We start from the raw sequence: 115059 nt of genomic DNA on the forward strand, positions 1-115059 counted from the left end.
CTGGATCCGCGGGCGGGCGCCCACGGCCCGCTTGCGAACCTGCCAGCCCATGAGCTGGAAGATCCGCTGCACCGTGTTCTTATTCATGTCGAGCAGCCCGGCCACCGTGCGGTAGCCGAACGACGGCTCGGCCTCGATCAAGGCCTTGATCGGCTCGGCCAGCTTCGGCTGGACCTTCGGCGCTACCTTGGTCGGCTTGTAATAGACCGTTCGCCGCGCCACACCAAACCACCGGCACAGCTTCACCATCGAGACCTCGAAGCCATCGGCCCGCAGTCCCTGCTGGATCGTGACCATCAGGTCTCGTCCTTGCCCAACAGGGACGCCAATTTTTTTCGGGCGCGTAGCTCCAGCATCGCCTCGCCGTAGGCTTCCTGCAGCTCTTTGAGCTGCCGCTCGTACTGCTCCCGGACGTCCTCGGGCTTGGCCCGAAGGGCGTTCTCCATGCCCCGCTTGGCGTCCTCCACCCAGCTTTCGATCTGCGAGGGCGTCAGGTCGAACTGCCGGCTGGCCTGCGCCACCGTCGTCTTGCCCTGGATGATCTCTAGCACCAGCGCCGACTTGCGCCGCGCCGTCCAGCGTTTGATCTCTTCGTCCATTACTTGGCTCATCGTGCTCTCCGTCAAAAGGTAGCACCTGAGCAGGAAATCACTGGGTCATTACAGACCTTTACTAAATGCAGATCATCGCAGGAGTGCCAATGCGATCGCGGCAGGGGTCGAACGACCCGACGCACCGCAGGCCGTAACGCAGCCCCGACACCGCAAACGACAACGGCCGTGTGCATCGCTGCACACGGCCGTCCAATGACACGGTTGGTACGGCGCTTCAGCTCACGCCGCACACCGTTCCACCGTCAACCACACCAGACCCGGGCGTTGCGGAACATGCGCAGCCACGGCGAGTCCTCGCCCCAGTCGGCCGGGTGCCAGCTCAGGTTTGCCGTGCGCGGGGTGCGCTCCGGATGCGGCATCAGGATGGTGGCGCGGCCGTCGCTGCTGGTCAGGCCGGTGATGCCGTCCGGCGAGCCGTTCGGATTGAGCGGGTACTGCGAGGCCACCGCGCCATCGCCATCGATGAAGCGCAGGGCCACGCGGGCAGCCGCCTGATCCACCACGGTGTCGAACTCGGCGCGGCCTTCGCCATGCGCCACCGCCACCGGGATCCGCGAACCGGCCATGCCGCGCAGGAAGATCGACGGCGACTCCACCACTTCCAGCAAGGCGGTGCGCGCTTCGAACTGCTCGCTGCGGTTGCGCAAAAAGCGCGGCCAGTGCTCGGCACCGGGAATGATGTCCTTGAGCTGGCTGAGCATCTGGCAGCCGTTGCATACACCCAGCGCGAAGGTATCACTGCGCGCAAAGAACGCGGCGAACGCGTCGCGCAAGGCCGAGCGTTCCAGGATCGAAGTGGCCCAGCCGCGGCCGGCACCCAGCACGTCGCCGTAGCTGAAGCCGCCACAGGCGGCAAACCCGGAGAACTGCGCCAGATCCACGCGGCCTTCGATCAGGTCGCTCATGTGCACGTCGAACGCACGGAAACCGGCGCGTTCGAAGTTGTAGGCCATCTCGATCTGCCCGTTGACGCCCTGCTCGCGCAGGATCGCCACCTTGGGCCGCGCACCGGTCGCCACGAACGGCGCAGCCACGTCTTCGGACGGGTCGAACACCAGCTTCGGACGCAATCCCGGCGCCTTGAAATCACGCGCCAGCGCGCGCTCCTGGTCGGCGGTTTCCGGGTTGTCGCGCAATTTCTGCATGGCGTGCGTCACCGACCACCAGGCATCGAACAGGGCTTCCCAACGCCACTCGGCCAGCACCCGGCCCTGCCCGCTGACGCGGATGCGTGGTGCGCCGGTGGGGCGTGCGATGCGCTGCGCGCATTCGGTCAGCGCATGCCGCTCGACCAGATCGGCAAACGCGGCGCGATCCTCGCTGGCGATCTGCACCACCGCGCCCAGTTCTTCGTTGAACAGGCTGCGGAATGCATCGTCGCCCCAGGCATCGAGGGTGATGTCCAGGCCCTGCCGCGACGCGAACGCCATCTCGCACAGCGCCGCAAACGCACCGCCATCGCTGCGGTCGTGGTACGCCAGCAACAGGCCGCTCTCGCGCGCCGCGCGGATCAGTTCAAAGAAGCTGCGCAGCCGCTGCGCATCGTCCAGATCCGGCACCTCGCCGCCGAACGCCGGCAACGCGGCAGCGTCGGCATACACCTGCGCCAGCACCGAGCCGCCCAGACGCTGCTTGCCGCCACCGAGCCCGATCAACCACAGCTCGCTCTCTTCGTCGCTGCGCAACAGCGGCGTCAACTGCGTACGCACATCGCCAACCGGCGCGAACGCACTGATGATCAGCGAGACCGGTGAAACGCTCTTGTGCGTTTCACCGGGAATGGGGAATGGGGAATGGGGAATGGTGGAAGCGGAGGGCTGCGGCGTTTCGCCATTCCCGATTCCCGATCCTCCATTCCCGACAACCCACTGCGCCTGCATCGACAGCGAATCCTTGCCAACCGGCACGCTCAGTTCGAGCGCCGGGCACAGCTCCATGCCGATCGCGCGCACCGCGTCGTACAGCAGGGCGTCCTCGCCGGCGTGGCCGGCGGCGGCCATCCAGTTGGCCGACAGCTTGATGCTGTCCAGCGTCTGTACCGGCGCGGCGCACAGGTTGGTGATCGCCTCGCCCACCGCCATGCGCGCGGACGCGGCGGCGTTCAACAACGCCAGCGGGGTGCGCTCGCCGATCGACATCGCCTCGCCGGCGAAGGTGTCGAAGCCGGCCAGGGTGATCGCGCAATCGGCCAGCGGCAGCTGCCACGGCCCGATCATCTGCTCGCGCGCGGTCAGGCCGCCCACGCTGCGGTCGCCGATGGTCACCAGAAAGCTCTTGGACGCCACCGTGGGATGCGCCAGCACGCGCAGGCCGGCCTGCTGCAGGTCCAGCGCGGCGGTCTGCAGCACCGGCCACTGCGGCGCCGGCGGATGCACCGCATCGCGATGCATCTTCGGCGCCTTGCCGAACAGCACGTCCATCGGCAGGTCGATCGGGAGCGGGGAATCGGGAGTGGGGAATGGGGAATGGCGAGAAGCGACATCGGCAGCCGGCAGCGTGCTGTTGCCATTCCCGATTCCCGAATCCCGATTCCCGTCCCCAAACACGCCATAGCCCACCACCAGCCGCTCCTCGGCCGTGGCCACGCCGACGGCGGCAAACGGGCAGCGTTCACGCGCGCAGATGGCGGCGAATTCGTCCAGGCGTGCCTGCGGTACGCCCAGCACGTAGCGCTCCTGCGATTCGTTGCACCACAGTTCCAGCGGCGACAGCGAAGGGTCGTCGGTGAGCACGCGGCCCAGGTCGATGATGCCGCCCACGCCGGAGTCGTGCAGCAACTCGGGGATGGCGTTGGACAGGCCGCCCGCGCCCACGTCGTGGAACCAGCGGATCGGGTTGTCGGTGCCCAGCGCCACGCAGCGGTCGATGACCTCCTGGCAGCGGCGCTCCATCTCCGGGTTTTCGCGCTGTACGCTGGCGAAATCCAGCGCCTCGGCGCTGTCGCCGGCCGCCACCGAGCTGGCCGCACCGCCGCCCAGGCCGATCAGCATCGCCGGGCCGCCCAGCACGATCACCGCATCGCCGGGCTGCAGGCGCAGCTTCTCGACCTGATTGCGGTCGATCGCGCCCAGGCCGCCGGCCAGCATGATCGGCTTGTCGTAGGCGCGGGTCAGGCCCTCACCTTCGGCAAGCTCGAAACTGCGGAAATAGCCGAGCAGGTTCGGCCGGCCGAATTCGTTGTTGAACGCGGCGCCGCCGAGCGGGCCGTCGAGCATGATGTCCAGCGCCGGAGCCATGCGCGGGTTCAGCGCGCGCGGCGCCTCCCACGGCTGCGGCAGGGTCGGGATGCGCAGATGCGACACCGTGAACCCGGTCAGCCCGGCCTTGGGCTTGCCGCCGCGGCCGGTGGCGCCCTCGTCGCGGATCTCGCCGCCGGCGCCCGTGGCGGCGCCGGGGAATGGCGCGATCGCGGTCGGGTGGTTATGCGTTTCCACCTTGATCGCAAACGCCGACGGCAGCACCGCCTCGGCGCGATACTCGCCGCTGGCCGGATCCGGCCGATAGCGCGCGGCCGGCACGCCTTCCACCACCGCCGCGTTGTCGCTATAGGCCGACAAGGTGTGCTGCGGGGTCTGCTGGTGGGTGTGCTTGATCATGCGGAACAGCGAGCGTTCCTGCGGCTTGCCGTCGATGGTCCAGCTGGCATTGAAGATCTTGTGCCGGCAGTGCTCGGAATTGGCCTGGGCGAACATCATCAGCTCGACGTCGGCCGGGTCGCGGCCCAGCTCGGCGAAGCGTTCGCGCAGGTAATCGATCTCGTCCTGCGCCAAGGCCAAGCCAAGGTCGCGGTTGGCCTGTTCCAGCGCCGCCAGCGGCACACGCTGCAACTGTCCGCGATCGGGCACGTTGAACAGCGCCTCGGCGGCCGCGGCCGAGCCGAGCAGCGACTGCGTCATCGGGTCGTGCAGCAGCTTGGCCACGGCGGCCTGCATCGCTTCGTCAGCCGGCCAGCCGGCCAGGTCGATGCGGGTGCCGCGCTCCACGCGCTGGATCGGCTGCCCGGCCCCGCGCACCAGTTCGGTGGCCTTGCTCGACCACGGCGACAAGGTGCCCAGGCGCGGCACCACATAGCGCGAGGAAGCATCCTCGGCCTGCGGCGCGGGGGCGGCTTCGGCCTGCAGGATCCGCTGCAAGGTGGCCTGGTCGGGCGCTTGCCCGGCCTCGGCGCGGATGAAGTACACGTGCCAGGCGCCGGTGATGCGCAGCGCGGGAACGAGGGTTTGCAGGCGGGTTTCGAGCCGAGCGCGGCGGAACGGCGAAAGGGCGGAAGCGCCCTCGAGGACCATCATGTCCGGGGAACCGTGTCAGAAACGGGGCTGCAGATTGTAACGGAGCTGATGCGTCGGCGCCGGACCCGGCGTGGGTGGGCCGCCGATCCATGCGGTGATCATTCGCACAGCCCGGGCCGGATTCGGCGCGTTCCGGCCGATGCGGCAACGGCGAAGGCGGATGGCGATGCCAGCAGGAATTCTCGTGCCCACCTGCGTTTGGGCCGGTGTCCACGCGGTGGCAACCTCGGCAGCGCAGGCCAATGCCGATCCACCGCCGCTCTCATCCCACCAACCATGCAGCCAGCCCGCTCCCGAAACGCAAGAGGCCGGAATGCATGCGCATTCCGGCCTCCTGATCGATCACACCGACCGCCGCCGCGGCCAGCATCCCGGCGCCGCTGCCGGATACCTCAGCGGCTGCCGCCCGCCGTGGTGACGGCGCGCTTTTCCAGCGCCTCACGCAGCTGCGCCGGCGGCAGGTAACCACCGAGCTGGGTGCCGTCCGGCGCAAAGATCGCCGGGGTGCCATTGACGCCCAGACGCTGGCCCAGCGTGTATTCCATCGACACCGGGTTCTTGCAGTCCTTGGCATTGACCGGCTGCCCGGACTTGGCCGCGGTCAGTGCCTGCTTGCGATCGGCGGCGCACCACACCGCGATCATTTCCTTGTGGTCCTGGCTGCCCAGGCCCATGCGCGGGAACGCCAGATATTCCACCGCGATCCCCTGCTTGTTGAGCTCCCCGATCTCGCTGTGCAGCTTGCGGCAGTAGCCGCATTCCACGTCGGTGAACACCGTCACGGTGTACTTGGGGTTTGCCGGCGCGAACACGATGCGGTCGGCCTTGGGCACGGTCTCCAGCTGCTTGCGGCGGTAGGCCAGCAGACCCGGGCTGGCAGCGAACTGCTTGTTCTGGATGTCGAACGGCTGCGCCTGGATCAGGTAGCGGCCGTCGTCGCTGACGTACAGCACCTGCCCGCCGACCACCACTTCGCGGAAGCCGGGAAACGGCGCGGCGCCGATGTAGTCCGGCTTGAAGTCCGGATCCAGCGCCTTGAGCGCGACGCTCACACGCTGGTCGACATTGCCCGCGGCGGCGGGGGCAGCGGCGGCGGCCGGCTTGGCGCCGGCAGTGCTTGCCGAAGGCTGCGAGGATTGCGCGCAGGCGGTAAGGCTGATTGCGCCCAGCAGCGCGGCGATGGCAAGACGATACATTCACGCATCCAGTGGAATGGGGTGCCCGGATTCTCGCACAGCGCAGATGAAGCCAGGCAGCGAGCGGGACGCTTTAGTTTGCCGGCCGAGCCGCTGAATGGGCCGCGGCGGGCCGCCATTGCGCCTGCGACCGCAGTCAGCCGCGCGGATGATGAGCGGCGTGCAGCTTCTGCAGGTGCTGACGTGCCACCAGGGTGTAGATCTGCGTGGTCGACAACGAACTGTGGCCCAGCAGCATCTGCAGCGCGCGCAGGTCCGCACCGTGGTTGAGCAGATGGGTGGCAAAGCTGTGCCGCAGCCCGTGCGGGCTGACCGTGGCGGGGTCGATCCCGGCCACCGCCGCATAGCGCTTGACCAGCGCCCAGAACTGCTGGCGGTTGGGCGGCTGCCGCGCTGCATCGATGAACAACGGCACCTGCCCGTCCACTGCCGCCACCGCCTTGTGGCTGGCCAGCAGCGGGCGCGCCTGGCTCAGATACCGCTCCAGCCAGTGCTGGGATTCCTCGCCCAGCGGCACCAGCCGTTCCTTGCTGCCCTTGCCGGTGACCCGCAGCACGCCCTGGCGCAGATTGACCCCCACCGCCGGCAGGTTGACCAGCTCGCTGACGCGCAGGCCGGCCGCATACATCAGCTCGAGCATTGCGCGATCGCGCAGGCCCAGCGGCGTGTCGATCTCGGGCGCGGCCAACAGCGCCTCGATCTGCGTTTCGGTCAGCGCCTTGGGCAGCGCGCGCGGCAACCGTGGTGGGTCAAGCAATGCGGTGGGGTCGTCGCTGCGCAGGCCATCGCGCAGACACAGGCCATAGAACGCACGCAGGGTCGACAACAGCCGGGCATTGCTGCGCGGCGAATAGCGCGCCTCGGTGCGCCAGCGCAGATAGTCGAACAACGCCGCCCGATCGACACCCAGCAGGCCGCCGCCGGCACCGTCGCGCCAGCGCGCCAGCCCTTCCAGGTCGCGCCGGTAACTGTCCAGGGTCTGCCGTGCCACGCCCTGCTCGGCCCATAACCGATCCAGGAAGCGTTCGATGGCGGCGGCATCGGCCGCCTGCACCGGTGGCAGGTGTTGCGCCAGTTGGCGACGTTCGGCGGGACTGCTGGCTGACATCGCAACAGCATAGAGCGTGACATGCGATTTGCGGCGCGCCGTGTTGGCCAGGCGCGGGATTGGCGGTGCGGCTCACCTCGACGAGCCACCCACCACATCGCTCCTGCCTCGACGCACAGACCCGGCCCGGCGCGGGAGTGCCGCAGCGCGACGTTGCCCGATCGCCTGCGCCGGCTATGCTCGCGGCATGACCTCGCCCTCTTCACCGCGCAGCGCGCGACGGCCCGCCTTGGTAGCCTGGCGCCTGCTGGCCCTGTGCTACGACGCCTGGCCGGTCCTCGCGCTATGGATGCTGATCTCCGCCGCGTTCACGCTGGGCTTTACGCTTGCCGGGCACCCGGCCCGCGAAAACATTGCCCCCTTCAGCGGCTGGCAATGGCTGTTGTGGCTGTGCTGCTGGATCGCCGCCGGGGTGTACGCCACCGTCAGCTGGCGACGGGGTGGCCAGACCCTGGGCATGCGCCCGTGGCGGTTGTCGCTGGTCGGCCCGCAGGCCACCTGGCGCGCACTCTGGATCCGCTATGCCGTCGGCACGCTGTCGCTGACCTTGGCTGGCGCAGGATTCTGGTGGGCCTGGCTGGACCGCGACCGCCTGGCCTGGCACGACCGCGCCAGCGGCACCCGGCTGCAGCGCGCCCCGAAGCGCTGAAACGCTCCGGCCGGCATCCTGCCGATCTCGACGGCAGGCGCCGCTGGCGTGCGACCGTCAGGCGACGCCTTGGCCACCCACCCGCAGGCAGCGGTGACCGCTGCTTGCGGCGGGCAGAACACGGTTCCGAAGACGCTGAACCGATGCATCTGCGTCAGCTACTGCGCCGTCGGAACAACCACGCCGACACGCCCAGCATCACCATCGGCGGCAGCGCGTAGGCGATGCGGTAATCCAGCTTGAGCGCGCCGGCCATGCGGCCGAAGAACAGCTGCAGCAGCCAGAACCCCAGCGCGAACAGGATGCCCAGGAACAACCGCTTGCCCAGGCCGCCGCTACGCAGCGAACCGAACGAGAACGGAATCGCCGCCAGACACAGCGCCAGCACATTGAGCGGATAGAACCAGCGGCTCCAGTACTGGTCTTCGTAGTCGCGCGCGTCCAGGCCGTTGCGGCGACGGTACTCGATGCTCTGCTCCAGGTCGCGCGCGGACAGGTTGCGCGGCTTGGCCAGCCCGGCTGCCAGCGCCGCCGGGCTGAGCTGGGATTGCCACGCCAGCTCGGGGAAGGTTTCGCGCTGCACCGAGCGTTCCTGGAAGGTGTCGCGACGTACCTGCCGCAGCGTCCAGGCCCCATTGCGATTCTCGGCCAGCGCCGCGTAGGTCAGCTGCTGCAGTCGGCCGCTGGCATCGAGGTGGTACAGCCGTACGTCGTGCAGGTCCAGCGCGGTGCCGCCGCCGTCGAGCAGCTTTTCCTCACCGCTGAGCGCATTGAGGAAGGTGTCGCCTTCGCGCGCCCACAGCCCGGAATAACGCGCCATCGCCATGTCGCTGTTGTAGCGGGCGCTGGTCTTGAGGGTATCGGCCTGGTTCTGTGCCCACGGCCCCACGGTCTCGCCGCTGATCACCATGGTGGCGGTCAGCAACGCCATGGCCGCCACCACCGAGGCCGACATGCGCTTGCGCGACACACCGAGCGCGCGCAAGGCGGTGAGCTCGGACGTCGCCGCCAGCTGGCCCAGGCCCATCAAGGCGCCGATCACCGCCGCAGTAGGAAACAAGGTGTAGGCCCGGCGCGGCACCGTGTAAGCCACATAGGCGATTGCATGACCGAAGGTGTAGGTACCCTGGCCAATGCTCTTGGCCTCGCTGGCGAAGGCGTTGACCAGGTCCAGGCCCAGCAACACCGCCCATGTCAGCAGCACCGTGAACAACACCGCACGCCCGACGTACCAGTCATGCACTCGCGGCATCAGCCTCATGCGCGCACCCTCGGCCGACGCACGCGGCCATCGCGCGCATACGCCCAGATCGCCACCGCCAGCAGCGGCAGGGTCAACCACCACAGACCGAGCGCGGCCGGCGTCTTGCCATTGGCGATCCACTGGGTGCCGACGATCATCAGGTTGGTGCCCACCATGTAGGCCAGGAAAGCCAGCATGATCCGGCCATAGCGCTGCTGCCGCGGCGCGCTGCGCGACAGCGGCAGGGTCAGCAGCGCAAAGGCCAGCGCCAGCAGCGGCGGCGCCAGGCGCTCATGCAACTGCGCGCGCGCGGCCGGGCGCTGATCCGACAGCAACTGCGTGGTCCACATCACTTCCGGATCGTTGGCATCGTGCACCTGGGTCCGGTCGGGCAAGGCCACATCGTTGCTGGCGAACTTCATCAGGCGGTAGTCCAGGGTGTTGCCGGCGGCCGGGCCTTCGATGCGGTAACCGTCCTCCAGGCGCAGATATCGGTCGGCCTTGCCCTCGAAGAACATCGCGCCGCGGTCGGCGGTGACCACATCGATGCGGTCGTCCTTCTGGCGCTGCAGGAAGACCTTGCCCAGGCCCTTGCCGTCGGCCGAGATCGTGGTCAGGTAGACCACCCCGCCGCCGGACAGCGGGGTGAACTTGCCCGACTCCAGGCCGGCCATCACGATGCTGCGGTTGGCGTCTTCCAGCATGGTCTCGGCGGTGCGGCTGGCCCAGGGGCCCAGCCACAGCGAGCACAGCCCGATCACCGTCACCACCGGCACCACCAGCATCAGCATCGGCCGCAACAGGCGCCGCGGCCCCACACCGATGGCGGTGATGACGGCCATTTCTGAATCGCGGTACAGCCGCGCCAGCGCCAATAACAGCCCCAGCATCAGCGCCAGCGGCAGGATGATCGGCAGATACGCAACGAATTGCAGGCCCACCTGGGACAGCAGCAAGCGGGCGGGGATGCGGCCATCGGCGATATTGCCGAGGATATCCACCAGCACACCGCCGACGCTGACGACCAGCAGCACGATCAAGGTGGCCAGGAAGCTCTGGGTGAAATCGCTAAGCAGGTATCGATCGAGCTTCGGCATGGGGTGGGCTTGTTTTAAACTCTCGGATTCGTTCGCGGCGGCGCCAGCCTAGTCCGGTTGGCGTAAACAGCCCGCGATTGTACGGATTTGCCTACGGAATCTGATCAATGGCCCTGCAATTCACCCTGAACCAAGACGCGCCGGCAAGCGCTGCCGTCGACTGCATCGTGGTTGGCGTGTTCGCCGACAAGACCCTGTCGCCCGCTGCCCAGGCGCTGGACAGCGCCAGCCAGGGCCGTCTGACTGCTTTGGTGGCGCGCGGCGACGTGGCCGGCAAGACCGGCAGCACCACCCTGCTGCACGACCTGCCCGGCGTGACCGCCCCGCGCGTGCTGGTGGTCGGGCTGGGCGAGGCCGGCAAGTTCGGCGTGGCGCCCTACCTCAAGGCCATCGGCGACGCGACCCGCGCGCTGAAGACCGGCGCGGTCGGTACCGCCCTGCTCACCCTGACCGAATTGCCGGTCAAGGCGCGCGACAGCGCCTGGAACATCCGCCAGGCCGTCATCGTCAGCGACCACGCCGCTTACCGTTACACCGCCACGCTGGGCAAGAAGAAGGTCGACGAGACAGGCCTGACCACGCTGGCGATCGCCGGCGACGACGCCCGCGCACTGGCCGTGGGCGTGGCCACCGCCGAGGGCGTGGAGTTCGCCCGCGAGCTGGGCAACCTGCCGCCGAATTACTGCACCCCGGCCTATCTGGCCGAGACCGCCGCAGCATTTGCGGGCAAGTTCCCCGGCGCCGAAGCCGAGATCCTGGACGAGGCGCAGATGGAAGCGCTGGGCATGGGCTCGCTGCTCTCGGTGGCACGTGGCTCGGCCAACCGCCCGCGGCTGATCGTGCTGAAGTGGAACGGCGGCGGCGACGCGCGCCCGTACGTGCTGGTCGGCAAGGGCATCACCTTCGACACCGGCGGCGTCAACCTCAAGACGCAGGGCGGCATCGAGGAAATGAAGTACGACATGTGCGGCGGCGCCAACGTCATCGGCACCTTCGTGGCCACGGTCAAGGCCGAGCTGCCGATCAACCTGGTGGTGGTGGTGCCGGCGGTGGAGAACGCCATCGACGGCAATGCCTATCGCCCCTCCGACGTGATCACCAGCATGTCCGGCAAGACCATCGAGGTCGGCAACACCGACGCCGAAGGCCGCCTGATCCTGTGCGATGCGCTGACCTACGCCGAGCGCTTCAACCCCGAAGCATTGGTGGACGTGGCCACGCTGACCGGCGCCTGCATGGTGGCACTCGGCCACCAGACCGCCGGCCTGATGAGCAAGCACGACGATCTGGCCAACGAACTGCTGGCCGCCGGCGAGCACGTGTTCGACCGCGCCTGGCGCCTGCCGCTGTGGGATGAGTACCAGGGTCTGCTGGATTCCACCTTCGCCGATGTCTACAACATCGGCGGCCGCTGGGGCGGTGCGATCACCGCCGGCTGCTTCCTGTCGCGCTTCACCGAAAACCAGCGCTGGGCGCATCTGGACATCGCCGGCGTCGCCAGCGACGAAGGCAAGCGCGGCATGGCGACCGGCCGCCCGGTGGGGCTGCTGACCCAGTGGTTGCTGGATCGCGCCGAAGGTGGGAATTGAAAATCGGGAATAGGGAATCGTGAAAGCCCTTTCCTTTCAGGCACCGCCGCGACCATTCCCAATTCTCCTCTCCCGATTCCCTGCCCTGATGCCCCGTGCCGACTTTTACCTGATCGCCAAACCGCGCTTCCTCAACGAACCGCTGCGGCTGGTCTGCGAGCTGGCGCGCAAGGCCAACGACGCCAACCTGTCCACGCTGATCCTGGCGCGCGACGCCGCGCAGGCCGAGGCACTGGACGACCTGCTGTGGGCGTTCGACGACGAGGCCTACATCCCGCACCAGATTGCCGGCACCGACGAGGAAGACGAACTGGCGCCGGTACTGATCGCCTCACCGGAGTTCGATGCCCCCTCGCGCCCGCTGGTGATCAACCTGCGCGACGACCCCTACCTGGGCGCCTGCGACCGCGTGCTGGAAGTCGTCCCCGCCGACCCCGCCGCCCGCGAACCGCTGCGCGAGCGCTGGAAGCAGTACAAGGCCCTGGGCCTGGAACTGACCAAGTACGACATGTGAATCGGGAATGGGGAATGGGGAATCGAAACTTGGCTCCCTCCCATTAGACCGTCACCGACCAGCACTCCCCGCTTTGCCCATTCCCTATTCCCGACTCCCCATTCCCAGCCCTTCTATGACCACCCTCGCCTCCAGCTACGAACCCTCTTCCTTCGAATCGCGCCTGTACGCGCAATGGGAGGCGGCCGGTTATTTCGTGCCGTCCGGCGAGGGTGAGCCATACACCGTGCTGCTGCCGCCACCCAATGTCACCGGCACGCTGCACATGGGCCATGCGTTCCAGCAGACGCTGATGGATGCGTTGGTGCGCTATCACCGCATGCGCGGCTACGACACCTTGTGGCAGGTAGGCACCGACCATGCCGGCATCGCCACCGAGATGGTGGTGTCGCGCAACCTGGCGCTGGAAGGCAACGGTGAAACGCGCGACTCGCTGGGGCGCGAGGGCTTCATCGCCAAGGTGTGGGAATGGAAGGCCGAGTCCGGCGACACCATCGAGCGCCAGATGCGCCGGCTGGGCACCTCCAGCGACTGGTCGCGCAGCACCTTCACCATGGACCCGCAGCCGTCGGCCGCGGTCAACGAAGCGTTCGTGCGCTGGTACGAGCAGGGCCTGATCTATCGCGGCCAGCGCCTGGTCAACTGGGACCCGGTGCTGAAGACCGCGATCTCCGACCTGGAAGTGGAAAACGTCGAAGAAGACGGCTTCCTGTGGTCGATCCGCTACCCGCTGGCCGACGGCGTCACCTATGAGCACGTCGAGCACGATGCCGACGGCAACGAGACGCTGCGCGAAACCCGCGATTACCTGGTGGTGGCCACCACGCGCCCGGAAACCATGCTCGGCGATACCGCCGTAATGGTGCACCCGGAAGACCCGCGCTATACCACGCTGCATAACGCCCGCATCGTGCTGCCACTGACTGGCCGGCAGGTGCCGGTGATCACCGACGATTATGTCGACCGCGCCTTCGGCACCGGCGTGGTCAAGGTCACGCCTGCGCATGATTTCAACGATTACCAGGTGGGAGAGCGACACAATCTTCCGTTAATCAACCTGTTCACAGCAGAGGCGAAAATCATCAATCCGCGGGAGCAGTACCCGGACGATGAATCTCCCTTCGTTGAGCCGGGCATGGATTGGCGCGAACTCAATCAGATCCAACGCAAGCGTGTCGGCCAGCATTTCGCATATTCGATTCCATCGGCCTACGTCGGCCTCGACCGCTACGAAGCACGCAAACTTGTATTGGCCCATTTGGAAGACGAAGGTCGATTGGTCGAAACCAAACCGCACAAGCTGCAGGTGCCGCGCGGCGATCGCACCGGCCAGGTGATCGAGCCCTACCTCACCGACCAGTGGTTCGTGAAAATGGATGCGCTGGCAAAGCGCGGGCTGGAACTGGTCGAAAGCGGCCAGATCAAGCTCGTGCCGCCGAACTGGATCAACACCTATCGCCACTGGATGGAGAACATCCAGGATTGGTGCATCAGCCGTCAGCTTTGGTGGGGGCATCGCATTCCGGCGTGGTTCGACCACACCGGCAAAGCTCACGTCGGCCGGAGCGAAGCGGAAGTACGCGGGAAACTTGAGCACCAGATCAGTGAGCAACAGAAGCTGATCCTCCAGGCGGCGCTCGATCAGCGCGAAGATGTGATCGCATCAACCGAGAAAGCCCGTCTGGAGCAAATACTGGCGAATGGATTCACTCAGGACAGCGACGTCCTAGAGACCTGGTTCTCCTCGCAGCTGTGGCCGTTCTCCACGCTGGGCTGGCCGGACGCGAACGCGATGGCCGAGCGCGGCTTCGAGCGCTACCTGCCGTCGTCGGTGCTGGTCACCGGCTTCGACATCATCTTCTTCTGGGTGGCGCGCATGATCATGGCCACCGACAGCTTCACCGGCCAGGTGCCGTTCCGCGATGTCTACATCACCGGCCTGATCCGCGATGCGCAGGGCCAGAAGATGTCCAAGTCCAAGGGCAACGTGCTCGATCCGCTGGACATCATCGACGGCATCAGCATCGAGGACCTGGTGGCCAAGCGCACCAACGGGCTGATGCAGCCGCGCATGGCCGAAAAGATCGAAAAAGCCACGCGCAAGGAATTCCCGGACGGCATCATCGCCCACGGTGCCGACGCGCTGCGCTTCACCATCGCCGCACTCGCCACGCATGGCCGCGACATCAAGTTCGACCTGGGCCGCGCCGAAGGCTACAAGAACTTCTGCAACAAGCTGTGGAACGCCACGCGCTTCGTGCTGATGAACACCGAAGGCTTCTACCGCCCCCCACAAGCGGGGAACACGCCCTCTCTCCTTCCCCCGCAAGCGGGGAGCACGCATTCTTTCCTTCCCCCGCAAGCGGGGAGCACGCATTCTTTCCTTCCCCCGCAAGCGGGGAGCACGCATTCTTTCCTTCCCCCGCAAGCGGGGGAAGGTGCCCGAAGGGCGGATGGGGGCACCGCTCCACCGCAGCCGCGCACCGAAGCAGAGAAGTGGATCCTGGCACGCCTGGACAAGGTCACCGCAGAAACCCACGCGCACTACGCCAACTACCGCTTCGATCTGCTCGCGCAATCGCTGTACGAATTCGCCTGGAATGCGTTCTGCGACTGGTTCGTCGAACTGGCCAAACCCGCGCTCAACGGCCAGGACAGCGACGCTGCCGCCAGCACGCGGCACACCCTGCTCTACGTGCTGGAAGCGCTGCTGCGCCTGCTGCACCCGCTCACCCCATTCGTCGCCGAAGAACTGTGGCAGCAGGTCGCACCGCGCCTGGGCATCACCGCCGCCACGATCTCGCTGCAGGCATTCCCGCAGGCCGGCGATATCGATACCGCCAGCTACGCCAGCGCAGAGGCCGATGTCGAGTGGCTGAAGTCGATGGTGTCGGCACTGCGTCGTGTGCGCAGCGAGTTGAACGTACCGCCGTCCAAGCAGGTACGCCTGCTGCTGCAGGCCGGCACTGCCGACGATCGCACCCGTATTGGCCGCTTTGCTTCGCAGCTGTCGTTCCTGCTCAAGCTCGAAGCGATCGACTGGCTCGAGGGCGGCCAGGACACCCCGCCGTCGGCCACGGCCATCGTCGGCGAGCTGACCCTGCTGGTGCCGCTGGAAGGCCTGGTCGACATGGATGCCGAGCGCACCCGCCTGGACAAGGAAATCAAGCGCGTGGAAGGCGAGATCGGCAAGTGCAATGGCAAGCTGGGCAACGCCACCTTCGTGCAGAACGCACCGGCGGTGGTGGTCGAACAGGAGCGTGCGCGCCTGAACGACTGGACCACGCAGCTGACCGGCCTGCGCGAGCAACGCGCCAAGCTCTAACGCCGCCAAAACGCACAACGCCCGCAGTGTTGCGGGCGTTGCGGGAAGGGCGGCAACGCTGCACGCATCGCAGCGCTGCCTGTGGCAGACGCCTTACAGCTTGCCTGCGCCGGCCTTGGCCTTGACGTCTGCAGCCACCTTGTCGGCCGACAGCAGGCTGTAGGTGTACGGCGGGGTCCAACCAATGTTGGTATTCCACGAGCAGGTCAGCGCCTTGCCGTTGAGCAGCGAGCCCTGGTCGCGGTAAACGCTGCCGCCGTAATCGGCGGCAATCTTGTCGCAGCTGCTCACCCCGCTGATGTCGAACACATTGCGCTCGGAGAAGATCTTCGACTCCTTGCCCACGCCATGCGCGTGCGAGAACGGATAGACCTTATTGCTGGTGCTGCCGACGTGGTAGTTGTTGTACAGATGCACCTGGCCGAAGCGCACCCGCGGTGCACGTGCGGAAATGTTCTCGAACAAGGTGTTGTGGATGGTCACCTTGAGCTTGCCGCTGTCGGTGCTGGAGGCGCTGTCGCTGGAGCCGATCAGGTCGTTCTTCTCGTGCGACTTGAACGCCGAGTAGGAGATGGTGACGAAGTTGGCGCCCTTCTTGACGTCCATCGCGCCGTCGTGATGCTGCTTCGGGCGGCCGTTGGCGGTACCGTTCTGGTCGTCGGTGCGGCGACCGTCGGTGAAGGTGACATGGTCCACCCACACATTGGTTGCGCCCTCGACCGTGAGGCCGTCGTACTCGGAATTCCAGTTGCCGGCGCTGCCGTCATCCGGGTCCCAGACCGGCTCCGGATCCCACGGGTTTTCGATGGTGAGGTTGCGGATGATGACGTCGTTGGCCTTGACGTAGAAATAGCCTTCGCGAATTTCCGCGTTGCTGGTGATGCCGATCAGCGTGGTCTTGGTCGGTATGTCCAGCCGCGCGCGGCTCTTCATATCCGAGGTCGTGGTGTACGGCTTACCCTCGCTGACATCGATGATGCCGCTGATCTTGATGATGCGCCCGTTGCTGCCCACGCTGGCCTTCAGCGCGCTCTTCAGCTCGGCGGCAGTCTTGACCGTATAGATATTGGCAGCGGCCGCTTTGGAACCTCCCTTGGTGCCCCGTTCTGGGTTGCCCAACCTGTGGTTGCAACTTCCAGTGCAGGATCGGCGCAGGCAACGCCAACGACCAGCAACGACCCGACAAACAGCGACGCGGCGGCCGCCGTTGAAAATTTCGGCTTCATCTTGATGTCTCCCTCGGATGGGTTCGATGCGCCGCGCGGCGGCACACCCCTCGTCTAACAGGCGCGGAACGTACTTTTCATCTATGTAATGTTCAGTTCCGCAGCGCCGATATTAGGAGCATCGCAATGGCCTGTATCTAGCCGATGCATCGATGTGCACGCGCAGTCACGCAAACGGTTGCGGGACACGAAAGAGAAGACAAAACGCTGTAATCAAGACACGTGGAGACAGTCGCGAGGACACTGCAGTGCAGCATGATCTGCAGCGCAGTACAGACGGGCGCGGGTCCAGCACGGTGTGCCACCACGCTCACAGACCTGCACGTTTTTTTTGACGCGCACAGCGGCCGCAATGCGCTCTAGCGCCTTCGAGCGGCATCTCGCGTGCGAGGACGCGACCGGTTACGTCACCAAAAAGAGAAAATGCAAGATGGCGAAAGAATCACCATGATGTGTGCGAGCGCGTCATGCCAGATGGCGGCGCGCGAGCAGCCGGCGCACGCGGTGCGTCAGAAGCGATGTGCGCCTTGCTGCGATCGATTGCAGTGACGCGCAAGGGCGTTGCTCACGGCATCGGCGATTGCCTGTTTACCCGATCGTCTGCTGTAACGACGAAGCCGCAGCTGCCGTGAGACAGCGCAGTACCGGCGCAATCGTCCGCCCGCGACGCAAGCGCCGGGCGGGATGTCTGCGAGTCGTCAGGCCTCTGACCAAGGCAAACGCGCGGCGCCTGTCAGGTGAGTGGCTGACAGTGCCAGCCGGACGTGCGCGAACGCTGCCATCAACAACCGCCGATGGCGCTCAGGAAAACCCCTCGAAGGACAACTCGATCGCCATCACCAACGCGTCCTCGCGACCGGTGTTGGACGGGTAGTAGCGTGGGCGCCGCCCGATTTCATTGAAGCCTTCGGAGTGATACAGCGCAATCGCCGAGGGATTGGACGGGCGCACTTCCAGAAACGCGCGTCGCGCACCGCGATCGCAGGCACCCTTGATCAGCGCGCGCAACAGCACCCGGCCATGCCCCTGGGATTGCGCCTCCGGTGCGATGCAGACATTGAGCACGTGCGCCTCGTCGGCGGCGATGCTGATCACCCCGTAGCCAATGACCTGCCCGCCCTGCTCCATCACCCAGCCCGGATAGCCGGCCTGCAGGCAGTCGCGGAAGATGCTGCGCGTCCACGGGAACGGGTAGGCGCGGTGTTCGATCTCCATCACCACATCCAGATCGCTCTCGCGCATGGCGCGCAGCGAGGTGGGCAGCGGCACGTTCAACGCGCTCATGCCGGATCCCGACGCCGCCGCAGTGCGCGCAGTTGCGGCCACAGCGCGCGCTTGGCCGCCGGATTGCCACGCAACTCGGCCAGCGGCCAGGACGCCATCAAGGCTTGCGTATTCGGATCGCCCGGGTTGCAGCCGGAAGCGCGCAGCAATGCCATCTGCAGGCGATCGGGCATGCCGACCCGGCTGCGCCGCTGCGGCGTTGTCGCAGACGCAGTCGCGACCGCCTGCGGCGGGTCGGCCGGCGCCGCCGGTGCGCTGCGCCGGACCACCGGCGGTGCCGCAGGCGCCGTGATTGGCGACGTGCGCTCCACGCGGGACGGTGCAGCCGCCGCCGGCGCATGCTCGCTCGTCTCGTCAGGTGCCGCCGCGTCCACGGCGTCGCGGTCCAGATACACGGTGTGCCCCAAGACCTGCAGATACGACACCTGCAGATCGGACCACATCGGCTCGCAGGCCAATGGACTCATGGCAGCTCAGGCGTGCGCCGCCAGCGCCGCCACAGCCACATCACCGGGCCGGACAGCGCATACAGCACGCCGATCACCAGCAGCGAACGCGCCAGGTCGATCACCAGCAGCGCGATCACCACCGTGGCGATCGCCAGCGCCAGGAACGGCACACGGTCGGCGCGCGGACCACGCGCGCCGCCCTTGAAACTCCAGAACCGGATCCGGCTGACCATCAGCAAGGCCGCCACCACGGTGACCGCCAGCGCCAGGTAACGCAGCTGCTCGCCATCGAAGCCCAGGCTGTCGTCGGCGAACGCCCAGACGAAGGACATCATCAGGCCGGCGGCCGCCGGGCTGGCCAGGCCGATGAACCAGCGCTTGTCGACCACGCCCACCTGCGTATTGAAACGCGCCAGCCGCAGCGCCGCGCAGGCCGCATACAGAAAGGCGGCCGACCAGCCGACCCGGCCCATCACGTTGCTGTCGTACTTCAACGCCGACAGCGACCAGTGGTACATCACCAGCGCCGGGGCCATGCCGAAGCTGACCAGGTCGGCCAGCGAGTCGTACTGCACGCCGAATTCGCTGCTGGTATTGGTCAGGCGCGCGACCCGGCCGTCCAGCCCGTCCATCACCGCGGCCACGAACACCGCCATGGCGGCCTGGACGAATTGCCCGTTGGCGGCGGCGATGATGGCGTAGAAACCGGAAAACAGCCCGGCGGTGGTGAACAGGTTCGGCAGCAGGTAAATCGTGCGCGAGCGCGGGGGCGGTCTCATCTCATCCATCCGGCAAGTGTAGGGCCTGAGGTCCGTCCGGCGGTAGCGCGCCTGTGCGCCTGCAGCGTCACTTGCCAGCGCGGGCCGCGGATGCTGCAATCGCCGCGGGAATCATCCAGGGGAAGCCACATGCACCTGTCGTCCGGGCTCTGCGCCCTGCTGATGCTGGCCAGCGCCGCCGCCGGCGCGACCGATCTGTATAAATGGAAGGACGCCAAGGGCGTCACCCACTACACCGAAACCCCGCCACCGGCCGGCCAGCGCTACGAAGCGCGCCGGATCGATGCGCGCAGCGGCACCGCCGCCATCGCCGCGCCGGAAGCCGCCACGCCCGAATCGGCCGACTGCCTGACGGCACGCCGCAACCTGGAACTGCTCAGCGGCAAGGGCGAGGTCACCATGGGCGCCGGCGCCGACGGCAAGCCCGGTACCCCGCTGGACCCGGACGCGCGCGCGGCGCAGCGCAATCTCGCCGAGGCCGCCGCCAAGGCCTATTGCAAGCCGGCAGCGAGCGGCAATCCGGCCACCTGAGCCGGCGCACGACCGGCCGCATGCCGGTCCATGCATCCGGCCGATCGGCCGCTGCCCCTGACCGGCAAGGCGCGACACTGGCAAACTATGGGCTTTCCGCCCAAGCGAAGCCCGATGCGTCTTTCCCAGTTCCACCTGCACACCACCAAGGAAACCCCGGCCGACGCCGAGCTGGTCAGCCACCGTCTGATGCTGCGCGCGGGCATGATCCGCAAGCTGGCCTCCGGGCTGTACACCTGGTCGCCACTGGGTCTGCGCGTGCTGCGCAAGGTCGAGGCCATCGTGCGCGAGGAGATGAACCGCGCCGGCGCGGTGGAAGTGCTGTTCCCCACCATCCAGCCGCGCGAGCTGTGGGACGCCACCGGCCGTTGGGAGAAGTTCGGCGGGCAGTTGCTCAAGATCAAGGATCGCAAGGAGCAGGAGTTCTGCTACAGCCCGACCGCCGAAGAGGCCGCGGCCGAATTCGCGCGCCAGGAGATCAACAGCTACAAGCAGCTGCCGCTGAACTTCTACCAGATCCAGACCAAGTTCCGCGATGAGATCCGCCCGCGCTTCGGGGTGATGCGTGCGCGCGAATTCCTGATGAAGGACGCCTATTCCTTCCATCTCACCGATGCCGACATGGCGCGCGAGTACGACAACATGCGCGCGGCCTATACCCGCATCTTCACCCGCCTGGGGCTGGAATTCCGCGCCGTGCAGGCCGACTCCGGCGCCATCGGCGGCGACGCCTCGCAGGAATTCCACGTCATCGCCGCCTCCGGCGAGGACTCGCTGGCGTTCTCCACCGGCTCCGATTACGCCGCCAACGTGGAAACCGCCAGCGCCGCCCTGCCCGCGCCGCGCGCCGCGGCTGGCGAGGCCATGCGCCAGGTCGCAACGCCCACCCAGAAGACCTGCGAAGACGTCGCCCAGTTGCTGGGCATCGCGCTGCAGCGCACGGTCAAGTCGGTGGCGGTGATGACCGAGGCCGGCTTCGTGCTGGTGCTGGTACGCGGCGATCACGCCGTCAACGAGATCAAGCTCGGCAAGGTCGCCGGCCTGGCCGGCTACCGCCTGGCCAACGAAACCGAAATCCGCACCCACCTCGGCTGCGAGCCGGGCTTCCTGGGTCCGGTGAACACGGCCCGCCCGGTGCGCGTGGTGGCCGATCGCGATGTCGCGGCGATGGCCGATTTCGTGGTCGGCGCCAACGTGCCCGGCGCGCACCTGGCGGGCGTCAACTGGGGCCGCGACCTGCCCGAGCCGGAAACCGTTGCCGATGTGCGCAACGTCATCGACGGCGAACGCGCGGCCGATGGCGGCGAACTGCGGCTGGCCCGTGGCATCGAGGTGGGCCATGTATTCCAGCTCGGCAGCCAGTATGCGCAGGCATTGCAGGCCACCGTGATCGACGAGAACGGCAAGCCCGCAGTGATGAAGATGGGCTGCTACGGCATCGGCATTTCGCGCATCGTGGCCGCGGCGATCGAGCAGAACCATGACGATGCCGGCATCGTCTGGCCCGCGCCGATGGCACCGTGGCAGGTGGTGGTCTGCATCATCAACCCCAAGCAGGACGCGCAGGTGGTTGCCGCCGCTCAGGCATTGCTGGACGAATTGCTCGCCGCAGGGATCGAAGCGGCGCTGGACGACCGTGGCCTGCGCCCGGGCGCGATGTTTGCCGATATGGAACTATTGGGTATTCCGCATCGGGTGGTGGTCTCCGAACGCGGATTGGCCGCCGGCACATTTGAATATCGCGCCCGCACTGCGGAGGCAGCGGAAAACCTGGATAAGGCCGGGTTATTCTCCCGGCTGGGTCGTTGATCAAATCACCCGCAACTACTTCAATTGGATGAACACAATGCGCCGAATTATTTCGGCGCATTTGTCACCCGGGTTTTCTGACATTATGATGGCCAGCGCTGCCACGGACCGGCATTCTTTTCTCTCTCATCTTCCGGAGTAGTGATGTCGATCGATCTAAGCGGCCTGTCGGCCAAGCAGTTGGGTGCCCTGATCAAAAATGCGAAAAAGCAGCAAACCGTGGTTGCCAAGCGCGCCCCGATTGCCAAGGTCCGCACGCAGCTGACCCGCGCGGCAAAAGCCCAGGGTTATTCCATCGAAGAATTGTTTGGCGCCAGCGCCGGTGCGGGCCGTTCGGCTGCCGCCGCCAAGCCGGGTCCGCGCGCCGGCCGCAAGCTGGGCAAGGTTCCGCCGAAATATCGCAACCCCGCCAACCCCCAGGAAGCCTGGACCGGCCGCGGCAAGCAGCCGCGCTGGCTGGCCGAACTGACCGCCGCCGGCAAGAAGGTCGAAGACTTTCTGATCAGCAAGGTCAGCGCCAAGAAGACCCCGGCCAAGAAGGCCGGCGCGCGCAAAGCCGCTACCAAGCGCGCGACCAAGAAGCCCAAGGCCGCTTGATTGATACCAATAAAAAACGCCGGCAGTGCCGGCGTTTTTTATTGCGCGTTTTTTGTTGCGGTCATAAATTCTTGCGCGCCGGAATCAATAGATTGCCGAACAGCAATCCGGCCATCAAGGCCATCACGATATTGGTCACCGCCAATAGCGCGGCCTGCCCCACACTGACATCCTGCTGCTGTATCAGGGTCAGAAAACCGCGCAGGCTGACACTGCCCGGAACCAGCATGATGATGCCGGGCAACCGGATCAGTGCACCGGGTTTTTGCACCACCCGCCCGAACAGATTACCGGCGGCGGTCAATGCCATGGCCGATGCAAAGACACCGGCCGGACCACCCCAGACGTGTCCGGCATAACGCGCGATGACATATCCGGACATGGCCGCCGCCATGATCCACACATAATCGCGTCGATTGGCCTTGAACAACACCGCAAATGCATAAGCGGCCACCAGCAGCGAGGCCCATTCCACCCAGCCGGCCTGCGGGCGCAATGCGGCCACCTGCGGGTGCAGGCCGAGCACCTGGGTCAGCGTCACCGCGATCACCGCACCGACGGTGAGTTTGAGCACCGTGGTCACCGCACCGGCCAGCCGCGCCGTGCCCGACACCCAGTGCTGGCTGGCCAGCTCGTTGAAGGCATTGGTCAACGACATGCCGGGCAGCAGCACCACCAGCGAGGCGATGATCACCGTATTGAGGTTCAATGGCCCGACCAGCGAAGCCACCACCGCGGCCACCACCCCGGCCAGCAGGCCGGCCAGCGCCTCGCCGGCTTCCTTGGTCGCCGGCCGCCTGTCGGTGTATTGGGTCAGCAGGCCGATCGACATCCCGATCGCCCCCGCTGTGGCGATATCCAGCCACGGCAGTTTCCACAGCCCTGCCACCCCGGCGGCGGCCAGCCCGAATGCCAGCACCTGCATGGTCCTGCCGCGCCGGTCGACCTCGCGGTCCAGCCGCCGCAGCGCGGTGTGGCCCTGCGCGATGCTCATGCGCCCGTTGGCCACGCCGTCGGCCACGTAATCGGCCACGCTGAGCTTGTAGAGGTCGTTCTCGCCCGGGGCCAACCGGATCACCCGGGTGATGTCGCTGGAGCCGATGGCCTTGGTCGGGTCGCTGAAGCTCAAAATGATCCCGGTGGGATTGGACCAGGGCTCGCAGTCCAGGCTCAGCTTGTGCGACAGCCCGACCACGGCGGCCTCCAGACGCTGCGCCGTGGTGCCGTAGGAATGCAGGCGTCCGGCGATTTCCGAAACAAAGGCGACGCGCTGGGCATAGGTGGCGCTGGCGGACGGTTGGACGACGGTGGCAGCGGACATGCGTGGCGGGTCGGATCGGAGAAACGCCGTCTGGCGAGGCCGCCAGTGTATGCCGCAGCGCACCTGGCCGGCGCGCCGATTGACCGTGCCGGGACCGCAGCTGCGAAGCGTCCCCATCATTCGCTCACGCCGGGCGCGGTATGCTGGCGTCACGGACAGGCCACCCATGATCAAAGCGCAACCTCCACGCATCGAACAAGACTCGCAGGATCACGCACAGGTCCGCCTCGCTGGCAGTTGGGTCCTGGCGACCGCATTGCCCCAGGCCGAGCTGCTGCAGGCCGTGCCCGAAGGGATCCGGCGCATCGACGCGCGTGGCATCGGGCAACTGGACTCGGCCGGCGTGCTGCAGCTGCTGCGCTTCGCCAGCCGCATGGGCCTGAAGGAAGATGCGATCGATTTCCGCGATGAGCACCAGGCGCTGGTGTGCACCATCGAAGAACTCAACGACGAACGCCCCAAGCCCAAACGCGACTACGGCTTCGTCGCCGCGCTGGACCGTCTGGGCCGCACCACCCACGGCGTCGGCCAGGGCATTCTGGAGCTGAACAGCTTTCTGGGCGAAAACCTGGTCAAGATCGCGCGGCTGATCCACGAGCCGCGGCGCTTCCGCCTGACCTCCACCGTGCACCACATGGAGCAGGTCGGCCTGGATGCGGTGCCGCTGGTGGTGCTGCTGTCGTATCTGGTCGGCGCGGTGATCGCGTTCCTGGGCTCGACCATCCTGCGCGACTTCGGCGCGGAGATTTACGTGGTAGAGCTGGTGTCGATCGCCTTCCTGCGCGAGTTCGCAGTGCTGCTGACCGCCATCGTGCTGGCCGGGCGCACCGCCAGCGCGTTTACCGCGCAGATCGGTGCGATGAAATCGCGCGAGGAAGTGGACGCGATCCGCACCCTGGGCCTGGACCCGATCGACCTGCTGGTGATTCCGCGCCTGCTTGCGCTGATCTTCACCCTGCCGCTGCTGACCTTCATCGCGATGATCGCCGGCCTGGCCGGTGGCGTCACCGTGGGCGCATTCGACCTGGATATTCCGCCGCAGATGTACCTGGCGCGCATGCACGACACCATCCAGCTGCGGCATTTCCTGGTCGGGCTATCCAAGGCGCCGCTGTTTGCGCTGGTGATCGGCCTGATCGGTTGCCTGGAAGGCCTGAAGGTCAGCGGCACCGCGCAGTCGGTGGGCGAGCGCACCACCTCCTCGGTGGTGCAGACGATCTCCTTGGTCATCATCCTCGACGCGGTCGCCGCGCTGTGGTTCATGAAGATGGGGTGGTGATGAGGCCGGGATTCGACATTCGGGATTCGCGATTCGTGCAAGGCACAAGCGCAGCTGGCGCCCTGACATTGCGGAGAGCCGTGCTGTGACCAATCCCCAATCCCCAATCCCCGATCCCGGCACCGAGGCCGACGCCGACAACGCGCAGCTGGCGATTTCGGTGCGCGGGCTGACCAATCGCTTCGGCAGCCAGACCGTGCACGAGGAGCTGGATCTGGACGTGCGGCGCGGCGAGATCCTGGGCGTGGTCGGCGGCTCGGGCACCGGCAAGTCGGTGCTGATGCGCAGCATCCTGGGCCTGCGCGAGCCCGATGCCGGCAGCATCCAGGTGCTGGGCGCGGATGCGCGCTCGGGCCGCTTCGCCGACCGCCAGCACATCACCCGCAATACCGGGGTGCTGTTCCAGGACGGTGCGCTGTTCTCGTCGATGACCGTCGGCGAAAATGTGCAGGTGCCGCTGAAGGAACATCACGGCGAGTTTCCCGAGCGCTGGTATTTCGAACTGGCGCTGCTGAAGATCAAACTGGCCGGCCTGCCCGCCGATGCGCTGGACAAGCTGCCCTCGCAATTGTCCGGCGGCATGCGCAAGCGCGCCGGCCTGGCGCGGGCGCTGGCGCTGGACCCGCCGCTGCTGTTCCTAGACGAACCCACCGCCGGGCTGGACCCGATCGGCGCGGCCGCCTTCGACCGGTTGATCCGCACCCTGCAGCAGGCGCTGGGCCTGACCGTGTTCCTGATCACGCATGACCTGGATACGCTGTACGCCATCTGCGACCGCATCGCGGTGCTGGCCGATCGCAAGGTGATCGCCAACGCGCCGCTGGCCGACGTCGAGCAGATCGATCACCCCTGGATCCAGGAATATTTCCACGGTCCGCGCGCCCGCGCCGCGCGCGCGGCCAAGACCGACTCCACCGAGACCGCCTGAGCATGGAAACCAAAGCCAATTACGTCCTGATCGGCGCCTTCACCATCGTGGCGGGCCTGGCCCTGCTGCTGTTCGGGCTATGGGCCGCGAAATACTCCTCCGACCGTACCTGGCAGCAATACCGGGTGGTGTTCCGCGAGGCGGTGACCGGCCTGTCGGTCGGCAGCCCGGTGCAATACAACGGCATCGCGGTGGGCTCGATCACCGAGCTGACGCTGGCGCCGAACGACCCGCGCCAGGTGGTCGCACACGTGCGGGTGAACTCCACCACGCCGATCAAGAGCGATACGCGCGCCAAGCTGGCCATCACCAGCCTGACCGGCCCGTCGATCATCCAGCTCTCCGGTGGCACGCCCGAGGCACCGTCGCTGACCACCATCGACAAGAGCGATGCGCCGATCATCCAGACCACGCCGTCGGCATTGCAGAACATCACCGACACCGCCAACCGCATCGTCGAGCGCATGGACCAGATGCTCTCGGACAAGAACGTGGCCAGCATCACCGCCACGCTGCAGAACCTGGAAAAGATCAGCGGCGGCATCGCCGATCGCGACCAAGGCATGCAGGCGCTGATCGTCAGCGCGCGCGATGCCGCACGCAATCTGGACACCACCCTGACCACCACCAACGGCACCATCAAGCGGCTGGACCAGAACCTGGTGCAGCAGCTGCCGGGCATCCTGGAAAAGCTCGATGCCACCCTGGTCAAGCTGGATTCGGCCGCCGGCAACGCCGACAACATCCTTGGCGAGAATCGCGCGGCCATCAATAGTTTCGCCAACGACGGACTGGGCCAGCTCGGGCCCACGCTGACCGAATTGCGCGGTTTGATCCGCGACCTGCGCCGGGTCAGCGACAAACTGGACAACAACCCTGCGCGCTACCTGCTCGGCCGCGACGCACCCAAGGAGTTCGAACCGAAATGACTGCCATGCGCCCGTTGCGTTCCATGTTGTGCGTCTCGCTGCTGGCGCTGGGCGGCTGCTCGGTGTTGACCGGCGGCGACCAGAAGCCGGCCACCATCTACGCACCCAACGTGCGGATCGCGCCGAACCCGTCCTGGCCGCAGGTAACCTGGCAGCTGTCGGTGTCCAAGCCCAGCGCCGCGCGGGTGATCGACAGCCCGCGCATCAACGTGCGCCCGACCCCGGGCGAGTTGCAGGTCTATCACGGCGCAGGCTGGGCGCAGCCGGCCACCGACATGCTGGAAGACAGCGTGGTCCGCGCGTTCGAGGACTCCGGCAAGATCGCCGCCGTCGCCCGTGTCGGCACCGGCATCCGCTCCGACTACAAGCTGGCGATCGACCTGCGCCGCTTCGAATCCGATTACGCCGGCCAGTCGCTGCCTTCGGCCACCATCGAACTCAATGCCAAACTGCTGCACGCCGCCGATCAGCGCGTGGTGGCCGCGCGCACCTTCCTGGTCGCACGCCCGTCCAGCGGCACCGACACGGCTGCGGTGGCAGCCGCATTCGAACAGGCGCTGATCCAGGTCACCACCGAACTGGTCGGCTGGACCTTGGTCACCGGCCAGCAGGATAGCCAGAGCCTGCCGCGTTCGTTGTAAGCGCAGGCGACAGATCTTAGAGCGGTTAACAAAGCACTTCACGCCGGTCTACCGCGGGGCGGCTGATCTGCGGCCTGGCTGCAGGGCCCTTGCCCGCCCACCATCGCGGGACACGCCGCAAGTACGTCCATGTAGGCTCTTCTGCGGCATCCATGCCGCATAAGGTTTCGCGACGGTGGGCGGGCAAGGACCCGTCGGGATGGTCGGTGTGCATGGCTTTCAACAAAGCAGCCAGCAAACTGTCTGGTGCGGTGTCCTCACCGATTGCGGGACCGTGTGGCGGCATGGATGCCGCCACCGAGCACCCAGGGACGGGTTCACGGCGTGTCCCGCGAGCGGTGAGGGCACCGCGCCCTCGACCCACTCAGCGTTTGACTCGGACTGCTGACTACATCCACCAAGATGTGGACAACAAAACCACTGCACTCACCGCCAGCCAAGCGCTCGCTACGCTTCGTTAGCCGCTCTTATGGCTGGGACACGCGCGGCGCAATCTGGCGAAAGGTGAGATTGATGCGCTCGCCAACGGGCTTTGCGGTACGCGGCAATGCATGCTTGTAGTGCCGCTGGGTATCGCCTGCCATCAGCAGCAGATCGCCGTGCCCCAATTCCAGCGTCTGCTTCACCGCCGCATCGTCGCGATGCTTGAATGCAAAGCGCCGCGTCGCGCCCAGGCTGACCGAGGCGATCAATGGTCGCGCCCCCAACTCCGGCTCGTCGTCGCTATGCCAGCCCATCGCATCGTTGCCGCTGCGGTAACGGTTGGCCAGCACGCTATTGAACGGCGCCCCGGTCTCGGCCTGCAGGCGCGTGCGTAAAGGCTGCAAGACGTCCAGCCACGGCTGCGGCGCGAACTGCGTGCCCGAGTAGCGATAGCTGGCGCCCGCATCGCCCATCCAGCTGCTCAGACGCGGCGAATCCACCGTCCGCCCGAACATGCGGATGCGATGCACCTCCCACAGCAGCTGCGTCAGTAGCGCCTGCAGCAGCGCATCGGCCTGCGCGCGCGGCAACCAGCCGCGACACCAGGCGATCTCCGCTTGCGGCAATGCCACCCGAATCTTCATCCGTCAAACGCTAGCACGCGCCCGCTGAGTGGAGGCTGGGCAGCGTCGATGAATCGATCCGATTTGCCGCCGTCACATCGAATCCCGGAAAATGCGCGGCAGCCATCGAGCCAACGGGAGCGGAGCAATGTCGGAAGCAGGAGTCGGCGCAACTGCGCCAGAGACGGTCGAGCGCGACGTGATGGAGTACGACGTCGTCACCGTCGGCGCCGGTCCGGCTGGGCTGGCCTTTGCGATCCGGCTCAAGCAGCTCGATCCGGGCATCAGCGTCTGCGTGATCGAAAAATCCAGCACCATCGGTGCGCATATCCTGTCCGGCGCGGTGATCGAGCCGGGCCCGCTGGATGCCTTGCTGCCGGGCTGGCGCGACAACCCGCCGCCGATCTGCGTGGCTGCCACCGACGACGAATTCTGGTTTCTCGGCAAGGACAGCGCGCGCAAGTTCCCGCTGGTGCCGCCAGGCATGCGCAACCACGGCAATTTCATCGTCAGCCTGGGCGCAATGTGCGCCTGGCTGGCGCCGCAGGCCGAAGCGCTGGGCGTGGAGATCTACCCCGGCTTCGCCGCCGCCGAAACCCTGCACGACGACAACGACCAGGTCATCGGCGTGCGTATCGGCGACATGGGCGTGGCCAAGGACGGTTCGCACAAGCCCGGTTACACCGCCGGCATCGATATCCGTGCCAAGGTCACCGTGCTGGCCGAAGGCGCGCGCGGGCATCTGACCAAGCGCCTGCTCAAACGCTTCGACCTCACCGCCGATGCCGACCCGCAGGGCTATTCGATCGGCATCAAGGAACTGTGGCAGGTACCGGAAGGGCGCGTCAGCCCCGGCAAGATCGTGCACACATTGGGCTGGCCGGCCGACAACCGCACCTACGGCGGCAGCTTTCTGTATCACCTGGACAACAACCAGATCGCGCTCGGTTATGTGAGCGGGCTGGACTACAGCGACCCGAAATACCAGCCGTGGGAGGCCTTCCAGCAATGGAAGAACCACGCCCTGATCAAGCCATTGCTGGAAGGCGGCAGCATCCTCTCGGCCGGCGCGCGCGCCATCGTCACCGGCGGCTGGCAATCGCTGCCCAAGGTGGAAATGCCCGGTGCCCTGCTGATCGGCGATACCGCCGGCCTGCTCAACGTGCCCAAGATCAAGGGCACCCATCAGGCGATCCGCAGCGGCATGCTGGCCGCCGAACATCTGGTGCAATCGCAGCTGGCGCCGCAAGGCTTCGACGCCAAGTTGCGCGCGTCCGATGCGATGGCCGAGCTGAAGCAGGTGCGCAATATCAAGCCCGGCTTCAAGAAGGGCCTGTGGTTCGGCCTGCTCAACGCCGCCTGGGAAACCGCGCTCAAGGGCGCCTCGCCTTGGACGCTGAAGAACAAACCCGACTGGTCGGCATTGCACAAGCTCGGCGACCACGAGCAACCCACGCGCGACTACGGCACGCGCGAGCTCGCCCCGCGCGACCGCCTGCAGGCGGTCTACTTTGCCGCCACCGAGCACGACGAAGACCAGCCCGTGCATCTGAAGGTGCTCGACACCGACGTCTGCGCCACCCGCTGCGTACAGGAGTACGACAACCCCTGCACCCGCTTCTGCCCGGCCAACGTCTACGAAATGGTCGCAGACACCGGCAGCCCCTCCGGCAAGCGTCTGCAGATCAACGCCGCCAACTGCGTGCACTGCAAGACCTGCGACATCAAGGACCCGTACGAGATCATCACCTGGGTCACCCCGGAGGGTGGTTCGGGCCCGAACTACCAGAATCTGTGATTAATCAGTGGCGTACCGCGTGACCGGCAGTCTTTCCAAACTCATGGCTGCGGCGCGTCGCTCGGTAGAACTCCATGGTGGCGGTTTCTCCGGCGCAACCGCAGTCGCAATACGGGCACTCAAGCTGATACGCGCCTTGGGAATTCGTGGCCTGGTGGGGCGGTTACAGCTAGCCGGGCGCGCGCGCCCGGCGGGTCATCGCCTGCCTGACCAACACCCATTCCTCCCGCCTGCTCCCCTGTCGCAGCTGCAGCTCAAGATTGGCGTGATGCTGCACGTCTTCTATCCCGACCTGATCGACGAATTCGCGCAGTCGCTCCAGCACATGCCGGTGGGTTATGACCTGCTGGTATCGGTGATGGATGACACAGCCGCAACGCTGGCGCGCGAGCGCCTTTCAACGCTGCCGCAGATCGGGAAGCTCGAGATACGCGTCGTGCCCAATCGCGGCCGTGACATCGCACCGCTCTTGGTGACGTTTCGCGAGCAGATCCTGGCATTGGATGTTGTCGGCCATCTGCATACGAAAAAATCGCTGTATACCGGCAGCGAGCAAGGCGAGTGGCGCCGCTACCTGGTGTCATCCCTGATGGGGAGCCCGGAGCGCATCGCCTGGCAGCTGGGGATGTTTCAGGCCGAGCCGCGGCTCGGCATGCTTTATCCCGAAAGTTACGAGCGGGTGCTGCTATGGGCGCATACCTGGCTCAGCAATTTCAGCGTCTGTCGCACACTTGCCCAGCGACTTGGATTCGACATCAGCCCCTCGGAGTACATCGATTTTCCTGCCGGATCGATGTTCTGGGCGAAGGTGGATGCACTGCGGCCGTTGTACGCACTGAATCTGGAACTCAAGGACTTCCCCGAAGAGCACGGGCAGATCGACGGCACCCTGCACCACGCGGTGGAGCGCTTGTTCGTCGCTGTGGTGCGCAATCAGCAGTATCGCATCGGCATCCTGCCGCAGGACGGGACGCTGTCACTCAGCGACGAGGGTGGACGCAACTGGCAGGCGTCGTTCGAGACACCGATTGCCACGCGATTGACACTGTCGTCCCTGCAGGCTCGACTGGTATCGCTGGATATTTTCGATACCTTGGTGGTGAGGCCGTTCCTATTTCCGGCAGGTGCCCGCGCCTTTCTTGCCCACCTGATAGCACGCCAATTCGGGATCGGAAATTTTCTCGAACTACGCGAACTTGCCGAGTCAAAAGCGCGCCATCAACGTGGCGCCGATGTCGATCTATCGAGCATCTACGCCGCACTGGCTGGCCTGCCCGATGCGAAGGGACTTCCGACCAGCGCCCTCCAGGCACTGGAAGTGGCCCTGGAAGCCCGGCTGCTGCGACCACGCCAGGGCGTGATCGCAGCAGCGACGCAACTAAAGCAACGTGGCATCCGCCTGGTTGCGCTTTCGGACATGTATCTGGATAGCGCATTGCTGCAGCAGGTTCTGCCACCAGAAGTCAGCGCACTGCCGGCTGCCTGGTATGTGTCCTGCGAGACGGGCTGGCGCAAGGATGCCGACAATGTCTGGAGGGAGCTGCCGGCCCTCGAGAAAATCGATGCCTCGCAGTGGCTGCATGTCGGCGACAACGAACATGCAGATGTCCAGCGTCCACAGATGCACCAGCTGTTGACACCGGTGCATGTGCTTCGGCCATCCGCACTGCTGGAGGTGATTCCTGCATTGCGCCCGCTTAGACCATCGTCGGGCGCTGCAGCCCGGTGGCAGGATCAGTTGTGGCTTGGCCTGCTGGCCAATCAATTCGCCGACCTTGCCGACCGGCATCCGGAAACGCTGATGCCCTTGCCGGTTCTTTCACCGGCCTGTCTTGGCTACGTGGTGATCGGCCCGCTGATCTTCGATTATCTTGCCTGGCTGATCCGCACGGCGAAGCAATGCAATGTCGAAACGATCCTGTTTCTGAGCCGGGAAGGCCACCTGCTGGAGCAGGGGTTTCAGCTGGTAAGGCAAACGTCTCCTTCATTGCAGCAGCTGCATGGCAAGTACCTGCTGGCGTCGCGACGGGGAACCGGAACACCCTCGCTGCATGCGCCGGATGATCTTGCATTGCTGCTGGACAGTACCTACACCGGGACGCTGGGCGACCTGATACAGGCGCGCCTGGGAGATGCCGCCGCACATATTGTGGAACGTCGCCTGGGCCGCTCGGTGATGCAACGCGATGTCTACCTGCCGGAGATGCATGCCGAGCTGGTGGAACTGATTGCCCCGGCGATCACCGAACTGCTGGCGCTTGCCGAAACAGAACGGACAGCTTACCTGCATTACTGGAGAGCAACCGCAGGTGACGGCGCGGCCATGGTGGCCGACATCGGTTATTCCGGCACCATCCAGGCCAACCTCGCAAGATTGACTGGGCAGCCGCTGGGCGGCGTTTATTTTGCGTTGAACGGGCGCGCCACAAAGATCCCTGTCCACAATTGGGCAGCCGCCCGCTATTTCGATGGCCGTGCCGACAGTGACCCGGAGCAATCGACGATCCTGCGCCACGATCTGCTTCTGGAAACACTTCTCACCGCTCCTTCGCCGCAGTTTTCCTGCTTCACAGCTGCCCCCGACGTCCCGACTGCGGTCTACGCCAATCCGGAACTGTCGGCAGCGCAATGGGCGACGATCGCGCAGGTGCATGAAGGTGCGCTGGCGTTCATTGCAGACGTCTGTCGGGTTGCCCAGGACCAGAGCTACCTGCTGGACTTCGACCGAACCTCGGTCCAGATCCCGCTGCAGTGCATCGGCTCCGGACGCTGGCAGGCGCCGTGGCTGGCGGATCTGCAACTCGACGACCGGTTCACCGGACGCGGACTGGTTCGCGCCGGATGACCTGACGGCCACCCGGCTTCGCCTCACCGTTGAGCCGTCAGGATTGTCACACCGGTCTTCTGACGCAACTCCTCCAGCGCTACTCCGTCGGCCGCTTCCACCAACACCAGCCCGCCATCGGTGACGTCGAATACCGCCAGGTCGGTGATGATGCGGTCGACCACGCCGACGCCGGTCAACGGCAGGTCGCATTCGCGCAGGATCTTGTGGCTGCCGTCCTTGGCGACGTGCTCCATCAGCACCACTACGCGCTTGACGCCGGCCACCAGGTCCATCGCGCCGCCCATGCCCTTGACCATCTTGCCTGGCACCATCCAGTTGGCCAGGTCGCCGCGCTCGGTAACCTGCATCGCACCGAGAATCGCCAGATCGATGTGCCCACCGCGAATCATCGCAAACGAGTCGTGGCTACCGAAATAGCTGGCGCCGGCACGTGCGGTGACTGTCTGCTTGCCGGCATTGATCAGATCCGCATCCACCTCCGCCTCGGTGGGGAACGGGCCGATGCCGAGCAGGCCGTTCTCCGATTGCAGCCATACGTCCACGCCATCGGGAATGTGATTGGCCACCAGCGTCGGCAGGCCGATGCCCAGGTTGACGTAGGCGCCATCGGTCAATTCGCGGGCCGCACGTGCGGCCATCTGGTCCCTGGTCCAGGCCATCAGTGCTGTCCTTCGCGCACGGTGCGCTGTTCGATGCGTTTTTCCGGGGTGGCGTTGAGCACCAACCGGTCGACATAGATGCCGGGCAGATGCACCTGGTCCGGATCGATCGCGCCCGCCTCCACGATCTCCTCGACCTCGGCGACGCAAAGGCGACCGGCCATGGCGCAGGCCGGGTTGAAGTTGCGCGCGGTCTTGCGGAACACCAGATTGCCGGCGGTATCCGCCCGCCAGGCCTTGACCAGGGCGACATCGGCCTGCAGCGCGGTCTCCATCACGTACTGCTTGCCGTCGAATTGCCGGGTTTCCTTGCCCTGGGCGACGATGGTGCCGTAGCCGGTTGCGGTATAGAACGCGGGAATTCCCGCACCGCCCGCGCGCAGGCGCTCGGCCAGCGTGCCCTGCGGGTTGAATTCCAGCTCCAATTCGCCGGCCAGGTACTGCCGCTCGAATTCCTTATTTTCGCCCACGTAGGACGAAATCATCTTGCGGATCTGCCGGGTGGCCAACAATTGGCCCAGCCCGAAGCCATCGACACCGGCATTGTTGGAGATCACGGTCAATCCGCCGACCCCGCTCTCGCGCACCGCCGCGATCAGCGCTTCCGGGATTCCGCACAACCCGAACCCGCCGACTGCCAGGGTCTGGCCATCGGCCAGCACCCCATCCAGCGCCGTCCCGGCGTCGGCGTAGCGTTTGCCGCCTGCCGCACCACGTCCATCATTGCTCATCACCGCCCTCGCCTCGCTGATGTGAAGCGACCATTCTAGCCGCTGACTGTTCCCTGTCCCCGGTCGCAATTCCGCCACACCCAAGACACGGTGCAGCCGCTAAACTCACAATTCCCCCATTCCAGGAATCGCCCATGACGCTACCCGCCTTCAAGGCCTACGACATCCGCGGCCGCGTGCCGGATGAACTCAACGAGGACTTGGCGCGCCGCATCGGCGTGGCATTGGCGGCGCAGCTGGAGCAGGGGCCCGTGGTCTTGGGCCACGACGTGCGCCTGGCCAGTCCCGGGCTGCAGGAAGCGCTCTCGGCCGGCCTGCGCGCCAGCGGCCGCGAAGTGATCGATATCGGCCTGTGCGGCACCGAGGAGGTCTATTTCCAGACCGATCATCTCAAGGCGGCCGGCGGCGTGATGGTCACTGCCAGCCATAACCCGATGGACTACAACGGCATGAAGCTGGTCCGCGAGCAGGCGCGGCCGATCAGCTCCGACACCGGCCTGTTCGCGATCCGCGACACCGTCGCTGCCGATACCGCCGCACCCGGCGAGCCCACCGCAAGCGAGCAGAGCCGCACCGACAAGAGCGCCTACCTGGAGCATCTGCTCAGCTACGTGGACCGCAGCACGCTCAAGCCGCTCAAGCTGGTGGTCAACGCCGGCAACGGCGGGGCCGGCCTGATCGTCGACCTGCTCGCACCGCAGCTGCCGTTCGAGTTCGTCCGCGTCTTCCACGAACCCGATGGCAACTTCCCCAACGGCATTCCCAACCCGCTGCTGCCGGAAAACCGCGACGCCACCGCCAGGGCGGTCAAGGAACACGGCGCCGACTTCGGTATCGCCTGGGATGGCGACTTCGATCGCTGCTTCTTCTTCGACCACACCGGCCGCTTCATCGAAGGCTATTACCTGGTCGGCCTGCTCGCGCAGGCGATCCTGGCCAAGCAGCCCGGTGGCAAGGTCGTGCACGACCCGCGCCTGACCTGGAACACGGTCGAACAGGTCGAAGAGGCCGGCGGCATCCCGGTGCTGTGCAAGAGCGGCCACGCCTTCATCAAGGAAAAGATGCGCAGCGAAAACGCCGTGTATGGCGGCGAAATGAGCGCGCACCACTATTTCCGCGAGTTCGCCTACGCCGACTCCGGCATGATCCCGTGGTTGTTGATCGCCGAACTGGTATCGCAGTCCGGTCGTTCGCTGGCGGATCTGGTCGAGGCGCGCATGCAGAAATTCCCCTGCAGCGGCGAGATCAACTTCAAGGTGGACGATGCCAAGGCAGCGGTTGCCCGCGTGATGGATCACTACGGTGATCAGTCGCCGGAACTGGACTATACCGATGGCATCAGTGCCGACTTCGGCCAATGGCGTTTCAACCTGCGCAGCTCCAACACCGAGCCGCTGCTGCGTCTGAACGTGGAAACGCGCGGCGATGCCGCCCTGCTGGAAACGCGTACGCAGGAAATTTCCAACCTGCTGCGCGGCTGATTTAACATCTCCCCCCACTTTGACGCACTGGAGTTTCCCCCGCTCATGAGCGACGTCCTTCCGATCATCCTGTCCGGTGGTTCCGGCACGCGCCTTTGGCCGTTGTCGCGCGAATCCTATCCCAAGCAGTTCCTGCCGCTGGTCGGGGAGCACAGCATGCTGCAGGCCACCTGGCTGCGGTCGGCCCCGGTGGCGGCGCATGCCCCCATCGTGGTGGCCAACGAAGAACACCGCTTCATGGCCGCCGAGCAGCTGCAGCAGTTGGGCGTCAAGCCGTCGGCCATCCTGCTCGAGCCCAAGGGCCGTAACACCGCCCCGGCGATTGCCGTAGCTGCCCTGGAAGCCACCCGCAATGGCGACGATCCGCTGTTGCTGGTGTTGCCGTCCGATCACGTGATTGGTGACGAGGCCGCCTTCCAGGCTGCCGTGACCGTTGCGGCAGCTGCCGCAGCGCAGGGCAAGCTGGTCACCTTTGGCATCAAGCCAACCGCGCCCGAAACCGGCTACGGCTACATCAAGGCCGGTGCCGGCACTGGCGCCACTGCGGTCGAACGCTTCGTCGAAAAGCCCGACCTGGCTACCGCGCAAGGCTATCTGGCCAGCGGCGAGTACTACTGGAACAGCGGCATGTTCCTGTTCCGTGCCTCGCGCTATCTGGAAGAACTGCGCAAGTTCCAGCCCGCCATCGCCGATGCGTGCCGGAAGGCATGGGAAGGTGGCAAGCGCGACGCCGACTTCACCCGCCTGGACAAGGACGCGTTCGCCTCCAGCCCATCGGATTCGATCGACTATGCGGTGATGGAAAAGACCGCCGATGCAGTGGTGGTGCCGCTGGATGCCGGCTGGAACGATGTCGGGTCGTGGTCGTCGCTGCTGGACGTCTCCGAACAGGACGGCCAGGGTAATGCGCACCACGGCGATGTCATCCAGCTGGACTGCAAGAACACCTATGCGTACGGCTCGCGCCTGATCGCCATGGTCGGCCTGGAAGACGTCGTCGTCGTCGAGACGCCGGACGCCGTGCTGGTCGGTCATCGCGATCGCATCCAGGAGGTCAAGGATGTGGTCGGCCAGATCAAGACGGCTGGCCGTTCAGAGGCCACCTGGCATCGCAAGGTCTATCGCCCGTGGGGCGCCTACGATTCGATCGACATGGGCCAGCGCCACCAGGTCAAGCGCATCACCGTCAAACCCGGTGCGGTGCTGAGCCTGCAGATGCATCACCATCGCGCCGAACACTGGATCGTGGTGAGCGGAACCGCCGAAGTCACCCGTGGCGACGAGGTGCTGCTGCTGACCGAAAACCAGAGTACCTACATCCCACTGGGCGTCACCCACCGCCTGCGCAATCCAGGCAAGTTGCCGCTGGAACTGATCGAAGTACAGTCCGGCAGCTACCTGGGCGAAGACGACATCGTGCGTTTCGAAGATACCTACGGGCGCGCCTGATCGGTCGCTTGCAGGGCTCTGCAACACATACGCAAACAGCCGGGGATTCCCGGCTGTTTGTTTTTGCGGCTTGCACTGGTCGCTGGAACTATCGCTACCGACCAGCCCTGCGGATTTACTGTCTGGCAGCGGCGATTTCGGCAATCACGCGCTGCAGGCCGAGCTGCCAGTCCGGCAACACGGTGTCGAAATCGCGCTGCAGTTTGTCGATCGACAGCCGCGAATACGCCGGCCGCTTTGCGGGCGTCGGGTAGTCGGCGGTGGTGATGGGCACCACGCGCGGCGCGCGCGACAACAGGCCTGCGCTGACCGCTTGCTGGAAGATCGCCTCGGCAAAGCCATGCCAACTGGTCTGCCCTGCCGCCGTGAGGTGCCAGGTACCCGAAGTCTCGGGTGTGCGTTGGCGCAGCAACTGCGCAGTGACATCGGCAATCAGGGCGGCGGGTGTCGGTGTTCCGACCTGATCGGCCACCACCCGCAGCTCATCGCGCTCGGCACCGACACGCAACATGGTGCGCAGGAAATTCGCGCCGTGCGAGGCGTACACCCATGCCGTGCGCAGGATCAGATGCTGCGCGCCGGACGCGCGGATCGCCTCCTCGCCAGCAAGCTTGGTCTCGCCGTAGACGCCCAGCGGCGAGGTTGGCGCGTCTTCCGGATACGGTGCGTTACCCCGACCGTCGAAGACATAGTCGGTCGAGTAGTGCACCAGCGGTACGTTGTTGGATGCACACCATGCGGCGATGACGCCGGGCGAGATGGCATTGGCGCGCATGGCCCTATCTCGCTCCTGTTCGGCGCAATCCACTGCGGTATAGGCGGCGGCATTGACGACGCGGCTCGGGCCGATCCGGTCCAGCAAGGACGTCAGCGTCTGCGGTGCGTCGAAGTCCGCCACCTCGCAGGCACTGCCGTCAGGCAACTGGCCGCTGCGCGTGGTGGCCTGTACTGCACCATCGGCTGCCAGTGCGCGCAGCAGTTCCGTCCCGACCTGCCCACTGGCACCAAACAACACCGTGGTCACGGCATGTACACCGGCAGTCGATCGACTGGCACCTCATCCAGAAACGGCGCTTTGGCATCCTTGGCGGACAACACCGGATCGCTGATCGGCCAATCGATCCCGATCGCCGCATCGTTCCACCGCACGCCGGCATCCGCTTCCTTGACGTAAACGTCGGTGCACAGATAGCTGAACAATGCTTTCTCTGAAAGCACGGCAAACCCATGCGCGAAGCCTTCAGGTATCCAGACCTGACGGCGGTTTTCCGCACTGAGCAAAACGGCAGTCCAACGCCCGAAGTGGGGAGATCCAGCACGGATATCCACCGCGACGTCATACACCTCGCCTTCGAGCACGCTCACCAGCTTGCCCTGTGGCCGGGGCCACTGGTAATGCAGACCACGCAGCACGCCCCTGGCGGACGTGGAGACGTTGCTTTGTACAAAGCTTGTCGGCAGACCGTGCTGCCCGAAGCGCTCTGCATTCCATGTTTCGAAGAAATAACCGCGCGCATCGCCGAAGATCGCAGGCTCGATGACGACGCAGCCGGGCAACGTCGTTTCGATCACTTTCAATGGACAACCCCGCGCTTGGCCAATGCAGTCAGATATTTGCCGTAGTCATTCTTCAACAACGGCGCCGCCAGGCGCTCCAGCTGCTCCGCATCGATCCAGCCCTGACCAAACGCGATTTCTTCCGGGCAGCACACCTGCAGGCCCTGACGCATCTGGATGGTCTCGATGAAATTGGCCGCCTCGTGCAATGACTGATGCGTGCCGGTATCCAGCCATGCATACCCGCGCCCCAGCGGCTCCAGGTGCAGGTCGCCGGCATCGAGATAGCAGCGATTGAGATCGGTGATCTCCAGCTCGCCGCGCGGCGAGGGCTTCAGGGCAGCCGCGTAGTCGCTGGCCTTGCCGTCATAGAAATACAAGCCGGTGACCGCGTAGTTGGAACGGGGCTTTTCCGGCTTTTCGGCAATGTCGATGACCTTGCCTTGCTGATCGAATTCGGCAACGCCGTAGCGCTCCGGGTCGTTGACCCAGTAACCGAAGACGGTGGCACCCTGCTCACGCGCATCGGCGCGACGCAGGGTATCGGTCAGGCCATGCCCATGGAAGATATTGTCGCCCAGCACCAGGCAACTCGGCTTGCCGCCTACAAACTCCCGACCGATCAGATAGGCCTGCGCCAGACCGTCCGGGCTGGGCTGCACGGCATATTGGATATTGACGCCCCACTGGGAACCATCGCCCAGCAGCGTCTGGAACAGCGCCTGCTCGTGCGGCGTGTTGATGATCAGGATGTCGCGGATACCCGCGAGCATCAGCACGCTCAGCGGGTAGTAGATCATCGGCTTGTCGTACACAGGCAACAGCTGCTTGCTGACGCCCTTGGTGATCGGGTACAGGCGCGTGCCGGAGCCGCCCGCCAGAATGATGCCTTTACGTTGTGTCATCAGGGATGTCCTGTTGGAGGCCCGCACACGCATACATGCGCGGGCTCTTGCTAAGGGCTCGCGTTAGGCCGCGGCGCCGATCCGTTCCAGCCGATAGCTGCCATCCAGCACGCCCTGCACCCAGGTCTGGTTGGTCAGGTACCACTCCACCGTCTGCGCGATGCCTTGCTCGAAGGTATACGCCGGTTCCCAACCCAGCTCGTTCTTCAACTTGGAGGCATCGATCGCGTAGCGACGGTCGTGTCCGGGGCGGTCGGTGACATGGGTGATCTGGCTCGCACGCGGCTTGCCATCCTCACGCGGGCGGTGCTGATCCAGCAGCGCACAGATCGCCTGCACGACCTCGATGTTCTGGCGCTCGGAGTTGCCGCCCACGTTGTAGGTCTCGCCGACCTGGCCCTTGGCCAGCACGGTGCGGATCGCCTCGCAGTGGTCGCTGACGAACAACCAGTCGCGCACCTGCTTGCCATCGCCGTATACCGGCAGGGGCTCGCCGGCCAGCGCCTTGGCGATCACCAGCGGAATGAGCTTTTCCGGGAAATGGTACGGGCCGTAGTTGTTCGAGCAGTTGGTGGTCAGCACCGGCAGCCCGTAGGTGTGGTGGAACGCGCGCACCAGGTGATCCGAGGCCGCCTTGGACGCCGAGTACGGAGAATTGGGCGCATACGGCGTGGTCTCGGTGAACTTGCCGGTCTCGCCCAGCGTGCCGTAGACCTCGTCGGTGGACACATGCAGGAACCGGAAGGCCTCGCGACGCGCGTCAGGCAGCGCCTTCCAGTAGTCGCGCACGGCCTCGAGCAAGGCCAGGGTGCCGACGACGTTGGTCTGGACGAACGCGCCAGGGCCTTCGATCGAGCGATCCACATGGCTTTCGGCAGCGAAGTTCAGCACTGCGTCCGGCTGGTGGTCCTGCAGCAGACGGGTCACCAGCGCGCCGTCGCCGATGTCGCCCTTGACGAAGACATGGTCGGCGTTGCCTTCCAGCGACGCCAGCGTGTTCAGGTTCCCCGCATAGGTGAGCGCGTCGAGATTGATCACGCGGATGCCGCGCGCAACTGCCTCGAGAACAAAATTTCCGCCGATAAAACCGGCCCCGCCGGTCACTAGCCAAGTCGCCACTATCTACCCCTCCTGGTCGCGCGCACAGCGCTGCGTTCTCAAACCACACAGGATATACGGTCGGAGCAATCTCGGGCCCAAACGGCACGCGCAAGTGTTGCGCCGCAGCATCCATACGCCATCGCATGGTGCATGCCGCCCGGTTAGAATGGCCGCACTCCCGAGCCTGCCGCCGCGGCCGGGCCTTCCCGCAACAGCTGAAGGATCTCGTACACGATGAAAATCCTCGTCGCCTACAAGCGCGTGGTGGACTACAACGTCCGCATTCAGGTCAAGCCCGATGGCTCCGGTGTGGTCACCGACGGTGTCAAGCTCTCGCCCAACCCGTTCGACGAAATCGCCCTGGAAGAGGCGTTGCGCCTGCGCGACGCCGGCATCGCCACCGAGGTGGTGGTCGCCACCCTGGCCCCGGCCGATGCGGCCGCGCACCTGCGCAATGGCCTGGCCATGGGCGCCAACCGCGCCATCCATGTGGTCACCGACGCGGCGATCCAGCCGCTGACTGCCGCGCGCACCCTGCTCAAGCTGGTCGAGAAGGAACAGCCGGACCTGGTCATCCTGGGCAAGCAGGCGATCGACGACGACGCCAACCAGACCGGCCAGATGCTGGCCACCCTGTGGGGCCGCCCGCAGGCGACCTTCGCCGGCAAGCTGGTGGTCGCCGATGGCAAGGCCACGGTGACCCGCGAAGTCGACGCCGGCCTGGAGACGCTGGAAGTGGACCTGCCGGCGGTGGTGACTACCGATCTGCGCCTGAACGAGCCGCGCTTCATCAAGTTGCCGGACATCATGAAAGCCAAGAGCAAGCCGCTGGAAACGCTGGCCTTTGCCGATCTTGGCGTCGATGCGCATGACAGTCTCAGCACCACCCACTACGCCGCGCCGTCCAAGCGCAGCCGCGGCGTGATGGTCAAGGACGCCGCCGAGCTGGTGGCCGCACTCAAGCAGAAGGGGTTGCTGTAATGGCCAAGGTTCTCATCGTTGCCGAACATCTCAACGGCCAGCTCAATGCGGCCACTGCCAAGACCCTCAGCGCCGCGCTGGCGGTGTCGGCCGAGTCCATCGACATCGTCGTGCTGGCGGCCGATCCGGCCGCGGTTGCGGCGCAGGCCGCGCAGCTGGCCGGCGTCGCGCGCGTATTGACCGTGGCCAACGCGGCCAACGAACACGCCATCGCGCAGGTGCTGGGGCCGCAGATTGCCCAGCTCGCCGGCCAGGGCTACACCCATGTGTTCGGCCCCTCGACCACCTTCGGCAAGGACCTGATGCCGGTGGTGGCCGCGCTGCTGGGCGTCAACCAGGTCTCGGACCTGATGGCGGTCGAAGATGCCTACACCTTCAAGCGCCCGATCTACGCCGGCAATGCGATCATCACGGTGAAGGCACCGGCCGACCAGGTCGTGGTCGCAACCGTGCGCAGCGCCTCCTGGCCGGAGGCGGCAGCCGGTGGCAGCGCAACGATCGAGTCCGTCGCTGTGGATGCCGCGCTGCCGACCCACACCCGCTTCATCGGGCTGGCCGCAGGCAGCTCCGACCGCCCCGACCTGCAGAGCGCCAAGCGCGTGGTCTCCGGCGGCCGCGGCGTCGGCTCGGCCGAGAACTTCCAGCACATCTACAGCCTGGCCGACAAGCTCGGCGCCGCCGTGGGCGCCTCGCGTGCCGCCGTGGACGCCGGCTATGTGCCCAACGAACTGCAGGTCGGCCAGACCGGCAAGATCATCGCCCCCGAGCTGTACGTGGCGATCGGCATCAGCGGGGCGATCCAGCATCTGACCGGCATCAAGGACGCCGGCACGATCGTGGCGATCAACAAGGACCCGGAGTCGCCGATCTTCGAGATTGCCGATATCGGGTTGGTGGGGGATTTGTTCACGCTGTTGCCGGAGCTGGAACAGGCCTTGGGCTAACGGCTACTCTCAAGATTACGATGGCCGCCACGGCTGACGGTATACTGCGCCGTCAGCGTGGCGGCGCCACTCTTCGCCGCTTGCATGCCTGATGGGGACACGCCGCGGCCGAAGCAAGTGTTGGCCCGGGACGATCGTATGGCGTCGGCGGCCTTGTAGTTGTCCAGCGCTGCATAAGGACAACGTCGATAAATGGGAATTGGTAATTAAGTGATCATCGGTAATGGCCTGCTGGCCAGATCCTTCGCAGCAGATAGGCTCGCTGAGCTCAACGCCACGGTATTCGCCTCCGGGGTGTCCAATTCATCCGAGACCGATCCGGCGGCATTTGAAAGGGAAGCCCGTCTGCTGGTCAAGGCTCTGGACGAGGCGCGGGGCCGGTTCGTGTACTTCAGCACGTGCAGCGTGACAGACCCCGACCGCGCGGAAACCCATTACGTCCGCCACAAGCTGAGAATGGAACGGCTGATTGCGGAACGCGACGAGTATCTGATCCTGCGCCTGCCTCAAGTCGTGGGACGCACTGACAATCCACACACCCTGTCCAATTACCTTGCCAGTGGTATTCGCAATGCGGAGCCGCTACGCATCTGGGTCAAGGCAGTGCGCTGCCTGATCGACGTAGAAGATGTTGCCCGAGTGACCCTTCATCTGGTGGAGCGCCGCCTCGAAACCAATGCCGTGCTGGATCTGGCTCCGCCAGAAAATGTCACCCTGCTCGAGCTGGTCTCGATGCTGGAGGCCACGCTGGGCAAGAAGGCAAGCATCGACTTTGTGGACCGTGGCGGCGGTGCCATGCCTGATCCGGCGCCATTTGTTCGTTATGCAACCGCCATCGGCATTGATTCCTCTCCCGGATACATCGCCAGGCTGATTCGCAAATACTACGGAACGAGCGATGCAACCTGATATTTCCGTCGTCATCCCGGTCTATGGCAGCGCGACCATCCTGCCCACGCTTGTCGAGAAACTCGAGGAGTCGCTGACTGCGCTCACCGACAAGTTCGAAGTCGTACTGGTGTACGACTGCAGCCCGGATAACTCCTGGCAGGTCATAACAGGGCTGTGCACCTCCCGGCCCTGGTTGAAGGGAGTCCGCCTGCGCAAGAACGCGGGGCAGCACAATGCATTGATGGCTGGATTCGGTGTGGCACGCGGCCGCTACATCGTCACCATGGATGACGATCTGCAGCACTCGCCGTCCGACATCGGGCGCGTCGTGGCGGAGCTGCGAAGTGGAGCCGATGTTTGCTACGTGCAGTTCAAAAGCCGGCGGCACGCTCTCTGGAAGCGCCTCGGCAGCCAGTTCAATGACCGCATGGCGTCGTGGCTGCTCGCCAAACCTCGCGGGCTGTATCTTTCGCCATTCCGCGGCTTGATCAGCGAAGTTCGTGACGAGATATTGCGCTACGGCGGCCCCTTCGTCTATGTCGATGGCCTTATCGTTCAGAGCACCAGCAATATCACCACCATTGAAGCGGAGCACCACGCCCGAAGCGACGGCAAGTCTGGATACAGCCTGCGCAAGTCGATCTCACTGTGGATGCAGATGGCGACAAGCTTCTCGATCACACCATTACGGGTAGCGTCGCTGACAGGAATCGTCTCTTCCGGCCTCGGCTTTCTGTGCGCCATCGTGCTGATCCTGCAGAAGCTGCTTTGGCCGCACACCGTCATCGGCTGGACGTCATTGATCGTTGCGGTATTGATCATGGGCGGCATCCAGCTACTCGCGCTGGGCGTGGTGGGCGAGTACGTAGGGCGCGTGCTGCTCAACGTCAGCAATCGTCCCCAATACATAAAGGGCCAACAGCTCAACGTAGGCCAAGAGCAAGAGACCGTGAAGTGATATCACAGCGCCATCGCGCCCTGGCCGCACGCTTTCTGCGCTTTTGCATCGTTGGTGGCGCCAGCACCGTCGCCTTCAGTGTGCTTACCTGGGTGGCTGTATCAAAGCTTGGCATGCAGCCAACCATGGCCACGGCGCTCTGCTACCTGGTGTTGGTGCCAATCAATTTCGTCGCGCACCGCAGTTTCACGTTCGTGTCCTCTGGTCATCTGAGTTCGGAAGGCTTGCGCTTCATTTTGCTGCACAGCTTCAACCTCGCCTTGTCCATCATCGGGATGGGCGTGGCTGTGAACAGTCTGCACTTGCATTACGCGTGGGGCATTGCGTTCTCGGCCGTCGTCGTGCCTGTCGTGGTGTTTCTCGTGATGAATTTCTGGGTGTTCAACCGGGACCGACGTCGCGATCACGTCTAAATCCAACCTACGCCGCAACTGCAACCAAACAAGCCATCGAATGTCCAATCCCCTAATCCGCAACGACGCTTCCCAGCGCACCATGTTGTTCATCGCTTGCTCCACAGCGATCGTCATGCTGCTTTGGCTTCCCTTCGGCTTCAACATGATGGGACATATCGAGGAATGGGATCTTCTGAACCTGTTCACTCGCCACGGCGTGTTCTACGTGGTTGGTGAGGGTGGGCCGCTTCCCAGCCACCGCATGCGGCCCCTCATGCTGTTGCCGAATGCGATGGCGTACCAACTATCGCCGAACTCCTTTTTCGCCATGCATCTGTTGCAGATGCTGGCCTTGGTGTTGAAGGGTGTTTGCGGCGGAATCCTGGGGTGGTGGCTGCTGCGCTCGCGGCTCTATGCCGTGTTGCTGGCGCTGCTGGTGGTCATTTATCCCGCAGATACGATGCAGCTGTCGTTCCGCTCCTTCCATATCAACTGGTCTGTCTTGCTGGCATTTGCCGGCGTGACAGGGATAGTGCATGCATATGGAAGTCAATTGATGGGCAAGGGCAGGGCGATCCTGGTATCGCTTGTGTCTACCGCAATGTTGGTTGTTGCCACGCTGATCTATGAAGTGGCATTGGCATACGCCATCTTGCCTCTGCTGTTGCTCTGGTGCCGATTCGGATTGGTGGAGACGGTCAGACTTCCCCTCCGTCGCTGGTATGTTTCGCTGGTCTGGTGCATAGGCATATTGGCTTGCTTAGCCTATATCTACTACGTTGCCAAGACTGGCTCGACCTACCAAGGGCATCTGTTAGAGAGCCAGGCCGGTGGCATTGCCCTGCTTAAAGAGCGCGCCCTGGTGATGTTTTACACGGGCATCGGCCGAAGCGTAGTGGGCGGTTGGATCGACGCCGGAAGGATTCTCTTCGTCGAATACCGCAGCTTCTGGTACCTGTCGGCCATTGCGTTGATGGCGTTGGCTCTGCTCCGCTACATACGCGAACCCTTTTCCGCACCACCCCCGGAAAAGCAAATCGGCGTGCGTTGGTCGCTACGGGTGCTCGTTACCGGCGTGGCATTTGCCGCCGTCGGCTATCTCCCCTTTCTTGCATCACCCGCGCATACCAGCATCAGTCAACGCACCTTCCTCTTCGCGACTCCAGGCGGAGCATTGGCCACGGTGGCTCTGGTCATGCTGTTTTCTGGAGCCCGTCGAACCCTGGCAATGGTGTTCGGCACCGTATTGATCGTACTGGGCATGGCGGCACAAATGTTCCAGTTCCATCACTACTCACAGATTTCTGATACAGAACGCAAAGTCCTCCAGGACGTGGCTGTAAGCCTGCCGGATATCGCCAACGACCGCGATCTTCTCATTCTCGATGGCTCCCACCTTATCAATAGCGTGTGGATGCTCCGGGAAAACATGATGAACGCGCTAACCTATTTGTACGGCAAGCCGATCGACGTGGTACAGATCTGCAATCAACCTGAGAACGACTGGCAACACGCAGATGAAAAAGGCCGCACCGGCCGATGCGCAGAATACCCTGACCACTGGGAGTTCAGTTCAGGCCCAGCCATTGATGGACCAGACTATACGTCGCCGCCGCAAAGCGTTCTGTATCGCGCAGACAAGAGCAGGACGCAGATCGTGCGCATTCCCGAAGAGGGCGTTGTACCGCTAAGTGATGCGCGTAAAGACGAGCTTTCGTTGCGCAACGACGCCGTTTCGCGGCGCTATCGCGCCATGCTCGCGCCGTCTCCCTGGCCTCTGGCTTTCGATCAGTTCCGCCACAGGGAACGGGAGGCAGGCTTTAGGTGGGATTTCGGCCGCTGGTGGAATTTGGACGTGCCTGCGCCGGGACGCGGATGGCAGGATGCCCAGTGGCAACATGAAGGACGTATGGAACATGCTTCATTCTCGTGGACCGTCGTTGAGAATCCATGGCTTCAATTCCAGCTAAAACCAACTGGCCGGGTTTATCGAGTTCGGGGAAAGGTCATGTCCATCGCCCCCGGCATACACCCTGAGAAGCTCGCGATTTCAGTGAACGGCCATGTGGTCCCGGTCCGCTGGATCACTTCCAATGAGTTTTATGGAGAATTGCCCTCGTCCTTCCTGAAAGATGGCAACAACAGGGCCACCTTCCTGCTTCCGGTCGACAATCACTCTTCTGGATTCGGCATGGCATTCGATTGGATCAAATTCGCTCCGATCGAGTCGACTGACTGACCGAACGAAATATGCGTCGCCTCAGCACAACTGGCATACGGGATTCAAAATGATTGCCATCAATCGCGACATTAAGGCTGCACTTCTAGCTTCCGTCTTATGCCTGTTACTTCCAGGCTGTACGGCAAGAGAGACCGAGTCCTCCCTGGATGCTGCTTCAACCAGGTCCGCGGTTATTTCGGCAGGTGATAGGATAGGTCCTGCTGACCTGAGGCCATTTCTGACAAATGGCTGGTCAACAGATGAACCCTTCGGAGTATGGTCCGTCGGCGAGGATGCAGGCCTTTTAATGCGGATGGAAACGTCGGCAGACGCAGGCGCTCGACTGGTCATGCAGGCTGGTGGCCTTTGGGCCCCACGACGCCAATCCATGGATGTTGGTATTCGTGTGAATGGTGGCAACTGGCAGCACCAAACCCTCACAGCATCGGCCCCAGAGCCGCAACTGATCACTATTGCCCTGCCAAAATTGGCGGCTGGCGATGAAGTCAGGGTCGAACTGCACTTCGATCGTCCAGCCTCACCAGTCGAGCTTGGAATATCTTCGGACGCGCGCGCTCTGGGCATTTCACTCAGGTCTATGCAGCTGTTGGGCCGCACGCCCTAGCAGTCGCTGGCCGTGGGCGGGCAAGCCAGCAAATGCAATCAGGCCTGGCGTTACCTGACCCGTATCAGGTGCGCGCCCTTGCACGTGGTTGACAGCACGCGCCGCGGAATCATGTATCTCAGATCGACCATTGATCGCATGTCTACCAAGCAACCTACGTCACGTCATACCGAACGTGACGTAGGTTGTCTGGCCACATCAGTCACCGCACCTCAGACTTCTGCGTGCGCATACGCGTAGATGGATCACGAAGCCAGCCGGCTGCCAGCATTTCGCGAGGCCGAGCTTCACTCAGCCTTCTTCGAGCATCCATTCCAGGGTTTTCCGCAACGGCGGAGACGTCCAGCTCCCGGTGAGCTCCTGCAGCAATCGATTATCGCCGCATAGCATCTTGACTTCATTGCTACGCACAAACTTCGGGTTCACAGAGACTTCCAACGAATGGCCAGTGATCTGTGTGCACAGGTCGATCACTTCCCGAAGGGAATAAGCCGTTCCGGAGCACACATTGACTGTACGACCGATGGCGTCGGCTGATTGCAACAGCTTGCCATAGGCCGATGCCACTGCCCTGACGTCACCGAAGTCACGCGACACATCCAGATTTCCCAACTCGATCCGTGGCTCTCGCCGGACAAAGTGCGAGACAATCTTGGGAATGAGGAAGTTTTCCGACTGCCCCCTACCCGTGTAGTTGAATGGTCGGACTACGGTGACAGGCAGCCGACCCTGCCAAAGCCGAACCACGTACTCCATGCTCAGCTTGCTGATGGCGTAATCGTTTGTTGGTGCCGGAGCAACCGACTCATCCAAACGCCCTTCCGAGGAGTTGCCATAAACATTGGCACTGCTGGCGATGAGGAGCCGCTCGAGAGAAATTTCAGCCTCTTCCACTGCCTGCAGCAAATGACGCGTGCCAATCAAATTTACGTTGTAGAAATCATCTGCACTCCCGTGACCGACAAACGCAAGCGCAGCCAAGTGAATGATAATGTCCGGACGGGTAGTCTTCAGCACCTCACGCAAGGCATCCTGATCGAGCAGGTTGACTTGATAATGACGGTCGACAGAGGCCAGGCCGCTAGCCCAGTCCGGTGCGGAGTGATCGGAGCCGCCAAGCCCCAGCACCTCGCAGCCTAGATTTTTCAGTTCATCAGCCACATAGCGGCCGGTGAAACCGGACGCGCCAGTGACTAGAACCCGCTTACCGTTCAGATCAGAACGAGAAGCCATGCGCGTTCCTCTTGAGATCGGCCTCGACCATCATCTGGCAGAGCTGCTCCAGCGTGGTTTCAGGCTTCCAGCCGAGGACGCGCGTTGCCTTCTCGGGATCGCCGATCAACAGATCCACTTCTGCAGGACGGTGGAATTTCGCATTGATGCGCATCACCACCTTGCCGGTAGCGACATCCACTGCAGTTTCATCTGCATCCTTGCCGCGGAATTCGACGTCGATTCCGGCCCCCTTGAAGGCCATGCTGACAAAATCACGGACGGTTTCAGTGCGATTTGTCGCCAGAACAAAGGTATCCGGCTCATCGGCCTGAAGCATGCGCCACATCCCTTCCACGTACTCGCGCGCAAAACCCCAATCGCGCTTGGCATCCAGATTGCCCAGCTCCAGGCATTCCAAGCGTCCAAGTTTGATCTTGGCCACCGAGTCAGTGATCTTGCGCGTCACAAATTCGCGGCCGCGCAGCGGGCTTTCATGATTGAACAGAATTCCGCTGGAGCCGAAGATGCCATAGCTCTCACGGTAATTGACCGTCATCCAATGCGCGTACAGCTTGGCAACGCCATAAGGGCTGCGAGGATAGAACGGCGTGCTTTCGATCTGCGGGACCGCCTGCACCTTGCCGAACATTTCCGATGTCGAGGCCTGGTAAAACCGGATGTCCTTGTTCACCTGCCGAATGGCTTCCAGCAGGTGGACCGGGCCGATGCCGGTGATGTGCGCGGTCGTCGTCGGCTGGTCGAACGATACGCCCACGAAACTTTGGGCCGCCAGGTTGTAAACCTCGGTGGCGCCCGTGCTCTCGAGCATGCGGATACTCGAACCGAGGTCGGTCAGGTCGTACTCGATCAGGTGCAAATTAGGGTGATTTGCAATTCCCACCTCTTCGATCCGCCAGAAATTGACCGAACTGGTACGGCGGTATGTGCCGAACACGCGGTAGCCCTTATCCAACAACAGCTGGGCCAGGTAGGCACCGTCTTGGCCGGAAATGCCGGTGATCAACGCAGTTTTCATCATCCCTCTCTTGGTTACTTATAAGTTACGGAATCGAGCCGGGATTGAACGCGGCTCGTTCCGATGATCATTGAGTCTCAGCGCGTGGCCAAAGGCTTTCCGCCCGCACCACAAACCGTTTCTTTGCCCTGGTCCTGGCACGAAGTCAGGGGGCCATAGTCGAGCGAATCCACCTTGAAGTCGCTGTACCACGCCACCGATTCCTGGACGAGGCCGAATCGCAGCGTTTTCCCGATCACCGCCTGGCTGGGCACATCTGCGACCACTTCAGCGGAGCCACCCGCCGGAATGCCCTCGGCAGGAAGCGGAGCGCGCAGGAAGTCCCGGTTCGAGACATTGCCGGAATCATCCACCAAGGAGATGGCGAGATTGACCGGCAGTGTGCCCTTTGAGTTGATGGCGACCTTACCCGAATTGGTGACAGACACTGCAACCCGTACCAGCTCGCCGTTGTTGACCAGTACCGGCTCCGAGGCAATGGCGTAGCGTGCGCCAACCTGCTCCTGCGTCAACGGAGTCGACATGCCGCCTGCTTCGGTGGTCTGGGCGGCCTGCTGGGGTTCGGCCTTCGCTGGCTGTTCTGCCTCCGGGGCCTTCGAGCAGCCGGTGAACGCAATCACCGTCGCCAGGACGGCGACGGAGCCGAAGGAAACAGGAGATTTCATACTATTTTTCATGGATAAGGACCTGTGGTGGATGAGCACGCCGCTCATTATTGAGCGGCTTCTACTCGAATGAGAAGTCGGGCCGGTGAAAAGCCACGGCTTTTGAACCAGCAGACCGACTCCTGGACTAGATCAATCTCCAGATAGTAGTCACCTGCGACTGCCGGAGCGCGGACTGTGAGATCGTGAACTGCAGAAGACATCGGCGCGACCGCATCGTGAATAAAATGGCGAGGTTGTTCGGCTACCGCCGTCGGTGTTTCGGCATGAATCCAGAAGTGTCCGAGATAAATGCCGAACGGCCGCAATGCGTGACCGAGCGGACTGAACCAGGAGTACTCGCTGTTGTTGGTCAATTCGACACGCAACGAGATTATGCTGGACGGCTCGGCAACCAGCACCTCCTGCTCAGCAACGGCAGCCTGCCCCTGAAAGGCCTCTTCCGGCAACGGCTCACTGTAGGGATAGGGTCCCACTGTTGCCCCAACCACACGCGCATGCGAATCCAGCTCCTGATCCTTCAATGCTGCCAGGGCCGGATTAACCCAGCGATCTCCGCGCAGGCTGCTCAGCACGTCGATTCGATGCAGCTCCTCGGCAAGCGGAGAATCGATGTCGACCTTCAGGCTTGCGACCGCATCAGCCACACAGTCCTTGAAATCGGAAACAACCCGATGGCGTCTCAGCAGCCGCGCATATCCTTCCGCGGCTGCATAAGGATCAAGCGCCAGCCGTCTTGATGCATCGGAACACTCTTCGGCCCAAGCGGCATAGGTTGCAGGGTCGCGCGTCAATTGACGCAGCAACGCTGCCAGAGCGTCCGGGCATTCTGCATCCGGCGCGACTTTTTTTACCGAAGCGGGCAGCTCTGCATACCAACCGTGATCGGATACGATGACGGGGAGACCCGCCTGCATCGCTTTGCATACGACAGCCGACGCCTCGCCCATCGTTGGCTGGCGCAGGGCAATCATCAGATCCGCACGCTCAAATACCTTACTGAACTGATCGTCGTCGAGATGGCCATGATTGATCAGCTGCACGTTACGCAGGTCTGCAATACTCTCCAGCTGATCGAGTACGGCTGCTTCTACCTGACCGGCGATTTCCAACGTGATCGGCCCATTCAGTTCGGAGTCGATCTCCGACAGCGCCTGCACAATCCAATCGAAGCGACGATTCGTATGCCCACCGCCCAGCAACGCGATGGTGCGCAGATTGTCACGAATGCGATGCTGAGCGACCGTCGGGTACAACTGCGGCACCACCGTCACGGGGAGCCAGGGAAAGTCCTTGCCGATCTGATCGGCTGCATAGCGTGAGTGCACCACTACCTCAGTGGCCAGTTTGGTGGCCACTTGATGCAGCGGAAAACGCACCACATCTTCCCGATTCCAGACGGGCGATCCGCTACGAAGCGCCAGTTTGGCGCTCCTTACATCGGTGCTGGAATACCACTTTTCCAGAAGATTGAAATAGTCGCCGTTGAGAAGGCGGCCTTCTTCATTCATAACGCCAGCGGCCATATGATGCAATACAAGGTCATGCAGATGCACGATTCCCGGCGCTGCTGCCATCAACGGAAGCATCCATCCATGGAACGCTGGATGGTTACCCATCTGGTAAACGATCGCGTCCGCTCCAAGCAGTCTGTGGACGGTGTTGTTCATCCCGAGGCGAACAAGATCGGCATGTGCAATCGCATCGACCTGCAGCCCCTGATCTCGCAGCAGGTTCGACAGACCTGCCGTGTACTCTGCAATGCCTGAGCGCTCCGGAGGATGCGGCCCGACCATCGCGATGCGAAACGGCGTACTCAAAGCCGGCTCTCCACCAGATTGCTTATCACGCGATCCCAGGTAATGGAGGTACTCATGTGCTGACCAGCCTCAGCCAATGCACGAAGTTGCGCCGGTCCTTTCGCATAACAATCGAGCAGGCTCTCAGCGATCGCCTCTGGTGTAGGACTTGTGACCCAACCGCTGCCGGTGGACTCGACGATCCTGCCCACCTCACCGCTATCGTCAACCGTAATGACCGGCTTGTAGGCGGCGAAGCTTTCCAGCGTCGCAAAACCATAGTCCTCATCCACCGGCGAGTAGAAGACCGCACGGCAGTTGGCAATCAGCTCGAGCAGCTTCTCGTCTTCCACGAAACCTGCAAGCTCGACGCGATCCGTCAGGCCCAGCTCGCGGATCAGCGGTGCCAGGGAGTGGGCATACTCGCTGGCACCGGTTCCGGCGATGACCACCTTGGCATGGGGGACATGCTTCGCGGCCCGGATCAGCAGGTCGGGACGCTTCATCACCTCAAGACGACCGATACACAGCACGTAGTCGCCATAGTCTCCCGAGGTGATGAATGGCGCCAGCTTCGACGGCGGATAGAGAACCTCAGAGCCCAGACCGCTGTACTGCTGCAGACGGTCGGTAACCGTCTGAGAAATGGTATATCGAGGCTCGATCTCCGCCAGCAACTCCCGGTCGGACGCCCGCAGGGCATCACGCACCGCCGAATCCTTCGCGGTCAGGTGGGGCTGATCGAAGCGCGTACGTTCCAGGTCATAAAGCACTCGATGCTGATGCACGAGCCAAAGCGCCTTGTTGGCATGCGAGGCGGCATAGGTCGGATACTTGGTGCAAATGCACAGGTCGATTTTCTGACCATTGCTTTCGTTCAAATTCAACAACCTCCATGCGAGCATGGAAGACAGAATTTCTGTTTCTGGATACCACTTATAGGGCAACTGCACCAGCTCTGCGACGACCTGGCGCTGCTTGCCCCACAGATTGATTTGCTTGACAAGCTCTTCGTTAAGCAGCTCCGCGCCGCCTCTGACAAACGGCACTTGCGCGCCAAGCACAATAACTCTCTTCACCTACATTCCCCTTCATGATGTCCTTGCCGGTACATGGCAATCCCTGTCCTTATTTCTTCGATTTCCTGATCCGGCTACCCAACTGATCCAGCGCTGCCAGCTGCTTGTCGATGGCCACATCGGCGGGCGTTGCCACCTCATCCTCCGCAAGCACAGGCTCTGTGCGCTCCAGCCGCTGCGGCGCATGAACCACGAGAGGTCCGCCACGCTTGGCCACCTTCATGGTGACCCATCTCAAAGGTGCTGTCACACGCCATGAGCGGCTCATATGAAGCTCTCCGATCTGGCCCTCCAGCATATCCACTGCCAATTCAAGTTCACGAATGCGGCTACGTGCGTCCTCGAGGGCCTGCAAGCGATGGGACAGATCCAGCTGCAGCTCCTTCACCCTGCGTGCCTCCGCGGCGCCGGCAGTCTCCGACCTATTGACGCGCTGAACCAGCGAAACAATTTTCGCCTGCAGTTCATCGATGGTTGACTGCTGCTGCGTGTTGACGCGCTCCATCTCCGACATGCTGACCTGCATGCCATCGCGCTCTTCGACCAGTCGACTGAGGTCAGCGGCAAGCAGTTCCGACAGTTCACGAACGCGTTGACGCTCTTCCAGCTCGGACTCGAGCACCGAAATCTGCGAGACGAGCCTTGCATTCTCGGCCTCCCGATCCGCCAGGCCCCTGTTGAGCTGTTTCTCCCTGTCCTCGGCTTCGGCAGTGCGCCTTTCCAGATCTTTTGCCCATTCCTGCAGTTCGCTACTCACCTTTTCCAGATCGCGGTAGCGGTTATCGGCCGTTTCTGCTTCCAGCTGAAGGGTTGCAAGCTTGTCCTGGGCCTGCTGAGCACCTACCTGCAGGCGCTCAATCAAGGATGCGCGTGCCGCGAGCTCAACACGGTCATGCTCGTTCTGGGTATAGAGGGCGCCAAGGCGCGTGTTGTAGCTCAGCAACGCCTGTTGCATGTGGCTGTAAAGCGATGTCCATTCGGGCGCATGCAATGCGACCGGTTCAGAGCGCGCCAGGCACTCTTGCAGCTCTGCAAACGTCCAGCGTGCCTGGTCTCCCCCAAATGCCTGGATGAAGGCATTGCGATAACGAGGAGGAAGCGTCATGAAGTCCAAAGCCGGTTCCCGACCGGGACTGGCCGGAACAATGCGACGTTGCAGGATCTCCTTGACCGTAATCAGGAAGGACAGCAACAAGTCGCCCAGCCAGGAGCAATCGGTGGCTTCGGCAGAAATGGCGCCGTAGTCGATCAGAATGGCCTTGCCTTCCTGCGACATCAGAACATTCCAGCAACGCACATCATTGTGATAGAGACCCACGCGCTCGAGCATTACCAATTGCTCAAGCAATTCGGAGACTACTTTGTCCGGATCGTAGGGCGAGCCGTCGTCGATCAACTCCGAGAGCAGGCGTCCGCCGGACATCTCCCTGACGAGGAACAAATCCGATGCATCGTCCAAGGCCGCAATCAGCCGTGGTACGGGATACGATGCAGGAGGATTTCTGAGAAACTCGACCTCGTTATTGAATTCCTGCCAATTGATTTCGGCGCGCCCACCGATGCCCATCGTCATCTTCTTGACGAACACCTTGTCGCCGAAATAATAGCGCCTGCTGTACTGATGCGTTCCGCGCCCATAGGCGTGCGCCTCGCCCGACCAGGAACTGAACCTGCCGACAGCCTCGCCCACGTACCAGAACTTGCTGCTGGCAAAGTACAGCGGCCTGGAAATCGAAGACAGATGGGTTGCCTGCCTCGACAACAATCTGGTGAAGGCATAATCGGTCAACAACTCCGCAGGGTCGTGCGGCAGAGAAGGCCCCCAGTACAGCGGCTCCTCACGCAATGCCAGCTCGAAGATCCCGGCGTCGGTGACCTCGGAGAGCTTGCGGCATAACCCCGCCACCCGCGCAATTCCCTGGGAATGCACCAGATGATGAAAGACACTCAGCCCCAGGACAAGGTCGTACTGGTCTGGATCAAGCCGCGCGATAACGTCTTCCACGGTGCCGTGCTCGAATGACGCAGCGAACATCGGGTGCTCCTGGGCCAACGCCTGGCACACATCGACATTGAGATCCAGAAAATCCACACCGTGGACCTGATGCCCTTCGGCCGCGAGGCTCAATGAAAAAAATCCCTGGGCGCAGCCGAGATCCAGCACCCGCAGTGGGCGACCAAGCTCTCCCTGGAGCCTTTGCGCACATTCGCGAATCAGCACAAACCTGTCTTCGCAGCCGCGCGAACTTCCCTCCGAAAGCTCGGGGTGTCCGAAAATCGGCTGATATTTCTCAGGCAGAGCGGCCACGCGCGCGCCAATATGCATTGTTTCAGTCATGACTGATGTTCTCTGATGTGATGGTAGATCCTGACGCCGTCATGACAACGCTTCTACGATTTCGAAATCGGCCTTGAGGTCCATCATCCCCCAGAATTGCATCCCTCTTGCGACGTTCAGCACGATGGCGTCGTAACGACGATCCAGCGGCGTCAATTCCACAAGCGGGTCACCACTGGAAATGCCGAGCGAGACCAGATAGTTCGCTTCATTGAGGTCGAGAGGCATGCTGAACTTGCAGACGATGACCTGTCCCGCTTTTACCGAAATCCCGGACCGCCCCTCACTGGAAAGGAAGGAGTTGGTGCCGTAGAGGAACAGACCCTCGAGGGTTTTAATCAAAAACCCGGGCACTACACTGTCAAAATCCTGATCGAAGGCGATCTTGACGTAAAATACCGTCCTGGTACCGCTCTCTACGCGAGCAGGAAACTCCTCCCCGCCGCTGACAACGACATAATCGAGTATTCGCGCACCGCCCTGCCCCCAGCGATGTTCACCGGCATTGTAGTAAGGGCGCGCATGAAAGATATCCTCATCGCCAGCGTGCATCTGGCCTGGTGCATCATCGGCCTGTGCCTGAAGCGATGCAGGCTTCTTGCCGAACAACTCGTCCAGATAAAGGTTGGAGACCTCACGCGAGGGCCCATCGGCATGCACGCTACCGTCCTTGATCAAAATGGCACGATCGCAGTGTTTGACAACATCTCCGACCGCGTGACTGACGAGGATGAGCGTCATGCCCTCGTCCTTGTAAGACTGGATGCGCTTGAAGCACTTCGCCTGAAAATACGCATCGCCCACCGACAATGCTTCGTCGACGATGAGGACATCGGGCCGAAATGCAGTGGCCACCGCAAACGCGACGCGCACCTGCATACCGCTTGAGTAGGTGCGTACCGGCTCATCGAAGTACTCTCCGATCTCGGCAAACTCCTGTATCTCGGGCAACACCTTGTCGATTTGTTCCAATGTGTAACCCATGAGCCCGGCAGAATGTCTGGCATTCTCCCGGCCACTCAGGTCCGGATTGAAACCCATGCCGAGCTCGAGAATCGCGGCGATACGGCCATGCCGGATGATGCATCCTTCGGTAGGTTGCGAGGTACCGGTGATCAGCTTGAGCAATGTGCTCTTTCCGGCGCCATTGCGCCCCATGATCCCGATCGACTCACCCGGAGCGACCGAAAACCCGACATTCCGCAGAACCCAGTGCTCTTCTCGCGGCTTGACCTTCAACCCGAACCAGCTGGCGGCGCGTAGCCACTCGCTACCCCAGACACGGTAGGACTTCCCCAGCCCCTCAACCATCAACACAGGGCTCATAGGGCATCCACCATTTCGGCACTCGCGCGGCGAAAAACGACCAACGACAGGACACACAGGACGAGGGTCGCCAGCATGAGCGGGACAAGCTCGATCCACGCCGGGGAACGCCCGTAAAGAAGTACTCCCTGATAAGCGCTGACAAGCGGGAACAGCGGATTGAGCTTGAAGAGTTCCTGGGTCTGCGCGGGAAGGATATCGATGGTGTAAACGATAGGCGTCACCCAGAACATTGCCTGCAGAACAACCGGCACGACCTGCCCGATGTCACGCACGAAGACATTGAAGACGCCGAGCAGCAATCCGATCGACATCGCGAAAGCCAATGTCAGCAGCATCAGCAGCGGCAGCCAGGCTGCCTGCGGCCCCAAGGTGTGCCCCAGAATCGCGAACACGATGATGATTGCCAGGAACAGCAGCAGGTTGTTCACCATGACGGTGCCGCCGGCAATGAGTGGGAGACATATCCGCGGGAAGGCCTGCTTCTTCATCAGATTGCCGTTATCCACGAACAATGCAACACACTTGCCCATGCATTCGGCAAACAGGGTCCAGCAAAGCGTTCCGGCCATCAGATACAGGGCGTAAGCAAACTTGTTATTGACGCCTGGCAGCTTCGCGGCCAGCACCTCGGAAAGAATCGTCGCAAAGATCAGCACCTGCATGAGCGGGTGAATGATCATCCACAATGCGCCGAGTTTGCTGCGCAGGAAGCGCAGACGCAGGTCATTCCTGATCGACGACAGGATGAAGTATCGGAAGGCCCATACGGACCGGATCATGTCCAACGTTGCTACCTCTGAAAGTGTTCACTACTTTGGTGAAGCGGGGTAACCAGATCGCTACATCACAGGGTCGACAAAACCAGTCACCGTCAGTGCGCTGACGCGACCACCTTCGCAGCCCTTGCCAGCAGGTGCTCCGCTACGCTTCGGGGAGCAAGCCTTGCGCAGATATCGGCCCTGGCTGCTTCGCCCAGCCGCCGCGCCTGTAACGGGTCGTCCGCAAGCCGACGCATCGCAGCTGCGGCAGATGCGATGCGCGGCTCTGCCCAGCGCGCGCCATCTGACTCCGGATATCGGCCCGCAACCGGCACCAGGTCGTAGTCTACGAGGCAGGAGTTGCTGTCCGTCATGAACTCCATGTTGCCCGACCAGCCCGTTGCAATGACCGGCTTACCGAGTGACATGCACTCGGCAAGCCCCAACCCGAAGCCTTCGGCCCGATGCAGCGATACATACACGTCACAGCATCGCTGCAGCGCGCGCACATGCATCCTGTCGATCACCTCGTCCCGCAGCAGGATCCGCTTGTCAGCTGCGACCAGGCTCAGGAGTTCCGCCATCTGTTCGGGGTACATATGCCCATTGCTTGACTTCACGACCAAACGCACATCGTTGCGATCGACGGGAAACGCATGCCTGAATGCATTGACCACGGCCTGGGGATTTTTCCTGGCCACGAAGGAGTGGAAATCAAACGTGAAAAGAAAGACGAAGGCTTCCGGGTCCAGCCCGAAGTCCTGTCTCTGCAAACCGCTATCAGGCTGGTCAGAGAGCGGCAGCGGAAGTCGCATGATCGGTTTGTCGGTCACGCTGCGGAACGCATCCTCGATGAATCGTGAGGCCACCATGATCTCGTCCACCAGCGCAATGGCACTCAGCCAACTTGGCGGAATCACTTCAAGTTCCCAGAACCAGCACGCAATGACGTAATGCCCGTCCATGCGGGCCCGGCCGATCTTCTCGAACGCGGCTTGGAGGTAGTCGGGGTTGACGAAGACGACGGTGACCTGGTGCGGCATGCGCTGGTCGATGAGGCCATCCAGACTCCGGTCGTCCCAGGAGTGCGCAAGTCCCATGTCCAGGTCATACAACGACACGGGAACGCGCGCGCTGATCAGCGCACGCGCATACATCCTTGCGCTCTCCGCCAGCCCGAATTCGCCACGGAGATAGCCGACAATGTTGATCCCCACCGATGGAATCCGGGTGACGGAGATATCAGCGTCCATCGGCAAGCAAGCCTCAGCGCCTTTCGCGCACAGCTCCCAGGCGGCGGTGCGCTGAAACCGCGTTTGAACCAAAGAGCGGGCGGACAGCGTGGAAGAAACGCGGTCGCGCCAACGCTGCGGGAAAACGCGATAGATACGCTGCAACCAGGACTGTTGGCGTACCCACGACTGCAGGCGAAGGCCGGCCAGCCCGCTCCGCCAATACGCGAACACGTCCTGTCGTTGCGGCGACGCAGTCATGAAGAACGAGACGCCTCAAGGGCACGTTCCAGATCCCCGCGCAAATCCCCCACATCCTCAACCCCCACGCTCAGCCGCACCAGCGCATCGCTGATACCGAGCTGGTCGCGGCGGGCCACCGGGATGGAGGCATGCGTCATGACGGCGGGATGGTTGACCAGGCTTTCCACCCCGCCGAGCGATTCGGCCAGGGTGAACAGTTCGGTCTTCTCGCAGAAGCGCTTGGCCGCCTCGAAGCCGCCCTTGAGCACGATCGAGACGATGCCGCCGAAGCCGGACATCTGGCGCTGGGCCAGTGCGTGCTGCGGGTGCGAGGCCAGTCCGGGGTAGATCACCTTTTCGATCGCGGGGTGGGTTTCCAGCCATTGCGCCAGCGCCAGCGCGTTGTCGCAATGCGCGCGCATGCGTAGCGGCAGGGTCTTGAGGCCGCGCAGGGCGAGGAAGCTGTCGAACGGGCCTTGTACGCCGCCGATGGAGTTCTGCAGGAAGGCCAGTTGCTCGGCCAGTTCGGCGTTGTCGCCGACCACCGCGATGCCGCCGACCATGTCCGAGTGACCGTTGAGGTACTTGGTGGCCGAGTGCACGACGATGTCGGCGCCCAGGCCGAGCGGGCGTTGCAGCATCGGCGAGGCGAAGGTGTTGTCGACCACGATCAGCAGGCCGTGCTGGCGCGCGATCGCGGCGATGGCGGCGATATCGACCAGCTTGAGCATCGGGTTGGTCGGGGTTTCGATCCACACCATCTTGGTGTCGGGGCGGATCGCGGCTTCGAAGGCGGCCGCATCGGTCAGGTCGACGAAGCTGAAATCCAGGCCGGCGGTGCGGCGACGCACGCGCTCGAACAGGCGGAAGGTGCCGCCATACAGGTCGTCCATCGCCACCACGTGGCTGCCGGCGTCCAGGAGTTCCATCACCGTGGAGGTGGCGGCCATGCCGGAGGCGAACGCGAACGCACGCGTGCCGCCTTCCAGCGACGCGACGCAGCGCTCATAGGCAAAGCGCGTGGGGTTGTGGGTACGCGAATACTCGAAGCCCTGGTGCTCGCCCGGGCTGGACTGCGCATAGGTGGACGTCGCATAGATCGGCGGCATCACCGCCCCGGTGCTGGGGTCCGGCGACTGCCCTCCATGGATCGCCAACGTGGCGAGCGAGAGTTCGCGCTCGCCATCGTGGCTGGGTGTGGTGCGATTGGACATGGAGGTTCCCGGAAAAAGTGGCGGATTGTAGCAAGCGGGTCCGAATGACCGGTGCCGCGCGTCGCATCCGGGCGCGCGGCGCTACCCGATCACTGCATGTGATCACTGCACGCGGCGGCGCAGGTAGTTGAGCAGGTCGATGCGGGTGATGAGGCCGAGGAACTGGTTGCCGTCCATGACGATGGCGACCTGGCCGCGGTCGAACACCGGCAGCAGCGCTTCGATCGGCGAGGCGACGTCCAGGCGATCCAGCTTGCTGACCATGGCGGTGGAGATCGGGTCGCGGAAGCGTGCCTCGTCGCCGTAGACATGCAGCAGCACGTCGCTTTCGTCGACGATGCCGACCAGCTCGCCGTCATCGATGACCGGCAGCTGCGAGACGTCGTACAGCTTCATGCGCTGATACGCGGTGGTCAGCAAATCCTTCGGGCCCACCACGACGGTGTCGCGCTTGTTGTACGGGCGCAGGATCAGGTCGCGCAGGTCGCCGTGCTGCGGGCGCTCCAGGAAGCCGTTGTCCAGCATCCAGTAGTCGTTGTACATCTTGGACAGGTACTTGTTGCCGGTATCACAGACGAATACCAGCACGCGCTTGGGCGTGGTCTGCTCACGGCAATACTTCAGCGCGGCGGCCAGCAGGGTGCCGGTGGACGAGCCGCCGAGGATGCCCTCCTTGGCCAGCAATTCGCGCGCGGTGTGGAAGCTTTCCGCGTCGCTGATGGAATAGGCCTTCTTGACGCGCGAAAAATCGGAGATGTCCGGCAGGAAGTCCTCGCCGATGCCTTCGACCAGCCAGCTGCCGGACTTCTCGCTGACCGTGCCCTCTTCGATGTACTGGGTCAGGATCGAGCCGACCGGGTCGGCCAGCACCAGCTCGGTGTGCGGCGAGGCGCTGGCAAAGGCGCGCGACAGGCCGGTCATGGTGCCGGAGCTGCCGCAGCCGAACACGATCGCGTCCAACTGCCCGTCCATCTGCGCCAGGATTTCCGGGCCGGTGCCGAATTCGTGCGCGGCCGGGTTATCCGGGTTGCCGAACTGGTTGATGAAATAGGCGCCCGGGGTCTCGGCGGCGATCTTGGCGGCCAGGTCCTGGTAGTACTCCGGGTGGCCCTTGGCCACGTCCGACCGGGTCAGCACCACCTGGGCGCCCATGGCCTTGAGGTTGAAGATCTTCTCGCGGCTCATCTTGTCCGGCACCACCAGGATCAACCGGTAGCCCTTCTGCTGGGCGACCAGGGCCAGACCCAGGCCGGTGTTGCCGGCAGTGCCTTCGACCAGGGTCGCGCCCGGAGCGAGGTCGCCGCGCTGTTCGGCCGCTTCGATCATCGACAGGCCGATGCGGTCCTTGATCGACCCGCCGGGGTTGGCCGCCTCCAGCTTGAGGAACAGCTCGCAGACGCCGGTGTCCAGGTGCTGTGCCTTGACGATCGGCGTGTTGCCGATCAGTTCGAGTACGGAGGAATGGATCGCCATCGGAATATCGTCACTGCGTCGCGCGGGGCTTGGCCGCCCATTATCCGACGAACGGCTGGGGAATGCTCATTCAGACTGGAACCGATCGTGCCGGCCCGTGAACGGGCGGGCTCAGCGAGTCCTGCGACGACCACCACCGACCTGATGGCTTGGCCAACGGGCGGGGCGTTCGCCTCCTGCCGGACACGGCTGCGCAAATAAAGACGCGGACGGTGGCAAGCCGACGAGGAGGCCGCCACCGCCCGCGGCGGTGAACTTGTTCTAGCGGTGGGGAAGGATCAGTGGGTGAGCTGGTCGTACATCCGGGTGAGCTTTTCTTTCGCCTGCAACTTCTCGCGCTTCATCTGGCCCAAGGTTACGTCGTCGATGGGGAGCACCCCGAGTTCGGCATCCATGCATTTCTTGTTCAAGAGCTTGTGGCGTTGGTACAGCTGCTTGAACTCGGGATCGGACTTGACCAATGCGTCGATTTCGGTCTGCGGTTGCCCTTCGAACATGGCGTTACCTCCTTCACTTGAAACACTTAAAACAAGAACGCCCCGGCCGCGGGCGGCACGGGGCGCTGCTTGGGGATGGAAGACTCGCGGATCACAATGGCAAGCGCACTGGCGGAACCCACACACTGTCCACCGAATTGCGTTGATGCGTGCCCTTGCGTCACTGGCCCGGCCCTCCGTACTTCCAGGCAGCGGAGTGCTGCCCGGGAGTACGACCCTACGCCGGTCGCGGAGGGGGTTCAAGGCCAGAAGGGCTGCTTTTGCCGTTCCCTGCCTCAATCAGTGACCGCGGTTCAACCGGGCGTCATGCCCTGGTTAAAAGACCTTAACTTCCAACCACTTGCATTACGGCGCGACAACCACCTCGGCAGCGCGCGTCTTGCTGGCGGCGGCCTTGGTGCCATTGACCTGCAGCCGTGCGCTGGCGACACCGGCAGCCACCAAGGCGTCGCGTAACGCTTCGGCCCGCTTCTTGGCGGTGGCCGCATCGCTGTCGTAGCCGACGATGCTGACCCGGCCTTTCTTGCCGATGTTCAGATACTCGGCCAGTGCCTTGGCCTGCCCCGCGGCATCGCCGGACAGCGCGGCCTTGCCACCGAAGGCGCCACTGCCCAGCGAAAACACTTCGCCGCGGCTGTCGAACTTGGCGGACGGCAACTTGGCCCCGGCCACCAGCTCGGCTTCTTCATGCGCCAGTTGCACCGCTTTCTGCTGGGCCGCATTGAGCTTGGCGGTCTGCTTGCCGGCCACGCTGGTCAGCGCCAGCTCGGCGTCCTGGCGGGCCAGGGTCTCCTGTTCGGCCGCCTGCCGCATGCGCTCGGCCTCTTCGGCCTGGATCTGCGCCTGCACGCGCAGACGCTCGGCTTCCTGGCGCGCGCGCGAGGCGTCGCGGCGGCTGGCTTCGATCAGCAGGTCGTTGCGGGTGCCTTCCAATCGATCCAGCTCGCGCCGCGCCAGTGCGGTGCGGGCGGTGAGCTCGGCGATCTCGACCCGGCGGTCGGCCAGAAACACCAGCTCGTCGCGGTCGCGGCGCTTGGCCTCGGCCAGCGCCGCCACGCTCTGCTGCGCCTGCAGCCGTTCGAAGCGGGCCAGGTCGTTGGTCTGCGGGTCGTTCTGCAGCGCGGCCAGGCGCCGGTTGAGCGCGTCGGCCTGCGGGTCGTCCTTGGCCGCCATTGCCAGCGACGGCAGCGTGGCCAGACTCAATACGCCGATATAGAGCAGTGGGCGCAGTTTCATCGGCCACCCTCCCCGGTGTTGAGGGTGTTCTGCAACTGCGCGACTTCCTTCTTGCGCTGTTCCAGCTGGGCGATGACCACCGCTTCTTCGCTGCGGGCCTTGGCCAGATCGGCGTCGGCCGCTGCGCGCAAGGCGATCTGCGGCACCTGCTTGCGCTGGCGCTTGTCCAGTTGCGCCTGCTGGGCCTGCATCAGTTCCTGGCGGGCCAGGTTGACCAGATCCGGGGCGTATTGGTCGGCGTCGGCCTGGGTCGCGCGTTGCACGGCCTGTTCGGCGGCGGTGAGCTCCGGTGCCACCTGGGCGGCAGCGGGAGAGGAAAGAACCATGAAACAGGCGATGCCATACAGGGATCGCCGCAAGTATGCGAAGCTAGCCGTCATTAGGGGAGCCGTAGCGAGAAGTCTCGAGCACGGCCATTGTCGGAAGCCTGCGGCGTACTTGCAACGAGACGCTGCTGTTTGTTGGGGAACCATTGCGCATGGATATCGGCTACTTCCTGAAGCTGATGACCGAAAAGAATGCCTCGGACATGTTCTTGACCACCGGCGCGCCGGTGTACATCAAGATCGAAGGCAAGCTTTACCCGCTCGGCAATACGGGGTTGCCGCCGGGGATGGTCAAGAAAATCGCTTATTCGTTGATGGACGAAGGCCAGGTGCCGCAGTTCGAGCGCGAGCTCGAGCTCAACATGGCCATCGCGCTGTCCGACGCCGGGCGCTTCCGGGTGAACGTGTTCAAGCAGCGCGGCGAAGTGGGCATGGTGATTCGTGCCATCCGCAGCCGGATCCCCAGCATCGAAGAACTGAACCTGCCGCAGGTGCTCAAGGACGTGATCATGACCCCGCGCGGGCTGGTGCTGGTGGTCGGCTCGACCGGCTCGGGCAAGTCGACCTCGCTGGCCTCGATGATCGACCACCGCAACAGCACCACCACCGGGCACATCCTGACCATCGAGGACCCGATCGAATATCTGCACAAGCACAAGATGTCGATCGTGAACCAGCGCGAGGTGGGCCTGGACACGCACGCGTTCCAGAGCGCGCTGAAGAACGCGATGCGCGAGGCGCCGGACGTGATCCTGATCGGCGAGATCCTGGATGCCGAGACCATGGAGGCGGCGATCGCCTTCGCCGAGACCGGCCACCTGTGCCTGGCGACGCTGCACTCCAACAATGCCGACCAGACCATCGAGCGCATCCTCAACTTCTTCCCCGAGAGCGCGCACAAGAACGTGCTGATGAACCTGGCGCTGAATCTGCGTGCCGTGGTGTCATTGCGTCTGGTCAAGGGCGTGGACGGACGCCGCCGGCCGGCGACCGAAGTGCTGCTCAATACGCCGATGATCCGCGACCTGCTGCGCCGTGGCCAGGTGCACGAGGTCAAGCAGGCGATGGAGGAATCGCTGGAAGAAGGCATGCAGACCTTCGACCAATGCCTGTTCCGCATGGTCAAGTCCGGCGAAATCGAGCAGGAGGAAGCGCTGCGCGCGGCCGACTCGCGCGACGGCCTGGCGCTGAAGTTCCGCCTCTCCGAAGGCGGCTCCGGCGAGCACGACCCGTATGCGGATTACGAAACGGCAGCGGCGCCCAAGATCAGCCACGGCTTCATCTGAGCATCGGCAGGTGCGCGGTGTTGCCGCGCACCTGCCCGGAGCGGCGGATCGCGCAGGGCCGTTGCCGGCGTACGAGCGGTGCGCACGGTTGGGACAGCGCGGCGGCTAGCTCCGATCAACCCAAGAGTGCCGCCGAGCGCGGCCGATGCCCAGTGCGCGGAAACAGCGCGCCCGCCTGCGCGCCGCCCAGCCGGCAGACAACCGCTCGCTACCGGTACCTGCCCTGCCCGGGCTGCGATTCAACGCGGATGCGTCACGCACCAGGCACACGCCTGTCGCCGATCAGGCCGGCACCGCGTCGGCCTGCATTTCCGGCCGCGCCGCAGCGAATGCCGGCAGTGCCAGGCAGGCCTGTTCGATGCGTTGCAGGATCGGATACGCCGTCAGATCGACGTCGAAACGGCGCGCGTTGTAAAGCTGCGGGATCAGCAGGCAATCGGCCAGGCCCGGGGTGTCGCCGTGGCAGAACGTGCCGGCATGCGGGTCACCGGCCAACTGCGCTTCCAGCGCCGCAAAGCCACGCTGCATCCAGTGCCGTGTCCATTGCTGGCGCTGCGCGGCATCTCGTTGCCATTCGCGCTCCAAAAACTGCGTGACGCGCAGGTTGTTGAGCGGATGCACGTCGCAGGCGATCACCTGCGCCAGGGCGCGCACGCGGGCGCGCTCGGCCGGCGCGGCGGGCAGCAGCCGCGCGCTGTCCGGGAACGCGTCTTCCAGATATTCCAGGATCGCCAGCGACTGCGGAACCACCACCGCGCCGTGCCGCAACGTGGGCACCAGTTCCTGCGGGTTGAGCTGCGCGTAGGCGGGTGCATGCTGCTCGCCGCCGTCGCGCACCAGATGCACCGGATGCGCGAGGTAGGCCAGCGCCTTCAGGTGCAGGCCGATGCGCACGCGATACGCGGCGCTGGAGCGCCAGTACGAGAACAGTTCCAGTGGCGCGCTCATGCCCGGCCTCGCATGCAGTGTTGTGCAGGCGCCCTTGCCGATGTCATGGCAGCGGCTGACGTTCGACGCGCTGTTCGATCGCACCGAAGATGCTGGCGCCATCGGCAGCGAACATCTCGATCCGCACCACGTCGCCGAAGGACAGGAACGGCGTGCTCGGGGTGCCGTCGCGCAGGGTTTCCACCACGCGTTGCTCGGCAAAGCACGAGGCGCCCAGCGTGGTGTCCTGGTTGGCGATGGTGCCGGAGCCGACGATGGTGCCGGCCGAGAGCGGCCGCGTCCTGGCCGCGTGGGCGATCAGCTGGGCGAAGTCGAACTGCATGTCGTTGCCGGCTTCCGGTGCACCGAACCAGGCGCCATTGACGTGGGTGACCAGCGGCAGGTGCACCTTGTTGTCGCGCCATGCCTGGCCCAGTTCATCCACGGTGACGAACACCGGCGACAGCGCCGAGCGCGGCTTGGATTGCACGAAGCCGAAGCCCTTGGCGAGCTCGGCCGGGATCAGGTTGCGCAGCGACACGTCGTTGACCAGGCCGACCAGCTGGATATGCGCGGCGGCCTGCTCGGGCGAGGCGCCCATCGGCACATCGTCGGTGATCACCACCAGCTCGGCTTCCAGATCGATGCCGTGGTCTTCGCTGATCACCTTGATCGCATCGCGCGGGCCGTAGAACCCGGCGCTGGTGGCCTGGTACATCAGCGGGTCGGTGTAGAAGCTTTCCGGCACCTCGGCATTGCGCGCACGGCGCACGCGCTCCACGTGCGGCAGGTAGGCGCTGCCGTCGACGAACTCGTAGGCGCGCGGCAACGGTGCGGCCAGCGCCTGCAGATCCAGATCGAACACGCCATCGGCGCTGCCCTCGTTGAGCGAGGCCGACAAGGCGTTCAGGCGCGGCGCGATATTGCTCCAGTCTTCCAGCGCACGCTGCAGCGTGGGCGCGATGCCGGTGGCGCGGACCGCGGTGCGCAGGTCGCGCGCGACCACGATCAGGCTGCCATCGCGGCCGCCCTCCTTCAGGGAACCTAGCTTCATGACCGTCCTGTGCTGTGGCTGATCGGTCGATTGTACGACCTGACGCAACAGTGGTTGCAACTGAAACAACTGACCCGCCGCCCAACCGCGGGACGCGCCTTTTGTGCAGCGCGCCAAACACGCGTACACTGGCCCGGTCTGCATGCGGCCGTCCGTTTCCCTTAGGGACAGCCGGCGAGGCCAGGATCGATCGATCCGCTCGCCCGCCCCACCCGACGCCTTTCGTGGTGCCGACAAACCCATCGCGTCTTGATTGGGTTGTTCCACCATCTCGCAGCGCGGTTCACGGGAACGCTCCGAGCCTCACTTTTTTGCATCTGCAATGCGTTTGCGCTCCGGGCCTGGCCTGGCGGCGACGCTTTACTTGGAGCTTCCTGATGTCTTTTGAATCCCTGGGCCTGGCGCCCTTCCTGCTGCGCGCGTTGGCCGAGCAGGGCTACGAAACCCCCACTGCGATCCAGCAGCAGGCCATCCCGCTGGTGTTGGCAGGGCATGACCTGCTGGCCGGCGCACAGACCGGTACCGGCAAGACCGCCGCGTTCGGCCTGCCGTTGCTGCAGCACCTGGGCACCTCGCCGCAGCCGGTCAACGGCCCGCGCAAGCCGCGCGCGCTGATCCTGACCCCCACCCGCGAGCTGGCCACCCAGGTGCACGACAGCCTGCGCGGCTACAGCAAGTACCTGCGCATCCCGAGCGCGGTGATCTACGGCGGCGTGGGCATGGGCAACCAGCTCGACACCCTGCGTCGCGGCGTGGACCTGCTGATCGCCTGCCCGGGCCGGCTGATCGACCATATCGAGCGCCGCAGCGTTGACCTGTCCGGTATCGAAGTGCTGATCCTGGACGAAGCCGATCGCATGCTCGACATGGGCTTCCTGCCGTCGATCAAGCGCATCCTGACCAAGCTGCCGCGCCAGGACCGTCAGACCCTGCTGTTCTCGGCAACGTTCGAAGAGAACATCAAGCAGCTGGCGCTGGAGTTCATGCGCAACCCGATGCAGATCCAGGTCACCCCGAGCAACACCGTGGCCGAGAGCATCACCCACCGCGTGCACCCGGTCGATGGCGCGCGCAAGCGCGACCTGCTGCTGCACCTGCTGGCACAGGACAGCCGCGAGCAGACCCTGGTGTTCGCCCGCACCAAGCACGGCAGCGACAAGCTGGCGCTGTTCCTGGAAAAGTCCGGCATCAAGACCGCGGCGATCCATGGCAACAAGAGCCAGGGCCAGCGCATGCGCGCGCTGAGCGACTTCAAGGCCGGCCGCGTGACCGTGCTGGTGGCCACCGATATCGCCGCGCGCGGCATCGACATCGACCAGTTGCCCAAGGTCATCAACTACGACCTGCCGATGGTGGCCGAGGATTACGTGCACCGCATCGGCCGCACCGGCCGTAACGGTTCCACCGGCGAGGCGATCTCGCTGGTGGCGCAGGACGAAGCCAAGCTGCTGCGCCAGATCGTGCGCATGCTGGGCCGCGACGTGGAAATCCGCGACGTGCCGGGTTACGAGCCGCAGACCCCGATCCGTTGGGGCAATAGCGCGCCGGGCCGTGCCGAGCAGCCGGGTGGCGATCGCGCCCCGCGCAAGAGCCACGCCCGTCGTCCGCATGGCGATGCACCGCGGCAGGCGCATGCGCATGCCGGCCCCAAGAAGCCCGGTGGCCAGCGCAGCGGCGGGCCGCGTCAGGCCAATGCCGGCGCGGGTGCAGGCCGTCGCGACGGCGGCCGCGGTGGTCGCTGAATCCTGCGCGCCGGCACGTCCGGCGCCAGGCTGGCGTTGAACGGAAAAGCCGCCCTTCGGGGCGGCTTTTCTTGTGGGCGCGCTGCAGCAGCTGCACTGTGGCGAACCGGGCCGCGTGCAATACGCATCGTCCGCGACTGGCCGCCGTGACGGCGTCGCTGACGTGCAGCGCTCCCCGCTAGCTGTGCAGCCCCAAGTTAGCCTTCGATCAGCGCGGTATTGCGATCGATCGCTTCGCGGTAGCGGTCCAGCACTGCAGCGGTCTGCACGATGTACCGACTCAGATCGTCCCAGCGCCGGTCTTCCAGCGCTTCGCGAATACCGGGCAAGGTCTTGACCTCATAGCCGGTGGCCAGACCGGGCGCGTAGATCAGGTTCCGGTACCACGGCCGGCCCGGCAAGCCGCCTTCGGCCAGCAGGGTCTGATCGATGCGTTGCAGCGAGGCATTGAGCTTGCCGCGCGCGCCTGCATCCAACCCGCCGCCACGCGATGCCAGTGCATCGTCATAGCGCCTGGCGCTGGTTTGCAGGCGGGTAATGGCCTGATCCAGTGCGGCAAAGTCGATCTGCGGCACCGCAGCTTTGGCCTCGGGGGCGCGTTGCGGCCGGTTCGGGTTATCGACGGCGGCATAGGCACCGGCCTGCAACAACTCGGCCTGGGTGCGGGCGGCAGTGCGGTCGCTGTCGGCCTGCTGCTTGAGCTCCTGCGCGTAGCCGGCCACCGCGTCGGCGAAGTCGCCGAAGCGTTGCGGCAACACCGGCGCGTTGGCGACGCGCAGCACCGTGCGGCCGACCGTCTGCGACAACAGCGGCAGATAGCTGAAATCCGGGTCGATATAGCGCGCGAAGTAATCGTAGGAGTCGTACAGCGAGTGATACACGGCGCTGCCGCCGCCCTGCCCGCCATAGCCCAGATCCAGCGTGGTCAGCCCCAGATGCTGCAGGAACGGGCTGTAGTCGCTGCCCGAGCCGAGCGCCTTGAGCGGCACGTCGCCACCGGCCGCGAGCTGCTTGGCAACGTCTTTTTGCGCCGGCTTGGCGGTGGGCGCCAGCGCGTCGATGCGGGCACGGGCGCGTTGCCGTTCGAGCACGCTCACGCCGCTGTCGGGGTCGCGCAGATCCGCCGCCACGCCGTTGACCAGGCGTTGCAGCGCATGGCTGCCGCCGGCATTGAGAAAGCCGCGTCCGTTGCCGTCGGTGTTGACGTACAGCACCGCCTTGCGGCGCAGTTCGTCGGCGTGCTGTTCGGCCCACTCGGTGGAGCCGAGCAGGCCGGCCTCCTCGCCGTCCCAACTGGCGTAGACGAGCGTGCGCTTGGGGCGCTGCCCCTGCCTGGCCAGCTCGCCGATCGCCTTGGCTTCGGCCAGCAAGGCGGTGGTACCCGAGAGCGGATCGGCCGCACCGAATACCCAGCCGTCGCGGTGATTGCCGCGCACCACCCACTGGTCCGGATACTCGCTGCCACGCAAGGTGGCGATGACGTTGTAGATGGTCTTGCCGCCCCACTCCGCATCGACCTTCAGATGCACGCGCGCGGTGTCGTCGTCGCCGAGGCGGTAGGTGATCGGCAGCGCGCCGCGCCAGTCCTCCGGTGCCACCGGCCCGCCCAGCGCGGCCAGCAGCGGCTGTGCGTCGCCCCAGCTGATCGGCAGGGCCGGGATCTTCAACACGCTGCCGGCCTGGTCGATCTTCAGGCGTTTGGCGGCCTTGCTGGCGCCGACGCCCGGGGTCAGCGGATCGCCGGGATAGATCGCGAAATTGGCGACCGAGCCGCGTTGCACGCTCCACTGGTTGCGCGCCGGGCCATCCGGATACGCGCGATCCTGGAAATAGCCGTCGTCGCGCGGATCGGAATAGATGATCGCACCGATTGCGCCATGCTCCTGCGCCAGCCGCGGCTTGAGCCCGCGCCAGCCCTTGCCGTAGCGGGCGATGACGATCTTGCCGCGCACATCCACGCCGTTGCGCGCCAGCGCTTCGTAGTCTTCGGCGATGCCGTAATTGACGTAGACCAGATCGCCGGTGACATCGCCATTGCCGCCGTAGATCACATACGGCGGCAGCACGTGTTCGGTCTGGGTGGAGGTGCTGTCGCCCGGCAACGGCGGCTCCTTCAGACGCGCGACATACGGCTTGGGGCCGAGCAATTCCAGCTGCGAGCTCCTGGGCGAGGGCCACAGCACCTGGAAGGTTTCGATGCGCGCATCCCACCCGTAGCCGCGCAGGCGGTTTTGCAGATCGCGGGCATTCTCCAGGTTATGCGGCGCGCCAACGTGATTGGGCGCCGACGACCATTGCTTCAACCAGCCGCGATAATCGGCATCCTTCAGGCCGCTATCGAAACGCGCTTCCAGCGCGCGCTGCGCCTGTGCGGCAGCGGCGTCGTAACCCGGCAGCGCGACGGGTTGGGCCGCAGGCTGGGCAGCGAGGGAAGGTGCGACAAAGGCCAGGGCGAGCAGCCAGGCATGCGGCGAAGACGTCATCGGAGTTCCTTAGAAAGTGTCCGGGGGCGAACGGCGATTGGGTTGAGACAGCACGCTGGAGCACGCACGCACCATCGCACGGGCGTGCATGGGCCGTGCGTATGCCGGTCAGAATCGATAGTCCAGGCCCACGGTGAAGTAACGCCCGCGCAGGTCGTACTGGGTGAAGTCGTAAGGCGCACGAATGCCCGGGAACGAGGCATCGACCGGCGGCTGCTTGTCGGCCAGGTTCTCGATCTTGGCGTACAGGGTGAGCTTGTCGATGCCGGTGTAACCCAGATACAGGTCGAACTGGTTGTAGTCGCCCACGCGCGACTGCACGGCAGTGGCCGCCGCGCTGGCCTTCTGGTCGTAGCCGCCGGTGTAGTACCAGGTCAGTGCGGCGCTGACGGTGCCCAGGTTCCAGTCCAGCGTGGTGGTGGCCTTGTTGCGTGGCAGCGACGGGCCGAGATTGCTGCCGGCGTAATCCTGCAACGGGCCACCGACCACGGTGGGGCGGCGGTAATCGCGCACATGGGTATAGGCGGTATTGAGGCCGAAGTTGCCGGCCGCCTTGGTGCGCCAGCGCTGGCGCAGTTCGACATCGACTCCCGAGGTCGTCAGCTCGCTGAGGTTCTGGTAGCGGTTGTACACCGCCACCAGGGTGCCGCGCTCGTTGCGGATCACGTCGGCCGGGTCGTTGTTCTGCACGATAGTGGCGTTGTTGCCGGTGCCGACCAGATGCTCCAGTTCGATCTTGTACCAGTCCACGCTCAGGCTGGTGTCGGCCCACGGCGACAGCACCACGCCCAGGTTGTAGCTGCGCGTGCGCTCGGGTTCGAGCGCGGTGTTGCCGACGGTGAAGAAGGTGGGGTTCTGGCGCGAGCCCGGCACGTCCGGATCGAACGGGTCGACCACCGAGCCGTAGGAGATATTGGTGCTGGCCGCATTCTCCGACAACGACGGTGCGCGAAAGCCGCGCGAGGCGGCCGCGCGCACCAGCACGGCGTCCAGCGGCTGCCAGCGCAGGCTGGCCTTGGGCGAAAATGCCTCGCCGAAATCGCTGTAGTGATCGCCGCGCCCGGCCAGTTGCAGTTCCAGCGATCGCAGCAGCGGCAGGTTGACCTCGGCATACAGCGCCGACACCCTGCGCTCGCCATCCACCGCGGCAATCGCGGGGCGGATCTGCAGGCCCTGGTCGATCTGCCAGGGATTGCGCGAGACCAGTTCCTCCTGCCGCCACTCGGCGCCGGCCGCGAACCCGACGCTGCCGGCCGGCAGCTCGAACAGGTTGCCGGATACCTTGGCATCGACGCCGCGCAGCGTCGATTGCGCCGGGCGCAGCGTGCTGAGGTTGATACCGTCGATCACCGACTGCGGCGTGGCGGACGGGTCGAGCAGGTTGTAGCTGCCGTCGGCCAGCGCCTGCGCCAGCGTGAAGCGGTTGGCGAAGCCACCGGACACGGTTTCGTGCTCGGTGCTGCGTGCGGCGAACGCAGCCGCCTCCCAATCCCAGCGTTCGGTGGTGCCGCGCACACCACCGAGAAAGCGGTAGGACTGCGAGCGATTGGTTTTGACCGTCTGGCCCAGGTCGAAGAAGGTGTATTCGATCGGCACTGCGGTGCCGTACGGGTTGTACGGGCTGGAGGCCGGCAGCAGGTTGGACACCGGCTCGGCCAGCCCGCTGCTGGCGTTCAAGGCGAAGCGGCCGCCTTCCAGGGTGAAGTACGGGCTGGAGCCGAAGATCGCCACGCCCTTGACCTCGCTGTAGAGCGCCTCGCCGAACGCTTCGACATTATCGCTGAGCCGGAAGGTGGCGTTGGTGTAGGCCTGATAGCGCTTGGTCGAGGGAATCAGCGTGGTGAACGGGGCCTGGTTGAAGCCGCAGGTGTCGCCGGCCAGGCCGTCGATCGGCGCGCTGGCGGTCAGCACGGTGCCGGCGGGGCAGTTGCCTTGCGCATCCAGCATCGGCACCGAGCGGCCGCCGACCAGATAGCGCGCGCCCTTGGCCGACCAGCCGTTCCAGCGCCCGCCGGGCAGGTCGGTGTAGATGCCCGAGCGGGTCAGCGCGCGCTGATCCTGATCCAGCCGGTCGCGGTTGTAGGCGTCGAAACTGAAAAGGATGTTGTAGCCGTCGCGGTCAAGATCGCCGATGCCGCCGATGAACTTGGCGCGCTGGGTATCCATGCCGCCCTGATCGGCAGTGCCGCCGCTCAAGCCCAGCTCGGCGCCCTGGAAATCCTGGCGGGTGATGATGTTGACCACCCCGGCCACCGCATCGGAGCCGTACACGGCAGAGGCGCCGTCCTTGAGCACTTCGATGCGTTCCACCGCCACCAGCGGCAATGCGTTGAGGTTGACGAAGGTGTCGCCCAGGCCATTGGCGGGAAAGCCGTAATTGGCCAGGCGGCGTCCGTTGAGCAGCACCAGGGTGTTCTTCTGCGACAGCCCGCGCAGGCCGATGCCCGCCGAGCCGGACGCCCAGCCGTTGTTGGTGGTTTCGTTGGTGGCGTTGCCGGTGTTGGCCGAGATTGAGCGCAGCGCGTCGGCCACGGTGACCTTGCCGGACTGTTCCAGCTGCTGGCGGTCGATCACCTGCACCGGGTTCGAGCCTTCGCTGTCGGTGCGCTTGATATTGGAGCCGGTGACGCTGACGGTGGCCAGGGTCTTGCCCGTGTCGGGTGTCGCGTCGTCGGCATGGGCAAGGGGAATCAGCGCCGACAGAACGGCAGCAGACAGCAGATAAGGCATCGGGCGCTTCACGCACGGCATCCATGAATGGGGGTTTTGCAGTGGGCCATGCGCAATCGATTAACAAAAATTACAGATCTGCATAGAGATATGACGCGCGGTGACACACGTCGCTGGCCGGACGCAGTAAGACGCGCGTCGGACTTTGTGCGGCCGACCGGGCGCGGCGCTCCGGCGCAACGCGACCACCCCGTGTTGCGGGTGCCACGCCAGGGCGCAGAGACGCTGTGTCGCCGCGATCGGGTCAGCCCGGCAGGCACCGGCGCACTTACAATGGCGCGCATGGATATCTTCAAAGTCTTTACGCTCGAAGCCGCGCACCGGCTTCCCAATGTGCCGCCCGGCCACAAGTGCGCCCGCCTGCACGGGCATTCGTTTCGGGTCGAGCTGCATGTCAGCGGCGAACCCGGCGCCGAGACCGGCTGGATCATGGATTTCGGCGACATCAAGGCCGCCTTCCAACCGATCTACGACCGCCTGGACCACCACTACCTCAATGACATCGAGGGGCTGGAAAACCCGACCAGCGAGCGGCTGGCGATCTGGATCTGGGACCAACTCAAGCCGGCGCTGCCGCAGCTGAGCGAGATCGTGGTGCATGAAACCTGCACCTCCGGCTGCCGCTATCGCGGCTGATCGCGCAGCGCAGTCGTGTGACGCAAGGCCGCCTCCAGGGCGGCCTTGCCGTTTCTACGGCACGGGTAATGAATTGATTTCAAAAGGCTTTTGAGACGATTTCGGAAATTTTCAGCAAACGTGTTGCATCGCAGCAATATCCGCGTATGCTGCAGCGCAACAACGGTCACAGCCTTCCCCAAGGGGTTCGCAATGTCGGCGCAGTTCGAAAACGGCTTCAACAGCTTTGCCTCCGCGGCGGTACGCGCCAACCAGTTGGCGATGGAACACGCGGAAAACGCGTTTGGCCTGCAGCTGAAGACGCTCGAACGCAACGTCAGTGCGACCACCAGCTTCTTCGGTGAGTTTGCCCAGGCCCGCGACCTTGGCGCCTACCAGACGCTCTGGCCGAAGGGGCTGCAACTGGCCCGCGACAACCTGGAACGGCTGGCCTCGGTGAATCAGGAAGTGGTCGGTCTGGGATTGAAGGCATCCGATGCGCTCGGCCAACTGGCCAAGCAGCAGTTCGAGGCCAACAGCGAGCAGGCCGCCAAAGGCAAGACCCGGCGCACGTAAGCGCCGACAAAAAATTCAGCGTCTTTGCATGGGTCCCTCCCCCCATGCAATCCGGCCCGACAGATCCCTCCCTCTGTCGGGCTTTTTTATTGTCTGCGCATTGCGCGTGCTACCAATTTGACCAGGTGGTATCGCGGCGCGGGTGCACTGGAAACGCAGGGACGCAAGGCGAGTCCCCGGCGGCGCGCAAAGCTGGGACGACATCTGGCGATCCGCGTCGCAGTGACGCGGCCGCCAAACCGCCAACGTCACTCAGACCGGCACGTGCAGCCCCAGCGACTGCGCCGCGGCATCGGCGCCCGGCCGCCAGCCGATCCGGCCCCAGCACGGCATCGCCAGGCGCTGGCGCAGCATGCCGATGTTCTCCTCGATGCGCTCCATCTGCGGGTCGACCTCGTTGGCGATCCAGCCGATGCAGTCCAGTCCGTCGGCAGCGATCGCCGCAGCGCTCAGGCGCGCATGATTGATGCAGCCCAGCCGGATACCGACCACCAGCACCACGGGCAGCTTGAGCGCACGTACCAGATCGGCCTGGTCCAGATCGGCGCTCAAGGGCGCAGCCCAGCCGCCGACCCCTTCCACCACCACCACCTCGGCCTGCGCGCGCAATTGCGCGAAAGCCCGGGCGATCGGCTCCAGCGACAGGGTCACGCCGACATCGGCGGCAGCCAGTTCCGGCGCCAGCGGTGCCGGCAAGGCATAGGGATTGAGGGTGGCGTAATCGGGTTGCGGGGCGCTGGCGGCCTGCAGCGCCAGCGCGTCCTCGTTGCGCCAGCCGTGCGGCGTCTGCTCGCAACCGCTGGCCACCGGCTTCATCCCCACCGCGGTGTGCCCGCGCGCGCGTAGTGCGTGCAGCAGCGCGGTGCTGGCCATGGTCTTGCCGATGCCGGTGTCGGTGCCGGTGACATACAACGCCGGAAACTGCATGCGTGTGTTCCTGCGGCCGCGCCGCGGTTGCCGTGGGGCGCGCAGCATAGCGTGCGGATCCAAACGCGCGGCTGAGTCGCAATGCCGCTGCGGATGGCCGCTGCTAAACTTCGGCCATGTTCGCAACCTCTTCGCTGACCGGCAGCAAGCCGGAACAATACGCCCAGCTCACCGCCCAGGCCCAGGCCCTGGTGCATGGCGAGCCGGACCGGATCGCCAATGCCGCCAACCTGGCCGCGCTGATCTTCAATTCCTTGCCGTCGCTCAACTGGGCCGGCTTCTATTTCTACGACGGCCGCGAGCTGGTGGTGGGGCCGTTCCAGGGCTTGCCGGCCTGCGTGCGCATCCCGCTGGACAAGGGTGTGTGCGGCGCGGCTGCCAGCACCCGGCAGAGTCAGCGCATTGCCGACGTGGATGCCTTCCCCGGGCATATCGCTTGCGATTCGGCCTCGCGCTCGGAGCTGGTGATTCCGCTGGTCAAGGGCGATGCGCTGATCGGCGTGCTGGATCTGGACAGCCCGGAGCTGGATCGCTTCGACGCCGACGACCAACACGGCCTGGAAGCCATTGCCCAGATCTTTGTCGGCGCGCTGACGTGACCACCGAACGGCTGCGCAACATCGGCCCGAAAAGTGCGGCGTGGCTGCGCCAGGTCGGCCTGCGCACGCAGCAGGATCTGCAGGCGGTGGGCGCGGTGGGCGCCTTCGTCAAAGTGCGCCGCGCCGGCTTCAAGCCCAGCCTCAACCTGCTGTATTCGCTGGAAGGCGCGTTGACCGACTGCCATTGGCAGGACGTGCCGGAAGCGCGCCGGCATGCCTTGCTGGCCGAATACGAGGCGGCCAGTGCGCTGTTGCCGGTGCGCGGCCGCGCGGTCGGTGGGCCGGTGGAAACCGTGCACTACGCCCGCGCCGATAACGACGATACGCACCGCGACGTTGGCGAAGCAGACGACGACACTGCGGACCTGAGCGACACGCGCGACGATTGAGTGCCTGCGCCGAGGTGTCACCGCTGCATGCGTGCGGCGTTAGCTCTGCGACCAGCGACAGCATGCTTGTCGATGCAGAGAGCGCTCTATCTTCGAGCGCTTGCTTGATCTGACTTCATCAATGCGTCGCTGCGGCTTGTAACGTTGGCGCAAGCGATGCGCCCAACGTCTGGCCATGGCTGAGGCCTGGCAGCGGTTGATAGCCGGCGGTGAGGCCAGGTAACGAAGACAGCAGCGCGACGAGGCGTTGTGCGGCCTGTGGATCTGCGCGCGCCCGCCCCGGACGATCCGGTTTTGCATTGTTCGCTGGTGGTGCGCCCTCGCCGGCCATCAGCGTCAGCCGACGCCTGGATGGCTGCGTGCCTGCCGAACCCTCCTGTGCATGGTCGACCACACGCTGCGCCTGCTGGACGACAAACCCATCGCCCCACCACAGCGACGGATCGACCGCGACGTAGTGCCGAAACAGCTGCGGCTGCGTCAGCAGCACCTGCAGCACGAACAATCCGCCATACGAATGGCCCCACAGCGTCTGTCGCTGACGGTCCACCGCCACGCGCGCTTCCACCTGCGGGCGAATGCGTGTTGCGATCAGCTGCGCGAACGCCGCCGCCCCGCCGGTTCTGCGCTGCGGATCGAGTGGATCGGTTTCCACCCGCCCGTCGCTGTAGCGCGCAGGCGTGTAGTCCAGGCTGCGCCCCACCGCATCGATGCGCAATGCGCTGTCGTCGGCGATGAACACCAGCACCGGCGCATCGCCGTGGGTGGACAGGCTGTCGAGCAGGCGCTCATCCAGCTCCATCAGTGCGGCATTGCCATCCAGCAGATACACGACCGGATACCCCGCAGCCGGTGGCGCAGCCTTGGGGGTGGCAATGCGCACACGGTAATGGCGCTGGCCATCGGCCGAATCCAGGCGCAACGCGCTGAACACATACGAGGCACTGGGACGATCGGCGACGGTGCTGCCGATGGTGCGGCTCAGGTCCGGCTGTGCGACCGCCGGCATAGCGCCGGCGATCCACAGCAGCGCAGCGGCACACGCAAGCCGCCAAGGATGCTGTCGGGTCATTGCATTCTCCTGTTGCGGCGCGCAGGTTCGCACGCGGCGCCGCGGCGCCGCGGCGCTGTCAGAAGCCGAAACTCAGGCTCGCCCAATACGCGCGACCGGGTTCGTTGTAGGTGGCTGCACCCGCCGCGCCGCCGGTGTTGTTGGTGCCTTCGCGGAACAGACGGGTGTCGAACAGATTGTCCACACCGACGCCCACGCTGACCTTGCGGGTGATGCGGTAACGCGCACTGACGCCCCACAGGTCATAGGGGTCGCGCGTGTCGGGGGCGATGGCGCCGCCGCTGGTGCTCGATTGCGTGGCCGACTCCTGCTTGCCGTAGAAGGTCCCGGTGAGCAGCAGCGACAGCGCCTGGGTCGGCTGCCAATCCAGCGTGGTGTTGACGGTGTATTCGGGGATCACCGACAGCGGCTGATCGGTCGCGGTGTTCTTGTTCTCGATCATGTAGGTGACGTTGGTGTTCCACTTCAGCTCGCGGCCCTGCTCGCCCAGCAGCGGCAACGTGAAATTGCCTTCCACGCCCTGCACGATCGCTTCCGATGCATTGGTCCACTGGAATACCTGCCCGCGCCGGTCGACGGTGATACCGACCGGCGTCATACCGGCGACGATCTTGTCGTCGTAGGCGTTGTGAAAGTACGTCAGCGAGGCGTGGTGACCGGTTTGCGGCGCCCACTCGATGCCGATCTCCTTGTTGATGCTGATCTCCGGATCGAGGTTGCCGTTGCCCTGGATATAGCAGCCCGAGCCAAGATTGGGGAACAGCACCGGGCAGCCATTGCCGCGTGTGTAATACAGATAGTTGGTGTTGGACTGATACAGGTTGGGCGCCTTGAAGGCACGCGCGATACCGCCCTTGAGCAACCAGCCTTCGCTGAGTGTGTACTGCACGTTGAGGCTGGGGCTGAGGTTGTTGCCGAACTGGCTGTGGTGATCCAGTCGCACACCTGGCGTCAGGGTCAGCCGCTCGCTGGCGTAGATGTTGTCTTCCAGATACACCGCGCTGAGCGTGGCCTCGCTGCGCGGCCTGCGCGTGCCATTGGCAAGACCGGGAAAGCCGCCGCCGGCGCTCACTGTCTGCGACATCGAATACGCATCGCCGAGGCGGCCCTGGCGGCGCTCGAAGCCCAGCGTCAGCACCTGCTCGGCCCAGGCGGCCTGCAACGGCAGGTTGAACTCGCCGTCGATGTTGAGGTTGTCGAGCGTGGCGGTGGAATCGAGCAGATCGGCGGCAATGGAGCCTTCCGGGCCGCCGGCCAGGCCTTCGTTGAGGCGGGTGTTGTCGGTGCCTTCGTAGGCGGCGGTGAGGCGCGAGCTGCCGAGCGCCCAGGTGCCGCGATGGGTCAGCGAGGCGGTGCGGCGGATCATGGTGTTGGTTTCGCTGCCGAACAGTGCACCCAGATCGGCACCGGCCAGGCCATCGGCGCTGACCGCACGATCGCCGGCGTACAGGTTGCCCTGGCGGCTGAAGCCGGCATCGAGTTCGATCACCTGGCCATCCATCGGATCCCAACGCAGCAGGCCATTGATGTCCTTGTTGCGCACGCCCTCGCGCCCGGCCGGCGGCACCGCAGCGGCGCTGCTGGCAAAGCGGCGATTGAGCTCCAGCGAATCCGGATCGGTCTTGTTGAGGTTTCCATACAGGCGGAACGAGAACGTGTCGCTCAGCGGCCCGCTGAGCTGGAAGCCGGCACGCTGGCCACCGCCTTCGGCACTGTGCTGCGGCACCAGACCGAACAGACTCATCGAGCCGGTCAGGTCGCCGGTCGGCTTCTTGGTGATGATGTTGACCACACCGCCGGAGGCACCGGAGCCGTAACGTGCCGCCGCCGGGCCACGCAGCACTTCGATACGCTCCACCGCCTCGGCCGGCACCCAGTTGGTGTCGCCGCGCGTATTGCGCTCGCCGCTGCGGCCCATGCGCACCGCATCGCGCGATCCCACCGGCTTGCCATCGACCAGGATCAGCGTGTTTTCCGGGCCCATGCCGCGCAGATCGATCTGGCGGTTGTTGCCGTACTGGCCGGAGGCGCTGTTGCCGGTGAGGTTGACGCCCGGCATGGTGCGCAGCAACTGCGACAGATCGTTGACCGGCGGGCGCCGTTCGATGTCCTCGGCGGTGATCACCGATGACCCCAGGGCCTGGCGGGCGATCTGCGCGGCGGTGACGTGCACGGTGTCCAGCGACTGCGGCTCGGCTGCGGCGTCTTCGGCCGATGCGCTGCAGATGCAGATGCCGCAACCGAGAGCAATGGCCAGCACCAGCTGACGGCGGGACAACACGGGACGACGTGCAGGCGCAGACATCCATGACCGGCGTGATGCGGACATTCTCAAACCTCTCGACAGGAGATGGACCTCTGGCGACGGCTTGAGGTGGCACGGTGGGGGTGATGCATGCGGCGCAGCGGACGACATGCGTGCGCGGCGCTGACGCAGTCAAGCGTGTCCGCGCATTCTACATAGATGCGATTCATTCTCAAATCGAAACGCTGCGCTGGCGCAGCCGCAAGCAGGCGTTGCCGCTCCCGGCAGCGCAGACCACACGCATGATGCGCAGCGGTCGCAACTAGCCGTGCACGGCAGCTGGCCGACGCTGCGGCCGGCGTGCGAAAGACCTTCATTCAAGGCGACAAATGCCGCCAGCCGACGGTGGTATCGGTTGCTGCGCCGCCGTATGGACGACGCCGGCACCCGCGCCGGCAACACTGCGCGCCTTACTGCAATGCGAGCAATTGCCGCATGTCATCGATGATGGCCACGGCACCGGCGCTCTGCACATCGAAGCCGCGCAGATAGCCGTAACGCACCATCGCCAGCGGCATCGCCGCGGCGGTTGCAGCGGCCGCATCGGTGGCCGAATCGCCGACCATCAGGCACTGCTGCGGTGTGTGCCCGAACTGCCTGGCCAGGTGCAGCAGCGGTGCTGCATCGGGTTTGCGCTGCGGCAACGAATCGCCACCGAGCACGCTGCTGAAATAGCCAGCGATGCCCAGATGCTCCAGCAGCGGCGCGATGAAGCGCGCGGGCTTGTTGGTGCACAGCGCCAGCGTGGCGCCGGCCTCGCGCAGGCCGGCCAATGCCTCGGCAACGCCGGGATACAGCTGGGGGTTGTGCAATAGGCTGGCCTGGTAGTGGCGCATCATCAGCGGCATCTCGGTCTCGGCGTCGTGGGTGCCGCCGGCTTCGCGCAGGGCGGCGGCGAGCAGCACGTGCACCCCTTCGCCGATCCAGCTGCGGATCGTCGTCTCGCTGAACTGCTGCAGCCCGAGTTCCTGCAAGGTGGCGTTGAGCGCTTCGGCGATATTGGGTGCGCTGTCCACCAGCGTGCCATCCAGGTCGAAGATCACCAGCGGATACGGGAACATGCGCACAGTCTCGTTGGGGGAGCGGCCTGCAGTGTACGAGCTGCGGGATTCAGGGCGCGTCACCGCGGCGCGATGCGAACAGCCGATGCAAGCCTCGATACGTGCGTGGTTGCAGTCATCGCTGCATGCAACACGCGCGGCCGCGGTGCAGCAGCATGACGCCACGCACTCACTGCGCCGGCGGCATCTCGCCAAACAACTCGCCCTGCACCGCGCCCTCTTCCGCGTCGCTGAAACCACTCAATCCCACCCCGACCAGGCGATAGCGCGTGTCCTCGGGCAACTCCACGCGCCGGGTCAGCGCCAGCGCGATCTCCGCCAATGCCTCCAGCGAGGCCGGTGGCTGATCTGGCGTGTAGGAGCGGGTCAGGATGCGGAAGTTGGAGGTCTTCAACTTGAGGACCACGGTGCGCCCGATACGCTCGGTGCGCCGCGTGGCCAGCCAGGTCTTTTCGGCCAGGCGCAGGATGTGCGGTTCCAGTGCCTCCAGCGCGATGTCCTCGCCGAAGGTATCTTCCGATGACACCGACTGCACCTCCTGATCCGGCTCGACCGGGCGCTCGTCGATGCCGCGTGCGCGGCGGTACAGGCTCTGCCCGAAGCTGCCGAAATGCGCCTGCAATTCTTCCAGGGGACGCAGCCGCAGATCGCTGACGGTGACGATCCCCAATGCCGCCAGCTTGCCATCCATCACCTTGCCCACGCCGGGAATGCGGTTGACCGGCAGCGGCAGCAGGAACGCATCGACGCGACTGGGCGCGATGACGAACTGCCCGTCGGGCTTGCGCCAGTCCGAGGCGATCTTGGCCAGGAACTTGTTCGGTGCGATGCCGGCCGATGCGGTGAGCTGGGTTTCCTCGCGGATCTGGCTGCGGATCAGCTGCGCGATCTCGGTGGCCAGCTGCAGGCCGCTCTTGGCCTGCGTGACATCCAGATAGGCTTCGTCCAGGGACAGCGGCTCGACCAGATCGGTGTGGCGATGGAAGATCTCGCGCACCTGCCGCGACACCGCCTTGTAGCGCGCAAAATCCGGCGGCACGAACACCGCATCCGGACACAGGCGCTCGGCACGCAGCGCCGGCATGGCCGAACGGATGCCGTAGGTGCGCGCTTCGTATGAGGCCGCGCACACCACCGAACGCGCACCGCGCCAGGCCACCACCACCGGCTTGCCGCGCAGCGATGGATCGTCACGTTGCTCCACGGACGCGTAGAACGCATCCATGTCCACGTGCACGATCTTGCGCATCAAGCTGGCATCTCTCCGAAAGCGTCGGAGCATGATAAATCAGCCGCGTCTCACGCCTTGCGCCGCGCCATCACGCCTGCCCGGGCGCGAACGGACGCAAGCGCTGGTGGGCTGCTCCACTGCGTCTGTCCGTGTGCCGATCCACGCCAAGCAGGCATGCCTGACCGCGTCCCGCTGAATGCCGTCACCTGCATTGGATCCTGTCCGCACAACGCGCTTGCCGCACTGCGCAACCGGCCGAAAACAGCACGCATGCGTACGGATAAAACATTTGATTGAACCGCGCGCCCTCATGCACCCTTGCCGGCCTCGCCTTTCGCTTCTTGCAGGAAACGTTCGTGATGACTCGTCAAAGTGCGTACTCGCGCGACCAATTGCTGGCCAGCGCGCGTGGGGAACTGTTCGGGCCCGACAGTGCCCGGCTGCCCAACGACCCGATGCTGATGTTCGACCGCATCACCGAGATCGACGACAGCGGCGGCACGCATGGCAAGGGCGTGATCCGCGCAGAACTCGACGTGCGCCCGGACCTGTGGTTCTTCGGCTGCCACTTCATCGACGACCCGGTGATGCCCGGCTGCCTGGGCCTGGACGCGATGTGGCAGCTGACCGGCTTCTTCCTCACCTGGATCGGCGCAGCAGGCCGCGGCCGCGCGCTGGGCTGCGGCGAGGTCAAGTTCACCGGCCAGGTGTTGCCGAGCGCCAAATTGGTCAGTTACGAAATCGATATCAGCCGCGTGATCAACCGCAAGCTGGTGATGGCGCAGTCCGATGCACGCATGCTGGTGGACGGGCGCGAAATCTACACGGCCAACGATCTGCGCGTGGGCATGTTCACTTCAACGGAGGATTTCTGATGCGTCGCGTCGTCGTCACCGGAATGGGCATCAATTCGTGCCTGGGCAACGATCTGGACACCGTCTCCAGCGCCTTGCGCGAGAGCCGCTCGGGCATCACCGCATTGCCCGATCATGCCGACGCCGGCCTGCGCAGCCAGGTTGGCGGTGCGGTGGCGCTGGATCTGGACAGCCTGATCGACCGCAAGCTCAAACGCTTCATGGGCGATGCCTCGGCCTACGCCTACCTGGCCATGCGCGATGCGATCGCCGATGCCGGACTGGATGCCGGGCAGGTCAGCGACCTGCGCACCGGCCTGATTGCCGGCTCCGGTAGCGGATCCAGCCAGTGGCAGGTGGAAACCGCCGATCTGCTGCGCAACCGTGGCGTGCGCAAGGTCGGCCCGTACATGGTGCCGCGCACGATGTGTTCGTCGGTCTCCGCCTCGTTGGCGACCGCGTTCAAGATCCGCGGCCTGAGCTATTCGCTGTCGGCCGCGTGTGCGACCTCGGCGCATTGCATCGGCGCGGCGGCGGACCTGATCCGGCACGGCGCGCAGGATGTGATGTTCGCCGGCGGCGGCGAAGAACTGCACTGGACCATGAGCGTGATGTACGATGCGATGGGCGCGCTGTCCACCGGCTTCAACGATCGCCCCGCAGTGGCCTCGCGCCCCTACGATGCGCAGCGCGACGGCTTCGTCATCGGCAGCGGCGGCGGCGTGCTGGTGCTGGAAGACCACGCCCACGCCATCGCGCGCGGCGCACGCATCCATGCCGAACTGCTCGGTTATGGCGTGACCTCCGATGGCGCCGACATGGTGGCGCCCAGCGGCGAAGGTGCGGTGCGCTGCATGCACATGGCCATGCAGGGCCTGACGCAGCCGATCGACTACCTCAACACGCATGGCACCTCCACGCCGCTGGGCGATGTGACCGAGCTGGGCGCGGTACGCGAGGTGTTCGGCGACAACGTCCCGCCGCTGTCCTCGACCAAGGCGCTGTCCGGCCATTCCTTGGGTGCGGCCAGCGTGCACGAGGCGATCTACAGCCTGCTGATGCTGCGCGACGGCTTCATGGCCGGCTCGGCGCATATCGACGAACTCGACCCGCGCGCCGAAGGCTTCCCGATCCTGCGCCAGACCCGGGACGCCACGTTGAACACGGTGATGTCCAACAGCTTCGGCTTCGGCGGCACCAACGCGGCGCTGGTGTTCGGCCGGGTGTGAGGGCGCGGCGCTAGGCGCCGCGCGGAATTGGGAATTGGGAATTGGGGATCGGTGTACCGAGAGACCGCGCTTGCCACTCCCCACTCCCGATTCCCGATTCCCGATTCCCCCAATCCCGATTCAGCCGGCCATGCCGTTGTGCCGCAACAGCGCATCGATGCTCGGCGCACGCCCACGGAAGGCGCGGAAGTTGTCGGCCGCGCTGCGGCTGCCGCCACGCGACAGCACTTCATGGCGGAAGCGCGCGCCGGTATCGGCCACCTGCTCGGGCGCTTCCTCGAAAGCGGCGTAGGCATCGGCGCTGAGCACTTCGGCCCACTTGTAGCTGTAGTAACCGGCCGCGTAACCGCCGGCGAAAATGTGGCTGAACTGGTGCGGGAAGCGATTCCATGCCGGCGGGCGGTTGACCGCCACCTCGTCGCGCACCCGTTCGATCAACTGCAGCACGTTGTCCTGGGTCGGGTCGAAGCTGCTGTGCAGCTGCATGTCGAACAACGCGAATTCCAGCTGGCGCACGGTGAACATGCCGCTCTGGAAATTGCGTGCGGCCAGCAGCCGGTCGAACAGGTTGCGCGGTAACGGCTCGCCGGTCTGCACGTGCGCGGTCATCGCCTGCACGCGTTCCCATTCCCAGCAGAAGTTTTCCATGAACTGGCTCGGCAGTTCCACCGCGTCCCATTCCACGCCGTTGATGCCGGCCACGCCCAACTCGCCGATGCGGGTCAGCAACTGATGCAGGCCGTGGCCCATTTCATGGAACAGCGTGGTGACCTCGCCATGCCGGAACGTGGCCGGCGTATCGCCACTGCCGCGGCCGAAGTTGCACACCAGATACACCAGCGGCGTCTGCACGCCGTTGGCGGTGTCGCGGCGGTTGCGGCAATCGTCCATCCACGCGCCGCCACGCTTGCCTTCGCGCGCGTACAGGTCCAGATAGAACTGACCGACCAGCTGGCCCTGCGCATCTTCCAGGCGATAGAAGCGCACATCCGCATGCCAGACCGGCGCGCGATCGGGCTTGACGGTCAGGCCATACAGGCTGTGGATCACCTCGAACAGACCGGCCAGCACCTTGGGCTCGGTGAAGTACTGCTTCACTTCCTGCTCGGAGAAGCTGTAGCGCGCCTGCTTGAGTTTTTCGGAGGCGTAGGCCAGATCCCAGGCCTGCAATTCGTCCAGGCCAAGTTCGTCGCGGGCGAATGCTTCGAGCTCGGCACGGTCGCGTTGCGCGTACGGTTTGGCGCGCACCGCCAGATCGCGCAGGAAGCCCATCACTTCATCCGGGCTTTGCGCCATCTTGGTGGCGACCGAATACTCCGCGTAACTGGCAAACCCGAGCAGCTGCGCCAGCTCGGCGCGCAGGGCCAGGATGCGATCGATATTGGCGCTGTTGTCCAGCGCGGCATCGCCGAACTCGGAGGCGCGCTCGGCGTTGGCGCGATACAGCCGCGCGCGCAACTCGCGATTGTCCGCATCGGTCTGCACCGGCAGATAGCACGGCATCTGCAAGGTCAGCTTCCAGCCCGGCACGCCGTCCTTCTCCGCGGCCGCGCGTGCAGCGGCGACCACCTCGGCCGGCAGGCCAGACAGCTCGGTTACGTCCTCGCTCACGTACGACCATGCATCGGTGGCATCGAGCACGTTCTGCGAAAACTTGGCGGCCAGTGCGGACAGTTCTTCCTGGACCTGCGCAAACCGCGCCTTGGACGCGTCATCCAGCTCGGCACCGCCGAGGCGGAAATCGCGCAGCGCGTTTTCCAGCACCTTGCGCCGCGCGGCGTCGTAGTGCGCCGCTTCCGGCGCTTGGGCCAGCGCCTTGTACTGCGCATACAGCGCCAGGTTCTGCGCCAGCGCACTGCCGAAGCGGCTGAGCTTGGGCAGATTGCTGTTGTAGGCCTCGCGCAGTTCCGGCGTGTTGACCACCGCCTGCAGATGGCCGACCTGGCCCCAGGCGCGCCACAGCCGCTCGGTGGCATCGTCCAGCGGCACCACGAAGCTGTCCCAGCTGACCGGGCTGACCTGCTCGGCTGCTTTCACTGCGGCCTCGGCGTCGGCAAGCAATTGATCGATCGCCGGGCCCACGTGCTCGGGGCGGATCGCATCGAAGGACGGCAGTCCGGACAGGCCGAGCAGCGGGTTGGTCATGGGGCGCTCCGGTGGTGGACTGGGGTGACTGGATCAAGCATCAGCAAATGCGGCGTACAACACCGCGCGCGTCGTCGTCAGATGGACGTGCGCAGCGCGAAGGAACTGGCGTGCACGAATGGCTTATGCCAGGTGCGCACGCAAACTGCATTCATCCGGCGGCGAGCGCAAGCGTTCCAGCCGTCAGTGTGGATATGGCGGTCATTCCAGCGCCGCACAAGGCAAGGCAGGCAAATCGCCACCATCCACGGCCAGCGCAATGGCCGCATCGCTGTCGATGACGTCGATGTCGCGCGCCACGTACCAGGCCGGGTCGTAATAGCTGTGCGCATAGCGCTCGCCGGCATCGCACAGGATGGTGACGATGGAGCCGCTGCGGCCGGCCTGGCGCATGCGCCGGGCGGCCTGCAGCACGCCGACGAAGTTGGTGCCGGTGGAGCCACCGACGCGGCGGCCGAGCGTGGCGCTGACATGGCGCATGGCGGCCAGGCTCAGGGCGTCGGGCACCTTGATCATCACGTCCACGCAACTGGCGATGAAGCTGGACTCCACCTGCGGGCGGCCGATGCCTTCGATGCGCGAGCCGCCGGTGATGGCCAGCTCCTTGGGGCACTGCCCGTCCACCGCGCGGCAATAGCCGTCGAAGAACACCGACACTTCCGGGTCGGCGCAGAGGATGCGGGTGGCGTGGCGCCGGTAGCGCACATAGCGGCCGAGCGTGGCGCTGGTGCCGCCGGTGCCGGGGCTGCAGACGATCCAGTCGGGAATCGGATGCGGCTCCTCGGCCAGCTGCTTGAAGATCGATTCGGCGATGTTGTTGTTGGCGCGCCAGTCGGTGGCGCGCTCGGCGTAGGTGAACTGGTCCATGAAATGACCGCCGGTCTCGCGCGCGAGCTGGTGCGAGGCGCTGTCCAGATCGCAGGCACGCTCGACCAGGTGGCAGCGGCCGCCCTGGAATTGAATCGCGGCGATCTTTTCCGGCGAGGTCGAGGCCGGCATCACCGCGATGAAGGGCACCCCCAGCAGCCGCGCGAAATAGGCCTCGGAGATGGCGGTCGAGCCACTGGAGGCCTCGATCACCGGCCGCCCGGCACGCAGCCAGCCGTTGGTCAGCGCGTACAGGAACAGCGAGCGCGCCAGCCGGTGCTTGAGGCTGCCGGTCGGGTGGCTGGACTCGTCCTTGAAATACAGGTCAATGCCCGGAAAGCCCGGCAGGTCCATCGGAATCAGATGGGTGTCGGCCGAACGGTTGAAATCGGCCTCGATCTTCTGGATGGCGGCGGCCACCCACTGGCGCTGCGACATGGCAGGACTGTGCGGCGAAGGAAGCGCCAATTCTACCGCTGCCGGGCGTGCGGCCACGGCGGGCGGGTCATCGGGCGGACAGCTGGGAGCCGATGCTATGCTCGTCGTACCCGACTGCCCGCCCTGACTGCCCGTGCTGCGTTGCCTGCTCCGCCTGCTGCTGTGCCTGTGCCTGGTTGCCAATACGGCTACCGGCGCGTGGGCCTCGGTGGGCATGGCACTGCCGGAGATGGCGTCGGCCGGGACGGTTGCGACCGCGTCGATGGCGCACGCGCCCATGTCGGCCGCGATGCCGTGCCATGCCGACATGCCGCCACCCGCTACGGCGCATCCCCCCGATAAAACCCAGCACGCGCACGCGGCCGACTGCTGCAAGCTGGGCAGCTGCGACTGCCTGCAGCACTGCAGCCTCGCCTTGCTGACCCTGCCTGCGGTGCCCGCCGGCCTGCCTGGCCGCGCCACCCTGCCTGCCACCCTGGCAGAAGGGCGCGGCAGCCCGCTGCCCGAGCAACCGGTTCGACCTCCCATCGCCTGAGCGCTGACGGCCTTGGCCGTCATCGGGCCCGCGCGCTTGCTGCGCGGGGTTGCTAAGCGATGCGATGCGTCCGCCTTCATCGGTGGGCCGCAGCGGAGATGTCATGTCTTTCGATCCCAATTATTTCGATCCACCCTCCAACGGCGGCCTGAGCCGACGCCGCTTCGTTCAGGGCATGGCCCTGGGCGGTGTTGCCGCCACCACCGGCCTGTGGCGCAGCGATGCGCGTGCGTCCAACCCGGTGAGTACGCCGGTCCTGCGCGGCAGCAGCCAGACGCTGCAGATCGGCCGTATGCCGGTCAACCTCACCGGGCGCCCCCGCCCCGCCATCACCGTCAACCAGAGCCTGCCGGCCCCCACGCTGCGCTGGCGCGAAGGCGACACGGTCAGCGTGCGCGTGCGCAACGCGCTGGCTGACCAACCCACCTCGGTGCACTGGCACGGCCTGTTGCTGCCGGCCAACATGGACGGCGTGCCGGGGATGAGTTTCGACGGCATCGCGCCGGGCCAGGAGTACCACTACCGCTTCGCGCTGCGCCAGTCCGGCACCTACTGGTATCACAGCCATTCGATGTTTCAGGAACAGGCTGGCCTGTACGGCGCGATCGTCATCGACCCGCTGACACCGCCGCCGTATCGGCACGATCGCGAGCATGTGGTGCTGCTCTCGGACTGGACCGACCTGGACCCGGCCGCGCTGTTCCGGCGGCTCAAGCAGATGCCCAGCCACGACAATTACGCGCAGCGCACGGTGGGCGATTTCCTGCGCGATGCGCGCGACGACGGCCTGCGCGCGGCGCTGGCCGACCGCGGCATGTGGGGGCGCATGCGCATGACCCCGACCGACCTGTCCGACGTCAACGCCAACACCTACACCTACCTGCTCAACGGCGTCGCCCCGGCCGGCAACTGGACCGGCCTGTTCAGGGCCGGCGAGAAGGTACTGCTGCGTTTCATCAACGGCTCGTCGATGACCTACTTCGACATCCGCATCCCCGGCCTGCGCATGACCGTGGTGGCTGCCGACGGCCAGTACGTGCATCCGGTCAGCGTGGACGAGCTGCGCATTGCGGCGGCCGAGACCTTCGACGTGCTTGTCGAACCCATCGGCCAGGACGCGTTTACCTTGTTCGCGCAGGACATGGGCCGCACCGGATTCGCCTGCGGCACGCTGGCGGTGCGGCATGGACTGCAGGCACCGATTCCCGCGCTGGATCCGCGCGCGATCCTCACCATGCAGGACATGGAGCACGGCGATGGCATGGCGCATGCGGGTCACGCCACGCACGGCGCAGCCGGGATGCAGGCAGCGCATGCGATGCACGACATGCATACGCATAGCGACACCCAAGCGCATACAGATGATAAGACGCCGCACCACCCCGCCAGCGAAGACGGCAACCCGCTGATCGACATGCGCAGCAATGCCACTTCACCGCGCCTGGACGATCCCGGGGTTGGCCTGCGCGACAACGGCCGCCGGGTGCTGCGCTACGCCGACCTGCACAGCCTGTTCGAGGATCCGGATGGGCGCGAACCCGGGCGCGAGATCGAACTGCATCTGACCGGGCATATGGAAAAATTTGCCTGGTCGTTCGACGGCATCGCCTTCGCCTCGGCAGAGCCCTTGCGGCTGCAGTACGGCGAGCGGCTGCGCATCGTACTGGTCAACGACACCATGATGCAGCACCCCATCCACCTGCACGGCATGTGGAGCGATCTGGAAGGCGCCGATGGCAATTTCCAGGTGCGCAAGCACACCATCGACATGCCGCCCGGCACACGCCGCAGCTATCGCGTCCTCGCCGATGCGCTGGGCCGTTGGGCCTACCACTGCCATCTGCTGTACCACATGGAAGCGGGCATGATGCGCGAAGTGCGGGTGGAGGCATGAGTACGCTACGGACGCAATACAGGACGCTGCTCGCACTGCTGCTGAGCGCATCGGCCACTGCACAGGAGCATCAGCATGCAGCGATGGAGTCATCCGCGCATGCCGACGGCGCACATGCAATGCAGATGGCCGACCAGGCAACGGCGGCCCAGCCGCAGACATCCATCGCAACGGAGGCATCGCCGCCATCCGCGCCGGAGAGTGCAGATGCGGTGCAGATGGAGCATGCGCAGCACTCCAGCACTGCATCGGCATCGGCAAACGCTGCTGAAAGCACGCCTGCGCAACGCCCGGCACAGGCCGACGTTTCGGCAGCGCCGACATCGATGCACCACGCAGGCATGCAGCACGCCGATGTCCAGCACGCCGCACACCAGACCTCTGCGAATCCACTACTGGACCATCCCCTGCAATCACAGGCAGACAGCGACCACGATGCAATGCAGCACGCATCGATGGATCATGCGTCGATGCAGCATGGGCAACAGCATGGGGCGATGGATCACTCCGACATGGAACACGCGCCGCATGCCGAAGCGGTGACGCAAACGCCGGCATCGCCTGGCACCGGCGCACTGCCACGTACGCCGATCCCAACGCCCACTGCCGGGGAGATCGCGGCGGCATTCGCCCCCTTGCAGCACCATGCGATGCACGCGCCAGGCATCAATCGCTACGTGTTGCTGGATCGACTGGAAGCCTTCGACACCACGCGCGGCAGTGGCCAGGACTGGGAAGCGCGTGCCTGGATCGGTGGCGATATCGACCGGCTCTGGCTACGCAGCGAAGGCGAGCGGCAGGACGGGCGCAGCCAGGGCGCATCGGTGGAGGCGTTCTATGGCCACGCCATCTCGCCATGGTGGGACCTGCTGGTCGGCGCACGTCAGGACATCGGAGCGGGCGGGCATCGCAGCTGGGCCGCCTTCGGCGTGCAGGGCCTGGCGCCCTACAAGTTCGAGACCGAAGCCACGCTCTATGTCGGTAGCGGCAGCCGTGCCGCGTTGCGACTGGAGGGCGAGTACGAGGTGCTGCTTACCAACCGGCTGATCCTGCAGCCGCGCGTGGAAGCCACTATCGCCCTCACCGACGATGACCGGCGCGGTGTCGACAGCGGGCTGGAGCAGGTCGAGGTCGGCCTGCGGCTGCGCTACGAAATCACCCGCCGCTTCGCGCCCTATATCGGCTGGGTGCATAGCCGCAGTTTCGGCGACACCGCCCGCCGCGCCGCGATCGACGATGAGCCTGCACGCGACAGCCGGTTTGTTGCCGGCCTGCGCATCTGGTTCTGAGACAAGCGCTGTGCGCATGGGCCTGACCGTTCGGACTCGGTGCAGGCCCATGCCACGACCTTGAACAAGGCAGGTCGCGCTGTCGCGCACGATCGACCACAGAGCGACGCCAGATCGCCGACATGCAAGGTGCAGACATGCCGACAACCATTGCCCCGCTAACATCCACCTCCAATGCAGCCTGACCTGCCCCCCGCATTCCATCGAGGAGACCGCAATGCCTTTGACCGACCTGCAACACGTCCCCGGCGCCAGCGCCGGATCTGCCGACACCGCCGGTTTCGTGTTCAACCACACCATGCTGCGCGTCAAGGATGCGCAGCGTTCGCTGGATTTCTATACGCGCGTACTGGGCTTCCGCTTGCTGGACGCACGTGATTTTCCCGATGCGCAGTTCAGCCTGTACTTCCTGGCCCTGCTGCCCGACGGCACCGCGATCCCCGACGACGATGCCGCGCGTCGGCTGTGGATGGCCGGCATCCCCGGCGTGCTCGAACTCACCCACAACCACGGCACCGAAACCCAGGACGGCCCGGTCTACCACGACGGCAACAGCGACCCGCGCGGCTTCGGCCACATCTGCATCTCGGTGCCCGACATCCATGCCGCCTGCGCACGTTTCGATAGCCTCAACGTGCCGTACCAGAAACGCCTGGAAGACGGCCGCATGAAGCACCTGGCCTTCATCAAGGACCCGGACGGCTACTGGGTGGAGATCATTTCCAATACGCCGCTGGCGTAATGCATAACAAAATGCCCGGGGTTCCCGGGCATTCTTGTTTCAGGCACATGCGCTGTCGGTACTTCGCCTTCGAGCAGGGTATGTCGGCAGAGAACGCCCACACAGTTGGATGCGCGCAGCGCACTTCCAGCGGCTAACGAAACGTAGCGTGCGGTCATCAGGAGGATGCAGACGGCGCGCTCAGAACCGGAACGTACGAGTGGCACATGCCGATTCCGAGCACCGGCTGCGCCCGCCTGACGACGGCGCAGTAGTTTTGGTAGCCACTCTTAGATGCAGGCGCCATCCTGCAGCATCACACGTCGCCTCAGTTGGAGGTAGCAACTGCCTCTCTATCCGGGAACCACCGCGGCAACTGCTGGGCAAATTTTTCGGCGCATTCCTCGCTGTAGGCCTGTGCGGCCTGCTTGACCAGCGCGTAGTCGTTTGCCTCCCACTCCTCGAGCGACGCGGTGCGCGGTGTGGGCGCGCAGTCCAGGTTGACCGGACTCGCCTTGCGCTTCAACAGTCCGGAGCGTTCGCCGCCGATCGTCACCGCGTAGCGCAACTCGTAGGGCGACTTGGTATCGGCCAGGCTCTGGTAGACGAGCAACCAGTCGGACATCAGGACCTGCAACGGGAACGGTTCTGCCGGCAGTGCTGCCGGATGCCCGGTGAAGTAGCTCTTCAGACGCGCATTGACCGCATCACGCTGCAGTTGATAACCGGGATTGCCCACGCCTTCCATCTTTTCGCCTTTCAGCTGCCCCTTGCCGAAGGCCGACACTGCGACGCCGCGCGTGAACAGGCTGGTGGCGATCTGCAGGCCCACCACTGCCCCGGTGTGCCCGCGCCGCACCACGCGCAACATTTCGTCGCCGTTGGGCAGGCCGTTGGACCCCACGCGCATGCTGGCATGCAACGGCAGCTGCAACGCCCAATCCGCCGATGGTGCAATGGCTGCGTCGGTATCGCCCTGCGTCTGTGCGGAGGGCTGTTGCTGTGTCTCGGCGACCGACAGCGTGCCGGCAACTGCAGCCGCGGCATAGGTCGTTGCCGTCGAAAAATCGCCGTTGGCAAATGCGGGCACCACTGCCACCGCCTCGGCACCACGGGTGGCGGTACAGAACGCGCTGGAGGCACGCATCTGCACTTCATGAAATGCGATGCCGTTGACTTGATGCACGGCCGCATCCTGGCCGTACTGCGCAACCAGCCTGGCAACGATGGCGTCCTGCTCGACAGGCTGCTGGCCGCAGACCTTGGCCGCAGCGATGCGCGACCAGGCGAACTGCAGCGCCGGATCCCACCCCATCGCGTCTTCGCCGACGAAGCCGTGGTCGTAGTGATAGGCATAGATGGCCGGGTCGATGTCCTGCAAGGTCATGCCGCCCACGCCCGCATAACCGGGCGGGACGTCGCTGGCCATTGCGGCGCCGCTCAGCACCGAGATCGCCACTGCAATAAAGGCTTTCATGAATTCCTTCCTCTGGAGAGCGTCGCATTGCGTGTCCCCCACGCAATGCGACATGGCACTGTCAGATCGCGCGGACAGCGATCAACGACACAGTGCTTTGGTCCATCAGACAACGGTCCGCAGTCGGCTAGAACGCTCAGTTGCGGACTTAGTGTGAGCGCATCATGGGTGATTGGCAGTCGGGGCGGTCCCCACAGCTGTAGGGACGGCCCCCGGAAGTGACGCTTATCTACGCATGCAGCAGCCCGCCGTGACTGCGCTGCCACTCGCGCGGCGGGCGCAGCGCCGCAAGCGTGCGGACCAACTCGCGATAGGTGGCGGCCAACTGCGCGAACAGACCCGCATCGCTGTAACGCGTGTCGGCCACTTCGAAATACGCGCCGCGGCCCAACGCGATGAAGTAGTCGACGCTGAGCCGCCGGCGCTGCGCAATCCCGGGAAACAGGCCTGCAATCAGCAGGCATTGATCTCCGATGTCGCGCAATGCATCGGCCCGCAGACTGCCGGTCTGGTCGTGCGCGTGCAACCAGGCCAGGGCCTGCGTGCGCGAAAACAGCTGCGCATCGCGCTGCAGGCGCAGCAACACGAAAACCAGATAATGCTCGCGCGATTCGTCCAGCGGCTGTGCAATCCGCTGCCCCGCCTCACGTACCAACGCCTGCCACAATTCCGCCGGCGCGCCCTGTTTGAAAGACTCGTGCATACGTCCTCCTGCGTGATGGGACCCTCGCAGGAAGCGTATGCATAACCTGGGCCATCGCGTTGGCAGCCGGAGCAGCAGTCTGCCAAGCTTGGGTTGCTGCGGCACCGGCAGCGACCCGGGCACGTTGCGAAACACGCCTCCACGCGGCCACTGGGCGATACCGACGCGGGCCCCAGCAACGCCACCGATGTCCGCATCGCTGCAGGCAATCGCGACAAAGAAACAGGGCGGGCAGTCGTTGGGCATGCGCACCGAGCCACAGCGCATGCAGGGAGATGCCGCACCCGGCGGCGGCGACGCTGATCGCGGCGAGCGCAGCCCCCTCGATTGGCCGCGCTACTCCACCGTCACCGACTTGGCCAGGTTACGCGGCTTGTCCACATCCGTGCCGCGCGCCAGTGCGGTGTGGTAGGCCAGCAACTGCACCGGGATGGTGTGGATCACCGGCGACAGCACGCCGGCGTGGCGCGGGGTGCGGATCACGTGCACGCCTTCGGACTCGCTGAAGTGGCTGTCCTGATCGGCGAACACGAAGAGCTCGCCGCCACGGGCGCGCACTTCCTGCATGTTGGATTTAACCTTTTCCAGTAGGCGATCGTTCGGCGCGATCACCACCACCGGCATCGCCGCGTCCACCAGGGCCAGCGGGCCGTGCTTCAACTCGCCGGCCGGATACGCTTCGGCGTGGATATAGGAAATTTCCTTGAGCTTGAGCGCGCCTTCCAGCGCGATCGGGTAATGCAGGCCGCGGCCGAGAAACAATGCGTTTTCCTTGGCCGAAAAACGCTCGGCCCAGGCCATGATCTGCGGCTCCAGATTCAGCGCGTGCTGCACGCTGCCCGGCAGGAAGCGCAGCTGCTCCAGATACTCCGCTTCCTCGGCCTCGCTGATGCGCCCCTGCAACTTGCCCAACACCATGGTCAGCTGGAACAACACCGCCAGCTGGGTGGTGAACGCCTTGGTCGAGGCCACGCCGATCTCGGCGCCGGCACGCGTGTAGCAGACCAGTTCGCTGGCGCGCGGGATCGCGCTTTCGGGCACGTTGCAGATCGACAGCGTATGCAGATGCCCCAGCGATTTGGCGTATTTCAGCGCCTCCATCGTGTCCAGCGTTTCGCCGGATTGGGAGATGGTGACGATCAGATGTTTCGGATTGGCATAGGCCGCGCGGTAACGGTATTCGCTGGCGATCTCCACGCTGCACGGCAGCCCGGCGATGGTTTCGATCCAGTAGCGCGCGGTCATGCCGGCGTAGTAGCTGGTGCCGCAGGCCAGGATCTGCACGCCGTCGATGTCGCGCAACACCGCTTCGGCATTGGCGCCGAACAATGACGCAGGGAAGCCCTTGGCATCGATCGCCGCCTCGATGGTATCGGCCAGCGCACGCGGCTGCTCGTGGATCTCCTTCTGCATGAAGTGGCGGAACGGGCCCAGTTCCAACGATGCCAGCGACACGTCCGACAGATGCAGCGGGCGTTCGACCGGGGCGTCGTTGCCATCGAAGATGCGCACACCATCGCGGCGCAGGTCGGCGGTGTCGCCCTCTTCCAGGAAGATCACCTGGCGGGTGGCCTGCACGATGGCCGAGACATCGGAGGCGACGAAGTTCTCGCCCTCGCCCACGCCGATCAGCAGCGGGCAGCCCATGCGCGCGCAGACGAAGCGCTCCGGTTCGGCCTGGCTCATCACTGCCAGCGCGTAAGCGCCGGTCAGTTCCTTGACGGTGCGCTGCAGCGCGCTCAGCAGGTCGCCGGCGCTGCCCAGATGGTGATGGATGAGGTGCGCGATGACTTCGGTGTCGGTCTGCGACTCGAAGGTGTAGCCCAGCGCGCGCAGCTTCTCACGCTGCTCTTCGTGGTTTTCGATGATGCCGTTGTGCACCAGTGCCACGCCGTCACTGATGTGCGGGTGCGCATTGGCCTCGGTGACGCCGCCATGGGTGGCCCAGCGGGTGTGGCCGATGCCCAGCGTTGCGCCGAACCGCTCGGCCTGCGCCGCCTGCGCCATCTCCGCCACGCGCCCGGTGCGGCGCACGCGGCGTACCTGCGCGCCATCGAGCACGGCGATGCCGGAGGAATCGTAGCCGCGGTACTCAAGGCGCTTGAGTCCTTCGATCAGGACCGGGACCACATCGCGCCCGGCGATCGCTCCGACAATGCCGCACATAGGACAACCCTTGAGGACGAAGCCGGGCATTTTAGCGTGTCCGCTCTTGTCCGCTGCATGACCATGCCCGGACAGCGTGTCCGCACCAGTGTCCGCGGACACTGCGGACACTGGCCACGAACGTTTAAAAGCGATTGCATTCAACGACTTGGAGGTTGGCACATGTCCTGCTTTATCGCAGTGACGCCACCGAGCCAGCCGATCATGATTCGCGATACCTCTGCCCAGGACCAGGTTCTCCGTACATCCGCCCAGAGCGCGCCGTGGCGCCGTTGGTTGTGGCCCGGCATCGCCGCGGTCGCCGTGTTGGCCGGTATTGGTTGGGCGGTCACCGCGTGGAGCGCCGGCAGCCGCTCGTTCGATGCCAGCCGGGTGCGGATCGCCACGGTCAGCCAGGGTGACCTGGTGCGCGACATCGCCGCCGACGGGCGCGTCATCGCCGCCAACAGCCCCGTGCTGTACGCCATCTCGGCCGGCACGGTGACGCTGAGCGTGGTCGCCGGCGACGTGGTCAAGCAGGGCCAGGAGCTGGCCCGCATCGACAGCCCGGAGCTGCGCAGCAAGCTGGCGCAGGAGCAGGCCACGCTGGCCGGGCTGGAGGCCGAGTCCAGCCGCGCCGCCCTGGACGCCACCCTGGCCCGCGCCACGGCCAGCAAGCTCACCGACCAGGCCAAGATCGACAAGCAGGCCGCCGCGCGCGACCTGGAGCGCTACCAGCGCGGCTACGATGGCGGCGCGGTGCCACAGGTGGAACTGGCCAAGGCGCAGGACACCTTGAAGAAGACCGACATCGACCTGCAGCACGCCCAGCGGGATGCGTCGCTGAAGAGCCAGGGCGCGGACCTGGATTCGCGCAACAAGCGCCTGCTCGCCGACCGCCAGCGCGCGGTGGTGGCCGAGGTGCAGCGCCAGGTCGATGCGCTCACGCTGCTGTCGCCGTTCGATGGCCAGGTCGGCCAGGTGCAGGCGGTGCAGCACACCCAGGTCGCGGCGAACGCGCCGATCCTGGGCGTGGTGGACCTGTCCAAGTTCGAAGTGGAGATCAAGGTGCCGGAAAGTTTTGCGCGCGATCTGGCAATTGGCATGCCGGCGCAGCTCACCAGCGGCAGCGGCGAGCCGTTCCCGGGCGCGATCTCGGCGGTGTCGCCGGAAGTGGTCAATGGCGAAGTCACCGCGCGCATCCGCTTTGCCGACAAGCAGCCTCCGGGCCTGCGCCAGAGCCAGCGCATGAGCGCACGCGTGGTGATGGACACGCGCCGCAACGTGCTCAAGGTCGAGCGCGGCCCGTTCGTCGAACAATCCGGCGGCAGCTACGCCTATGTGATGGATGGCAACACCGCGGTGCGCCGTCCGGTGCGCATGGGTGTCAGCAGCCTGGGCGAGGTGCAGGTGCTGTCCGGGCTGCAGGTCGGCGACCGCGTGGTGGTCTCCGGTGCAGACAACTTCGGGGATGCACCGCGCGTCACCGTTCACTAAAGGCGACCAGCACCTGCTGCGCAGCCGTCAGGCTGCTCGCCACGGTTTGTCAGCCACTCTCAATCTCTTTCGCACACACCTCATTCGTAAAGGAATCGGCAATGCTCAAGATGCAATCGGTCTCCAAGGTCTTCCGCACCGAACAGGTGGAAACGCACGCGCTGCGCTCGCTGGACCTGCATGTGCGCGAAGGCGAATTCGTTGCGGTCACCGGCCCCTCCGGCTCGGGCAAGACCACCTTCCTCAACCTGGCCGGGCTGCTGGAGACCTTCACCAGCGGGCAGTACCTGCTCGACGGCGAAGACGTCAGCCACCTGTCCGACGACGCGCGTTCGCGCCTGCGCAACCGCAAGATCGGTTTCATCTTCCAGGGCTTCAACCTGATTCCCGATCTCAACCTGTTCGACAACGTCGATGTGCCGCTGCGCTATCGCGGCATGGCCGCGGCCGAGCGCAAGCAGCGCATCGAAGAAGCCTTGACCAAGGTCGGCCTGGGCTCGCGCCTGAAGCACTACCCCACCGAGCTGTCCGGTGGCCAGCAGCAGCGTGCCGCCATCGCGCGTGCGCTGGCCGGCAGCCCGCGCCTGTTGCTGGCCGACGAACCCACCGGCAACCTCGATTCGCAGATGGCGCGCGGGGTGATGGAACTGCTGGAAGAGATCAACAGCCAGGGCACCACCATCGTCATGGTCACCCACGACCCGGAACTGGCCGCACGCGCGCAGCGCAACGTGCACATCGTCGATGGCCAGGCCACCGATCTGGAACGCAACCCCAGCCTGATGCGCGCGCCCAGCGCCACTGCAACTCTGGCCGACTAAGGAGCCCACTCATGTTCGGCTATTACTTCACTCTGGCGGTGCGCAGCTTCCGCCGCAACAAGGTGCTGACCGCACTGATGGTGCTGGCCATCGCGCTCGGTATCGGCGCCAGCATGACCACGCTGACGGTGTTCTATATGTTGTCGGGCGACCCGATTCCGCAGAAGAGCGATCGGTTGTTCAATGTATTGGTCGACCCGCAGCCGAAGGCCGGTTTTCAGCCAGGCGAAGAACCGGACGATCAAGTGACCCGCTTCGATGCCGAGGCATTGCTGCGTGAGAAACGCGGCAAGCGGCAGGCCATGATGACCGGCGGCAACCTGGCGATCGAACCGGAAAAGAGCGGGCTGAGCGCCTTCAAGTCGGAAGCGCGCTACACCTCGGCCGATTTCTTTCCGATGTTCGAGCCGCCCTTCCTGTATGGACAAGCTTGGTCGCACAACAGCGACGACCGCCACGAACGTGTCGTGGTCATTACCAGGACGCTCAACGACAAACTGTTCGACGGCGGCAACAGCGTGGGCCGCGAACTACGCCTGAACAAGAACACCTTCCGCATCGTCGGCGTGCTCGACACCTGGCAGGTCAATCCGCGCTTCTACGACCTCACCGACAGCTACGGCTCCGACGAACAGCTCTATCTGCCTTTCTCGGCGGCGATGGATCTGAAGATGGATCACTACGGCAGCACCAACTGCTTCGGCGTAGTCGATACCGGCGATACCACCGCGCTCAATGCGCCCTGCACCTGGGTGCAGTACTGGACGGAGCTAGACAATGCCTCGCAGGCCGGCGACTACAAGGCCTATCTGGATAACTACTCCAACCAGCAACGCGCCGCCGGACGCTTCGAACGCCCCAACAACGTCCGCCTGCGCAACGTGATGGAATGGCTGGACCACAACAAGGTGGTGCCGAGCGACGTGCGCCTGCAGCTCTGGCTGGCGATGGGCTTCCTGCTGGTCTGCCTGCTCAATACCGTGGGCCTGTTGCTGGCGAAGTTCCTGCGCCGCAGCGGCGAGATTGGCGTACGCCGCGCCCTGGGCGCATCGCGCGGTGCCATCTTCGCGCAATGCCTGGTGGAAGCCGGGACGGTGGGGCTGGCCGGCGGCATCGCCGGACTGGGACTGGCGTGGCTGGGACTGTGGGCGGTCCGCCAGCAGCCGGTGCCCTACGCCAAGCTCGCTCACCTGGATCCGAAGATGCTGCTGCTGACATTCGTGCTGGCGCTGGTCGCCAGCGTCCTGGCCGGCCTGCTGCCATCGTGGCGCGCCATCCAGGTCGCACCGGCGCTGCAGCTCAAATCGTCCTGACCCTCACGCCCGCCGCGGCGCGGCGGGCACGGTCCCTCATCGAAGGTTATTGCCCATGGACATCCGTCCTATCGTTTCCACGCTGCGCCGCCACAAGACGGCATCGGCACTGATCGTGCTCGAGATCGCCCTGGCCTGCGCGATCGTTTGCAACGCGCTGTTTCTGATCGGCAACCGCATCGAGACCTTGCAGCGCATCAGCGGCCTCGCCGAACCGGAACTGGTCAGCATCCGCCTGGGCGGCATCGGCACCCAGGTCAACGCCGATGCGCGCACCCGCGAGGATCTGGCGGCACTGCGCGGCATTCACGGCGTGCGCGGCGCGATCATCACCAACCAGGTTCCTTTCGTGAACTCCTCCTCCAACACCGGCCTGACGTTGACCCCGGATCAGGAGCGCTCCACCCTCAATGCCGCGCAATATCTGGTCAGCGAAGGCGCCGTGGGCATCATGGGGTTGCAGCTGGTGGCCGGGCGCGATTTCAACAAGGACGAATACATCAGCCTGGAGACGGCGGACAACGACAAGAGCGTGCGCGCGAAGGGATCGTCGCTCATCGTCACCCAGGCGACGGCGGACAAACTGTTTCCCGATCACAGCGCGCTGGGCAAGACCGTGTATTCGGGCGATATCCCGCTGCGCATTGTCGGCATCGTGCAGACCCTGGTGCGCCCCAACAACGTCAACGGCATCGACAAGATCAATTATTCGATGCTGCTGCCGATCCGCGCTCCCTACACCGATGGCCAGTACCTGCTACGCGTCGGCGACCCCGCGCAGCGGCAGGAAGTCCTGCAAGCGGCGGTGAGCGCGCTGATGAAGCTGGACAACAGCCGACTGGTGCTGAAACAGGAAACCTATTCCGAGATCCGCGACAAGTACTTCCGCAACGACCGCGCGATGATCTGGTTGCTGGGCGCAGTCTGCGTCGCGCTGCTGGTGGTCACCGCGCTGGGCATCGTGGGCCTGGCCAGCTTCTGGGTGCAGCAGCGCACCAAGCAGATCGGCATCCGCCGCGCGCTGGGCGCCACCCGCGGGCAGATCCTGCGCTACTTCCAGATCGAGAATTTCCTGCTCGCCTCGCTCGGCATCGTGCTCGGCATGCTGATGGCGTACTCGATCAACGTGTGGTTGATGGCGCGCTACGAACTGCCGCGCCTGCCGGCGGTCTACCTGCCGATCGGTGCGGTGCTGCTGTGGGTGCTAGGCCAGCTGGCGGTGTTCTGGCCGGCACGCCGCGCCGCCGCCGTGCCGCCGGCGGTCGCCACCCGCAGCGCATAGGCAGGCAAACGCATTATCGCCATCGACAAACTTCCTGGACCACCATCGATGAAGAACAACCGAGCCCTTCTGTTCGCCGCCCTGTCCCTGCTCTCCCTGCCGGCCCTGGCCGAGACACCGGTCACCGCTGCCGATCTCCAAGCCACCATCGCCACCCTGGACCAGGAGGTCTTCGACAGCTTCAACCGCTGCGCCGACCCGGCGCAGCTGGAAAAGCATGCCAGCTATTTCGATCCGCACGTCGAGTTCTATCACGACACCGGCGGGGTCACATGGAACCGCGAGGACATGCTGGCGAACACCCGCAAGTACGCGTGCGGGCACTACACCCGAGAATTGATCCCCGGCAGCCTGAAGGTCTAGCCGGTTCGGGACTTCGGCGCGATCGCGCAAGGCCAGCACCGCTTCTGCGATCGGGCGACCGGCAAGTGCGAAGGCGCGGCCGACTTCCTGATGATCTGGCACCTGCATTCGGGGCAGTGGGTCATCACCCGCGTACTCAGCTACGCCCACCGCGCCGTAGCGGGCAGCTAGCCGCTACGATGGCATCCCATCCAACCTGATCCGCCATGTCCCAGATCCTGATCATCGACGACAACACCGCCGTGGCCACTGCACTGGAGGTGCTGTTTTCGCTGCACGATATCGAGGCGCGGCACGCGCATTCGCCGCAGGCCGGGTTGGCGCTGCTGGACGAGCAGGGGTTCGATCTGGTGATCCAGGACATGAACTTCACCGCCGACACCACCTCCGGCGAGGAAGGCGAAGCCTTGTTCGCGCAGATCCGTCAGCGCCACCCGGACCTGCCGGTGATCCTGCTCACTGCCTGGACCCATCTGGGCAGCGCGGTGGGGCTGGTCAAGGCCGGTGCGGCCGACTACATCGCCAAGCCCTGGGACGACACCAAGCTGCTGACCACGGTCAACAACCTGTTGGAGCTGTCCGAGGCGCGCCGCGAGCTGGAACGTCGGCGCGAGCGCGAGCGGCGCGGTCGCGAACAGCTGACCCAACGTTACGACCTGCGCGGCGCGGTGTTCGCCGACCCCGCCAGCGAACGCGCGATCGCGCTCGCCTGCCAGGTCGCACGCTCCGACTTGCCGGTGCTGATCACCGGCCCCAACGGCAGCGGCAAGGAGAAGATCGCCGAGATCATCCAGGCCAACTCGGCCGTCAAACACGGGCCGTTCATTGCGCTCAACTGTGGCGCATTGCCGGGCGAATTGATCGAAGCCGAATTGTTCGGCGCCGACGCTGGCGCCTACACCGGCGCCAACAAGGCACGCGAAGGCAAGTTCGAAGCGGCCGATGGCGGCACGCTGTTTCTGGACGAAATCGGCAACCTGCCGCTGGCAGGGCAAATGAAGCTGCTGCGCGTGCTGGAAACCGGCCGCTACGAGCGCCTGGGCTCCAACCGCGAACGCCACGCCAAGGTGCGGGTGATCAGCGCCACCAATGCCGACCTGCCCGCGATGATCCGCGATGGCAGCTTCCGCGAAGACCTGTACTACCGCCTCAACACGGTCGAAATCGCGCTGCCCGCACTGGCCGAACGCCCCGGCGATATCGGCCCGCTGGCCGAGCACTTCCTGGCCGGCGAAAAGCCCTTGTCCACGCAGGCGCGCGATGCCCTGCAGCGGCACGCCTGGCCCGGCAACGTGCGCGAGCTGCGCAATGTGCTGCAACGCGCGTCGCTGCTTGCGCAAGCTGCGCGCATCGAAGCGAGCGATCTGAATTTGCCACGTGCGGCCACCCCGCGGCCGGCAACGCCGGCAACCGGCGAGCCGGATCGCGCCCGTATCGAACAGGCACTGGCGCGCGCGCAGGGCGTCATCGCCCAGGCCGCTGCCGAGCTGGGGCTGAGCCGGCAGGCGCTGTACCGGCGCATGGACCGCTACGGCATCACTTCGGAATGATTCCCGACATGTGGCAACGTTCCTTCACGTTCTCGCTGTTCTTGCGGCTGTTGCCGGTGCTGGCGCTGGCCGCCGCGCTGCCCTGGCTCATGGCGTACTGGATGGACCGTGGCTGGCAAGTAGCCGCGGTGTCGGTAGTGGTGCTGCTGTCGGCGATGTGGTTCAGCCTCAGCCGCGCCACTGCGCCGATGCGCTCGCTGTTCCGTGCCCTGGCCGGCACCACCAGCAGCTACCGCGATGGCGAATACAACTTCGGCGTGTACTGGCGCGGCAACGACGAGCTGGCGCAACTGGTGCAGGCGCACGCGGAACTGGGCGAGGTGCTGCGCGCGCAACGGCGCAACCTGGTGCAGCGCGAACTGATGCTCGACACCATGCTGCAGAACACCCCGGTGGCGATGCTGCTGGTGGTGGCCGGTGGCGATGGCGTGCGCCGCATCGGCTTTTCCAACAATGCCGCACGTAAGCTGTTGCACGACGGCCGCAAGCTCGAAGGCCAGCACCTGGACGACGTACTCGCGCGCATGCCCGGCGAGCTGCGCGATGCGCTGGCACGCGGCGGCGATTGCCTGTTTGCGGTCCGCGAGGACGGCGATGACGAAGACGACGAGCAGATCTATCACCTGTCACGCCGCAGCTTCCATCTCAACGGACGCGGTCACGAGCTGCTGCTGATCCGCACCCTGACCACCGAACTGCGGCGCCAGGAAGTGCAGACCTGGAAGAAGGTCATCCGCGTGATCAGCCATGAATTGAACAACTCGCTGGCACCGATCGCCTCGCTGGCGCATTCCGGTGCCGAGTTGCTGCGCCGCGAACGCACCGACCGGCTCGGCACGGTGTTCGAGACCATCGAAGAACGCGCACGTCATCTGGAAGGCTTCATTCGCGGCTATGCCCGCTTTGCCAAGTTGCCGCAGCCGCAGTTGCAGACCATCGAATGGGCACCGTTCCTGGAGCGCTTGCGGCAGCAGATTCCGTTCCAGCTGCAGGGCGCACAGAGCGATGTCGCCAGCCGCATCGATGCCGCGCAGATCGAGCAGGCGCTGCTCAACCTGCTCAAGAACGCGCACGAAGCCTGCAGCGAAGCGCAGCCGCCCAACAGCGATGTCGCCGTGCGCGTCACGCGCGTGCCGCAATGGCTGCGGATCGAAGTGCTGGACCGCGGCAACGGCATGAACGAGGCCGTGCTGCATAACGCACTGATGCCGTTCTACTCGACCAAGCGCAATGGCACAGGCCTTGGCCTTGCGCTCACCCGCGAGATCGCCGAAGCGCACGGCGGGCGCATCTCGCTGCATAACCGCGAACACGGTGGCTTGTGCGTGACCTTGCTGTTGCCGTTGGCGGCCTGAAAGCAGCAAGGCGCTCAGGATTGAATAGCGCTTGAGATCCATGCAACCCATGCGTTGCATCAGGCCGCCGGTCGCAGACGCGCCTCGCGCACGTGGTAGGAGCGCCCCCTGGGCGCGATGGCGTTACCGGTAATGCCTGTCGCGCCCAGGGGCGCTCCTACGCATCCAATGCGTGCGGCACGACACAGCTGCTGAGCCCGTTAGCCGCCTTGACGCGTCGCACTGAGAACCGCGGAGCTGTCGCGCGCTTCCGCTGGGTCGCGTCGCTCAGAGCGCAATCAGCGCAAGTGCGGCGCTGTTCTCTGCGATGCAGAGTGCACCTCAGCCTACTTCTTGGTCGGTCGTTCCCAGCCTTCGACCACGGCCTGGCGCGCACGCGTGACGCTGAGCTGGCCGGCAGGCGCATCGCGGGTGATCACCGAGCCCGCGCCGATGGTGGCCATGGCACCAATCTCGATCGGTGCCACCAGTGCGCTGTTGGAACCGACGAAGGCGCCATCGCCGATGGTCGTCTGCGACTTGTTCACCCCATCGTAGTTGCAGGTGATGGTGCCGGCGCCGATATTGACCTTGCTGCCGATCACCGCATCGCCCAGGTAGGTCAGATGGTTGGCCTTGCTGCCGACGCCCATGGTGACCTTCTTGGTCTCGACGAAGTTGCCGATATGCACGCCATCGGCCAACACAGTGCCGGGGCGCAGACGCGCGAACGGGCCGATCTGCACCGCACCTTCGGTGATCACCCCTTCCAGGTCGCTGTGCGCGCGCACCTGCGTGCCGGCGCCGAGCGTGACATCGCGCAGCCGCACGAATGGGCCGATCACCACGTCATCGCCCAGCGTCACCTCGCCTTCCAGGATCACATCGATATCCAGCTGCACATCGCGGCCCACCTGCACGCTGCCGCGCTGTTCCACCCGCGCCGGGTCGGCCATGCGCACGCCCTGCAGGCACAGCGCACGGGCCGCACGCAGCTGCCAGGCGCGTTCCAGCTGCGCCAGTTGCCAGGGGTCGTTGGCGCCTTCCACATCCTGCGCGTCGGCCACATGCACGATGTCGGCCGGGGTGAAATCGGCGGCGGCGCTGGCGAACACGTCGGTGAGATAGAACTCGCCCTGCGCATTCTCGTTGGACAGGCCGGCCAGCCAGCGGCGCAGCGCCGTGGACTCGGCAGTGAGGATGCCGGTGTTGATGGTGCGGATGCGGCGCTGCTCGTCGTTGGCATCCTTCTGCTCGACGATCGCGGCGACCTTGCCTTCGGCATCGCGCAGGATGCGGCCGTAACCGGTGGGATTGGGCACATCGGCCACCAGCACCGCCATGCGCCCGGGTGCGTGCAGCAGCTGCAGCAGGTCCTGCGACTGGATCAGCGGCACATCGCCGTACAGCACCAGCACCGTGGCCGCATCCGGAATCGCATCCATCGCCTGCTGCACTGCATGCCCGGTGCCCAGTTGCTGACGTTGCTCGGCCCAGTGCAGATCGCCCTGTGCGGCAAACGCCGCCTGCACCTGCTCGCCGCCGTGCCCGTGCACCACATGGATCGCGGCCGGCTGCAGCTGCCGCGCCGTGGCGATCACATGTGCCAGCATCGGCTGGCCCGCCAGCGGCTGCAGCACCTTGGGCAGGGACGAGCGCATGCGCTTGCCCTCGCCCGCGGCCAGGATCACGACGTGCAGGGGCAGAGTCATCGAAGCGTTCCAGAACATGGGAGAACCAAATTCTAGTCGCTGTCCCGGCAGTGCGTCGTGTCCTGCCTGCAGCAGGCGCGACGATGACACTTTTCAAGCGCCGCTGCCGTTAGCATGAGCGCCCTTCCACGATGACACGGCCTGCATGAGTCTGTTCCGCCAAGGCAGCCAATTCATGATCATTGGCGCCCTGCAGCTGGCGGTGGACTGCAGCATCTTCATCGCCGCCACCGCAGCCGGCATGCCGGCCGTGCCTGCCAATCTGTTCGGGCGGATCAGCGGCGCGGTGCTGGGCTTCTGGCTCAACGGCCGCTACACCTTTGCCCAGGAAGGCGGCGCACGTCTGGGCTGGCCGCGTTTTCGCCGCTTTGCGCTGATGTGGCTGGCACTCACGCTCATCAGCACCTGGCTGTTGTCGGCAACGGTGGATCTGGTCGGCCTGCGCCAGGCCTGGCTGGCCAAACCGCTGGTGGAAGGCGGCCTGGCGATCGTGTCGTTTTTCCTGGGCCGGCACGTGGTGTATCGCTGAGCGAGCGTACCTGAGCCCGTGCAGTGTCGGACCCGGCGCGTATCAGTGGCAGAAATCGCCCAGGCTGCGTACCAGCGCGGCGCGATGCAGCGCGTCCAGCTGCCATTGGGCGGCGTAATCGGCTGCGGCCCGCGCGGTGCTGGTCGCGCATTGCGGCGCTGCACGTGCCGGCGCGACCTGGGCCAGTGCGTCGAGCAATTCGCCTTGCAGGCGATCCAGACGCGTGCGCAGGATCGCCAGATCCGGACGCGCGGTGTCCGGCGCGCGCCCGCGTTCGCGCCAGTGGTTCAACAAGGCGTACTGCACCGACTTGTTGGCCTCGATCTGCGCGGCGAAGAAGCGCGCCGCATCGTCGGCATCCAGCCTATGCGCCGGCGCCTGCTCGCGCACGCGCTGCAGCACCGCCGCCTCGCGGGTCTGGTCCAGTACCGGCTTGCCGCTGTCCCACTTGCTCAGCGCCACCGCATCGCCGATGGCATTGCGTTGCACGATGCGATCCAGCAGCGGATCCAGCGGCGGCTGGCTGCGTGCGGGCAGCGCGCACCCCAGCATCGCCACGGCCAGCAGGCCGCTCAGCGCGCAACTACGAAAGCCATCGATCGTGCGGATCATCGGTGTTCCTCGACGTGCGTGAGTGAGATGCCGCGCCGCCTGCAACCGGCGGCACGGCGCAAGGCAGGCAGTGTGCCCGCTGTGCCCAGGCAGGGAAGCCGCGCCACGCACGCGCAGCTCCAGAAACGAAAACGCCGACACTCCGGTCGGCGTTTCCACTCCACACCTGCGTGCGGCGCTGCATCGGCTATCACCTTGCATGCGCTGCCAAAAGCGCGCACGCCCGCGTGCCTGGTTAGTGCTTGAGGTTGCGACGCAGGCGTTCCAGTGCCTGCAGCTGCACGGTCGCCTCGGCCAGCCGCCGCTGCGCATCGGCCACATCCACCGTGTCGCCACGGTTGGCCAGCAAACGCTCGGCTTCTTCCTTGACCTTGCGCACCGCAGCTTCGTCGATGTCCTGCGCGCGCACCGCGGTGTCGACCAGCACGGTCACCACCTGCGGCTGCACTTCCAGGATGCCGCCGGAAATGGCGAAGTCCAGCTGTTCGCCGCTGGCGGTGGTGACCACCACCTTGCCCGGCTTCAGGCGCGTGATCAGCGGCGCGTGCTTGGGCGCGATGCCCAGCTCACCCAACTCGCCGGTAGCCACGACCAGCGTCGCCTCACCGTGGAAGATTTCCTTCTCGGCGCTGACGATGTCGCAACGGATAGTGCTCATGGTGCCTCACTCTGTGAGGCGGGGAATCGGGAATCGGGATTCGGGATTCGGAAGAGCGGCTGGCTGCGCACGCTTCCTGTTCCCGTATGTCCGACCCACCTACGACCCGCCTTTACGATTCCCGATTCCCGATTCCCGATTCCAGCCGCACGGCGGCTGGGATCATCAGGCCTTGGCGCTCATCTTGTTGGCTTTCTCGACGGCTTCTTCGATGCTGCCGACCATGTAGAACGCCTGCTCCGGCAGATGGTCGTATTCGCCGTCGCAGATCGCCTTGAAGCCGCGGATGGTGTCCTTCAGCGAGACGTACTTGCCCGGCGAGCCGGTGAACACTTCGGCCACGTGGAAGGGCTGGCTGAAGAAGCGCTCGATCTTGCGGGCGCGCGACACCGACTGCTTGTCTTCTTCGCTCAGCTCGTCCATGCCCAGGATCGCGATGATGTCCTTCAGTTCCTTGTACTTCTGCAAGGTCTGCTGGACGCGCTGGGCGGTGTCGTAATGCTCGTGACCGATCACCAGCGGGTCCATCTGGCGGCTGGTGGAGTCCAGCGGATCCACCGCCGGGTAGATACCCAACGAGGCGATGTTACGGCTCAGCGTGACGGTCGAGTCCAGGTGGGCGAAGGTGGTCGCCGGCGACGGGTCGGTCAGGTCGTCCGCAGGCACGTACACGGCCTGGATCGAGGTGATCGAACCGCTCTTGGTCGAGGTGATGCGCTCCTGCAGCACGCCCATTTCCTCGGCCAGGGTCGGCTGGTAACCCACCGCCGACGGCATACGGCCAAGCAGCGCGGACACTTCGGTACCGGCCAGGGTGTAGCGGTAGATGTTGTCCACGAACAACAGCACGTCCTTGCCCTTGCCGTTGGCGTCCTTCTCGTCGCGGAAGTACTCGGCCATGGTCAGGCCGGTCAGCGCCACGCGCAGACGGTTGCCCGGCGGCTCGTTCATCTGGCCGTACACCATCGCAACCTTGTCGAGCACGTTGGAGTCCTTCATCTCGTGGTAGAAGTCGTTGCCCTCGCGGGTACGCTCGCCCACGCCGGCGAACACGGACAAGCCGCTGTGCGCCTTGGCGATGTTGTTGATCAGTTCCATCATGTTGACGGTCTTGCCGACGCCGGCGCCGCCGAACAGGCCGACCTTGCCGCCCTTGGCGAACGGGCACATCAGGTCGATGACCTTGATGCCGGTTTCCAGCAGTTCAGTGCTGGACGACTGGTCTTCGTACGACGGTGCGCCGCGATGGATTTCCCAATGGTCCGAGGCCTGCACGTCGCCGGCTTCGTCGATCGGACGGCCGAGCACGTCCATGATGCGGCCCAGCGTCCCGGCACCGACCGGCACCGAAATGGCACGCTCGGTGTTGGTGGCCAGCAGGTTGCGCTTCAGTCCGTCGGTGGAGCCGAGCGCAATCGTGCGCACCACGCCATCGCCGAGCTGCTGCTGCACTTCCAGGGTGATTTCGGTGCCTTCGACCTTCAACGCGTGATAGACCTTCGGCACTTCATTGCGCTGGAATTCGACGTCGACGACCGCGCCGATGATCTGAACGATCTTGCCCTGACTCATTTGGATAACTCCACTCATGTCTGTTCGATTCTTGTGTCGGGAATAGGGAAACGGGAGTCGGGAATGGGAAGATCAAGTGCTGCTGCTTCGACCATTCCCGATTCTCCATTCCCTATTCCCGGCTATACGGCGGCCGCGCCGCTGACGATTTCCGAAATTTCCTGGGTGATCGCCGCCTGACGCGCCTTGTTGTAGACCAGTTGCAAGGTGCCGATCATCTTGTTGGCGTTGTCGCTGGCGGCCTTCATCGCCACCATGCGCGCGGCATGTTCGGAGGCCACGTTTTCCAGCACGGCCTGGTACACCAGCGACTCGATGTAACGCGTCATCACGTGCTCCAGCACGGTCGCGGCATCGGGTTCGTACAGGTAATCCCAATCGTGGTGCGCCACCTTGTGCTCGGCGGCCGGCAGCGGCAGCAGCTGATCGAAGCTGGCCTTCTGCGTCATCGTGTTCACGAAGCGGTTGTAGACCAGATACACGCGGTCGACCTTGCCCTCGACGAAGGCATCGATCATCACCTTGATCACACCGATCAGCTGCTCCACCTGCGGGCTGTCGCCCAGGTGGGTCACGCTGCCGACCATGTTGACCTTGATGCGGCGGAAGAACGCCGAGGCCTTCTGGCCGATGGTCACCACGTCGATCTCGGCACCGGTGTCCTGCCAGGGGCGCACCTCGCCCAGCATCTTGCGGAACAGGTTGTTGTTCAGACCGCCGGCCAGGCCGCGGTCGGAAGAAATCACGATGTAACCGACCCGCTTGACCTGCTCGCGCTCGACCAGGAACGGATGCTGGAAATCGGTGCTGGCCTGCGCCAGATGCCCGATCACCTGCTTCATCGCCTGCGCATACGGACGCGAGGTCTTCATGCGGTCCTGCGCCTTGCGGATCTTGGAGGCCGAGACCATTTCGAGCGCGCGCGTCACCTTGCGGGTGTTCTGCACGCTCTTGATCTTGGTTTTGATTTCGCGTCCGCCTGCCATACTCGCTCGCTTCGCTCGCTTAGTGGGAATGGGGAATCGTGAGTCGGGAATTGGCACAGCCAACCCCGCCTTGACGATTCCCTATTCTCTATTCCCGATTCCCGCAGCTGGATTACCAGCTGCCCGTGGTCTTGAACTCTTCGATGCCCTTCTTGAAGCTGGCTTCGATGTCGTTGTCCCAACCGCCGGTGCTGTTGATCCTGGAGACCAGCTCGCCCTGGGTGTTGGCGAAGTGCGCGTGCAGGCCTTCTTCGAACGCCAGCAGCTTGTTGACCGGCACGTCATCGAGGTAGCCCTCGTTGACGGCATAGATCGACAGCGCCTGGTTGGCGATGGACATCGGCGCGTATTGCTTCTGCTTCATCAGTTCGGTGACGCGCTGACCGCGCTCGAGCTGCTTGCGGGTGGCTTCGTCCAGGTCCGAGGCGAACTGCGCGAACGCGGCCAGCTCACGGTACTGGGCCAGCGAGATACGGATGCCGCCGGACAGCTTCTTGATGATCTTGGTCTGGGCCGCACCACCGACGCGCGACACCGAGATACCGGCGTTGACGGCCGGACGGATACCGGCGTTGAACAGGTCGGTTTCCAGGAAGATCTGGCCGTCGGTGATCGAGATCACGTTGGTCGGCACGAAGGCAGAAACGTCGCCGGCCTGGGTTTCGATGATCGGCAGCGCGGTCAGCGAGCCGGTCTTGCCGGTCACCGCACCGTTGGTGAACTTCTCAACGTACTCCTCGGACACGCGCGCAGCGCGCTCCAGCAGGCGGGAGTGCAGATAGAACACGTCGCCAGGATAGGCTTCGCGACCCGGCGGGCGCTTGAGCAGCAGCGAGATCTGGCGGTAGGCCACCGCCTGCTTGGACAGATCGTCGTAGACGATCAGCGCGTCTTCGCCGCGGTCCATGAAGTACTCGCCCATGGTGCAGCCGGCATACGGGCTGATGTACTGCATCGCGGCCGATTCGGACGCGGTCGCAGCCACCACCACGGTGTGCGCCAGCGCGCCGTTTTCTTCCAGCTTGCGCACGATGTTGGCAACGGTCGAGGCCTTCTGGCCGATCGCCACGTACACGCACTTGATGCCGGTGCCCTTCTGGTTGATCACCGCATCGATCGCCAGCGCGGTCTTGCCGGTCTGACGGTCGCCGATGACCAGCTCGCGCTGGCCACGGCCGATCGGAATCATTGCATCGACCGACTTGTAACCGGTCTGTACCGGCTGGTCGACCGACTTACGCCAGATCACGCCGGGCGCAACGCGCTCCACCGGTGCGGTCTGGGTGGCGCCCAGCGGGCCCTTGCCGTCGATCGGCTCGCCCAGCGCGTTGACCACGCGACCGAGCAATTCCGGACCGACCGGCACTTCCAGGATGCGGCCGGTGGTCTTGGCCACGTCGCCTTCGCGCAGGTTTTCGTAATCGCCCAGCACCACGGCGCCGACCGAATCGCGCTCCAGGTTCAGTGCGAGCGCGAAGGTGTTGTTCGGCAGTTCGATCATTTCGCCCTGCATCACGTCGGCCAGGCCGAAGATGCGCACGATGCCGTCGGACACGCTGGTCACGGAGCCTTCGTTGCGCGACTCTGCGGACAGCTTGACCGCTTCGATGCGGGTCTTGATCAGGTCGCTGATTTCGGAGGGGTTGAGCGTGGTTGCCATCGTTCAGTCCTAGGTGCCGGCCGCGAGGGCCATGCGTTTATGTGAATTCAGTGGGCGAGCGAGCTTTGCAGACGCGCAAGCTTGCCCTTCAGCGAGCCGTCGATGACCACGTCGCCGGTGTCGATCACCGCGCCGCCGATCAACGAAGCATCCACCGCGGTGGTGATGTCCACCTCGCGGCCGAAACGCTTCTTCAGCGCAGCAGCGATCGTGTCCAGTTCCGCCTGGCTCATTGCAGCCGCCGAGGTCACCGTCGCCTTGACGACGTGTTCGGCTTCGGCCCGCAGTTGTTCGTACAGTCCTGCCACTTCCGGCAGCAGCGACAGCCGCTGCGCGTCGGCCAGCAGGCCGAGGAAACGCAGATAGTCTTCGCCCGCCTGCGGCGGCGCCAGCAGCGTCACTGCCTGTTCCTGGCCCAGGGCCGGGTTGAGCAGCAATGCAGCCACGCGCGGGTCGCCGGCCACCTGCGCCGAAAACGCCAGCGCATCGGACCAGGGCGCGAAGTTGCCGCCCTCACGCGCGATCGCAAACGCGGCGCGGCCGTACGGACGGGCAAGTGTGAGGGCCTGACTCATCGCTTAAATCTCCGCCGCCAGCTCGTCGAGCAGCGCCTTGTGGGCGTTGGCATCGATTTCGCGCTTGAGCAGCTTTTCTGCACCGCTGACGGCCAGCACCGAGACCTGCTTGCGCAGTTCCTCGCGGGCACGCGTGGCGGATGCGTCGATTTCGGTCTGCGCCAGATCCTTCTGACGGGTCGCTTCGGCAATTGCCTCCTGCTTGGCCGCTTCGATGATCTGGTTGGCGCGCGCATGGGCCTGATCGATGATCTCGTTGGCCTTGGTGCGTGCGTCCTTCAGTGCTTCGTTGACCTTTTCCTGCGCCTGCGCCAGATCCTTCTGACTGCGATCGGCCGCAGCCAGACCTTCAGCGATCTTTTGCTGACGCTCTTCGATCGCCTGCAGCAGCGGCGGCCAGATCTTGGTCGCGACGATCCAGATCAGACCGGCGAAGGCCAGCGCCTGGGCAAAGATGGTAAGGGTGATATCCATGGGTCGCTCAATCGCTGTTTAGGGGTGAAAGCGCCACCGCACAGGCGGCGCTTTCCGACCTTCATCCGCGGACGCAACCGCGCACGGTTGCCTCCACATCCTGCTACCGCTGGATCAGCCGGCAGCCTGCGACAGACGCTCGATGAACACCTGGGCCAGCGGGTTGGCGAAGGCGAACAGCAGGCCGACGGCGACGCTGATGATGAACGCGGCGTCGATCAGGCCGGCGGTGATGAACATGCGGACCTGCAGCACCGGGATCAGTTCCGGCTGGCGCGCAGCCGATTCCAGGAACTTGCCAGCCATGATGGCCAGACCGAGGCCGGCACCCAGCGCGGCCAGGCCGATCATGATGCCGACGGCGAGGACGGTGGAGCTCTGGACTTGAGCGAGGTTGGTC

At 64.9% G+C, this 115059-nt stretch carries 95 protein-coding genes, 1 other RNA gene and 2 pseudogenes (1 of these 98 only partly in view); 41 read left to right on the top strand and 57 right to left on the bottom strand.

The window, feature by feature from the left end:
- From XarbCFBP7408_RS04995 to xerD, 5 genes and pseudogenes are all read right to left on the bottom strand, one after another.
- Window positions 1–297, bottom strand: a pseudogene (locus XarbCFBP7408_RS04995) (IS3 family transposase); the annotation flags it as partial.
- On the bottom strand, window positions 297–611 hold the full coding sequence (locus tag XarbCFBP7408_RS05000; RefSeq protein ID WP_104562131.1) for a DUF1153 domain-containing protein: 315 nt from the start codon (window positions 609–611) through the stop codon (window positions 297–299). The gene XarbCFBP7408_RS05000 and the pseudogene XarbCFBP7408_RS04995, both read right to left, overlap by 1 nt.
- Before the next feature lie 245 nt (window positions 612–856).
- Window positions 857–4903 carry a phosphoribosylformylglycinamidine synthase gene (gene purL, locus XarbCFBP7408_RS05005; RefSeq protein WP_104561933.1) on the bottom strand — a complete coding sequence of 1349 codons (4047 nt, stop codon included), beginning with the start codon at window positions 4901–4903 and terminating at the stop codon, window positions 857–859.
- 392 nt (window positions 4904–5295) lie between these two features.
- Entirely contained in the window at window positions 5296–6099 is an 804-nt protein-coding gene (locus tag XarbCFBP7408_RS05015; protein WP_104561935.1) for a DsbC family protein, read from the bottom strand.
- A 136-nt stretch (window positions 6100–6235) separates the two neighbouring features.
- Window positions 6236–7207, bottom strand: a complete 972-nt coding sequence (xerD, locus tag XarbCFBP7408_RS05020) for a site-specific tyrosine recombinase XerD (protein WP_104561937.1) — start codon at window positions 7205–7207, stop codon at window positions 6236–6238.
- Window positions 7208–7394: 187 nt separating this feature from the next.
- Between xerD and XarbCFBP7408_RS05025 the strand changes: the two genes are divergently transcribed.
- Window positions 7395–7856, top strand: coding sequence for an RDD family protein (locus tag XarbCFBP7408_RS05025; RefSeq protein ID WP_104561939.1), 462 nt, complete (start codon window positions 7395–7397; stop codon window positions 7854–7856).
- Window positions 7857–8010: 154 nt separating this feature from the next.
- On the opposite strand, the gene lptG is transcribed toward XarbCFBP7408_RS05025, so the two are convergent.
- Together lptG and lptF are read right to left on the bottom strand one after the other, a co-directional pair.
- On the bottom strand, window positions 8011–9117 hold the full coding sequence (lptG, locus tag XarbCFBP7408_RS05030) for an LPS export ABC transporter permease LptG (protein WP_104561941.1): 1107 nt from the start codon (window positions 9115–9117) through the stop codon (window positions 8011–8013).
- A complete protein-coding gene (gene lptF / locus XarbCFBP7408_RS05035; protein ID WP_104561943.1) occupies window positions 9114–10196 on the bottom strand; it encodes an LPS export ABC transporter permease LptF in 1083 nt (360 codons plus the stop codon). Before lptF ends, lptG begins: the two co-directional genes overlap by 4 nt.
- 107 nt (window positions 10197–10303) lie before the next feature.
- Here lptF and XarbCFBP7408_RS05040 point away from each other — a divergent pair, with 107 nt between their 5' ends.
- The 3 genes from XarbCFBP7408_RS05040 to XarbCFBP7408_RS05050 all read left to right on the top strand — a co-directional run bounded on the left by XarbCFBP7408_RS05040 (window position 10304) and on the right by XarbCFBP7408_RS05050 (window position 15624).
- Window positions 10304–11785, top strand: coding sequence for a leucyl aminopeptidase (locus XarbCFBP7408_RS05040; protein ID WP_104561945.1), 1482 nt, complete (start codon window positions 10304–10306; stop codon window positions 11783–11785).
- An 88-nt stretch (window positions 11786–11873) separates the two neighbouring features.
- Entirely contained in the window at window positions 11874–12299 is a 426-nt protein-coding gene (locus XarbCFBP7408_RS05045) for a DNA polymerase III subunit chi (protein WP_047127277.1), read from the top strand.
- A 115-nt stretch (window positions 12300–12414) separates the two neighbouring features.
- The gene (locus XarbCFBP7408_RS05050; RefSeq protein WP_104561947.1) at window positions 12415–15624 is read left to right on the top strand and encodes a valine--tRNA ligase; all 3210 of its coding nucleotides are present in this window, start codon (window positions 12415–12417) and stop codon (window positions 15622–15624) included.
- Between the two features lie 93 nt (window positions 15625–15717).
- Here XarbCFBP7408_RS05050 and XarbCFBP7408_RS05055 read toward each other — a convergent pair.
- The 4 genes and pseudogenes from XarbCFBP7408_RS05055 to pssA all read right to left on the bottom strand — a co-directional run bounded on the left by XarbCFBP7408_RS05055 (window position 15718) and on the right by pssA (window position 19371).
- Window positions 15718–16850, bottom strand: a pseudogene (locus XarbCFBP7408_RS05055) (pectate lyase family protein).
- Between the two features lie 801 nt (window positions 16851–17651).
- Window positions 17652–18134 carry a ribosomal protein S18-alanine N-acetyltransferase gene (gene rimI, locus XarbCFBP7408_RS05060; RefSeq protein WP_024939133.1) on the bottom strand — a complete coding sequence of 161 codons (483 nt, stop codon included), beginning with the start codon at window positions 18132–18134 and terminating at the stop codon, window positions 17652–17654.
- Window positions 18131–18601 (bottom strand): alanine acetyltransferase, encoded by a 471-nt coding sequence (locus XarbCFBP7408_RS05065; RefSeq protein ID WP_104561949.1) that lies wholly within the window; start codon window positions 18599–18601, stop codon window positions 18131–18133. The genes rimI and XarbCFBP7408_RS05065 overlap by 4 nt, the downstream gene beginning before the upstream one ends.
- Entirely contained in the window at window positions 18598–19371 is a 774-nt protein-coding gene (gene pssA, locus XarbCFBP7408_RS05070; RefSeq protein ID WP_016902892.1) for a CDP-diacylglycerol--serine O-phosphatidyltransferase, read from the bottom strand. The genes XarbCFBP7408_RS05065 and pssA overlap by 4 nt, the downstream gene beginning before the upstream one ends.
- A 120-nt stretch (window positions 19372–19491) precedes the next feature.
- Between pssA and XarbCFBP7408_RS05075 the strand changes: the two genes are divergently transcribed.
- The 3 genes from XarbCFBP7408_RS05075 to XarbCFBP7408_RS05085 all read left to right on the top strand — a co-directional run bounded on the left by XarbCFBP7408_RS05075 (window position 19492) and on the right by XarbCFBP7408_RS05085 (window position 22299).
- The gene (locus XarbCFBP7408_RS05075; RefSeq protein WP_181106285.1) at window positions 19492–19893 is read left to right on the top strand and encodes a DUF4124 domain-containing protein; all 402 of its coding nucleotides are present in this window, start codon (window positions 19492–19494) and stop codon (window positions 19891–19893) included.
- A gap of 114 nt (window positions 19894–20007) precedes the next feature.
- Complete coding sequence (locus XarbCFBP7408_RS05080) at window positions 20008–21702, top strand: proline--tRNA ligase (RefSeq protein ID WP_104561951.1); 1695 nt, start codon at window positions 20008–20010, stop codon at window positions 21700–21702.
- 144 nt (window positions 21703–21846) lie between these two features.
- A complete protein-coding gene (locus XarbCFBP7408_RS05085; protein ID WP_104561953.1) occupies window positions 21847–22299 on the top strand; it encodes an H-NS family nucleoid-associated regulatory protein in 453 nt (150 codons plus the stop codon).
- 61 nt (window positions 22300–22360) lie between these two features.
- Here the strand turns inward: XarbCFBP7408_RS05085 and XarbCFBP7408_RS05090 are convergent, their stop codons facing one another.
- Complete coding sequence (locus XarbCFBP7408_RS05090; protein WP_104561955.1) at window positions 22361–23620, bottom strand: threonine/serine ThrE exporter family protein; 1260 nt, start codon at window positions 23618–23620, stop codon at window positions 22361–22363.
- 49 nt (window positions 23621–23669) lie between these two features.
- Between XarbCFBP7408_RS05090 and XarbCFBP7408_RS05095 the strand changes: the two genes are divergently transcribed.
- The 4 genes from XarbCFBP7408_RS05095 to XarbCFBP7408_RS05110 all read left to right on the top strand — a co-directional run bounded on the left by XarbCFBP7408_RS05095 (window position 23670) and on the right by XarbCFBP7408_RS05110 (window position 27397).
- Window positions 23670–24899 carry an MlaE family ABC transporter permease gene (locus XarbCFBP7408_RS05095; protein WP_429001371.1) on the top strand — a complete coding sequence of 410 codons (1230 nt, stop codon included), beginning with the start codon at window positions 23670–23672 and terminating at the stop codon, window positions 24897–24899.
- 85 nt (window positions 24900–24984) lie between these two features.
- Window positions 24985–25827 (top strand): ABC transporter ATP-binding protein, encoded by an 843-nt coding sequence (locus XarbCFBP7408_RS05100; protein ID WP_104561957.1) that lies wholly within the window; start codon window positions 24985–24987, stop codon window positions 25825–25827.
- Between the two features lie 2 nt (window positions 25828–25829).
- The gene (locus XarbCFBP7408_RS05105) at window positions 25830–26756 is read left to right on the top strand and encodes an MlaD family protein (RefSeq protein WP_104561959.1); all 927 of its coding nucleotides are present in this window, start codon (window positions 25830–25832) and stop codon (window positions 26754–26756) included.
- Window positions 26753–27397 carry an ABC-type transport auxiliary lipoprotein family protein gene (locus XarbCFBP7408_RS05110; protein WP_104561961.1) on the top strand — a complete coding sequence of 215 codons (645 nt, stop codon included), beginning with the start codon at window positions 26753–26755 and terminating at the stop codon, window positions 27395–27397. Before XarbCFBP7408_RS05105 ends, XarbCFBP7408_RS05110 begins: the two co-directional genes overlap by 4 nt.
- 467 nt (window positions 27398–27864) lie before the next feature.
- Here the strand turns inward: XarbCFBP7408_RS05110 and XarbCFBP7408_RS05120 are convergent, their stop codons facing one another.
- Window positions 27865–28464 carry an alpha-ketoglutarate-dependent dioxygenase AlkB family protein gene (locus XarbCFBP7408_RS05120; RefSeq protein ID WP_104561963.1) on the bottom strand — a complete coding sequence of 200 codons (600 nt, stop codon included), beginning with the start codon at window positions 28462–28464 and terminating at the stop codon, window positions 27865–27867.
- Window positions 28465–28591: 127 nt separating this feature from the next.
- Between XarbCFBP7408_RS05120 and XarbCFBP7408_RS05125 the strand changes: the two genes are divergently transcribed.
- Both XarbCFBP7408_RS05125 and XarbCFBP7408_RS05130 read left to right on the top strand, forming a co-directional pair.
- A complete protein-coding gene (locus XarbCFBP7408_RS05125; protein ID WP_104561965.1) occupies window positions 28592–30241 on the top strand; it encodes an electron transfer flavoprotein-ubiquinone oxidoreductase in 1650 nt (549 codons plus the stop codon).
- Window positions 30242–30350: 109 nt separating this feature from the next.
- Window positions 30351–33086: a rhamnan synthesis F family protein gene (locus XarbCFBP7408_RS05130; protein ID WP_258072029.1), complete on the top strand. Its 2736-nt coding sequence runs from the start codon at window positions 30351–30353 to the stop codon at window positions 33084–33086.
- Between the two features lie 23 nt (window positions 33087–33109).
- Here the strand turns inward: XarbCFBP7408_RS05130 and XarbCFBP7408_RS05135 are convergent, their stop codons facing one another.
- Both XarbCFBP7408_RS05135 and XarbCFBP7408_RS05140 read right to left on the bottom strand, forming a co-directional pair.
- Window positions 33110–33748 (bottom strand): CoA transferase subunit B, encoded by a 639-nt coding sequence (locus XarbCFBP7408_RS05135; RefSeq protein WP_104561969.1) that lies wholly within the window; start codon window positions 33746–33748, stop codon window positions 33110–33112.
- Complete coding sequence (locus XarbCFBP7408_RS05140) at window positions 33748–34479, bottom strand: CoA transferase subunit A (protein ID WP_104561971.1); 732 nt, start codon at window positions 34477–34479, stop codon at window positions 33748–33750. The genes XarbCFBP7408_RS05135 and XarbCFBP7408_RS05140 overlap by 1 nt, the downstream gene beginning before the upstream one ends.
- 134 nt (window positions 34480–34613) lie before the next feature.
- Between XarbCFBP7408_RS05140 and XarbCFBP7408_RS05145 the strand changes: the two genes are divergently transcribed.
- A complete protein-coding gene (locus XarbCFBP7408_RS05145) occupies window positions 34614–35960 on the top strand; it encodes a phosphomannomutase (RefSeq protein ID WP_104561973.1) in 1347 nt (448 codons plus the stop codon).
- Between the two features lie 45 nt (window positions 35961–36005).
- The gene (locus tag XarbCFBP7408_RS05150) at window positions 36006–37409 is read left to right on the top strand and encodes a mannose-1-phosphate guanylyltransferase/mannose-6-phosphate isomerase (RefSeq protein WP_104561975.1); all 1404 of its coding nucleotides are present in this window, start codon (window positions 36006–36008) and stop codon (window positions 37407–37409) included.
- A 115-nt stretch (window positions 37410–37524) separates the two neighbouring features.
- Here the strand turns inward: XarbCFBP7408_RS05150 and rfbD are convergent, their stop codons facing one another.
- The 4 genes from rfbD to rfbB all read right to left on the bottom strand — a co-directional run bounded on the left by rfbD (window position 37525) and on the right by rfbB (window position 40990).
- The gene (gene rfbD, locus XarbCFBP7408_RS05155) at window positions 37525–38433 is read right to left on the bottom strand and encodes a dTDP-4-dehydrorhamnose reductase (protein WP_104561977.1); all 909 of its coding nucleotides are present in this window, start codon (window positions 38431–38433) and stop codon (window positions 37525–37527) included.
- Window positions 38430–38987, bottom strand: coding sequence for a dTDP-4-dehydrorhamnose 3,5-epimerase (gene rfbC, locus XarbCFBP7408_RS05160; RefSeq protein ID WP_104561979.1), 558 nt, complete (start codon window positions 38985–38987; stop codon window positions 38430–38432). The genes rfbD and rfbC overlap by 4 nt, the downstream gene beginning before the upstream one ends.
- Window positions 38984–39871 carry a glucose-1-phosphate thymidylyltransferase RfbA gene (rfbA, locus tag XarbCFBP7408_RS05165; protein WP_104561981.1) on the bottom strand — a complete coding sequence of 296 codons (888 nt, stop codon included), beginning with the start codon at window positions 39869–39871 and terminating at the stop codon, window positions 38984–38986. Before rfbA ends, rfbC begins: the two co-directional genes overlap by 4 nt.
- 63 nt (window positions 39872–39934) lie before the next feature.
- Entirely contained in the window at window positions 39935–40990 is a 1056-nt protein-coding gene (gene rfbB, locus XarbCFBP7408_RS05170) for a dTDP-glucose 4,6-dehydratase (RefSeq protein ID WP_104561983.1), read from the bottom strand.
- A 216-nt stretch (window positions 40991–41206) separates the two neighbouring features.
- Between rfbB and XarbCFBP7408_RS05175 the strand changes: the two genes are divergently transcribed.
- The 6 genes from XarbCFBP7408_RS05175 to XarbCFBP7408_RS05200 all read left to right on the top strand — a co-directional run bounded on the left by XarbCFBP7408_RS05175 (window position 41207) and on the right by XarbCFBP7408_RS05200 (window position 47380).
- Window positions 41207–41953, top strand: a complete 747-nt coding sequence (locus tag XarbCFBP7408_RS05175) for an electron transfer flavoprotein subunit beta/FixA family protein (RefSeq protein WP_039525367.1) — start codon at window positions 41207–41209, stop codon at window positions 41951–41953.
- Complete coding sequence (locus tag XarbCFBP7408_RS05180; RefSeq protein ID WP_104561985.1) at window positions 41953–42897, top strand: electron transfer flavoprotein subunit alpha/FixB family protein; 945 nt, start codon at window positions 41953–41955, stop codon at window positions 42895–42897. Before XarbCFBP7408_RS05175 ends, XarbCFBP7408_RS05180 begins: the two co-directional genes overlap by 1 nt.
- 210 nt (window positions 42898–43107) lie before the next feature.
- Window positions 43108–43806 carry an NAD-dependent epimerase/dehydratase family protein gene (locus XarbCFBP7408_RS05185; RefSeq protein ID WP_104561987.1) on the top strand — a complete coding sequence of 233 codons (699 nt, stop codon included), beginning with the start codon at window positions 43108–43110 and terminating at the stop codon, window positions 43804–43806.
- Window positions 43796–44746, top strand: a complete 951-nt coding sequence (locus XarbCFBP7408_RS05190; RefSeq protein WP_102580563.1) for a glycosyltransferase family 2 protein — start codon at window positions 43796–43798, stop codon at window positions 44744–44746. The genes XarbCFBP7408_RS05185 and XarbCFBP7408_RS05190 overlap by 11 nt, the downstream gene beginning before the upstream one ends.
- Window positions 44743–45159, top strand: coding sequence for a GtrA family protein (locus tag XarbCFBP7408_RS05195; protein ID WP_164739832.1), 417 nt, complete (start codon window positions 44743–44745; stop codon window positions 45157–45159). The genes XarbCFBP7408_RS05190 and XarbCFBP7408_RS05195 overlap by 4 nt, the downstream gene beginning before the upstream one ends.
- Before the next feature lie 40 nt (window positions 45160–45199).
- On the top strand, window positions 45200–47380 hold the full coding sequence (locus XarbCFBP7408_RS05200; protein WP_104561989.1) for a hypothetical protein: 2181 nt from the start codon (window positions 45200–45202) through the stop codon (window positions 47378–47380).
- A gap of 898 nt (window positions 47381–48278) precedes the next feature.
- Here the strand turns inward: XarbCFBP7408_RS05200 and XarbCFBP7408_RS05205 are convergent.
- From XarbCFBP7408_RS05205 to XarbCFBP7408_RS05270, 14 genes are all read right to left on the bottom strand, one after another.
- Window positions 48279–49220, bottom strand: a complete 942-nt coding sequence (locus XarbCFBP7408_RS05205) for an NAD-dependent epimerase/dehydratase family protein (protein ID WP_102580566.1) — start codon at window positions 49218–49220, stop codon at window positions 48279–48281.
- Window positions 49204–50238, bottom strand: a complete 1035-nt coding sequence (gene gmd / locus XarbCFBP7408_RS05210; protein WP_012439287.1) for a GDP-mannose 4,6-dehydratase — start codon at window positions 50236–50238, stop codon at window positions 49204–49206. The genes XarbCFBP7408_RS05205 and gmd overlap by 17 nt, the downstream gene beginning before the upstream one ends.
- A gap of 77 nt (window positions 50239–50315) precedes the next feature.
- The gene (locus XarbCFBP7408_RS05215) at window positions 50316–50915 is read right to left on the bottom strand and encodes a glycosyltransferase (RefSeq protein WP_181106283.1); all 600 of its coding nucleotides are present in this window, start codon (window positions 50913–50915) and stop codon (window positions 50316–50318) included.
- 35 nt (window positions 50916–50950) lie between these two features.
- Complete coding sequence (locus XarbCFBP7408_RS05220; RefSeq protein ID WP_104561991.1) at window positions 50951–52699, bottom strand: glycosyltransferase; 1749 nt, start codon at window positions 52697–52699, stop codon at window positions 50951–50953.
- Between the two features lie 20 nt (window positions 52700–52719).
- The gene (locus tag XarbCFBP7408_RS05225; protein ID WP_102580568.1) at window positions 52720–53781 is read right to left on the bottom strand and encodes a glycosyltransferase family 4 protein; all 1062 of its coding nucleotides are present in this window, start codon (window positions 53779–53781) and stop codon (window positions 52720–52722) included.
- A 49-nt stretch (window positions 53782–53830) separates the two neighbouring features.
- Window positions 53831–56119 (bottom strand): methyltransferase domain-containing protein, encoded by a 2289-nt coding sequence (locus XarbCFBP7408_RS05230; protein WP_258072023.1) that lies wholly within the window; start codon window positions 56117–56119, stop codon window positions 53831–53833.
- Window positions 56120–56158: 39 nt separating this feature from the next.
- On the bottom strand, window positions 56159–57445 hold the full coding sequence (locus tag XarbCFBP7408_RS05235) for an ABC transporter ATP-binding protein (protein ID WP_104561995.1): 1287 nt from the start codon (window positions 57443–57445) through the stop codon (window positions 56159–56161).
- Window positions 57442–58227: an ABC transporter permease gene (locus XarbCFBP7408_RS05240; protein WP_181106281.1), complete on the bottom strand. Its 786-nt coding sequence runs from the start codon at window positions 58225–58227 to the stop codon at window positions 57442–57444. Before XarbCFBP7408_RS05240 ends, XarbCFBP7408_RS05235 begins: the two co-directional genes overlap by 4 nt.
- Window positions 58228–58319: 92 nt before the next feature.
- Entirely contained in the window at window positions 58320–59699 is a 1380-nt protein-coding gene (locus XarbCFBP7408_RS05245) for a glycosyltransferase family 4 protein (RefSeq protein WP_104561999.1), read from the bottom strand.
- Window positions 59696–60895: a cystathionine gamma-synthase gene (locus tag XarbCFBP7408_RS05250; protein ID WP_104562001.1), complete on the bottom strand. Its 1200-nt coding sequence runs from the start codon at window positions 60893–60895 to the stop codon at window positions 59696–59698. Before XarbCFBP7408_RS05250 ends, XarbCFBP7408_RS05245 begins: the two co-directional genes overlap by 4 nt.
- A 102-nt stretch (window positions 60896–60997) precedes the next feature.
- On the bottom strand, window positions 60998–62368 hold the full coding sequence (locus XarbCFBP7408_RS05255) for a pyridoxal-phosphate dependent enzyme (RefSeq protein WP_104562003.1): 1371 nt from the start codon (window positions 62366–62368) through the stop codon (window positions 60998–61000).
- A gap of 278 nt (window positions 62369–62646) precedes the next feature.
- Window positions 62647–62865: a YdcH family protein gene (locus XarbCFBP7408_RS05260; RefSeq protein WP_002814034.1), complete on the bottom strand. Its 219-nt coding sequence runs from the start codon at window positions 62863–62865 to the stop codon at window positions 62647–62649.
- 345 nt (window positions 62866–63210) lie between these two features.
- Window positions 63211–64101: a hypothetical protein gene (locus tag XarbCFBP7408_RS05265; RefSeq protein ID WP_104562005.1), complete on the bottom strand. Its 891-nt coding sequence runs from the start codon at window positions 64099–64101 to the stop codon at window positions 63211–63213.
- Window positions 64098–64481, bottom strand: a complete 384-nt coding sequence (locus XarbCFBP7408_RS05270) for a DUF4398 domain-containing protein (RefSeq protein ID WP_104562007.1) — start codon at window positions 64479–64481, stop codon at window positions 64098–64100. The genes XarbCFBP7408_RS05265 and XarbCFBP7408_RS05270 overlap by 4 nt, the downstream gene beginning before the upstream one ends.
- Window positions 64482–64579: 98 nt before the next feature.
- Here XarbCFBP7408_RS05270 and XarbCFBP7408_RS05275 point away from each other — a divergent pair, with 98 nt between their 5' ends.
- Entirely contained in the window at window positions 64580–65713 is a 1134-nt protein-coding gene (locus XarbCFBP7408_RS05275; RefSeq protein ID WP_016900968.1) for a PilT/PilU family type 4a pilus ATPase, read from the top strand.
- Between the two features lie 282 nt (window positions 65714–65995).
- Here the strand turns inward: XarbCFBP7408_RS05275 and maiA are convergent, their stop codons facing one another.
- Together maiA and XarbCFBP7408_RS05285 are read right to left on the bottom strand one after the other, a co-directional pair.
- Window positions 65996–66661 carry a maleylacetoacetate isomerase gene (gene maiA / locus XarbCFBP7408_RS05280; protein WP_104562009.1) on the bottom strand — a complete coding sequence of 222 codons (666 nt, stop codon included), beginning with the start codon at window positions 66659–66661 and terminating at the stop codon, window positions 65996–65998.
- Between the two features lie 43 nt (window positions 66662–66704).
- Window positions 66705–67763, bottom strand: a complete 1059-nt coding sequence (locus XarbCFBP7408_RS05285) for a fumarylacetoacetate hydrolase family protein (RefSeq protein ID WP_181106279.1) — start codon at window positions 67761–67763, stop codon at window positions 66705–66707.
- A gap of 308 nt (window positions 67764–68071) precedes the next feature.
- Between XarbCFBP7408_RS05285 and XarbCFBP7408_RS05295 the strand changes: the two genes are divergently transcribed.
- Window positions 68072–69436 (top strand): DEAD/DEAH box helicase, encoded by a 1365-nt coding sequence (locus tag XarbCFBP7408_RS05295; protein ID WP_104562013.1) that lies wholly within the window; start codon window positions 68072–68074, stop codon window positions 69434–69436.
- 197 nt (window positions 69437–69633) lie between these two features.
- On the opposite strand, the gene XarbCFBP7408_RS05300 is transcribed toward XarbCFBP7408_RS05295, so the two are convergent.
- Both XarbCFBP7408_RS05300 and XarbCFBP7408_RS05305 read right to left on the bottom strand, forming a co-directional pair.
- Entirely contained in the window at window positions 69634–71919 is a 2286-nt protein-coding gene (locus XarbCFBP7408_RS05300; protein WP_104562015.1) for a transferrin receptor-like dimerization domain-containing protein, read from the bottom strand.
- A gap of 108 nt (window positions 71920–72027) precedes the next feature.
- Complete coding sequence (locus XarbCFBP7408_RS05305; protein WP_181106293.1) at window positions 72028–74649, bottom strand: TonB-dependent receptor plug domain-containing protein; 2622 nt, start codon at window positions 74647–74649, stop codon at window positions 72028–72030.
- A gap of 282 nt (window positions 74650–74931) precedes the next feature.
- On the opposite strand from XarbCFBP7408_RS05305, the gene queD reads away from it, so the two are divergent.
- Window positions 74932–75285 carry a 6-carboxytetrahydropterin synthase QueD gene (queD, locus tag XarbCFBP7408_RS05310; protein WP_024938374.1) on the top strand — a complete coding sequence of 118 codons (354 nt, stop codon included), beginning with the start codon at window positions 74932–74934 and terminating at the stop codon, window positions 75283–75285.
- A 192-nt stretch (window positions 75286–75477) separates the two neighbouring features.
- Complete coding sequence (locus XarbCFBP7408_RS05315; protein WP_104562019.1) at window positions 75478–75840, top strand: phasin family protein; 363 nt, start codon at window positions 75478–75480, stop codon at window positions 75838–75840.
- A 252-nt stretch (window positions 75841–76092) separates the two neighbouring features.
- Here XarbCFBP7408_RS05315 and bioD read toward each other — a convergent pair whose 3' ends face one another.
- Complete coding sequence (bioD, locus tag XarbCFBP7408_RS05320) at window positions 76093–76767, bottom strand: dethiobiotin synthase (protein WP_104562021.1); 675 nt, start codon at window positions 76765–76767, stop codon at window positions 76093–76095.
- 116 nt (window positions 76768–76883) lie between these two features.
- On the opposite strand from bioD, the gene XarbCFBP7408_RS05325 reads away from it, so the two are divergent.
- Both XarbCFBP7408_RS05325 and XarbCFBP7408_RS05330 read left to right on the top strand, forming a co-directional pair.
- Window positions 76884–77366, top strand: coding sequence for a GAF domain-containing protein (locus tag XarbCFBP7408_RS05325; protein ID WP_104562023.1), 483 nt, complete (start codon window positions 76884–76886; stop codon window positions 77364–77366).
- Window positions 77363–77755 (top strand): TfoX/Sxy family protein, encoded by a 393-nt coding sequence (locus XarbCFBP7408_RS05330; RefSeq protein ID WP_104562025.1) that lies wholly within the window; start codon window positions 77363–77365, stop codon window positions 77753–77755. The genes XarbCFBP7408_RS05325 and XarbCFBP7408_RS05330 overlap by 4 nt, the downstream gene beginning before the upstream one ends.
- 118 nt (window positions 77756–77873) lie before the next feature.
- Here XarbCFBP7408_RS05330 and XarbCFBP7408_RS05335 read toward each other — a convergent pair whose 3' ends face one another.
- From XarbCFBP7408_RS05335 to dinB, 4 genes are all read right to left on the bottom strand, one after another.
- Window positions 77874–78827, bottom strand: a complete 954-nt coding sequence (locus XarbCFBP7408_RS05335) for an alpha/beta hydrolase (RefSeq protein WP_104562027.1) — start codon at window positions 78825–78827, stop codon at window positions 77874–77876.
- A 58-nt stretch (window positions 78828–78885) separates the two neighbouring features.
- Window positions 78886–81132, bottom strand: a complete 2247-nt coding sequence (locus tag XarbCFBP7408_RS05340) for a TonB-dependent siderophore receptor (protein ID WP_104562029.1) — start codon at window positions 81130–81132, stop codon at window positions 78886–78888.
- Between the two features lie 410 nt (window positions 81133–81542).
- The gene (locus XarbCFBP7408_RS05350; protein WP_104562033.1) at window positions 81543–82193 is read right to left on the bottom strand and encodes a phosphoglycolate phosphatase; all 651 of its coding nucleotides are present in this window, start codon (window positions 82191–82193) and stop codon (window positions 81543–81545) included.
- Window positions 82194–82362: 169 nt separating this feature from the next.
- Entirely contained in the window at window positions 82363–83442 is a 1080-nt protein-coding gene (gene dinB / locus XarbCFBP7408_RS05355) for a DNA polymerase IV (RefSeq protein WP_104562035.1), read from the bottom strand.
- A gap of 341 nt (window positions 83443–83783) precedes the next feature.
- Between dinB and fabA the strand changes: the two genes are divergently transcribed.
- Complete coding sequence (gene fabA, locus XarbCFBP7408_RS05360; RefSeq protein ID WP_104562133.1) at window positions 83784–84299, top strand: 3-hydroxyacyl-[acyl-carrier-protein] dehydratase FabA; 516 nt, start codon at window positions 83784–83786, stop codon at window positions 84297–84299.
- A complete protein-coding gene (fabB, locus tag XarbCFBP7408_RS05365) occupies window positions 84299–85507 on the top strand; it encodes a beta-ketoacyl-ACP synthase I (protein WP_104562037.1) in 1209 nt (402 codons plus the stop codon). Before fabA ends, fabB begins: the two co-directional genes overlap by 1 nt.
- A gap of 120 nt (window positions 85508–85627) precedes the next feature.
- Here fabB and XarbCFBP7408_RS05370 read toward each other — a convergent pair whose 3' ends face one another.
- Entirely contained in the window at window positions 85628–87652 is a 2025-nt protein-coding gene (locus XarbCFBP7408_RS05370) for a M3 family metallopeptidase (protein WP_104562039.1), read from the bottom strand.
- Window positions 87653–87853: 201 nt separating this feature from the next.
- Complete coding sequence (locus tag XarbCFBP7408_RS05375; protein ID WP_104562041.1) at window positions 87854–88957, bottom strand: PLP-dependent cysteine synthase family protein; 1104 nt, start codon at window positions 88955–88957, stop codon at window positions 87854–87856.
- 133 nt (window positions 88958–89090) lie between these two features.
- Between XarbCFBP7408_RS05375 and XarbCFBP7408_RS05380 the strand changes: the two genes are divergently transcribed.
- The 4 genes from XarbCFBP7408_RS05380 (at window position 89091) to gloA (ending at window position 93417) form a co-directional block, all read left to right on the top strand.
- Window positions 89091–89492 (top strand): CopL family metal-binding regulatory protein, encoded by a 402-nt coding sequence (locus XarbCFBP7408_RS05380; protein ID WP_104562043.1) that lies wholly within the window; start codon window positions 89091–89093, stop codon window positions 89490–89492.
- An 82-nt stretch (window positions 89493–89574) separates the two neighbouring features.
- Window positions 89575–91386 (top strand): copper resistance system multicopper oxidase, encoded by a 1812-nt coding sequence (locus XarbCFBP7408_RS05385; RefSeq protein ID WP_181106291.1) that lies wholly within the window; start codon window positions 89575–89577, stop codon window positions 91384–91386.
- Between the two features lie 218 nt (window positions 91387–91604).
- On the top strand, window positions 91605–92675 hold the full coding sequence (locus XarbCFBP7408_RS05390; RefSeq protein WP_429001373.1) for a copper resistance protein B: 1071 nt from the start codon (window positions 91605–91607) through the stop codon (window positions 92673–92675).
- Between the two features lie 217 nt (window positions 92676–92892).
- Entirely contained in the window at window positions 92893–93417 is a 525-nt protein-coding gene (gloA, locus tag XarbCFBP7408_RS05395; protein ID WP_104562049.1) for a lactoylglutathione lyase, read from the top strand.
- 131 nt (window positions 93418–93548) lie between these two features.
- Here gloA and XarbCFBP7408_RS05400 read toward each other — a convergent pair.
- The 4 genes from XarbCFBP7408_RS05400 to glmS form a co-directional block, all read right to left on the bottom strand.
- A non-coding RNA gene (locus XarbCFBP7408_RS05400) (sX9 sRNA) lies at window positions 93549–93625 on the bottom strand.
- Between the two features lie 99 nt (window positions 93626–93724).
- On the bottom strand, window positions 93725–94873 hold the full coding sequence (locus XarbCFBP7408_RS05405; protein ID WP_104562051.1) for a hypothetical protein: 1149 nt from the start codon (window positions 94871–94873) through the stop codon (window positions 93725–93727).
- A 229-nt stretch (window positions 94874–95102) separates the two neighbouring features.
- On the bottom strand, window positions 95103–95576 hold the full coding sequence (locus XarbCFBP7408_RS05410) for a hypothetical protein (RefSeq protein ID WP_054592368.1): 474 nt from the start codon (window positions 95574–95576) through the stop codon (window positions 95103–95105).
- 336 nt (window positions 95577–95912) lie between these two features.
- On the bottom strand, window positions 95913–97742 hold the full coding sequence (gene glmS / locus XarbCFBP7408_RS05415) for a glutamine--fructose-6-phosphate transaminase (isomerizing) (protein ID WP_104562053.1): 1830 nt from the start codon (window positions 97740–97742) through the stop codon (window positions 95913–95915).
- A 204-nt stretch (window positions 97743–97946) separates the two neighbouring features.
- Between glmS and XarbCFBP7408_RS05420 the strand changes: the two genes are divergently transcribed.
- The 7 genes from XarbCFBP7408_RS05420 to XarbCFBP7408_RS05450 all read left to right on the top strand — a co-directional run bounded on the left by XarbCFBP7408_RS05420 (window position 97947) and on the right by XarbCFBP7408_RS05450 (window position 105902).
- On the top strand, window positions 97947–99218 hold the full coding sequence (locus XarbCFBP7408_RS05420; RefSeq protein ID WP_104562134.1) for an efflux RND transporter periplasmic adaptor subunit: 1272 nt from the start codon (window positions 97947–97949) through the stop codon (window positions 99216–99218).
- A gap of 101 nt (window positions 99219–99319) precedes the next feature.
- Window positions 99320–100039 carry an ABC transporter ATP-binding protein gene (locus XarbCFBP7408_RS05425; RefSeq protein ID WP_104562055.1) on the top strand — a complete coding sequence of 240 codons (720 nt, stop codon included), beginning with the start codon at window positions 99320–99322 and terminating at the stop codon, window positions 100037–100039.
- A gap of 11 nt (window positions 100040–100050) precedes the next feature.
- A complete protein-coding gene (locus XarbCFBP7408_RS05430; protein ID WP_104562057.1) occupies window positions 100051–101352 on the top strand; it encodes an ABC transporter permease in 1302 nt (433 codons plus the stop codon).
- A gap of 55 nt (window positions 101353–101407) precedes the next feature.
- Window positions 101408–102634, top strand: a complete 1227-nt coding sequence (locus XarbCFBP7408_RS05435) for an ABC transporter permease (RefSeq protein WP_104562060.1) — start codon at window positions 101408–101410, stop codon at window positions 102632–102634.
- A gap of 48 nt (window positions 102635–102682) precedes the next feature.
- A complete protein-coding gene (locus XarbCFBP7408_RS23075; protein ID WP_258072027.1) occupies window positions 102683–102997 on the top strand; it encodes a hypothetical protein in 315 nt (104 codons plus the stop codon).
- Window positions 102998–103203: 206 nt separating this feature from the next.
- Window positions 103204–104547: a sigma-54-dependent transcriptional regulator gene (locus XarbCFBP7408_RS05445; RefSeq protein ID WP_104562063.1), complete on the top strand. Its 1344-nt coding sequence runs from the start codon at window positions 103204–103206 to the stop codon at window positions 104545–104547.
- A gap of 8 nt (window positions 104548–104555) precedes the next feature.
- Window positions 104556–105902 carry a sensor histidine kinase gene (locus XarbCFBP7408_RS05450; protein ID WP_104562065.1) on the top strand — a complete coding sequence of 449 codons (1347 nt, stop codon included), beginning with the start codon at window positions 104556–104558 and terminating at the stop codon, window positions 105900–105902.
- A gap of 326 nt (window positions 105903–106228) precedes the next feature.
- Here XarbCFBP7408_RS05450 and glmU read toward each other — a convergent pair whose 3' ends face one another.
- The gene (gene glmU / locus XarbCFBP7408_RS05455; protein WP_104562067.1) at window positions 106229–107593 is read right to left on the bottom strand and encodes a bifunctional UDP-N-acetylglucosamine diphosphorylase/glucosamine-1-phosphate N-acetyltransferase GlmU; all 1365 of its coding nucleotides are present in this window, start codon (window positions 107591–107593) and stop codon (window positions 106229–106231) included.
- A gap of 145 nt (window positions 107594–107738) precedes the next feature.
- Between glmU and XarbCFBP7408_RS05460 the strand changes: the two genes are divergently transcribed.
- Window positions 107739–108122, top strand: a complete 384-nt coding sequence (locus XarbCFBP7408_RS05460; protein WP_104562069.1) for a GtrA family protein — start codon at window positions 107739–107741, stop codon at window positions 108120–108122.
- A gap of 42 nt (window positions 108123–108164) precedes the next feature.
- Here the strand turns inward: XarbCFBP7408_RS05460 and XarbCFBP7408_RS05465 are convergent, their stop codons facing one another.
- The 8 genes from XarbCFBP7408_RS05465 to atpE all read right to left on the bottom strand — a co-directional run.
- Window positions 108165–108734: a chorismate mutase gene (locus XarbCFBP7408_RS05465; RefSeq protein WP_104562071.1), complete on the bottom strand. Its 570-nt coding sequence runs from the start codon at window positions 108732–108734 to the stop codon at window positions 108165–108167.
- Between the two features lie 235 nt (window positions 108735–108969).
- Complete coding sequence (locus tag XarbCFBP7408_RS05470) at window positions 108970–109392, bottom strand: F0F1 ATP synthase subunit epsilon (RefSeq protein WP_024938404.1); 423 nt, start codon at window positions 109390–109392, stop codon at window positions 108970–108972.
- A 165-nt stretch (window positions 109393–109557) separates the two neighbouring features.
- Window positions 109558–110964 carry a F0F1 ATP synthase subunit beta gene (gene atpD / locus XarbCFBP7408_RS05475; protein WP_104562073.1) on the bottom strand — a complete coding sequence of 469 codons (1407 nt, stop codon included), beginning with the start codon at window positions 110962–110964 and terminating at the stop codon, window positions 109558–109560.
- A 122-nt stretch (window positions 110965–111086) separates the two neighbouring features.
- Window positions 111087–111950, bottom strand: coding sequence for a F0F1 ATP synthase subunit gamma (gene atpG / locus XarbCFBP7408_RS05480; protein WP_104562075.1), 864 nt, complete (start codon window positions 111948–111950; stop codon window positions 111087–111089).
- A gap of 112 nt (window positions 111951–112062) precedes the next feature.
- A complete protein-coding gene (gene atpA, locus XarbCFBP7408_RS05485; protein ID WP_104562077.1) occupies window positions 112063–113610 on the bottom strand; it encodes a F0F1 ATP synthase subunit alpha in 1548 nt (515 codons plus the stop codon).
- Between the two features lie 47 nt (window positions 113611–113657).
- Window positions 113658–114185, bottom strand: coding sequence for a F0F1 ATP synthase subunit delta (locus XarbCFBP7408_RS05490; RefSeq protein WP_104562079.1), 528 nt, complete (start codon window positions 114183–114185; stop codon window positions 113658–113660).
- A gap of 3 nt (window positions 114186–114188) precedes the next feature.
- Window positions 114189–114659 carry a F0F1 ATP synthase subunit B gene (locus XarbCFBP7408_RS05495; protein ID WP_029221300.1) on the bottom strand — a complete coding sequence of 157 codons (471 nt, stop codon included), beginning with the start codon at window positions 114657–114659 and terminating at the stop codon, window positions 114189–114191.
- A 114-nt stretch (window positions 114660–114773) separates the two neighbouring features.
- On the bottom strand, window positions 114774–115059 hold the 3' portion of the coding sequence (gene atpE, locus XarbCFBP7408_RS05500; RefSeq protein WP_002814105.1) for a F0F1 ATP synthase subunit C. The gene runs 17 nt beyond the window's last position; 286 of the gene's 303 nt are visible here — the last part of the coding sequence; its start codon lies off the right edge, out of view; it ends in the stop codon at window positions 114774–114776.

The organism is Xanthomonas arboricola pv. guizotiae (assembly GCF_002940205.1).
Taxonomy (GTDB): Bacteria; Pseudomonadota; Gammaproteobacteria; order Xanthomonadales; family Xanthomonadaceae; genus Xanthomonas; species Xanthomonas arboricola_C.

What these genes read in the sequence shown, in the direction of transcription:
- XarbCFBP7408_RS05000 (WP_104562131.1), bottom strand. Translation starts at nt 611, where the DNA reads ATGAGCCAAGTAATGGACGAAGAGATCAAACGCTGGACGGCGCGGCGC.
- purL (WP_104561933.1), bottom strand. Translation starts at nt 4,903, where the DNA reads ATGATGGTCCTCGAGGGCGCTTCCGCCCTTTCGCCGTTCCGCCGCGCT.
- XarbCFBP7408_RS05015 (WP_104561935.1), bottom strand. Translation starts at nt 6,099, where the DNA reads ATGTATCGTCTTGCCATCGCCGCGCTGCTGGGCGCAATCAGCCTTACC.
- xerD (WP_104561937.1), bottom strand. Translation starts at nt 7,207, where the DNA reads ATGTCAGCCAGCAGTCCCGCCGAACGTCGCCAACTGGCGCAACACCTG.
- XarbCFBP7408_RS05025 (WP_104561939.1), top strand. Translation starts at nt 7,395, where the DNA reads ATGACCTCGCCCTCTTCACCGCGCAGCGCGCGACGGCCCGCCTTGGTA.
- lptG (WP_104561941.1), bottom strand. Translation starts at nt 9,117, where the DNA reads ATGAGGCTGATGCCGCGAGTGCATGACTGGTACGTCGGGCGTGCGGTG.
- lptF (WP_104561943.1), bottom strand. Translation starts at nt 10,196, where the DNA reads ATGCCGAAGCTCGATCGATACCTGCTTAGCGATTTCACCCAGAGCTTC.
- XarbCFBP7408_RS05040 (WP_104561945.1), top strand. Translation starts at nt 10,304, where the DNA reads ATGGCCCTGCAATTCACCCTGAACCAAGACGCGCCGGCAAGCGCTGCC.
- XarbCFBP7408_RS05045 (WP_047127277.1), top strand. Translation starts at nt 11,874, where the DNA reads ATGCCCCGTGCCGACTTTTACCTGATCGCCAAACCGCGCTTCCTCAAC.
- XarbCFBP7408_RS05050 (WP_104561947.1), top strand. Translation starts at nt 12,415, where the DNA reads ATGACCACCCTCGCCTCCAGCTACGAACCCTCTTCCTTCGAATCGCGC.
- rimI (WP_024939133.1), bottom strand. Translation starts at nt 18,134, where the DNA reads ATGAGCGCGTTGAACGTGCCGCTGCCCACCTCGCTGCGCGCCATGCGC.
- XarbCFBP7408_RS05065 (WP_104561949.1), bottom strand. Translation starts at nt 18,601, where the DNA reads ATGAGTCCATTGGCCTGCGAGCCGATGTGGTCCGATCTGCAGGTGTCG.
- pssA (WP_016902892.1), bottom strand. Translation starts at nt 19,371, where the DNA reads ATGGATGAGATGAGACCGCCCCCGCGCTCGCGCACGATTTACCTGCTG.
- XarbCFBP7408_RS05075 (WP_181106285.1), top strand. Translation starts at nt 19,492, where the DNA reads ATGCACCTGTCGTCCGGGCTCTGCGCCCTGCTGATGCTGGCCAGCGCC.
- XarbCFBP7408_RS05080 (WP_104561951.1), top strand. Translation starts at nt 20,008, where the DNA reads ATGCGTCTTTCCCAGTTCCACCTGCACACCACCAAGGAAACCCCGGCC.
- XarbCFBP7408_RS05085 (WP_104561953.1), top strand. Translation starts at nt 21,847, where the DNA reads ATGTCGATCGATCTAAGCGGCCTGTCGGCCAAGCAGTTGGGTGCCCTG.
- XarbCFBP7408_RS05090 (WP_104561955.1), bottom strand. Translation starts at nt 23,620, where the DNA reads ATGTCCGCTGCCACCGTCGTCCAACCGTCCGCCAGCGCCACCTATGCC.
- XarbCFBP7408_RS05095 (WP_429001371.1), top strand. Translation starts at nt 23,670, where the DNA reads ATGCCGCAGCGCACCTGGCCGGCGCGCCGATTGACCGTGCCGGGACCG.
- XarbCFBP7408_RS05105 (WP_104561959.1), top strand. Translation starts at nt 25,830, where the DNA reads ATGGAAACCAAAGCCAATTACGTCCTGATCGGCGCCTTCACCATCGTG.
- XarbCFBP7408_RS05110 (WP_104561961.1), top strand. Translation starts at nt 26,753, where the DNA reads ATGACTGCCATGCGCCCGTTGCGTTCCATGTTGTGCGTCTCGCTGCTG.
- XarbCFBP7408_RS05120 (WP_104561963.1), bottom strand. Translation starts at nt 28,464, where the DNA reads ATGAAGATTCGGGTGGCATTGCCGCAAGCGGAGATCGCCTGGTGTCGC.
- XarbCFBP7408_RS05125 (WP_104561965.1), top strand. Translation starts at nt 28,592, where the DNA reads ATGTCGGAAGCAGGAGTCGGCGCAACTGCGCCAGAGACGGTCGAGCGC.
- XarbCFBP7408_RS05135 (WP_104561969.1), bottom strand. Translation starts at nt 33,748, where the DNA reads ATGGCCTGGACCAGGGACCAGATGGCCGCACGTGCGGCCCGCGAATTG.
- XarbCFBP7408_RS05140 (WP_104561971.1), bottom strand. Translation starts at nt 34,479, where the DNA reads ATGAGCAATGATGGACGTGGTGCGGCAGGCGGCAAACGCTACGCCGAC.
- XarbCFBP7408_RS05145 (WP_104561973.1), top strand. Translation starts at nt 34,614, where the DNA reads ATGACGCTACCCGCCTTCAAGGCCTACGACATCCGCGGCCGCGTGCCG.
- XarbCFBP7408_RS05150 (WP_104561975.1), top strand. Translation starts at nt 36,006, where the DNA reads ATGAGCGACGTCCTTCCGATCATCCTGTCCGGTGGTTCCGGCACGCGC.
- rfbA (WP_104561981.1), bottom strand. Translation starts at nt 39,871, where the DNA reads ATGACACAACGTAAAGGCATCATTCTGGCGGGCGGCTCCGGCACGCGC.
- XarbCFBP7408_RS05175 (WP_039525367.1), top strand. Translation starts at nt 41,207, where the DNA reads ATGAAAATCCTCGTCGCCTACAAGCGCGTGGTGGACTACAACGTCCGC.
- XarbCFBP7408_RS05180 (WP_104561985.1), top strand. Translation starts at nt 41,953, where the DNA reads ATGGCCAAGGTTCTCATCGTTGCCGAACATCTCAACGGCCAGCTCAAT.
- XarbCFBP7408_RS05190 (WP_102580563.1), top strand. Translation starts at nt 43,796, where the DNA reads ATGCAACCTGATATTTCCGTCGTCATCCCGGTCTATGGCAGCGCGACC.
- XarbCFBP7408_RS05200 (WP_104561989.1), top strand. Translation starts at nt 45,200, where the DNA reads ATGTCCAATCCCCTAATCCGCAACGACGCTTCCCAGCGCACCATGTTG.
- XarbCFBP7408_RS05205 (WP_102580566.1), bottom strand. Translation starts at nt 49,220, where the DNA reads ATGGCTTCTCGTTCTGATCTGAACGGTAAGCGGGTTCTAGTCACTGGC.
- gmd (WP_012439287.1), bottom strand. Translation starts at nt 50,238, where the DNA reads ATGAAAACTGCGTTGATCACCGGCATTTCCGGCCAAGACGGTGCCTAC.
- XarbCFBP7408_RS05215 (WP_181106283.1), bottom strand. Translation starts at nt 50,915, where the DNA reads ATGAAAAATAGTATGAAATCTCCTGTTTCCTTCGGCTCCGTCGCCGTC.
- XarbCFBP7408_RS05220 (WP_104561991.1), bottom strand. Translation starts at nt 52,699, where the DNA reads ATGGTCGGGCCGCATCCTCCGGAGCGCTCAGGCATTGCAGAGTACACG.
- XarbCFBP7408_RS05230 (WP_258072023.1), bottom strand. Translation starts at nt 56,119, where the DNA reads ATGACTGAAACAATGCATATTGGCGCGCGCGTGGCCGCTCTGCCTGAG.
- XarbCFBP7408_RS05235 (WP_104561995.1), bottom strand. Translation starts at nt 57,445, where the DNA reads ATGAGCCCTGTGTTGATGGTTGAGGGGCTGGGGAAGTCCTACCGTGTC.
- XarbCFBP7408_RS05240 (WP_181106281.1), bottom strand. Translation starts at nt 58,227, where the DNA reads ATGATCCGGTCCGTATGGGCCTTCCGATACTTCATCCTGTCGTCGATC.
- XarbCFBP7408_RS05245 (WP_104561999.1), bottom strand. Translation starts at nt 59,699, where the DNA reads ATGACTGCGTCGCCGCAACGACAGGACGTGTTCGCGTATTGGCGGAGC.
- XarbCFBP7408_RS05250 (WP_104562001.1), bottom strand. Translation starts at nt 60,895, where the DNA reads ATGTCCAATCGCACCACACCCAGCCACGATGGCGAGCGCGAACTCTCG.
- XarbCFBP7408_RS05255 (WP_104562003.1), bottom strand. Translation starts at nt 62,368, where the DNA reads ATGGCGATCCATTCCTCCGTACTCGAACTGATCGGCAACACGCCGATC.
- XarbCFBP7408_RS05260 (WP_002814034.1), bottom strand. Translation starts at nt 62,865, where the DNA reads ATGTTCGAAGGGCAACCGCAGACCGAAATCGACGCATTGGTCAAGTCC.
- XarbCFBP7408_RS05265 (WP_104562005.1), bottom strand. Translation starts at nt 64,101, where the DNA reads ATGAAACTGCGCCCACTGCTCTATATCGGCGTATTGAGTCTGGCCACG.
- XarbCFBP7408_RS05270 (WP_104562007.1), bottom strand. Translation starts at nt 64,481, where the DNA reads ATGACGGCTAGCTTCGCATACTTGCGGCGATCCCTGTATGGCATCGCC.
- XarbCFBP7408_RS05275 (WP_016900968.1), top strand. Translation starts at nt 64,580, where the DNA reads ATGGATATCGGCTACTTCCTGAAGCTGATGACCGAAAAGAATGCCTCG.
- maiA (WP_104562009.1), bottom strand. Translation starts at nt 66,661, where the DNA reads ATGAGCGCGCCACTGGAACTGTTCTCGTACTGGCGCTCCAGCGCCGCG.
- XarbCFBP7408_RS05295 (WP_104562013.1), top strand. Translation starts at nt 68,072, where the DNA reads ATGTCTTTTGAATCCCTGGGCCTGGCGCCCTTCCTGCTGCGCGCGTTG.
- XarbCFBP7408_RS05300 (WP_104562015.1), bottom strand. Translation starts at nt 71,919, where the DNA reads ATGACGTCTTCGCCGCATGCCTGGCTGCTCGCCCTGGCCTTTGTCGCA.
- XarbCFBP7408_RS05305 (WP_181106293.1), bottom strand. Translation starts at nt 74,649, where the DNA reads ATGCCTTATCTGCTGTCTGCTGCCGTTCTGTCGGCGCTGATTCCCCTT.
- queD (WP_024938374.1), top strand. Translation starts at nt 74,932, where the DNA reads ATGGATATCTTCAAAGTCTTTACGCTCGAAGCCGCGCACCGGCTTCCC.
- XarbCFBP7408_RS05315 (WP_104562019.1), top strand. Translation starts at nt 75,478, where the DNA reads ATGTCGGCGCAGTTCGAAAACGGCTTCAACAGCTTTGCCTCCGCGGCG.
- bioD (WP_104562021.1), bottom strand. Translation starts at nt 76,767, where the DNA reads ATGCAGTTTCCGGCGTTGTATGTCACCGGCACCGACACCGGCATCGGC.
- XarbCFBP7408_RS05325 (WP_104562023.1), top strand. Translation starts at nt 76,884, where the DNA reads ATGTTCGCAACCTCTTCGCTGACCGGCAGCAAGCCGGAACAATACGCC.
- XarbCFBP7408_RS05335 (WP_104562027.1), bottom strand. Translation starts at nt 78,827, where the DNA reads ATGACCCGACAGCATCCTTGGCGGCTTGCGTGTGCCGCTGCGCTGCTG.
- XarbCFBP7408_RS05340 (WP_104562029.1), bottom strand. Translation starts at nt 81,132, where the DNA reads ATGTCTGCGCCTGCACGTCGTCCCGTGTTGTCCCGCCGTCAGCTGGTG.
- XarbCFBP7408_RS05350 (WP_104562033.1), bottom strand. Translation starts at nt 82,193, where the DNA reads ATGTTCCCGTATCCGCTGGTGATCTTCGACCTGGATGGCACGCTGGTG.
- dinB (WP_104562035.1), bottom strand. Translation starts at nt 83,442, where the DNA reads ATGCGCAAGATCGTGCACGTGGACATGGATGCGTTCTACGCGTCCGTG.
- fabA (WP_104562133.1), top strand. Translation starts at nt 83,784, where the DNA reads ATGACTCGTCAAAGTGCGTACTCGCGCGACCAATTGCTGGCCAGCGCG.
- fabB (WP_104562037.1), top strand. Translation starts at nt 84,299, where the DNA reads ATGCGTCGCGTCGTCGTCACCGGAATGGGCATCAATTCGTGCCTGGGC.
- XarbCFBP7408_RS05370 (WP_104562039.1), bottom strand. Translation starts at nt 87,652, where the DNA reads ATGACCAACCCGCTGCTCGGCCTGTCCGGACTGCCGTCCTTCGATGCG.
- XarbCFBP7408_RS05375 (WP_104562041.1), bottom strand. Translation starts at nt 88,957, where the DNA reads ATGTCGCAGCGCCAGTGGGTGGCCGCCGCCATCCAGAAGATCGAGGCC.
- XarbCFBP7408_RS05390 (WP_429001373.1), top strand. Translation starts at nt 91,605, where the DNA reads ATGGAGCATGCGCAGCACTCCAGCACTGCATCGGCATCGGCAAACGCT.
- gloA (WP_104562049.1), top strand. Translation starts at nt 92,893, where the DNA reads ATGCCTTTGACCGACCTGCAACACGTCCCCGGCGCCAGCGCCGGATCT.
- XarbCFBP7408_RS05405 (WP_104562051.1), bottom strand. Translation starts at nt 94,873, where the DNA reads ATGAAAGCCTTTATTGCAGTGGCGATCTCGGTGCTGAGCGGCGCCGCA.
- XarbCFBP7408_RS05410 (WP_054592368.1), bottom strand. Translation starts at nt 95,576, where the DNA reads ATGCACGAGTCTTTCAAACAGGGCGCGCCGGCGGAATTGTGGCAGGCG.
- glmS (WP_104562053.1), bottom strand. Translation starts at nt 97,742, where the DNA reads ATGTGCGGCATTGTCGGAGCGATCGCCGGGCGCGATGTGGTCCCGGTC.
- XarbCFBP7408_RS05420 (WP_104562134.1), top strand. Translation starts at nt 97,947, where the DNA reads ATGATTCGCGATACCTCTGCCCAGGACCAGGTTCTCCGTACATCCGCC.
- XarbCFBP7408_RS05425 (WP_104562055.1), top strand. Translation starts at nt 99,320, where the DNA reads ATGCTCAAGATGCAATCGGTCTCCAAGGTCTTCCGCACCGAACAGGTG.
- XarbCFBP7408_RS05430 (WP_104562057.1), top strand. Translation starts at nt 100,051, where the DNA reads ATGTTCGGCTATTACTTCACTCTGGCGGTGCGCAGCTTCCGCCGCAAC.
- XarbCFBP7408_RS05435 (WP_104562060.1), top strand. Translation starts at nt 101,408, where the DNA reads ATGGACATCCGTCCTATCGTTTCCACGCTGCGCCGCCACAAGACGGCA.
- XarbCFBP7408_RS23075 (WP_258072027.1), top strand. Translation starts at nt 102,683, where the DNA reads ATGAAGAACAACCGAGCCCTTCTGTTCGCCGCCCTGTCCCTGCTCTCC.
- XarbCFBP7408_RS05445 (WP_104562063.1), top strand. Translation starts at nt 103,204, where the DNA reads ATGTCCCAGATCCTGATCATCGACGACAACACCGCCGTGGCCACTGCA.
- XarbCFBP7408_RS05450 (WP_104562065.1), top strand. Translation starts at nt 104,556, where the DNA reads ATGTGGCAACGTTCCTTCACGTTCTCGCTGTTCTTGCGGCTGTTGCCG.
- glmU (WP_104562067.1), bottom strand. Translation starts at nt 107,593, where the DNA reads ATGACTCTGCCCCTGCACGTCGTGATCCTGGCCGCGGGCGAGGGCAAG.
- XarbCFBP7408_RS05460 (WP_104562069.1), top strand. Translation starts at nt 107,739, where the DNA reads ATGAGTCTGTTCCGCCAAGGCAGCCAATTCATGATCATTGGCGCCCTG.
- XarbCFBP7408_RS05465 (WP_104562071.1), bottom strand. Translation starts at nt 108,734, where the DNA reads ATGATCCGCACGATCGATGGCTTTCGTAGTTGCGCGCTGAGCGGCCTG.
- XarbCFBP7408_RS05470 (WP_024938404.1), bottom strand. Translation starts at nt 109,392, where the DNA reads ATGAGCACTATCCGTTGCGACATCGTCAGCGCCGAGAAGGAAATCTTC.
- atpD (WP_104562073.1), bottom strand. Translation starts at nt 110,964, where the DNA reads ATGAGTCAGGGCAAGATCGTTCAGATCATCGGCGCGGTCGTCGACGTC.
- atpG (WP_104562075.1), bottom strand. Translation starts at nt 111,950, where the DNA reads ATGGCAGGCGGACGCGAAATCAAAACCAAGATCAAGAGCGTGCAGAAC.
- atpA (WP_104562077.1), bottom strand. Translation starts at nt 113,610, where the DNA reads ATGGCAACCACGCTCAACCCCTCCGAAATCAGCGACCTGATCAAGACC.
- XarbCFBP7408_RS05490 (WP_104562079.1), bottom strand. Translation starts at nt 114,185, where the DNA reads ATGAGTCAGGCCCTCACACTTGCCCGTCCGTACGGCCGCGCCGCGTTT.
- XarbCFBP7408_RS05495 (WP_029221300.1), bottom strand. Translation starts at nt 114,659, where the DNA reads ATGGATATCACCCTTACCATCTTTGCCCAGGCGCTGGCCTTCGCCGGT.